The organism is Schaalia sp. lx-100 (assembly GCF_021083625.1).
Taxonomy (GTDB): domain Bacteria; phylum Actinomycetota; class Actinomycetes; order Actinomycetales; family Actinomycetaceae; genus Pauljensenia.
Window position 1 is genome coordinate 172,599 of the sequence record NZ_JAJNRP010000002.1, and the last position, 115,343, is coordinate 287,941.

Annotated in this window: 92 protein-coding genes, 4 tRNA genes and 1 other RNA gene (2 of these 97 cut by a window edge); 71 read left to right on the plus strand and 26 right to left on the minus strand. The window is 47.7% G+C overall.

All coding sequences use genetic code 11. The features are described 5' to 3' along the window. The 5 genes from LRP54_RS02220 to LRP54_RS08465 all read right to left on the minus strand — a co-directional run. On the minus strand, nucleotides 1-490 hold the 5' portion of the coding sequence (locus LRP54_RS02220) for an alpha/beta hydrolase fold domain-containing protein (protein WP_231204739.1). Its footprint begins 422 nt before the window's first position; the window shows 490 of its 912 coding nt (coding positions 1-490); it begins with the start codon at nucleotides 488-490; the stop codon falls past the left edge of the window. Between the two features lie 5 nt (nucleotides 491-495). Next, nucleotides 496-1,284, minus strand: coding sequence for an alpha/beta fold hydrolase (locus LRP54_RS02225; RefSeq protein ID WP_231234808.1), 789 nt, complete (start codon nucleotides 1,282-1,284; stop codon nucleotides 496-498). Nucleotides 1,285-1,491: 207 nt separating this feature from the next. Then, nucleotides 1,492-2,121, minus strand: coding sequence for an ABC transporter ATP-binding protein (locus tag LRP54_RS02230; RefSeq protein WP_231204743.1), 630 nt, complete (start codon nucleotides 2,119-2,121; stop codon nucleotides 1,492-1,494). Nucleotides 2,122-2,132: 11 nt separating this feature from the next. Then, entirely contained in the window at nucleotides 2,133-3,377 is a 1,245-nt protein-coding gene (locus LRP54_RS02235; RefSeq protein WP_231204746.1) for an ABC transporter permease, read from the minus strand. After that, on the minus strand, nucleotides 3,374-4,744 hold the full coding sequence (locus LRP54_RS08465) for an ABC transporter permease (protein ID WP_231204748.1): 1,371 nt from the start codon (nucleotides 4,742-4,744) through the stop codon (nucleotides 3,374-3,376). Before LRP54_RS08465 ends, LRP54_RS02235 begins: the two co-directional genes overlap by 4 nt. A 257-nt stretch (nucleotides 4,745-5,001) precedes the next feature. On the opposite strand from LRP54_RS08465, the gene LRP54_RS02245 reads away from it, so the two are divergent. Further along, complete coding sequence (locus LRP54_RS02245) at nucleotides 5,002-5,463, plus strand: DUF6912 family protein (RefSeq protein WP_231204750.1); 462 nt, start codon at nucleotides 5,002-5,004, stop codon at nucleotides 5,461-5,463. Nucleotides 5,464-5,568: 105 nt separating this feature from the next. On the opposite strand, the gene LRP54_RS02250 is transcribed toward LRP54_RS02245, so the two are convergent. From LRP54_RS02250 to LRP54_RS02265, 4 genes are all read right to left on the minus strand, one after another. After that, entirely contained in the window at nucleotides 5,569-8,823 is a 3,255-nt protein-coding gene (locus LRP54_RS02250; RefSeq protein ID WP_231234809.1) for an AAA family ATPase, read from the minus strand. Beyond that, the gene (locus LRP54_RS02255; protein WP_231234810.1) at nucleotides 8,820-10,043 is read right to left on the minus strand and encodes a metallophosphoesterase family protein; all 1,224 of its coding nucleotides are present in this window, start codon (nucleotides 10,041-10,043) and stop codon (nucleotides 8,820-8,822) included. Before LRP54_RS02255 ends, LRP54_RS02250 begins: the two co-directional genes overlap by 4 nt. Before the next feature lie 135 nt (nucleotides 10,044-10,178). Continuing rightward, on the minus strand, nucleotides 10,179-10,976 hold the full coding sequence (locus LRP54_RS02260; RefSeq protein WP_231204756.1) for an inositol monophosphatase family protein: 798 nt from the start codon (nucleotides 10,974-10,976) through the stop codon (nucleotides 10,179-10,181). A 221-nt stretch (nucleotides 10,977-11,197) separates the two neighbouring features. Continuing rightward, on the minus strand, nucleotides 11,198-12,376 hold the full coding sequence (locus LRP54_RS02265) for a cobalamin-independent methionine synthase II family protein (RefSeq protein WP_231204758.1): 1,179 nt from the start codon (nucleotides 12,374-12,376) through the stop codon (nucleotides 11,198-11,200). Between the two features lie 429 nt (nucleotides 12,377-12,805). On the opposite strand from LRP54_RS02265, the gene ilvD reads away from it, so the two are divergent. Genes ilvD through LRP54_RS02280 form a run of 3 tightly spaced genes read left to right on the plus strand, consistent with a single transcriptional unit; the run spans nucleotide 12,806 to nucleotide 17,380 of the window. After that, nucleotides 12,806-14,686, plus strand: coding sequence for a dihydroxy-acid dehydratase (gene ilvD / locus LRP54_RS02270; protein ID WP_231204760.1), 1,881 nt, complete (start codon nucleotides 12,806-12,808; stop codon nucleotides 14,684-14,686). A 3-nt stretch (nucleotides 14,687-14,689) separates the two neighbouring features. Next, a complete protein-coding gene (cimA, locus tag LRP54_RS02275) occupies nucleotides 14,690-16,309 on the plus strand; it encodes a citramalate synthase (protein WP_231204762.1) in 1,620 nt (539 codons plus the stop codon). Nucleotides 16,310-16,330: 21 nt separating this feature from the next. After that, on the plus strand, nucleotides 16,331-17,380 hold the full coding sequence (locus LRP54_RS02280; RefSeq protein ID WP_231204764.1) for a lipoate--protein ligase family protein: 1,050 nt from the start codon (nucleotides 16,331-16,333) through the stop codon (nucleotides 17,378-17,380). Nucleotides 17,381-17,522: 142 nt separating this feature from the next. Here the strand turns inward: LRP54_RS02280 and LRP54_RS02285 are convergent, their stop codons facing one another. Both LRP54_RS02285 and LRP54_RS02290 read right to left on the minus strand, forming a co-directional pair. Next, nucleotides 17,523-18,221 (minus strand): YggS family pyridoxal phosphate-dependent enzyme, encoded by a 699-nt coding sequence (locus tag LRP54_RS02285; protein WP_231204766.1) that lies wholly within the window; start codon nucleotides 18,219-18,221, stop codon nucleotides 17,523-17,525. A gap of 114 nt (nucleotides 18,222-18,335) precedes the next feature. Continuing rightward, on the minus strand, nucleotides 18,336-21,023 hold the full coding sequence (locus LRP54_RS02290; RefSeq protein WP_231234811.1) for a DEAD/DEAH box helicase: 2,688 nt from the start codon (nucleotides 21,021-21,023) through the stop codon (nucleotides 18,336-18,338). Between the two features lie 324 nt (nucleotides 21,024-21,347). On the opposite strand from LRP54_RS02290, the gene LRP54_RS02295 reads away from it, so the two are divergent. Together LRP54_RS02295 and LRP54_RS02300 are read left to right on the plus strand one after the other, a co-directional pair. After that, entirely contained in the window at nucleotides 21,348-22,877 is a 1,530-nt protein-coding gene (locus LRP54_RS02295; RefSeq protein WP_231234812.1) for an alanine/glycine:cation symporter family protein, read from the plus strand. Nucleotides 22,878-22,978: 101 nt separating this feature from the next. Then, entirely contained in the window at nucleotides 22,979-24,154 is a 1,176-nt protein-coding gene (locus LRP54_RS02300; RefSeq protein WP_231234813.1) for a MalY/PatB family protein, read from the plus strand. Between the two features lie 56 nt (nucleotides 24,155-24,210). On the opposite strand, the gene LRP54_RS02305 is transcribed toward LRP54_RS02300, so the two are convergent. Continuing rightward, nucleotides 24,211-24,987 (minus strand): fumarylacetoacetate hydrolase family protein, encoded by a 777-nt coding sequence (locus LRP54_RS02305; protein WP_231204774.1) that lies wholly within the window; start codon nucleotides 24,985-24,987, stop codon nucleotides 24,211-24,213. A gap of 229 nt (nucleotides 24,988-25,216) precedes the next feature. Here LRP54_RS02305 and gltX point away from each other — a divergent pair, with 229 nt between their 5' ends. The 8 genes from gltX to LRP54_RS02345 all read left to right on the plus strand — a co-directional run bounded on the left by gltX (nucleotide 25,217) and on the right by LRP54_RS02345 (nucleotide 31,264). Next, on the plus strand, nucleotides 25,217-26,740 hold the full coding sequence (gltX, locus tag LRP54_RS02310) for a glutamate--tRNA ligase (RefSeq protein ID WP_231204776.1): 1,524 nt from the start codon (nucleotides 25,217-25,219) through the stop codon (nucleotides 26,738-26,740). Nucleotides 26,741-26,834: 94 nt separating this feature from the next. After that, a tRNA-Gln gene (locus LRP54_RS02315) sits at nucleotides 26,835-26,906 on the plus strand. A 26-nt stretch (nucleotides 26,907-26,932) separates the two neighbouring features. After that, nucleotides 26,933-27,005: transfer RNA gene (locus tag LRP54_RS02320), tRNA-Glu, on the plus strand. Between the two features lie 49 nt (nucleotides 27,006-27,054). Continuing rightward, nucleotides 27,055-27,127 (plus strand) — tRNA-Glu (locus LRP54_RS02325). A gap of 220 nt (nucleotides 27,128-27,347) precedes the next feature. After that, a complete protein-coding gene (gene thrS, locus LRP54_RS02330) occupies nucleotides 27,348-29,336 on the plus strand; it encodes a threonine--tRNA ligase (protein ID WP_231234814.1) in 1,989 nt (662 codons plus the stop codon). Nucleotides 29,337-29,363: 27 nt separating this feature from the next. After that, nucleotides 29,364-29,918, plus strand: a complete 555-nt coding sequence (locus LRP54_RS02335; RefSeq protein ID WP_231234815.1) for an HIT family protein — start codon at nucleotides 29,364-29,366, stop codon at nucleotides 29,916-29,918. 82 nt (nucleotides 29,919-30,000) lie between these two features. Beyond that, the gene (gene pgsA / locus LRP54_RS02340) at nucleotides 30,001-30,642 is read left to right on the plus strand and encodes a phosphatidylinositol phosphate synthase (RefSeq protein ID WP_231234816.1); all 642 of its coding nucleotides are present in this window, start codon (nucleotides 30,001-30,003) and stop codon (nucleotides 30,640-30,642) included. Nucleotides 30,643-30,712: 70 nt separating this feature from the next. Further along, nucleotides 30,713-31,264, plus strand: coding sequence for an NUDIX hydrolase (locus LRP54_RS02345; protein WP_231234817.1), 552 nt, complete (start codon nucleotides 30,713-30,715; stop codon nucleotides 31,262-31,264). Nucleotides 31,265-31,389: 125 nt separating this feature from the next. On the opposite strand, the gene LRP54_RS02350 is transcribed toward LRP54_RS02345, so the two are convergent. Together LRP54_RS02350 and LRP54_RS02355 are read right to left on the minus strand one after the other, a co-directional pair. Continuing rightward, on the minus strand, nucleotides 31,390-31,962 hold the full coding sequence (locus LRP54_RS02350; protein ID WP_231234818.1) for a hypothetical protein: 573 nt from the start codon (nucleotides 31,960-31,962) through the stop codon (nucleotides 31,390-31,392). Continuing rightward, the gene (locus LRP54_RS02355; RefSeq protein WP_231204789.1) at nucleotides 31,959-33,164 is read right to left on the minus strand and encodes an esterase/lipase family protein; all 1,206 of its coding nucleotides are present in this window, start codon (nucleotides 33,162-33,164) and stop codon (nucleotides 31,959-31,961) included. The genes LRP54_RS02350 and LRP54_RS02355 overlap by 4 nt, the downstream gene beginning before the upstream one ends. A gap of 363 nt (nucleotides 33,165-33,527) precedes the next feature. On the opposite strand from LRP54_RS02355, the gene LRP54_RS02360 reads away from it, so the two are divergent. Continuing rightward, nucleotides 33,528-34,967, plus strand: a complete 1,440-nt coding sequence (locus tag LRP54_RS02360) for a peptidase U32 family protein (protein WP_231234819.1) — start codon at nucleotides 33,528-33,530, stop codon at nucleotides 34,965-34,967. Nucleotides 34,968-35,427: 460 nt separating this feature from the next. Here the strand turns inward: LRP54_RS02360 and pepN are convergent, their stop codons facing one another. After that, on the minus strand, nucleotides 35,428-37,998 hold the full coding sequence (gene pepN, locus LRP54_RS02365) for an aminopeptidase N (RefSeq protein ID WP_231234820.1): 2,571 nt from the start codon (nucleotides 37,996-37,998) through the stop codon (nucleotides 35,428-35,430). Between the two features lie 122 nt (nucleotides 37,999-38,120). Continuing rightward, entirely contained in the window at nucleotides 38,121-40,217 is a 2,097-nt protein-coding gene (locus LRP54_RS02370) for a M13 family metallopeptidase (RefSeq protein WP_231234821.1), read from the minus strand. A gap of 391 nt (nucleotides 40,218-40,608) precedes the next feature. On the opposite strand from LRP54_RS02370, the gene glpA reads away from it, so the two are divergent. The 26 genes from glpA (at nucleotide 40,609) to LRP54_RS02500 (ending at nucleotide 72,028) form a co-directional block, all read left to right on the plus strand. Beyond that, nucleotides 40,609-42,195, plus strand: coding sequence for an anaerobic glycerol-3-phosphate dehydrogenase subunit GlpA (glpA, locus tag LRP54_RS02375; protein WP_231204800.1), 1,587 nt, complete (start codon nucleotides 40,609-40,611; stop codon nucleotides 42,193-42,195). Next, nucleotides 42,192-43,439 carry a glycerol-3-phosphate dehydrogenase subunit GlpB gene (gene glpB, locus LRP54_RS02380; protein ID WP_231234822.1) on the plus strand — a complete coding sequence of 416 codons (1,248 nt, stop codon included), beginning with the start codon at nucleotides 42,192-42,194 and terminating at the stop codon, nucleotides 43,437-43,439. Before glpA ends, glpB begins: the two co-directional genes overlap by 4 nt. Further along, nucleotides 43,436-44,692, plus strand: coding sequence for an anaerobic glycerol-3-phosphate dehydrogenase subunit C (locus tag LRP54_RS02385; RefSeq protein ID WP_231234823.1), 1,257 nt, complete (start codon nucleotides 43,436-43,438; stop codon nucleotides 44,690-44,692). The genes glpB and LRP54_RS02385 overlap by 4 nt, the downstream gene beginning before the upstream one ends. A gap of 407 nt (nucleotides 44,693-45,099) precedes the next feature. After that, nucleotides 45,100-48,387 carry an isoleucine--tRNA ligase gene (gene ileS, locus LRP54_RS02390; RefSeq protein WP_231234824.1) on the plus strand — a complete coding sequence of 1,096 codons (3,288 nt, stop codon included), beginning with the start codon at nucleotides 45,100-45,102 and terminating at the stop codon, nucleotides 48,385-48,387. Nucleotides 48,388-48,593: 206 nt separating this feature from the next. Then, entirely contained in the window at nucleotides 48,594-50,270 is a 1,677-nt protein-coding gene (locus LRP54_RS02395) for a bifunctional folylpolyglutamate synthase/dihydrofolate synthase (protein WP_231234825.1), read from the plus strand. A gap of 227 nt (nucleotides 50,271-50,497) precedes the next feature. Beyond that, entirely contained in the window at nucleotides 50,498-51,490 is a 993-nt protein-coding gene (gene dhaK, locus LRP54_RS02400; RefSeq protein ID WP_231204811.1) for a dihydroxyacetone kinase subunit DhaK, read from the plus strand. 10 nt (nucleotides 51,491-51,500) lie between these two features. Beyond that, nucleotides 51,501-52,130, plus strand: a complete 630-nt coding sequence (dhaL, locus tag LRP54_RS02405; protein WP_231234826.1) for a dihydroxyacetone kinase subunit DhaL — start codon at nucleotides 51,501-51,503, stop codon at nucleotides 52,128-52,130. A gap of 2 nt (nucleotides 52,131-52,132) precedes the next feature. Continuing rightward, on the plus strand, nucleotides 52,133-52,879 hold the full coding sequence (gene dhaM / locus LRP54_RS02410) for a dihydroxyacetone kinase phosphoryl donor subunit DhaM (protein WP_231234827.1): 747 nt from the start codon (nucleotides 52,133-52,135) through the stop codon (nucleotides 52,877-52,879). Nucleotides 52,880-52,957: 78 nt separating this feature from the next. Further along, the gene (ndk, locus tag LRP54_RS02415; RefSeq protein ID WP_231204818.1) at nucleotides 52,958-53,416 is read left to right on the plus strand and encodes a nucleoside-diphosphate kinase; all 459 of its coding nucleotides are present in this window, start codon (nucleotides 52,958-52,960) and stop codon (nucleotides 53,414-53,416) included. A 65-nt stretch (nucleotides 53,417-53,481) separates the two neighbouring features. Next, nucleotides 53,482-57,069: a chromosome segregation protein SMC gene (gene smc, locus LRP54_RS02420; protein ID WP_231234828.1), complete on the plus strand. Its 3,588-nt coding sequence runs from the start codon at nucleotides 53,482-53,484 to the stop codon at nucleotides 57,067-57,069. A gap of 127 nt (nucleotides 57,070-57,196) precedes the next feature. Continuing rightward, complete coding sequence (locus LRP54_RS02425; protein ID WP_231204822.1) at nucleotides 57,197-57,520, plus strand: hypothetical protein; 324 nt, start codon at nucleotides 57,197-57,199, stop codon at nucleotides 57,518-57,520. A 42-nt stretch (nucleotides 57,521-57,562) separates the two neighbouring features. Further along, entirely contained in the window at nucleotides 57,563-58,792 is a 1,230-nt protein-coding gene (gene ftsY, locus LRP54_RS02430; RefSeq protein WP_231234829.1) for a signal recognition particle-docking protein FtsY, read from the plus strand. 262 nt (nucleotides 58,793-59,054) lie between these two features. Next, the gene (gene ffh / locus LRP54_RS02435) at nucleotides 59,055-60,647 is read left to right on the plus strand and encodes a signal recognition particle protein (RefSeq protein ID WP_231234830.1); all 1,593 of its coding nucleotides are present in this window, start codon (nucleotides 59,055-59,057) and stop codon (nucleotides 60,645-60,647) included. Next, nucleotides 60,647-61,747 (plus strand): amidohydrolase family protein, encoded by a 1,101-nt coding sequence (locus LRP54_RS02440; RefSeq protein WP_231234879.1) that lies wholly within the window; start codon nucleotides 60,647-60,649, stop codon nucleotides 61,745-61,747. The genes ffh and LRP54_RS02440 overlap by 1 nt, the downstream gene beginning before the upstream one ends. Nucleotides 61,748-61,992: 245 nt before the next feature. Then, complete coding sequence (gene rpsP / locus LRP54_RS02445; RefSeq protein ID WP_231205226.1) at nucleotides 61,993-62,466, plus strand: 30S ribosomal protein S16; 474 nt, start codon at nucleotides 61,993-61,995, stop codon at nucleotides 62,464-62,466. Between the two features lie 2 nt (nucleotides 62,467-62,468). Then, nucleotides 62,469-62,708 (plus strand): RNA-binding protein, encoded by a 240-nt coding sequence (locus LRP54_RS02450; RefSeq protein WP_231205227.1) that lies wholly within the window; start codon nucleotides 62,469-62,471, stop codon nucleotides 62,706-62,708. 296 nt (nucleotides 62,709-63,004) lie between these two features. Beyond that, nucleotides 63,005-63,535 (plus strand): ribosome maturation factor RimM, encoded by a 531-nt coding sequence (gene rimM, locus LRP54_RS02455; protein WP_231234831.1) that lies wholly within the window; start codon nucleotides 63,005-63,007, stop codon nucleotides 63,533-63,535. After that, nucleotides 63,525-64,892, plus strand: coding sequence for a tRNA (guanosine(37)-N1)-methyltransferase TrmD (gene trmD / locus LRP54_RS02460; protein ID WP_231234880.1), 1,368 nt, complete (start codon nucleotides 63,525-63,527; stop codon nucleotides 64,890-64,892). The genes rimM and trmD overlap by 11 nt, the downstream gene beginning before the upstream one ends. A 296-nt stretch (nucleotides 64,893-65,188) precedes the next feature. Next, nucleotides 65,189-65,545 carry a 50S ribosomal protein L19 gene (rplS, locus tag LRP54_RS02465; RefSeq protein WP_231204832.1) on the plus strand — a complete coding sequence of 119 codons (357 nt, stop codon included), beginning with the start codon at nucleotides 65,189-65,191 and terminating at the stop codon, nucleotides 65,543-65,545. A 102-nt stretch (nucleotides 65,546-65,647) separates the two neighbouring features. Next, entirely contained in the window at nucleotides 65,648-66,385 is a 738-nt protein-coding gene (lepB, locus tag LRP54_RS02470; RefSeq protein WP_231234832.1) for a signal peptidase I, read from the plus strand. Nucleotides 66,386-66,396: 11 nt separating this feature from the next. After that, complete coding sequence (locus LRP54_RS02475; protein WP_231204837.1) at nucleotides 66,397-67,071, plus strand: ribonuclease HII; 675 nt, start codon at nucleotides 66,397-66,399, stop codon at nucleotides 67,069-67,071. A gap of 57 nt (nucleotides 67,072-67,128) precedes the next feature. After that, a complete protein-coding gene (locus LRP54_RS02480) occupies nucleotides 67,129-67,428 on the plus strand; it encodes a DUF2469 domain-containing protein (protein ID WP_231204839.1) in 300 nt (99 codons plus the stop codon). Between the two features lie 332 nt (nucleotides 67,429-67,760). Continuing rightward, the gene (locus LRP54_RS02485; RefSeq protein WP_231205229.1) at nucleotides 67,761-68,165 is read left to right on the plus strand and encodes a YraN family protein; all 405 of its coding nucleotides are present in this window, start codon (nucleotides 67,761-67,763) and stop codon (nucleotides 68,163-68,165) included. Continuing rightward, nucleotides 68,162-69,703, plus strand: coding sequence for a YifB family Mg chelatase-like AAA ATPase (locus tag LRP54_RS02490; RefSeq protein ID WP_231204841.1), 1,542 nt, complete (start codon nucleotides 68,162-68,164; stop codon nucleotides 69,701-69,703). The genes LRP54_RS02485 and LRP54_RS02490 overlap by 4 nt, the downstream gene beginning before the upstream one ends. Next, nucleotides 69,696-71,030, plus strand: a complete 1,335-nt coding sequence (gene dprA / locus LRP54_RS02495; protein ID WP_231234833.1) for a DNA-processing protein DprA — start codon at nucleotides 69,696-69,698, stop codon at nucleotides 71,028-71,030. Before LRP54_RS02490 ends, dprA begins: the two co-directional genes overlap by 8 nt. Before the next feature lie 77 nt (nucleotides 71,031-71,107). After that, the gene (locus tag LRP54_RS02500) at nucleotides 71,108-72,028 is read left to right on the plus strand and encodes a tyrosine recombinase XerC (protein WP_231204845.1); all 921 of its coding nucleotides are present in this window, start codon (nucleotides 71,108-71,110) and stop codon (nucleotides 72,026-72,028) included. 75 nt (nucleotides 72,029-72,103) lie between these two features. Here LRP54_RS02500 and LRP54_RS02505 read toward each other — a convergent pair whose 3' ends face one another. After that, complete coding sequence (locus LRP54_RS02505; protein ID WP_231234834.1) at nucleotides 72,104-72,664, minus strand: M23 family metallopeptidase; 561 nt, start codon at nucleotides 72,662-72,664, stop codon at nucleotides 72,104-72,106. Nucleotides 72,665-73,022: 358 nt separating this feature from the next. Between LRP54_RS02505 and rpsB the strand changes: the two genes are divergently transcribed. From rpsB to LRP54_RS02590, 17 genes are all read left to right on the plus strand, one after another. Continuing rightward, the gene (gene rpsB, locus LRP54_RS02510; protein WP_231234835.1) at nucleotides 73,023-73,865 is read left to right on the plus strand and encodes a 30S ribosomal protein S2; all 843 of its coding nucleotides are present in this window, start codon (nucleotides 73,023-73,025) and stop codon (nucleotides 73,863-73,865) included. Nucleotides 73,866-73,895: 30 nt separating this feature from the next. After that, nucleotides 73,896-74,723, plus strand: coding sequence for a translation elongation factor Ts (tsf, locus tag LRP54_RS02515; RefSeq protein WP_231234836.1), 828 nt, complete (start codon nucleotides 73,896-73,898; stop codon nucleotides 74,721-74,723). 89 nt (nucleotides 74,724-74,812) lie between these two features. Continuing rightward, nucleotides 74,813-75,550, plus strand: coding sequence for a UMP kinase (pyrH, locus tag LRP54_RS02520; RefSeq protein ID WP_231204856.1), 738 nt, complete (start codon nucleotides 74,813-74,815; stop codon nucleotides 75,548-75,550). Then, complete coding sequence (frr, locus tag LRP54_RS02525; RefSeq protein WP_231204858.1) at nucleotides 75,547-76,104, plus strand: ribosome recycling factor; 558 nt, start codon at nucleotides 75,547-75,549, stop codon at nucleotides 76,102-76,104. The genes pyrH and frr overlap by 4 nt, the downstream gene beginning before the upstream one ends. Beyond that, complete coding sequence (locus LRP54_RS02530) at nucleotides 76,104-77,000, plus strand: phosphatidate cytidylyltransferase (RefSeq protein ID WP_231234837.1); 897 nt, start codon at nucleotides 76,104-76,106, stop codon at nucleotides 76,998-77,000. The genes frr and LRP54_RS02530 overlap by 1 nt, the downstream gene beginning before the upstream one ends. After that, nucleotides 76,997-78,229 (plus strand): 23S rRNA (adenine(2503)-C(2))-methyltransferase RlmN, encoded by a 1,233-nt coding sequence (rlmN, locus tag LRP54_RS02535; RefSeq protein WP_231234838.1) that lies wholly within the window; start codon nucleotides 76,997-76,999, stop codon nucleotides 78,227-78,229. Before LRP54_RS02530 ends, rlmN begins: the two co-directional genes overlap by 4 nt. Continuing rightward, nucleotides 78,226-78,777: a DivIVA domain-containing protein gene (locus LRP54_RS02540; RefSeq protein WP_231204866.1), complete on the plus strand. Its 552-nt coding sequence runs from the start codon at nucleotides 78,226-78,228 to the stop codon at nucleotides 78,775-78,777. The genes rlmN and LRP54_RS02540 overlap by 4 nt, the downstream gene beginning before the upstream one ends. A gap of 18 nt (nucleotides 78,778-78,795) precedes the next feature. Continuing rightward, nucleotides 78,796-80,013 carry a 1-deoxy-D-xylulose-5-phosphate reductoisomerase gene (gene dxr, locus LRP54_RS02545; protein ID WP_231234839.1) on the plus strand — a complete coding sequence of 406 codons (1,218 nt, stop codon included), beginning with the start codon at nucleotides 78,796-78,798 and terminating at the stop codon, nucleotides 80,011-80,013. A gap of 124 nt (nucleotides 80,014-80,137) precedes the next feature. Then, nucleotides 80,138-81,376: a M50 family metallopeptidase gene (locus LRP54_RS02550; RefSeq protein WP_231234840.1), complete on the plus strand. Its 1,239-nt coding sequence runs from the start codon at nucleotides 80,138-80,140 to the stop codon at nucleotides 81,374-81,376. Nucleotides 81,377-81,594: 218 nt separating this feature from the next. Then, nucleotides 81,595-82,731 carry a flavodoxin-dependent (E)-4-hydroxy-3-methylbut-2-enyl-diphosphate synthase gene (gene ispG, locus LRP54_RS02555; RefSeq protein WP_231234881.1) on the plus strand — a complete coding sequence of 379 codons (1,137 nt, stop codon included), beginning with the start codon at nucleotides 81,595-81,597 and terminating at the stop codon, nucleotides 82,729-82,731. A gap of 24 nt (nucleotides 82,732-82,755) precedes the next feature. Continuing rightward, a complete protein-coding gene (locus tag LRP54_RS02560; protein WP_231234841.1) occupies nucleotides 82,756-83,247 on the plus strand; it encodes a hypothetical protein in 492 nt (163 codons plus the stop codon). A gap of 305 nt (nucleotides 83,248-83,552) precedes the next feature. Continuing rightward, entirely contained in the window at nucleotides 83,553-85,361 is a 1,809-nt protein-coding gene (locus LRP54_RS02565) for a proline--tRNA ligase (protein ID WP_231234842.1), read from the plus strand. A 6-nt stretch (nucleotides 85,362-85,367) separates the two neighbouring features. Then, nucleotides 85,368-85,859, plus strand: a complete 492-nt coding sequence (def, locus tag LRP54_RS02570; protein ID WP_231204877.1) for a peptide deformylase — start codon at nucleotides 85,368-85,370, stop codon at nucleotides 85,857-85,859. Between the two features lie 258 nt (nucleotides 85,860-86,117). Next, nucleotides 86,118-86,618, plus strand: coding sequence for a DUF3145 domain-containing protein (locus tag LRP54_RS02575; protein WP_231234882.1), 501 nt, complete (start codon nucleotides 86,118-86,120; stop codon nucleotides 86,616-86,618). A gap of 36 nt (nucleotides 86,619-86,654) precedes the next feature. Then, nucleotides 86,655-87,059 (plus strand): acyl carrier protein, encoded by a 405-nt coding sequence (locus tag LRP54_RS02580; RefSeq protein ID WP_231234843.1) that lies wholly within the window; start codon nucleotides 86,655-86,657, stop codon nucleotides 87,057-87,059. Nucleotides 87,060-87,195: 136 nt separating this feature from the next. Beyond that, on the plus strand, nucleotides 87,196-88,632 hold the full coding sequence (gene aspA, locus LRP54_RS02585; RefSeq protein WP_231234844.1) for an aspartate ammonia-lyase: 1,437 nt from the start codon (nucleotides 87,196-87,198) through the stop codon (nucleotides 88,630-88,632). 254 nt (nucleotides 88,633-88,886) lie between these two features. Beyond that, nucleotides 88,887-89,495, plus strand: coding sequence for a thymidine kinase (locus tag LRP54_RS02590; protein ID WP_231234845.1), 609 nt, complete (start codon nucleotides 88,887-88,889; stop codon nucleotides 89,493-89,495). 180 nt (nucleotides 89,496-89,675) lie between these two features. Here the strand turns inward: LRP54_RS02590 and aceE are convergent, their stop codons facing one another. Beyond that, nucleotides 89,676-92,408 (minus strand): pyruvate dehydrogenase (acetyl-transferring), homodimeric type, encoded by a 2,733-nt coding sequence (gene aceE, locus LRP54_RS02595; protein ID WP_231234846.1) that lies wholly within the window; start codon nucleotides 92,406-92,408, stop codon nucleotides 89,676-89,678. A 254-nt stretch (nucleotides 92,409-92,662) separates the two neighbouring features. Between aceE and LRP54_RS02600 the strand changes: the two genes are divergently transcribed. Further along, a complete protein-coding gene (locus LRP54_RS02600) occupies nucleotides 92,663-93,061 on the plus strand; it encodes a DUF3052 domain-containing protein (protein ID WP_231204888.1) in 399 nt (132 codons plus the stop codon). A gap of 293 nt (nucleotides 93,062-93,354) precedes the next feature. Beyond that, nucleotides 93,355-93,431 (plus strand) — tRNA-Val (locus LRP54_RS02605). A 189-nt stretch (nucleotides 93,432-93,620) separates the two neighbouring features. Here the strand turns inward: LRP54_RS02605 and LRP54_RS02610 are convergent. The 4 genes from LRP54_RS02610 to lipB all read right to left on the minus strand — a co-directional run bounded on the left by LRP54_RS02610 (nucleotide 93,621) and on the right by lipB (nucleotide 98,739). After that, nucleotides 93,621-95,012, minus strand: coding sequence for an NAD(P)/FAD-dependent oxidoreductase (locus LRP54_RS02610; RefSeq protein WP_231234847.1), 1,392 nt, complete (start codon nucleotides 95,010-95,012; stop codon nucleotides 93,621-93,623). Nucleotides 95,013-95,324: 312 nt separating this feature from the next. After that, entirely contained in the window at nucleotides 95,325-96,818 is a 1,494-nt protein-coding gene (locus tag LRP54_RS02615) for a class I adenylate-forming enzyme family protein (protein ID WP_231234848.1), read from the minus strand. Between the two features lie 53 nt (nucleotides 96,819-96,871). Continuing rightward, entirely contained in the window at nucleotides 96,872-98,032 is a 1,161-nt protein-coding gene (lipA, locus tag LRP54_RS02620; RefSeq protein ID WP_231234849.1) for a lipoyl synthase, read from the minus strand. Beyond that, nucleotides 98,032-98,739, minus strand: coding sequence for a lipoyl(octanoyl) transferase LipB (gene lipB, locus LRP54_RS02625; RefSeq protein WP_231234850.1), 708 nt, complete (start codon nucleotides 98,737-98,739; stop codon nucleotides 98,032-98,034). The genes lipA and lipB overlap by 1 nt, the downstream gene beginning before the upstream one ends. A 128-nt stretch (nucleotides 98,740-98,867) precedes the next feature. Between lipB and LRP54_RS02630 the strand changes: the two genes are divergently transcribed. After that, on the plus strand, nucleotides 98,868-99,716 hold the full coding sequence (locus LRP54_RS02630) for a Nif3-like dinuclear metal center hexameric protein (RefSeq protein WP_231234851.1): 849 nt from the start codon (nucleotides 98,868-98,870) through the stop codon (nucleotides 99,714-99,716). Then, on the plus strand, nucleotides 99,713-100,444 hold the full coding sequence (locus LRP54_RS02635) for a zinc ribbon domain-containing protein (protein ID WP_231204900.1): 732 nt from the start codon (nucleotides 99,713-99,715) through the stop codon (nucleotides 100,442-100,444). The genes LRP54_RS02630 and LRP54_RS02635 overlap by 4 nt, the downstream gene beginning before the upstream one ends. A gap of 15 nt (nucleotides 100,445-100,459) precedes the next feature. Here the strand turns inward: LRP54_RS02635 and LRP54_RS02640 are convergent, their stop codons facing one another. Then, a complete protein-coding gene (locus LRP54_RS02640) occupies nucleotides 100,460-101,263 on the minus strand; it encodes a YaaA family protein (protein ID WP_231234852.1) in 804 nt (267 codons plus the stop codon). 146 nt (nucleotides 101,264-101,409) lie between these two features. Between LRP54_RS02640 and rnpB the strand changes: the two genes are divergently transcribed. The 5 genes from rnpB to LRP54_RS02665 all read left to right on the plus strand — a co-directional run bounded on the left by rnpB (nucleotide 101,410) and on the right by LRP54_RS02665 (nucleotide 105,648). Next, nucleotides 101,410-101,775: RNase P RNA component class A (rnpB, locus tag LRP54_RS02645), an RNA gene on the plus strand. Nucleotides 101,776-101,786: 11 nt separating this feature from the next. After that, complete coding sequence (locus LRP54_RS02650) at nucleotides 101,787-102,146, plus strand: CrcB family protein (protein ID WP_231234853.1); 360 nt, start codon at nucleotides 101,787-101,789, stop codon at nucleotides 102,144-102,146. Beyond that, nucleotides 102,143-102,475 carry a FluC/FEX family fluoride channel gene (locus LRP54_RS02655; RefSeq protein ID WP_231234854.1) on the plus strand — a complete coding sequence of 111 codons (333 nt, stop codon included), beginning with the start codon at nucleotides 102,143-102,145 and terminating at the stop codon, nucleotides 102,473-102,475. Before LRP54_RS02650 ends, LRP54_RS02655 begins: the two co-directional genes overlap by 4 nt. A gap of 171 nt (nucleotides 102,476-102,646) precedes the next feature. Further along, a complete protein-coding gene (gene uvrB, locus LRP54_RS02660) occupies nucleotides 102,647-104,740 on the plus strand; it encodes an excinuclease ABC subunit UvrB (RefSeq protein WP_231234855.1) in 2,094 nt (697 codons plus the stop codon). A gap of 125 nt (nucleotides 104,741-104,865) precedes the next feature. Further along, entirely contained in the window at nucleotides 104,866-105,648 is a 783-nt protein-coding gene (locus LRP54_RS02665; RefSeq protein WP_231204910.1) for a CDP-alcohol phosphatidyltransferase family protein, read from the plus strand. On the opposite strand, the gene LRP54_RS02670 is transcribed toward LRP54_RS02665, so the two are convergent. Then, entirely contained in the window at nucleotides 105,605-106,495 is an 891-nt protein-coding gene (locus LRP54_RS02670; RefSeq protein WP_231234856.1) for a hypothetical protein, read from the minus strand. The genes LRP54_RS02665 and LRP54_RS02670 overlap by 44 nt on opposite strands. A 300-nt stretch (nucleotides 106,496-106,795) precedes the next feature. On the opposite strand from LRP54_RS02670, the gene LRP54_RS02675 reads away from it, so the two are divergent. The 4 genes from LRP54_RS02675 (at nucleotide 106,796) to uvrA (ending at nucleotide 114,123) form a co-directional block, all read left to right on the plus strand. Further along, a complete protein-coding gene (locus LRP54_RS02675) occupies nucleotides 106,796-107,803 on the plus strand; it encodes a TerC family protein (protein WP_231234857.1) in 1,008 nt (335 codons plus the stop codon). 81 nt (nucleotides 107,804-107,884) lie between these two features. Then, a complete protein-coding gene (locus tag LRP54_RS02680) occupies nucleotides 107,885-110,266 on the plus strand; it encodes an HAD-IC family P-type ATPase (protein WP_231234858.1) in 2,382 nt (793 codons plus the stop codon). A gap of 102 nt (nucleotides 110,267-110,368) precedes the next feature. Then, complete coding sequence (locus LRP54_RS02685) at nucleotides 110,369-111,193, plus strand: alpha/beta fold hydrolase (RefSeq protein ID WP_231204917.1); 825 nt, start codon at nucleotides 110,369-110,371, stop codon at nucleotides 111,191-111,193. A gap of 65 nt (nucleotides 111,194-111,258) precedes the next feature. Beyond that, nucleotides 111,259-114,123, plus strand: coding sequence for an excinuclease ABC subunit UvrA (gene uvrA / locus LRP54_RS02690; protein ID WP_231204920.1), 2,865 nt, complete (start codon nucleotides 111,259-111,261; stop codon nucleotides 114,121-114,123). A gap of 77 nt (nucleotides 114,124-114,200) precedes the next feature. Here uvrA and LRP54_RS02695 read toward each other — a convergent pair whose 3' ends face one another. After that, complete coding sequence (locus LRP54_RS02695; RefSeq protein WP_231204922.1) at nucleotides 114,201-114,908, minus strand: SDR family oxidoreductase; 708 nt, start codon at nucleotides 114,906-114,908, stop codon at nucleotides 114,201-114,203. Then, on the minus strand, nucleotides 114,905-115,343 hold the 3' end of the coding sequence (locus LRP54_RS02700) for an AMP-dependent synthetase/ligase (RefSeq protein ID WP_231234859.1). The gene runs 1,475 nt beyond the window's last position; 439 of the gene's 1,914 nt are visible here — the last part of the coding sequence; its start codon lies off the right edge, out of view — the gene reads right to left on this strand; the stop codon is at nucleotides 114,905-114,907. Before LRP54_RS02700 ends, LRP54_RS02695 begins: the two co-directional genes overlap by 4 nt.

A 115,343-nucleotide genomic window follows, 5' to 3' on the forward strand; every position in this document is an offset into this window, starting at 1 on the left:
TATGCCACACGAGGACTGTTTCTACGAGGCCTGCGCCTGCAGAATCACCGTATAAAAAGATTGGGATATTTTCTGTTTCAGGAAGCTGAAGTGACCATTCTAGAGCAGCTAAACAGTCACGGGGGCCTGCAGGGAAAGGAAACTCAGGGGCTAAACGATACTCAGGTGAAATGACGAGTACATTAAGGTGATCGGCGATTTCAGCATTACGCAGATCGTCAAGTTCAGCGGTTCCAGCAGTGTATCCACCTCCGTGGATGGCAAAAATGACAGCGCGAGGAGTATTTTCACGAGGGCGCCACAGACGTATTTCTTGGGGACCATTTTCTGCAGGAAAAGAAGTAACTTCTAAACGGGCTCCCGGCACATCAACAATTTGAGCTTGTCGAGCTTGTTCTGCACGGTTCCGTATTCCTTCAAGATCCCACTGAGGAAAAAGAGGGCCTCGTAAAGCATCGCATACCTCGGGATCTAAAAACATGTGACTCATTGGTGTTACCTCGTATATGTGTGGAGAAATGGGGAAATAGCTTCGTGGAAAGCAGCAGGGTTTTCGCGGCGAACACAGTGACGTGCCCCGGCGATCAGATGCGAGGAAATAAGAGGGTTACCAGCCGAATCAATGCGGGAAATACCATCAGATCCAAGGAGGACATCTGCGCCATCGGATGTAATCACAAGGAAAGGAACGCGTAGTTGAGGCAAAACATCTATCCATGGCTCAGTCAAGCCAACAATTCCTGCGTGAAGGATATTCATATCAACGTCATATTTAGCTTGCAGCCACGGTAAACGTTCTGAATCTGGCCATGTGGGGTAATCCATGCGGTTGCTTGTGAGGGCATCGCATGGCTGTTCACGCAGGTGGAGGAGACGCTGAGCCTCTTGAGGACCCCACTGCTTATAGTACTGAGCAAGTTCGATGGTCAGCCACGCGGGGTCTTCTGCGATACACGCGCGCAGCAGGTCAGGGCGCGTGTATGCGAGCTGTGTCAGCAAAGCGCCACCCATAGAATGACCGATTCCGCAGGCTGGTCCGTACAGGTGAACGAGGTGTTCAACTGTATGTTCTAAAGCAGCGGAGCAGGCAGGGAAAGGATTGTGCTTATCGGTAGAGGATAGGCGTGGCGAGAGGCCGTGTCCGAGAGTGTCGATTGCAGCAAGGCGGAAATGCTGAGAAAGACGAGTAATGAGATCGGCGAGCGAGGCTGCTGAATCAGTGACTCCGTGACATAAAACAATAAGCGGAGCCTGTGCTGGGCCGCTTATATGAGTATTGAGCATGGTTTCGTTTGCACACATGTGTGACATCACCTGCTGATCGTATCAACTTGTCAGATAAATTTCTTGCACTTGAGAGAGGATTTTCTCCCTGAAGCGTTGTAATGGTGAGAGTATTTTTTGAGGGATTCACCGCTATCCCATGAAAGGCCTCCTCCTATGAGGAAAGGCAGGAGAAGGCCTTCACAATAATTCGCCAAAAATGCCTAATTATTCTTTTAAGCGGCCTCGTGTGAGTCGAAGGCGAATATCTGCTTGGGCGGCTATTTTTTGTGAATGAGTAACAACGATGACGCATTTGCCTTTTTCGTGAGCAACTGCGCGTAAGATACTGCTTACTTCGGCAGCTGTGTCAGCATCCAGATTTCCAGTTGGTTCATCGGCCAAAATAATAGGAGCTGGCGAAACTAGAGCGCGTCCTATAGCAACACGTTGTTGTTGCCCACCGGAAAGTTGAAGCACGTTGCGGTGAATTTCTGTTTCACTCAGGCCAAGATCAAGCAATACGGAAGCCTTCGCCTTCCTATTGACTAAACGTAGATTTTCTAAAGGTGTTAAATAATCAATGAGGTTATAGTTCTGAAAGATTAGAGCAACATTTTGCCGCCGATGATGTGAATATCCTTTTGTTTTAATATCTTCTGATTGAAAGAGGACATTGCCGGAAGTGGGTGTATCAAGGCCGGCTAATATATTTAATAGAGTGGATTTTCCTGAGCCTGATTTTCCGACAATTGAATACAGGGTTTCTGGTTCGAAAGTATAGGAAACATTATTCAGTATGTTTTCGGCTTGTGATGTATAAGAGTATGAGACTTTTTCTAATTTAAGGAGTGACATATTTTTTCTTTCTAACTGAGTGTATTCAAAATGGAACGAGGGCTACGTCGAAATAATGGGACTAAAGAAATGATTAAAGCAATAAAAAGAACACAAATCCCCAGCCCATAAGCACTCAGGAGATATATGAGGCTGAATGGGTGGCTGCCGCTGTGAGGAAGTGAAGTATCGCCAAGGGCATCAAGTATCCATGTGCTCAATGTTGAGGTGAGTGTTAAGCCGCATATGAGTGACAATGCGCTTGCGAGGGCGTAAAGGATAGAGACTTCATATACGTATTGCATGATGATGCGTATTTTTGTTGTTCCTATTGCTAGGAGTATCCCTATTTCACGTATTCGGCCTCGCGCCCAAAAAATGAGGATAAGTGTAAGTAATGAAATAGCCGCTAAAACAGTTCCTGTTAAAAGCATATGGATAATCGACTGGATCGATGTAAGGGTATCCAGTATGGACACAAATTCTGTGGAATTGTCAGCGATAGTGCTCTCTGGAGCAATTTCTTGGGCTTTTTTCACAGCTTCACTAAGGGAATCAGCATTATTTACTAGGTAACGTGCAGAAGTTAAATTTTGAGTGTGAGAGAGTGCTTGTGCCGAGTGAAGATCTGTGAAAATAAGATTTTCAACATATTCGGCGGGCAGGGTCCCTGCTTCTTTGAGTTGCCCACAAAAGATTCCTTTGATGGGAATTTCCCTCATGACTCCTTCATATGTGAGACGCACAGTGTCACCGATTTTTAGCTGATTTTTTTCTGCGAAAGTACAGTGGATCAGTGCTCCCGAATCTTCATTGTGTAGATGTTTACCGGCAGTGAGTGAGAGAATAAGGGAAGTAAAATGAGGGTGAAGTGCTGAAGACGTTGTTCCCACGAATGTGGCTTGTTTATTGAGTGTTTCTTCAGTGATAACAGAGGAAGCACGTGTGATGACCTGCGCTCCGATGGGTTCAGCGATTCCGTATTTTTCGTAAGCCTGATCTTTAACGTGAGAAATGTTTCCGATTTTTTCCGCTGTACTTAGATCTAATTCGCTGTCATCAGATTGAGGAAAAGCAGCAAAAGTAGCACCAATGTTGGATGAAATTACCTGCTGCGCATGATGGATTGTTGAGGAAATCCCTGCGTGTATTACAAGTAAAGTGAGTACGCTGCTTAAAACGAAGAAAAGGAGCAAACTGCGGGTCTTACGTCGGGTCAGCGCATAATATGCGCGTCGGCTGAGGTTCATACCCTCATAATTGGCAGATTGGCTCATGAATGTGTTCCTAAAAGTTGACGTGGCACAGTGCGCAGCATGGGAGTTGAGGAAATAAAGACGCAGATCATGATGACGGCTAATGTGCATATTCCTGCAATTGTGAATGCTGAAGCGCTGATATTCACCTGTAAAGTGTCGAGGGTGCGTAATATTGTGGACGATTCAATATCAGCGCCTATTTGCCCCATACGTGAAATAGAACGAAGCGCGGATTTATTTGCTTGGGCGAGGACAGAATCTCCTATATTTTGAGCAATTTTTGTTGATATGACATATGAAATAAGCAATGAGGGTATGACAATAACAATAAGTTCAGTCATATGTTGTATGAAAATACTGAATTTGCTTAGGCCAAGAGAAAGAAAAACTCCGGTTTCTTTTTTGCGTTCATTCATCCAGAGGAAAAGAACAAGTGAAAGAATAATTGTGCTGAATATGAATATGACAATCAAAGTTGTGCGGATAATTGTATGTATTCCAGTTATAGCCGTATTAATACCAGCAAAATATTGACTATTTTTCGATATGCTGAATTTTTTCCAATCAATATCTAAAGTGGATACTTTTTTCATGACGGCATCAAGATCAGCGTTTTCACCTATTGTGAAACTTGCGTCATGGTAGATCTCGTTTTCGCTGTTTGTCCCATTGAGTTCGCGTGTGGTTGTCAGGTCTGTCAGCAAAATATTGCTTGTAAGTTCAGAGCGCGCTGAAGCTCGTTGAGGGTTATTTCCTTCAAAGATTCCGATTACTGTTGTGGCGACTTCAGCTTGATGATGAAAGCGATTATCGGGGTCGTACACATTTGTTTTTAAGGTGAGCGTGCTGCCGATATGGAGATTATTTTTATGAGCGAAATCCTGATGAATGACGCTGGTGTGACTATCACTGTCGGTGATGTGCTTGCCTTCAATGAGTTTTAAAGTGTTGGAACGGAAAGGAGAATACGCAGAGGAATCATTCATTCCTTCTACATCGAGGGCGTTTCCAAATTTTTCTTCCTCATCGGGATGGTAGTAATCGCCTCCTTCGATTTTGAGGATTTCGGCATTTACGGGGTCTGCAAGTGAGAACTGGCGTGCATTGTAGGAGGAAATCTCTGTGAGAGCGGCAATTTTGTCGATATCTGCTTTTGTGACGACGCCAGCTCCTCGTGTTGTGCCTAGATTATTTTGGAGGTTATTTCCTAAAGAAAAACCTGCACCTATGTGTGTCTGTACGTGGGAAGCGGCAGCATGTGTTGCTTGCTCTACGCTGAAAGAGACGATGAGTAGTGTGCTAATGATTGTGCAAATAAAAAGGACAATTATCGTTTTTATATATTTTCGGATTACATACCGCAGTGCGCGGCCGAAAAATGTCACAGTTCCTCCTTGAAGGTGGCAATGATTGCAGTCAAATAGGGTTTCGGTGTATTCGACTGTAGAGCGTAGAAGTACAAGCTGAAGGTTTCCTGAACTTTCTGTGTATGGTAAGTAAATGATGGCTGATTCTTCGCTGGTGATTGTGAAGGGTATGTGAAAGCGTGTATTTGTGAGGGCATATGACTGTGATGGGGTATGTCTTTCATTTTCTTGTATGCGGATATTTCTTTGGGCATTAAATGTGGGACACTAGGTGTATGCGCGTGTATTTGCCCCTTATTTCAACGGAATTGTCACTTGATGTACTTCCTCGTCGGAGATGCTGGACAGCGCGGCCACCCTTGGGGCTGAATGGGGAAGAACGAGAGCTTTTAGAAGACGATGCTCAGACTGAAGCAGCTTTGGATTCATTGATATTGTTACGTGAAAATCAGGGGAATGCTTTGCGACGTATAGTAGTTGCTCTTGATGTTGATGACTCGTGGGCGGCGAATCTGTCGAGTGAAGGCGTAATAGCTATTCCTGATGTGGATTGTACACATGGGAAAATTGCAGCGATTCTTATTGATGGAGAAGAATCAGAACCTGCAGTGCGTGCTGTCATTGAAGCTGAGGAACAAGAACAAGCTGATGAGGCTATAGCTGCATTATGGGATGAAAGCTTGGAATGGTATGACGCGGAAGAACGCCTTGTACTGGCTGGAAAGCTGCACGGATAGTAAAGGTACGTGAGTAATAAAACAACACGACTGATACTGCGCTAACACTTGTTGCTGTGAGTAATGTATTTTTTCCTTTTGATTTGAGTATATGTGAGCTGAAGGTTAAGCGCGTACGCGCACAGTCGATCCTATGGATGGGTTCCAGCGAATGTTTACTTGTTCAGGGATGCGCCGTGACATTTCTTCTACGTGGCTGATTACCCCGATGGTGCGTCCTTGTTTTCGTAATGCGGTGAGCTGATCCATGACAATTTCTAGTTTATGTGCGTCTAAGGAGCCGAATCCTTCGTCAATAAACATTGTATGTAATTCGATTCCACCTGTTTCTGCTGTGACGACATCAGCTAATCCCAGTGCTAAAGCAAGTGAAGCATAAAAGGTTTCCCCACCAGATAAGCTGCGGGTGCTACGTATTTCTTCGGTGTCATGATCGATGATGTGTAAGCCAAGGCCTGATTTGTGTGAGCGTGTGCCGTCATCAAGTGAATGACGCAGCTCGTAGCGCCCTTCTGACATGCGTAAAAGACGTGGGTTAGCTGCGGCTAAGACTTCCTCAAATCGGGAAATTAAGACCCATGAAGCTAAAGGAGTACTGTGCAAATTTTCTGGTCCGTGTGCTGTAGCAAGAGCGCTGAGGCGTCGCAGTGGTCCAGATTTTTTCTCTGCGGCGCTGAGCTGTGTGTATGCTTCCTGTAAATCTTGGAAAATACCTGTGGCTTGGGCAGTGGTTTTTTCGTAGGTGAGTATTTGCGCGCGTATATGCGAACATGTTGTTTGCGCGGCTTCGTAAGCAGTGCGATGAGCGTGTATATCCGGTGGGGTGGCTCCTTCAGGGATATCTGCGCATAGTGCAGCAAGTTGCTCACGTGCTGTGCGTAGTTCATATTCGTGTGTGTCAATGCGCTGTTGATATTCGCTATCTTGTTCGGGAGTGAGCAGGTCAGCCTGGAGTGTTTCCTCGCATGTTGTGTCATAATCGAGTCCGGTTTTTTGAATCGTGTGTCGATAGCGTTCCTGTACTTCATGAATATTTTTATAGAGAGCAGGAAGGATATGCATGATTTCCTGTAAGGAATCATGAGTATCTTTCATATGCAGTAGTGCTTCACAGTATGAAGCAAGATCATGCGTTGGAATATGTATATCTGCTAATTGTGCTTGTGCTGTATCAATTTCTTGTTGTGCTACGTGTATAAGAGCATCGAATGAAGCAGACTGTTCGTGCAGATGTGTGCGAGTATTCTTTTTTTCTTCCAGTAGGGCTTGTTGTTCTGCGAGTTTTTGTTCAAGTTCTTGCTCACGTAGTAAGGCTTCTTGAGCTTGTGTATATTCTGTGCGTGTTTGCTGGATTAGATCTTCTAATTCTTGACGTGTGCCTTGAGCGATTTCTTGCGCCGAGGAAAGTTGTGTTGTGTATGTTGTATGGAGCACGCGTGCTTCTTCGAGAGCACGGTCTGCTTGTTCTTTTTCTTTATGTGCTTTCTCAACATCACTGCGTGTTGTGAGCGAGAGGGGAGTCGTTTCTCCAGATAGATCAGGGGGCGTGAGAATATGAGCAGGATGAGGGTGTGCAACTGAGCCGCAGACAGGGCAAGGTTGGCCATCAATGAGTTCTGTAGCGAGTGAACGGGCTGTGTCATGTAACCATTGTGTGTGAATGCTGTGTGCAATATGCGCTTGTTTTTGCGCATGGGCAAGAGCTTTTTCGCAAATAAGTGCATGTTTGCTCATCAAAGTGTTGAGTTCTTCTGCGCGTATTGCAGCTTCGAGCCGTTGCTCTAAACGAAGGAGTCGTTCCTCATATAAAGATAGGGAAGTACTCAATTGACGAAGTTGTGTCAGTTCATTTTCATATTCCTTGATCTGCTGCGGAATTTCATGACATTCGCCTTCCACAGTAAGTAGAGCAGAATCCAGAGTTTCACGTGCTTTGTAGGCGGAATCTTTTTTCGCGCGGTGCGTTTCTATATGGTTGCGATAGGTGAGCGCAATATCGGCTTGCCGCTGTGAATGGCGAATATAAGTATCAATTACGGAAAGTTCTGTCTGCAATGATGCGAGGTCAGATTTATCAAAAGAATCAGGCTGTTTCCATATATATCCAGATAATTGCGCAGTATCACTGAGTTTTTGAGCGGCACTGCGTGCTTTTTCTTGAGTAGCTTTTAATTCTTTTTCTGCTTGTTTGAGCGCGACATATTCACTGAGGACGAGGGCCGCTTGTGAGGATTTTTCACGTGCTGTGCGTAAAACACATATGTGTTCTTCGTCTTTTTCCCGTTCGGAAATTACGTGTTCTAAACTACTGCGCTGCTTGAGTTTGTCACTTAGAACTTGAGCTTCTTGGAGGGTGTTGTGCAGACAAGTAGCGTGTTCACGAGCTTTTTCTTCTTGTCGCTGCGCTTCTACAATGAGGCTGCGAAGATGCTCTATACGCGCATGTGCCTCAGTAATGTATTTAGTTATTGGAAGAACAGAGGGCGTATTTTCATGTACAGAAATTTTTTCTTGACTGAGAGTACTAGCGTAGGAGTGTAAAACATCGGGAGGTATGTGAGTTTCTTTTTCAGTGACAAGGTGAGAAGGCGAATCTGGGGCTTTGTACTGAGGGTCTATTAGATGAGCCTGAATAGTAGAGGAAGCTGTGTCTGTGTCTGTGTCTGTGTCTGTGCCTGTGGATAAATCATCAGTAAGTGCATGAAAAATTTCCCACGTATGTTCGAGAGCGCTTCGAGCTGATTCCACATGAGTGTTACTTGTGTGTGCTCGTGCGCGTAGTTCTTCTTGCAATTTGAGGTAGAAACCCGCTCCGAAAACATCACGCAAAATACTTTCGCGCTCATCAGATTTTGCTATTAAGAAACGTGAAAATTTGCCTTGCGGTAACACGATTGTCTGTAAAAACTGGTCTTTATTCAAACCGACACATTGACGGATCTCCCGATCAGCTTCAGCAATTGAACGTGAAATCACGTCAACGGATATGAAATTCCCCGAAGACTCCACCACTTTTTCTAAGTGAATAGTCGCATTCACATCTGTTTTTCGTCCAGGGCGAGTGTATTTAGGTGTGCGCGTTACCCGATAGATACCACGAGAAACTTCAAAAACAAGCTCAACCCAACTACGGTCATTTCCTTGACAATATGAGCTACGCATACGTGATCTATCAGAATCACTTTGTCTGGCCACATCTCCATAAAGGGCAAAAGTTATCGCATCAACAAGCGTGGATTTACCGGCCCCTGTTGGACCTTCAAGCAAAAATAATCCAGCAGCATCAAAAGCATGAAAATCAATTACCTGCTCTTTATGGAATGGGCCAATGCCACATAGAGTAAGACGACGGAGTTTCATTGCTGTTCCTTTATACGAAGATCTGCTACCACGTCATTTAATGCTGCACTTTCGTGCGCAGTGAGTGAGGCCCCACCGACATCAGTGAAAAATGCATGAAGAATCTGATGGACACTATGTGTACGAATGTCATGTGTGCGTGCTATCTGAGCATCGGGTACATGCTCAGGTGTATGCATAATGACGAGGGCATATGGGAAATATTCACGTAAACGTGGAACCATCTCACTTGGTCGTGAAGAATCGGTGACATTAATGGACAGCCAATGTTGGCGCATATCTTCATAAGTGCCGCAGAGGAGTTCATCCATTGAATCTGTGATGACAGCCAAAGGCCGATAAACAGGCACATCGAGTATCTCAATATGGCGAATTTGATGTGCATCGCATTCAATCAGGGTCACACTTTTTGCAGTTCCGGCTTCTGAAAAAGAATACGCCAACGGCGAACCACTATATCGAATAGGTACAGATGCCCCATGAATATTTTGCGGACGATGTAGGTGTCCGGCTGCAATGTAGTCAAAACCATGTGTCACTATCGGAGCATTCGGATCATTTTCTGGAGAAACTGTCAGATCGAAAATACTGGCAGGAATACTATCGACACCGCCGACGTGAATATCACGTTCAGAATCTGAAGCATTGCCTCCGACAATGAAAGCATGAACCATGCACACAGCCGGTCGATCATCACCCTCAAGGCGACGTCGTGCTAAATCATGCCGTATTCGCTTCACAGCAGCCTGTATAACAGCTTCATGAGAACGACCAATGGGTTCGTTTGAATCAGAATCGCGTAAAGCAGTACGTACCAGATCAGGTTCAAGGTAAGGGATCGGATAAATTAAAACCCCTGAACCATCCGTCGCATTAATATCAATTGCCTGACCGATAAGGTGAATATCACTGACGATACGTAAACGTGGACTCAAAAGTTGTGAAACAAAACCTAAACGTGTGGCTGAATCATGGTTACCTGGCGTGAGAATAACAGTACATAAACGACACAGCTCCTCAAGGACGTAAGAGAGCTGCCGTACAGAAGAAACAGGGGGTAAAGCTCGATCAAAGATGTCGCCGCTAATAAGGACAACGTCCACATCTCGTTCTTTCACACAATCAATGAGCCAGCGTGTAAACAGATCAACAGCCTCATGTAGATCTACCCCATGTAAGCTGCGACCAAAATGCCAGTCCGATGTGTGAAGTATCCGCATATAACTACTTTCGCACCCACCCCCTACATCTGCAGACAATTCTCTTGAAGAACAAATAATAGAATATGTGATGTGTGTCATTTATTCTGTGGTGAGAACAATACAGAAACCCACCCTACATACACACCTCTTGCATTATTCCCGGTGCAGAAAAATATTCTGCACACATGTATGCAATAAAGGATTAGCTGCTAAAGCACTGCCACCCCACGGTCCTTCAACACCGTGAACAGAGGTAAATACGCCACCTGCTTCACGCACAATAGGTACCAAAGCGGCCATATCATGGAGAGCTAACTCTGGTTCGCACGCGATATCAACAGCACCTTCAGCAACAAGCATATAGCTCCAAAAATCACCATAAGCACGGGTGTACCATGCTCGCTTCAACACATCACACATTTCAGCATCTAAACCAATGCTATCCCAACCATGAAGCGAAGAATAAGACACAAAAGCATCTTCAACTCGACTAATTCTTGACACAGATAAGCGTTCAGGAAACCCACCACGTGACGACATCCAAGCTCCTAAATCCTGAGCAGCCCACCAACGACGCTGGAGTGCAGGAGCTGACACAACTCCAACAACAGGCTGCTTTTCATCAATAAGGGCAATCAAAGTCGCCCATACAGGCACACCACGAATAAAATTACGTGTCCCATCAATTGGATCAATAACCCACATACGGGACGAAGCACCGAAAGAACCACGCTCCTCGCCAATAATCGCATCTGTAGGACGTGCTTGACTTAGACGAGTACGTATCTGATCCTCCACTAAACGGTCCGCATCTGAGACAGGAGTCAGATCAGGTTTAGATTCCACCAGTAAATCATCTGCACGAAAACGCGCGAGAGTGAGATCATCGGCAAGATCGGCAAGATCTAAAGCAAGCTGTAAATCATCAGCATATGAGCGGGTGCATGTCATAACTCCTCACCGTACCCATATGGAGAAGACGTGGTGAGCAATTCCCGACAGATGAACCATTTCCTGTCCTAAAGCTTGCTGTTGAAGGAAAAATACTTCACATACGCTCTCAAACAGAACGCATCCCCAGAAAAAGAAAACCCCTGCAGAAAGCGCATGTGCGTGCTGCCGAAAACGACAACACGCACATGCGCTGATAGAAGCGCAGAAAAACGCTCACCTCACGCTAAACGAGCACCTTCAGTTAATGCTTCAAGTTTCGCCCACGCAATCTGCGGATGAATACGCCCGCCTAAACCACAATCTGTTGAAGCAATCACACGTTCATCACCTACAAGATCAGCGAACTGACGTATACGCTGAGCAACCAAACGCGGATGCTCCACCACATTTGTTGAATGGGAAACAACCCCTGGGATCAGATACTTTCCATCAGGAAGAACAGTGTCTTTCCAAATCTCCCACTCATGTGCGTGACGCGCGTTAGCAGCCTCAAATGTTAAACCGTTCGCATTCACTTCCAAAGCCAAATCAACAATGGCCGCAAAATCCAGATCTGTTGAATGAGGGCCGTGCCATGAGCCCCAACATACGTGGTAGCGCACAAGAGAAGGATCAATGTCACGCAACGCATAATTTAAAGCCTCAATACGAACTTTCGAGAATGCGCGATAATCCTCAATTGAAGGCTCCACAACGAACTGATCCCATGACTCAGCCAAATCAGGAGCATCAATCTGCAGAGTTAAACCAGCCTGAGTAATCGCTAAATACTCCTCACGAAGCGCTTCTGCCCACGCCCACACAGCAGCTTCGTCATCTTCGTAATACACATTGCCAATACGCGCAGCAGAAGCTGGTGAAATCGCAGCAACGAAACCATCACGAGCCTCACGTCCCGCAGCATGGAGAGCATGAAGTAACGCATCCACGTCACGCTGAACAATTTCGTGACCGATATACTTCAACTCACCTGTTACTACCGGCCACACGGGAATAGAGGCAGTCGCCAAGTGAATACCTGAAGTGGGATCATGGTAAGCATCATCAAAAGCTACCCAATCACGCCGGTCAGTCATATGGTCAAGAACGAGGCGTCCTGAACGCGACGGGCGAGGAGCAGGAGGCTCTTGCACGATCTCCAGGCCGCTAAAACGTGTAAATGAATAGGACCACCATGCTCCATAATCAACTGCAAGTGTCATTGCATGGCCATACTCGCCATCATTAACAATGCTCAAACCAATATCGCTTTGACGTGCGATAACCGCATCGGTTTCTTCACGTAAAAGAGTGGAAAATTCTTCACGTCCCAATGTTCCTTCTTCGTATTTCTTATTAGCCTCCAATAGGCGAGCAGAACGAGGCAGAGAACCAACATGGGTTGTTAAAACAGGCATGTGAATATCCTTTTATCAATACCTACCAGACGCTGTTAGGGTATAAGCCAGCACAGGAAATACATAAGTCCTTTCAGAAAATGAACTCACATGTCGTTATGATTTGACTTTTCTTTCACATCTGCGTGATTAAAATCCTCAAAAAATACGTGGGAAGCCTTGTGAAGCTACGGTGTGCGATAGTGCACGCATCTGTTAGGTAGGGCATGTGTGAGAGAGCATACCCTCATGAATATGTGAAGAAAAATAGGGGATAAACCCTTTTTTCTCAACAAAAAACACTGCGAAGAAAAACACGCTTTACCAATGAATTACACGCGCTCGCATGGGTAACAGAAGTAAAAAGCGTCCGATACCCGTCTATCTGCTGCAGATTTTCTGCCCTGCTTTACTCTTAAATACAACACAACCTATAAGGAGAACACGAGCATGAGTAGGCAGCTCAGGTCAGCAACATCAACCAGTGGGCGCAATATGGCAGGCGCTCGCGCCCTATGGCGAGCCACAGGTATGGGTGATAGTGACTTTGGAAAGCCAATTATCGCTGTTGTTAATTCCTTTACCGAATTTGTTCCCGGCCACGTTCACCTGCGAAACGTCGGTCAAATCGTAGCTGATGCGATCACCCAAGCCGGTGGTGTTGCAAAAGAAATGAATACCATTGCTGTAGATGATGGTATTGCCATGGGGCATGCAGGCATGTTGTATTCCTTGCCCTCACGTGAAGTGATAGCTGATTCAGTGGAATACATGGTTAATGCTCACTGTGCCGATGCGATGGTATGTATCTCTAACTGTGACAAAATCACTCCCGGTATGCTCATCGCAGCTATGCGGGTGAATATTCCCTGTATTTTTGTTTCAGGTGGCCCTATGGAGGCTGGGAAAAATATTGATCCATCATTGATTGTGGGTCCTGCCCGTACAGGTCACGGCAATCTCATCACCGTGATGAATGCGACAGCTAATGACGAGATTAGCAATGATGATCTGAGGGCTCTTGAAAAAGCTGCGTGTCCGACATGCGGTTCCTGCTCAGGCATGTTCACTGCTAACTCAATGAACTGCTTGACTGAGGCTTTAGGTTTGTCATTGCCGGGTAACGGGTCCACTTTGGCGACTCATCAGGCACGTCGCGGCCTTTTTGAGCGCGCAGGTGCGCTTGCCGTGGACTTATGTCGGCGCTACTACGACCAAGACGATGATTCAGTGTTGCCGCGTTCCATTGCTTCAGCAGATGCATTCCATAATGCAATGACTCTTGACATGGCAATGGGGGGTTCGTCGAATACGGTTCTTCACCTTCTTGCTGTTGCTCATGAAGCAGGTGTGGATTTTGATTTATCGGATATTGCTCATCTAGGTAAAACTGTGCCGTGCTTGTCGAAAGTCGCACCTAACCACAATGATTACCACATGGAGGATGTTCATCGAGCAGGAGGAATACCTCGTTTGCTGGGGGAGCTTGATCGTGCAGGTATGCTCACGCACACTGTTCATTCGGTACATTCACCTGATTTAGTTTCATGGTTAGCCGCATGGGATCCGCGTTCCCCGCAGGTCACAGATGAAGCACTGACTTTGTGGCATGCCGCTCCCGGTAACGTGCGAACAACCGAGCCTTTTTCTACAGCGAATCAGTGGAATGAACTCGATCTTGATACAGAAAATGGTTGTATTCGTGACGTTGCACATGCCTATACGGCAAATGGCGGTTTAACCGTACTGTATGGCAATTTAGCTCCCGAAGGGGCCATTATTAAGGCTGCCGGTATTGATCCTGAGCTATTCCACTTTGAGGGACGGGCCAGGGTTATGGAATCCCAGGAAGAAGCAATAGACCGTATCCTCGATAAAACTGTTCAAGCCGGTGATGTCGTGGTTATCCGTTATGAGGGTCCTGCTGGCGGTCCAGGGATGCAAGAAATGCTGTATCCGACCTCATTCCTGAAAGGGCGTGGTTTAGGTAAAGCATGTGCGCTGATTACTGATGGTCGTTTTTCTGGTGGCACATCAGGTATATCTGTCGGGCATATTTCACCTGAAGCTGCCGATGGTGGTCTTATTGGCCTCGTGGAAGACGGAGATACCATCATTATTGACGTGAATGAAGGCATACTGTGTTTGGATGTCCCTGAGGAAGAACTGGAACGTCGTCGTTGCGCACAGGAAGAACGTGAAAATCCGTGGACCCCTGTGAATCGTCAGCGTAAAATTTCTGCAGCTTTACAGTTATACGCAGCAACAGCATTATCTGCTTCTCGCGGTGCTGCGCGTGATGTTAATAGGATCCTCCGTAAGAAAGGCTGACACATGCCTGCCGAACACGTTGCTCTTTATGACACGACGCTGCGTGACGGCGCTCAACAAGAAGGTATTTCCCTTTCAGTTGCCGACAAAATCGCCATTGTGCGCATCCTGGATGACCTGGGAGTGGACTACGTGGAAGGCGGCTGGCCTGGGGCGATACCGAAAGACACGGAATTTTTTCAGCAAGCTGCAACTATGACACTGCGCAGGACGCATTTGGTTGCTTTTGGTTCAACCGCGCGTCCGGGTCTTGCTCCATCAAAAGACCAGCAAGTATGTGCTTTACGTGATTGCGGAGTTGAACGGGTTACTTTGGTTGCTAAATCAGATCCCCGTCACGTAAAGCAAGCATTACGAACAAGCTGTGCAGAGAATTTACGCATGGTCCATGACACTGTTGCTTTTCTTACGCAAGCAGGTCATGAAGTTATGGTGGATCTTGAACATTTCTTTGACGGATTAGCTGAAGATACGTCCTATGGTTTTGAAGTGATCCGTGCAGCTGTTGATGCTGGTGCTAGTACCGTCATTGCCTGCGATACAAATGGCGGAAACTTACCTGACGCAATTGCGCATTACTGCGAACAAACACGTATGTTCCTTGACGATATAGGAGCGCAACACGTGGTCCTTGGGATACATGCGCATAATGACACAGGATGCGCCGTGGCAAATTCTTTAGCCGCTGTCAATGCGGGTGTGCGACATGTGCAAGGAACCATTAACGGTTATGGTGAGCGTACCGGAAACACGAATCTATTGACTTGCGCAGCTAACCTTGAACTTAAAATGCCGTACACCGCTTTACCTGCGGGGCATTTAAGCCAACTGGAACATGTATCGCACCGCGTGGCAGAGTTAGTCAATATTACGCCCTATGCGCGTGACCCATATGTAGGGCGTAGCGCATTTGCTCATAAAGCAGGTTTACATGCTTCAGCTATTCGAGTGAACCCTGACCTGTATCAGCATATTGATCCCGTCAACGTAGGTAATGACATGCGCATGGTTGTTTCAGAAATGGCAGGACGCGCATCCATTGAATTGAAAGCACGCGAATGTGGCCTTGATCTGTCAAAACGGCCGGAGGTATCTGCACGTGTAGCTATTGTCGTCAAAGAACGTGAAGCGCAAGGGTACACATTTGATGTCGCAGATGCCTCTTTTGAGTTACTTGTCCGTAAAGAGCTAGGTAAGTTACCTCGTTTTGTACGAGTAGAGTCATGGAAAGTTATGACTCAAGAAATAGCTGAAGTACAGGGTGAACCTTTCACACAATCTGAAGCAACTGTGAAAGTACATACGGATACGCGTCATATTCGCACAGCAGAAGGAAACGGCCCGGTTAATGCTCTGGACCGTGCCCTGCGACACGTCCTCACACGTGATTATCCTGTAGCGGCTTCTTTTGCTTTGACAGATTTCAAAGTGCGTATTCTTGAAGATCCTCACGCAGGAACGGACGCGACAACACGTGTTTTAGTCACAATGGGAAACGGAAAACGTCAATGGACAACGGTAGGAGTAGGCACTGACGTTATTGAAGCTTCATGGGAAGCACTCTTTGACGCATACTGGTGGGGCTTGCTTGCGGCAGGTGCCACATCATTATTAGAAGAATAATTTTTAAGGAAAGTAAAACATATGCGCGGTGAATATAAAGTCCCCGGTGGAAAACTTGTCGTAGCAAACGTGGAGATACTCAATGATCATCTGGCACATGTGCAGATTACTGGCGATTTTTTCCTGAGCTGTGATGAAGCATTAGAGCGTATTTCAGGAGCTTTAGAAGGCCTACCCGCTGATGTTTCTGTGAGTGCAATGACCGCTGCGATTGATTCTGCTCTTTATGACACAGACGAACTTATGGGGATCACTTCGCAAGGCGTCGCTATCGCAGTGCGTCGCGCTGTCGGCCACGCATTATCGTGGAGCGATATTGATTTTGAGGTGATTCATGGTCCTGTGGTCGATCCGCGTCTGAACGTGGCCCTAGATGAAACTCTCGTTGAGGAAGTGGCTGCTGGCCGTCGTAAACCATTTATGCGCCTGTGGGAATGGGAAGGATCGCAGGTTGTGATTGGTTCTTTCCAGTCCTACGCTAATGAATTACAACCTGAGGGTGTTAAACGACATGGGATTACTGTGACCCGCCGTGTCTCAGGCGGCGGTGCCATGTTCATGGAATCTGGTAACTGCGTGACATTTTCTTTAGTCGTGCCCACCGCACTGGTTGAAGGAATGAGTTTTGAACAGTCCTACCCATATTTAGATCAGTGGGTGATGGAAGTGCTTGAGAAACTCGGTATTCATGCTCACTATGTTCCACTCAACGATATCGCTTCCGATAAAGGGAAAATTGGAGGAGCCGCACAAAAACGCTGGGCACATGGATACATGTTGCACCATGTGACAATGGCTTATGATATCGACGCCCAAAAAATGAATGAAGTACTGCGTATCGGTATGGAAAAGCTCCGGGACAAAGGAACACGCAGCGCAGTAAAACGTGTGGATCCTATGCGCTCGCAGACGGGAATGCCTCGTGAGGAAATTATGAGGGTTTTCCGCGATTACTTTATAGATAAGTTTGGGGCCAGCATGTCCTATCTGACGCAGGAAGAATTACGTGTGGCGCAAGAGCGTGTGGAATCAAAGTTTGCGACTGATGAGTGGACTTTCCGGCTGCCATAAGTTTTCCAGGTAAATACAGTTACTGGCTTTATGGTCTTGAGTGCGCTTTCCTCGCAAGGAGGATGTTTGAATATGGTTGCATCCTGTAAGCCGTGATAGGTGGAAAGCGGCCGCTGAATAGTATGAGGTTTTCGTATAAAAATCAGCGTATGCGCGGACCAAAAATTGCTGTTCCTACACGTACACGTGTACTTCCTTCTGCTATTGCCCATTCAAGGTCATGGGACATACCCATTGACAATTCGAGTGCATTTTCAGGCAGGTTGAGACGTTGTGCAGTGCGGTCACGTAAAAGACGTAAATGTTCATATGCTCGACGAACGGGAGCTTCATGCGATGAATTGAGGCCAACTGTCATGAACCCAGTTAATATGAGGGAATCACATTCATTCACAGCATCAACGAGGGTATTAACCACTGTCGGCGCACATCCGGATTTTGTGATTTCGCCGGATACATTCACTTGAATCATCACAGGAAGTGGATGCATGAGTCGTTTACTTAGAGGCTCGATAATATCCACGCGGTCGAGAGTGTCGATTGCGTCAACACAGGACAGCGCCATATTGATTTTATTGCTTTGGAGCGGACCGATGAGGTGGATACGTGAATGGGGGATAGCGTGAATTGCTTCTGCTGTGTCGCGTGCTTCTTGAACACGATTATGCCCCAGGAGGATAGGGTGAGCGCTGTGTGATAGATGCTGTGCGGCTTGAAAACATGAATCTGCGCTTTGAGTTTTCGCAGCTATCTGTAAAACAACAGCATCAGTTCGGCCATATGTTTCACAGGCATGTTCTATACGTTCGTAGACGAGATCGATATTGCGCTCAATACTCATAGTTTATAAGCATAGGGTAGTTTGTGATGAGGGTACGAAGCCTTTGGACAGAAACAGAAACGATGGGTGTGATTGTCCTGCCTGCCTTGCAGCTTTACATAAGCGAAATGCTTTTTAGGCATGAGGACTGAAATCAACAAAATACAGCGCTAATTCGTCGTGTAGCTCAGTTTGCTGAAGATCAACGTAAGCCACCATACGCCAATCACCATCCCCTTCAGGATCAACAATGCGCTGAGTAATCAACCACAGGGAAGGGCAGGGCTGATTCAGCACATTTTCGGGCAGGCCAGATGCAATCAGATCTACCCGTTCAGGAGATTCATTAATGACACACATTGAATGTGAACGTGCTTCCTGGTCAATTCCTATCCAATCGTATTCTGCCCAATAGCGGGCCAAAGCATGATCCCAACGTGCCTCATCCCATCCTGCTGCTTCATCCAAGCGACCTAAAGACACGACATCGTCACGTGAAGCTAACTCAACACGCTTAAACATGGCATTGCGTACATGTGTGCGTAACGCATGACGATTAGCAGTAAGAGGCACACTTCCATCCGGTCGCGCACCGAAAGCACGTTCCAGCCCCACATCCGTAGTGTCAGTGCGTGTAGTTTCTGGAACAAAAACACCTGAAATCAAAGACTCCCACTCATCAAGTAAAGAAGAATCAACGGCGCGTACAAGGTCCCCTAGCCAATTAATGATTTCAGTTAATTCCGGTGTCATCATGGTGTCAGGGATCAGCTGACGTAAAGCCCGGTAAGCATCTGTGAGGTAACGCAAAATAACACCTTCACTGCGCCCCACATCGTAGCGTGCCACCAATTCAGAAAAAGTCATTGCGTTTTCAATCATTTCACGGACAACAGATTTTGGTGAAATCTCTAAAGCACCGACCCAAGGGTTTGAAGTGACATAGGTTGAAAAAGCAGCATGCAATAACTCAGATAATGGCTGAGGCCAAGTTACCTCATCCAAAGAAGCTACACGTTCGTCATAGTCCATACCTTGCGCTTTCATTGCCGCCACAGCTTCTGCACGTGCAACACGTTGCTGAGCAAAAAGTAAAGGACGAGGATCTTCTAAAACCGATTCAACAACAGAAACAGCATTGACAGCAAAATCAGAATCAGTGGAATCAAGCAGCTCAAGAGTAGCCAAAGCGAAAGGCGATAACGGTTGATTCAAAGCAAAATCATCAGGAAGATCAGCAACTAAACGCACACGAGGTGTTCCTTCTGCACGTGCCTGCGTACTACTGACATGTTCAATGACTCCACCTGTTCGTAATGAAGAATAAATGTCGCCTAAGCGCCTTAAATGTGGGTTAATGTCACGAAGATGATCGTCATTATGCGTTGCCAGAAAAACAAGATGCTCACCAGGATCGCGTTGCGCCTCAGCTGCACCGGCTAAAACGTGAAGCACCATTGCGTGACTCAGAGCAAAACGTGATTGTAATTGTTCGGGAGCCGCTGAAACTAAACGGTCAAAGGTTGCACGCGTCCATGAGATTTGGCCAGCAGTTCCACCTAAATTTTTCTTTGAAATCTTCTTCTTTGCTCGTTTGGCAGCACGTTCATCGCGAGCATTTTCTTGCGCTGCTGTTAGACGTGCGCGTTCACGCGCTTTTTCTACCTCATGTTCAGGAGCAAGAACTCGAACAAAACCCACAGTATCAAAACCGGCTCGCCCTGCTCGCCCAGCAATCTGATGAAATTCACGTGCGGACAGATGACGCATACGCTCCCCATCAAATTTCACGAGAGAAGACACAAGAACCGTTCGTATAGGCACGTTAATGCCGACTCCCAGAGTGTCAGTTCCACAGATAACTGCCAATAGCCCCTGACGTGTCAGCCGTTCAACAAGACGACGATAGCGCGGCAACATACCGGCATGATGAACTCCCACACCGCGTTGTAACAAGGCTCGTAGGGTCTGGCCAAATCCGTGTCCAAAAGACACCGTCGCCAATGCCTCACGAATTTTCTTCACTTGCTCGTCAGAAACTAAAGAAGCATGTTGGAAAACTTGTGCTGTCGTTAAAGCGTCTTTTTGAGCAAAATGGACAACATAAATGGGCCAGCGGCCTTCAGCTATTAAACGTTCAACTGTAGGGACAATTTCGTCTACCACGTAATCAAATTCAAGAGGGACAGGACGTTGTGCGTTATCTACTAAAGTCACGTCGCGGCCTGTGCGTTCTTTCCAGCTGCGAGAAAAATGGGATGTGTCGCCTAAAGTCGCTGACATGACAACAAACTGGGGGCGGGTGAGTTCAAGTAAAGGAACTTGCCACGCCCAGCCGCGTTGAGGATCCCCATAGAAATGAAACTCATCCATGATGACCATGTCAGTATCTAAAGAAGGACCGCTCCGTAAGGACGCATTTGCCAGAATTTCTGCGGTGCAGCAAATAATAGGTGCCTCACTGTTCAAAGACACATCCCCTGTCACCATTCCCACATTTGCTGCCCCGAACAGTTCCACAAGATCAAAAAATTTTTCAGATACCAAGGCTTTCAGTGGGGCTGTGTAATAACTACGACCTCCATGCGCCATTGATACAAAGTGGGCTGCCAATGCAATCATTGATTTACCTGAACCGGTAGGGGTTGCAGCAATTACATGGTTCCCAGCAAGTATTTCAAGGAATGCTTCCTCCTGGTGAGGATATAAAGGGCGACCTGTTGACTTCGCCCATGCAGTGAAAGCCTCATAGAGAGCATCAACATCATGGGTAGCGTGAGAGTCTTCGATTTGGTCAAGTAAAGCGTTGAGCGCACAGGTCATAGTGAGTATTCTTCCTTACCTTTGCTATGAATTCATACTGAGTGTGCTGAGGAAGAAAAAGCTGTCGTGACTGCGGTGATATTTTATGTTCCCAAGCACAGGGGGAGGGTGTATGTGCTTAAAGCAGGGGAGTATCTTTTGTGCTGTGCATACGCAGGTCAGCTGAGGCGCCCGGAGCGGCAGTGAGATTTTTCGTTGCTCACACGGGGGTGAGGGTGTCGATTAATGGACGAGCAAGCACAAGAGAAGCCAAACATGTCACTATCGCTGTGCCTGAAGCCTTTAACTTTTATGAAGGCGCGTACATAATGCCAAGGAAGTGACATGATAGTTTCAACTGAGACACTCTCGTTGTGGGATACGTTAGCCGCACAGATCCTTACTGTAGCTGACTGGTTGACTTTACATGTGACACTATGGGTTCTTGTGGGAACCGGTTTATTCCTCACTATCGCCTCACGTGCTTTACAAATCCGTTATTTCCCTGACATGCTACGTACGGTGGTGGGTTCACGCCAAGATGCGCATGGGGGAATATCCAGTTTTCAAGCTTTCACTATTTCCCTTGCTGCCCGTGTAGGTGTAGGCAATGTTTTTGGTGTTGCTGCAGCTTTGCTCATGGGAGGCCCAGGCGCTATTTTTTGGATGTGGGTTGTTGCCCTTGTCGGCATGGCAACAGCTTTTTTTGAGGCAACTCTCGCGCAGATTTTCAAAGTGCGCGCAGCTGATGCTTCTTTCAGAGGAGGCCCTGCCTACTACATTGCTTTAGGTATGAAAAATAAAGTCCTTGCTGTGATCTTTGCGATCATTACAGTGGTGACCTGCGCTTTTGTTATCACCTCGGTTCAGTCAAATGCTATTGCTGGTACGTTGCTTTCTGTATTAGGTGAAAACGGTTCCACCCCAATCGCGGCTTTGGGGGGCTTGACGGCAGCGCAGATCGTGATTGCTGCTTTGCTTTTTGTTTTTTCTTCAATGGTGATCTTTGGTGGTATTCGCGCGGTTGCTCGTGTAACAGAGTGGATGGCGCCGATTATGTCACTGATTTACGTGGTGATGGTTGCCGTTATTGTCATCATCAATATTGGTGATTTTGGTCGAGTGATTTATGAGATCATCCGGGAAGCTTTTGCTCCAGCACCGATTGCAGGTGGATTAGGTGGCGGTATTTTCGCAGCCATTATTAATGGGACGAAACGGGGTCTTTTCTCCAATGAAGCGGGTCAAGGAACTGCGCCAAATGCTGCTGCAACAGCAACAGTGAATCATCCGGTTCAGCAAGGTTTGTTGCAATCTTTAGGGGTTTTTGTTGACACGATTATTGTGTGTACAGCAACTGCATTCGTTATTTTGATTGCAGGCCCTCAGGTATGGGGCGCTGAAGGTGTGAATCCAGCGAATTTGACTACTTTAGCGGTATCTCATGAATTGGGTCAGTGGGCTGTGATGCCGATGGCTGTGCTGATCTTTGTTTTGGCTTATTCGTCAATTATTGCGGCGTATGTCTATTCAGAAACGAATATGTCATTTGTGACCTCATCACGGATTGCGGTGTGGGTTGTACGTGTTATTTCTGTGGGTTCTGTCGTCATAGGTGCGCTTGCCACATTGGATTTGGTGTGGAATACCGTTGATATTGCAATGGCTGTGATGACGGTGGCGAATTTGGTGGCTCTTTTGGTCTTATCCAAGTGGGGTTTTGGTGTCATGCGTGATTATGACGCTCAAAAGCGCGCAGGTGTTGCCTCACCGATTTTCATTTCAACAGGTAATAAGTTTTTACCAGGTGAATTGCCGACAGATGTGTGGGAGCGCGCTCCTGAAGAACAACAGACATCTGCGCCACGTCAGTAATAGTGTGAGTCTGTGTGTCAGTATGTCATGAGCAGGTGAGCGGCGAACTCTGCATACATGTATCTTCTGTGACTAGGCAAAATTTAAGGTAAGAAAGATTAATGACGACGGTACGTACTTTTTCATTAGATGACTTATATGCCACCGGATCACTGAAGTGGAGCACTGAGAAACAAACGGATGCTTTACCAACTCTAGGGGCATGGGTAGCTGAAATGGATTTCGGTACAGCACCGGCAGTTGAACGTGTCCTTGTCGATAACATTCGTAAGGGTTTTTTAGGCTACTTTCCTTCATGGCTTAAAACTCAGGTGGCTGAGTCAACAGCTCGCTTCCATAATCGTCGTTTCGGTTGGAATATTTCAGAACAGGATATTCGCATAGTGGGAGCAGTCCTGCCTGCTCTTATCCGAATGATTACTTACCTGACGCGGCCTGACTCTGCGGTGATTGTGCCGACCCCAGCGTACATGCCTTTTTTATCAATTCCACGCGAGCTTGGGCGGCAAGTTATTGAAGTCCCCTCTATTCACGATGAAGCAGCAGGGGAAGCCGGGTGGAAATTAAATGTGGAAGGTATCGAAAGTGCATTAAAAGAAGGGGCAGGACTCCTCATTTTATGTAATCCTTGGAATCCTACGGGGCGCGTATTATCACGTGAGGAATTAAAAGAAATCCACGACGTTGTTTCACGGTATGACGCTCTGATTTTTGCCGATGAAATTCATTCACCACTGGTGCTTCAACCAATTCCTTTTACCTCCTATGCGAGTATGGGCTCAAGCTATGCAGCACATACGGTGACAGCGACAGCAGCAACGAAAGGCTGGAATATCGCAGGACTGCCGAATGCTCAGGTTATTGTGCCAGATGAGGATTTACGTGCTCGGTGGGACGCAACGCCAGAACAGGCTTCGGGAATGCCTGTGCCTTTAGGAGCTTTAGGAACAGTTGCCGCATATGAGCATGGGGATGAATGGCAAACTGAAGTTCTGCGCCTAGTGAATGAGAATATTGACCGTCTGACAGTTGGTCTGGATGGTACAGGTATTCGTTTTGTGCGTCCTGAGGCAACCTATTTGACGTGGTGGGATTTTCGTGAAGTTGCACTGAACGGAGCTGACCCTGCGAAATATATGCGTGAAAAAGCGGGTGTTATCGTAAACGCTGGGAAAACACTTGGTGGTCACTGGCAGCAGTGGGCGCGCGTCAATGTGGCTTGCAGCCCTGAACATATGCAGATGATTATTGAGAGGGTGCGTCACTCTTTCGCCTAAGACACATAAAAGAGCGCGACTTTTCAAAGGTCACGCTCTTGTGATATGTGCGGTTTTTAGCGACGAATAACGGGGTTAGTTAATGTACCGAGTTCTTCAACGCCAAATGAAACTGTGTCGCCTGCGGTAATAGTGCCGTACACAGAAGGACAACCGGTAACGATCACATCGCCGGGTAGCAAAGTAAACAGTGTTGAACAGTAGGCGATAAGTTCCCGCACTGTATGCAGCATATAGGCTGTTGAGCCACTGGTTTCTTTTTCCCCGTTGATTGTGCCATGCAGAGTGAGGGATTGGACATCAAGTGTAGGGTCTACCGTAATCCACGGACCGAGCGGACAGAATGTGTCAGCTCCTTTTCCTTTATCCCAAGGTCCACCATCCATAGCATCACGTGCAGTCACATCATTAGCTAATGTGTATCCGAAAATGACTGAGTCAACATCTTCCAGAGGGACATCTTTCGCAAGGGATTTAATGATGACAGCAACTTCGCCCTCATAAATCACATCATTAGTCCAGCTGGGTAACACAATCGGATCATCAGGACCGATAACAGAGCTATTTGGCTTTAAGAAAATAGGCGGCATAGGCGTAGGCTCTGGAGAACCTGGCTGTCGGATATCAGGTCCGAAATTATTGCCAATACCAATGACTTTTGAGCGTGGAATGACAGGGGACAAGAGTCTCACGTCATCCAGTTCAACGATACGACCAGAAGGCTCAATGGGAGAGAAAAGCGGATCGCCTTTCAAAACCACAATACGTGTAGAACCATCTTCGAGAACACCATAAGCGGGGGAGGACCCGTCAGAAAAACGTACGATACGCATACTGTTAGATTAGTCCTCCTCAGATATTTGCGAGGCGTTATCGTCCTCGTTTTGGAAAATAAAAGGAAAGTAATCTGCTCTGAAGCCCTTTATGCGCTACGAGGAAGGAAAACTCAATCTGATTGCGTGGACTAGGTGAGCGAAGCTTACGTAACAGATGTGAAGAAAAACGGTTTCCATACCCCATATGCCGGTAAAGAATATCTGTGAACGGGCGTAGAATGACCTCATGACTGAAACCAGCGCACATACTTCACCTGTCCGTGTTCGTTTTTGCCCTTCTCCTACGGGTACTCCGCATGTGGGAATGGTCCGTACTTGCCTTTTTAACTGGGCTTGGGCACGTCATACCGGTGGAACTTTTGTTTTCCGTATTGAGGATACTGATGCTGCACGTGACTCTCAGGAGTCTTTTGACCAAATACTTGACTCGCTGCGCTGGTTAGGGTTGGACTGGGATGAAGGAATCGGCAAAGGCGGGCCACATGAGCCTTATCGCCAGTCTGAACGTATGGATATCTATGCTCGGGTTGCTGCACAGCTTCTTGAAGGAGGATACGCTTACGAGAGTTTTTCTACTCCTGAAGAAATTGAGCAACGTCACCGTGATGCAGGTCGTGACCCGAAGCTAGGGTATGACGGATACGATCGTGACCTCACTAAGGAACAAAAAGCTGCGTATCGTGCGCAGGGACGTGAACCTGTTTTACGCATGAGGATGCCCGATCATGACATTACATTTACTGACTTAGTACGCGGCGAAATTACTTTCAAAGCAGGATCTGTGCCGGATTATGTTATTGTGCGAGCCAATGGTCATCCTTTGTACACTTTGGTGAACCCAGTTGATGATGCTCTGATGGAAATTACTCACGTTCTGCGTGGTGAAGATCTGCTGTCCTCAACACCACGACAGATTGTTTTATATCAGGCGCTGATGGATCTTGGAATCGCGTCATGTATTCCCGAATTTGGTCACTTGCCATATGTGATGGGTGAAGGAAATAAGAAGCTGTCAAAACGCGATCCACAGTCGAATTTGCTGCTTCACCGTGAAGCCGGCATGATTCCTGAGGGTTTGAATAACTACTTGGCTTTACTCGGCTGGTCGATTGCTCCTGATCGTGATGTTTTCAGCATGGATGAGATGGTAGAAGCCTTCGATATTTCTCATGTGAACCCAAATCCTGCGCGTTTTGATCCAAAGAAATGCGTGGCTATTAATGCTGAACATATTCGTCGCCTTGATGTCGCAGATTTTGCTCAGCGTATGGTGCCTTTCTTGCATAGGGAAAAGTATGTGTCAGCAGATTCATACGAGGAACTTACTGCGCGCGAACAAGAAATTGTGACAGCTATTGCTCCGCACGTTCAGACTCGTATTCAACTGCTGGGTGAAGTTCCAGGTATGGCAGGTTTCTTATTTGCGGCAGATGATGAACTCACTCTGGATGAAACTGCGGTAGCTAAATTGAAAGAGAACGCAGTGCAAGTTCTTGAAACTGCGCGTCACATTCTTTCAACCTTGTCAGATGAAGAATTTTGTACAGAAGTGATGGAAGAACGTTTACGCGCGGCAATTGTTGAGGGCATGGAGATTAAACCACGTTTAGCTTTTGGTCCTCTCCGAGTGGCAGTAACAGGTCGTCAAGTTTCACCTCCGCTATTTGAATCCATCGAAATTCTTGGAAGGCAATCAGCCCTTGCTCGCGTTGATGCTCTTATCCAACGACTGGAAGCAGGAGTGGCGTGAATAGTCCCACTCTTTGTCGATTTGTCGAAGGGAAAATAGTCGGCTAAAGTTTTGTCTTGTTGTCATCGGGACAGTTTCTGGTGAGAACAAGCCATGGGGTATGGTGTAATTGGCAACACGACTGATTCTGGTTCAGTTGTTCTAGGTTCGAGTCCTGGTACCCCAGCGATCACACAATGAGTGAGTGATTTTGCCCCCATCGTCTAGCGGCCTAGGACACCGCCCTCTCACGGCGGCGACACGGGTTCAAATCCCGTTGGGGGTACGGTTGCCTTTCACTAAGGTTAACTTGTTACCTCGCTGAGAGGTTTAGCGCCCCTATCGTCTAGCGGCCTAGGACACCGCCCTCTCACGGCGGCGACACGGGTTCAAATCCCGTTGGGGGTACAAGCGCGGAACCCAATGTTGAGCTTTTATTTTTTCTTATCTGATGAACTTATTCGCCTGAGGCATTCTTCTGACGATCTGCCTTAAAGACTTCATGAGAAACCTGTGTGACGTATTTTTCGTCAATGCATTGCTTTTTCGCTCAATTCGCTTCGTTCTTTCCTAGCAATGCGCGGTACCATTGACGACGACACAATGAAACCTTGAGTCAGGAGATCCTGTGACCACCATCGACGTTCACATTAACGGCCAGTTACATAGCATCGAGGCGGGAACCACTGGGACAACACTTTTTGACGGACAACGCGATGTTGTTGCCATGTTTATCAACGGTGAACCGTGGGACCTGAGCCGTGAAATTCCCTCAGAAGCCACAGTCGAACCAATTACGCTGACCTCGGAAGCAGGCTTACAGATTCTGCGTCACTCCTGCACGCACGTTATGGCACAGGCAGTACAGGAAATTTATCCGGATGTGAACCTTGGTATCGGACCTTTCATTACAGATGGCTTCTACTACGATTTCGGTAATATTGATTCGGTAACGCCTGAACTCATGCGCGATATTGAAAAACGCATGAAACGAATCGTCAAAGAAGGACAAACATTCCGTCGTCGTGCAATCAGTGATGAAGAAGCGCGCGTCGAATTAGCGCAGCAGCCCTACAAGTTGGAACTCGTCACCACAAAAGGTCACGGTGCTGAAGAAGCTTCTGTTGAGGTAGGCGCAGGCGAACTCACCATGTATGATAACGTGCGCCGCGATGGAACTGTTGCATGGACTGACCTCTGCCGTGGTCCACATTTACCCAGTACGCGACTCATCGGTAATGGTTTTGCCTTGACAAAATCTTCCTCAGCCTACTGGAAAGGCGATCAAGCAAATGATCCTTTGCAGCGTATTTACGGGACCGCTTGGGCATCAAAAGATGATCTTGTTGCCTACCAAGAACGAATAAAAGAAGCAGAACGCCGCGACCACCGGCGCCTTGGTACAGAACTTGACCTCTTTTCTTTTCCAGAGGAACTAGGAGCAGGCCTGCCCGTATTCCACCCCAAGGGTGGTGTGCTTAAACGTGTCATGGAAGACTACGTGCGTGCAGCCCATATCGCTCACGGATTCCAATATGTTGGAACACCGCATATTTCTAAAGAAGACTTATTCCACACATCCGGTCACTTACCGTATTACGCGGATGGGATGTTCCCACCAATGGACGATGACGGGCAGTTGTACTACCTCAAAGCTATGAACTGCCCAATGCATAACCTGATTTTCCGTTCGCGTGGGCGCTCATACCGTGAGTTACCTTTGCGTCTTTTTGAATTTGGTACTGTTTATCGAAACGAAAAGTCCGGTGTGCTGCAAGGACTCACCCGTGTACGTTCGATTACGCAGGATGATTCTCATAGTTATGTGATGCCCGAACAAGCAGCAGATGAAATTAAGCACCTGCTGAACTTTATTTTGAAGCTGCTGCGCGATTTTGGTTTGACTGACTTTTATCTTGAGCTGTCCACCCGCGACACGGATGGTAAAAAGAAAGACAAATTCATCGGCACAGATGAACAGTGGGCAGAAGCCACTGCGATTCTTGAACGTTGTGCTGAAGAAACCGGTTTAACCTGTGTTCCTGATCCAGGTGGGGCTGCTTTCTATGGGCCGAAGATTTCAATACAAGCCAAGGATGCTATCGGTCGTACATGGCAGATGTCCACCATCCAGTACGACTTCAACCAGCCACACCGTTTCGGGTTGGAATTTACTGCTCCTGATGGCACACATCAAGAACCTGTGATGATTCACTCGGCAAAATTTGGTTCAATTGAGCGTTTCATTGGCGTGCTCACTGAGCACTATGCGGGTGCATTCCCAGCATGGCTTTCACCTGAGCAAGTACGACTGGTTCCTGTGGCTGAAGCATTTAACGAGTACTGCACGGGTGTTGCTGAGCAACTACGTCGTCACGGTATACGGGCAGAGGTTGACCTGTCAGATGACCGTTTCGGAAAGAAAATACGTAATGCCTCGAAAGAAAAAGTACCTTTCACCCTTATTGCAGGTGGTGAAGATGTGGAGGCTGGCGCGGTTTCGTTCCGTTTCCGTGACGGTTCACAATTAAACGGTGTTGCTGTAGATGAGGCCGTCGCACGCATTGTTACTCATGTGGAGTCGCGTTGTAATTCGGATAAATTCGACGAGGCATAGGAAAGAGACTGAAGAATAATGCAGGATATGCGGTGCGAAGATTCACGGACATTAGCGGGTGTGCCTGATGGTTTTTCTCGTCTGTGGACACCGCACCGCATGGCCTATATTTCAGGGGAGGAAAAACCTGCGGATGCTTCTTCGGATGAGTGTCCTTTTTGCGCAGCCCCGCAGCGTGATGATTCTGAAGGACTAATTGTTTACAGAGGTTCATCATGCTTTGTTTTAATGAACTTATTCCCGTACAATTCGGGGCACCTGTTGGTGTGTCCATATCGTCATGTTTCTGATTACACAGAACTGAGTGATGATGAACGTAATGAATTATCACTTATGACGGCGACTGCAATGCGAGTAATTCGTCGTGTGGCAGGCCCACACGGATTTAATCTTGGAATGAATCAGGGGGATGTCGCCGGAGCAGGTATCGCGGCTCACCTGCATCAGCATATTGTTCCTCGGTGGTTAGGGGACGCAAATTTCTTACCGATCATTGCGCGAACAAAGGCTGTGCCTGAACTATTAGAAGATGCTCGTTCCCGTCTTTCTTACGCTTGGGCGCAGGAGTTTTCTGCGCACTGACTTTTCTTCCTTTTTGGGGCCGCCTTTTGTGTGAGCATATGAGGAAACACAAGTAAGAAACAGATAAAAGAAAGGGCTGAGTATGCTCGGTAATCACGGTCGTTCTGTTGCTCGCACTATTTTTACTCCACCGGCCCGTTTACTGGCGAGTTTAGGTGTTTCACCAAATATGGTGACTTTCACGGGAACAGTGATGACATGTGTATTGTCGGTGATTCTGCTTGCTCAAGGGTATTTATGGCAGGGAGGAATCGCACTGGGAATTATTCTTTTTTGCGATTCAATTGATGGTATTTTGGCACGCCTGACTGGGAAAACATCAGCTTTTGGTGCTTTTTTTGATTCGACGATGGATCGTTTAGGGGATGGAGCAGTATTTGGTTCTTTGCTGGCTTGGGTTGTTTTCCATATGCCTGATAGTTATGCGCGTACATGCGCAATTATTGCCGGTATTGCCTCTTTAATAGCAGTGGGAACAGTCCCGTATGCGCGTGCTCGTGCTGAAGTACTAGGAGTTGTAGCGAAAGTTGGTATAGCGGAACGTACGGATCGTTTAATTGTTGCTTTGGTGTGCGCTGCTTTTACTGACTGGGGATGGGGACAATGGTGGATAAGCATTGGCTTAATGTGGGTAGCTGTCGCTTCGCTCGTTACGGTGGGGCAGCGTGTAGTTTTCACCGCTTCAATGTTGAAGAAATCTGAGATCAGTCAGGTGAAAATTTGAGCACAGTATCCTGCCCAGGCAGGCTACTATGATTTTTTGCTGATATCAGTAAATGATGAGGGAATACTTGATGGCACAAGAAGAAATAGAAAACTCATTGGGACCACAATGGCCTGTCGATGCTGATGGTTATCCGCATCGCAGTGCGGCACGTGTGATTTTATTTAATTCAGATGGTCATGTTTTGTTAGTGCACGGGCATGACGCGATAGACCCATCACATCACTGGTGGTTTACTGTCGGAGGTGGTGTTGAAACAGGTGAAACCCCGCAGCAAGCAGCGGTTCGTGAGCTTTACGAAGAAACAGGTATTCGGATAGAAATTGAAGATCTTATTGGGCCTGTGTTATACCGTCAGGGTCAGTTTGAATTTCTTTCAGTGACTGCTCGACAAGATGAGTGGTTTTTCCTTGCCCACACTAAGGATACGAAGGTAAGTTCACGCGGATGGACTGAACTTGAACAGAATGTGCTTGACGGTCATCGTTGGTGGAATATTGACGAGGTTGATGCTCTTGCTGAAAGTGTCATGGTGACTCCTTCTGGTCTGGCGGATTTGCTGAGGAAATGGAAAGAAGGCTGGGATGGTGAGTGCCTTCATCGTAATGAATACTCAGACTGAGTAAGACCCTAAGTAATAAGAGCATTGACGATAGGGAAGTTACGCGTATTTTGAGTAAAATCGGAAACTAAAAGGGGGAGCGACCCCGAATATATCCAATTGCACACGTGGGGTGTGGAAGGTTTTTATTCCTGAGGTGGCGTTTCCAAAGGAATAGTGCCCAGTAGCTTCCAGGCCTCATCTATACGCGAAAGAATGGCGCTGTAATATTCTGGTTCTTTGTTCGGATAGGTGACAACAGTTCCTACCATAGCGGTCACCTCATCAATATCAGTCCATGAATCAGGAATCACTTTTATTGTGGTTCCTTGAGGAAATAGTGTCGTCAGATCCGTGCCATAAAAATCAGCAGTGTGTGAGTCAATAAGGGTTTCAGGTTTTTCAGGTGAATTTTCAATGGCAGTGATGACTTCAGTGATTTCTTCTGCTGAATGTGCAGGCGAGTCCCCACTGGCGGCACTATCTGTTTCTGTGGGTTTTTCGCCAATAATGACAGAGGACTGTGAAAAATCATCAGAAGATAAGGCTGATTGTGGACTCGTGATAGTAGTAGGTTCTGCATCAACTAGGTGACGTCCAGGAAAAAGAAACCATATGAGGCCGAAGAATACTGCGAGCACACAAGTAAAAAGTAGGGATACCACTAAAAGAGGAATATGTGTGTGCTGCGATTCGAAGATTCGTTTGTTTTGACTCATTTATTCCCTTGAGTGGTAATACGAGTCAAAATATTGGTTAGGTCATCGTTAATATTCTTTTCTTTCAGCAGGTAGCTGTGGAAGCAAGGTGAAGAAAACATTGTTGCTGGACGGTCAACCGATTTTCCTTTTGTCAACAAACGCAAGCGGTTCCATGATTCTTTCACTGCCCATCCTGCAATAAAACCATAGCGGCAGGTTTGCATATTCACAGTATCTGCTCCTGCAGAGGCTGATTTAGTTGACACAATGACATCCCCTGCGGAAATTAATGGTTTACTGGTGCGTCCAAAAAGGGAAAAACCACCAAATTCTATGTTCCCGACCATCGCGTGTACATGAACTGCCTGTGGGAGCATGGGGAGAGTGTCTAAAGCCTTCGAATGAGTACGCAAAGCTTGACCTGCTTCACCACGGAAAGCATCAAGGGCATCAATGCCGTAACAACCTTCATTTGTCTGGTCTTTACGTTCAGCGCATTTTTTCAAATGATCCCACCATAAGCGGATTGGTAAAGCAAGAGGGGAGCGAAGCGGAGCTGAATCAAAGAAGCGGTTAATACTTTGCGCAAGATCTGATCCAGTATTGGGGGTTCCAATCATGACAACATTTGACATCCATTTTTCAACGGGGCGACTTGAGTCAAGGTGTGTTGCTGCTTCACGAACAGCAAGACCTCCCATGGAATGTCCAACCACTGTGACAGGCTTATTGTATTGACGAGCTAAACATTCAATGCCGCGGGCAAGTTTTGGTCCGATTTCTTTATGTGTTACCCAACGAGAATGTACATGAGAGTAGTCAAAAGTGTACACGGCTGTTTTATTGACTTTTTGAGCACGATCAATCATTGAATCATGAATAGAAGATGCAGCAAGCATAATTCCGGCATGCTCATTTGCTTGCCGGTCAATCAGTTGAGAAAAAGTGCCAGTTCGCTCAGGCGTATGTGTCGAACGTGAAATCCAGCCGTGAATGAAAATGACAGGGGTATCTTGTGGGTGAATATCAGGTTCGGCGGCTTGTCTCTTGGCTCCAGTAGACGTCGAAATTATCGGGGCGAGCTGAACAGTATCATCACACGCATGTGGGTTAAAAGGATTCTCTGCGGCGACTGCTTGGCTTACGTAGGGAAGGAAAGATAAACAAGCCAAGGACACGGTGGTGATGAATATGCCAACGCGAGTTGAAAAATGCTGCATTTTCAAGCTTTTCTTTCGTGTAAATACCTGGAGGATGAAAGACTGTGACGAGTGTATTACATAGTGCAAGAGAATCCTATTTATGCACATGATGAAGTTTATGTGAGTTACGATTCTTGGAGACTAGCGCGTGTATCATGGGTGTGTTTCATAAGTGTCTGAACAGAACAAACAGATAATGGCATGGGAGTTTACCGTGCGATACGGTTGTGAAAGCGTTGACGATGTGACTGTTTTTTACTGTGAAACCGAGAAAAATGTGCCTACACTGGTGATCTTCTAGGTTTTTCCTCCATTAGTTACACGTACCGTAAACCGAAGCCACTATTGTCGAGCGCCACTATCCCAACGGAAGGACAAACTGTGACCAGCAACTACCCACATATTCGACGCCACAGGCCCGAAGTCCTCGCCCCCGCTGGTAGTCTCGACACTCTTAAAACTGCTATCGACTTCGGCGCAGATGCTGTCTACGCCGGTGGGAAAAGCTTTGGGATGCGTACCGCCCCAAAAAACCTGAGCCTTGAAAATTTCGCAGAAGGCCTAGATTACGCGCATACACGCGGGGCTAAACTTTTCGTCACCTGCAATATCCTTCCCGCATCCGCCGAAATTGACGATATGAACCGCTACATGGCCGAACTGGGAGAAATTGGTGTTGATGCACTTATTGTCTCTGACATTGGAGTGCTTATGGCAGCCCGACAATATGCTCCCAACTGTGAAATCCACATCTCCACCCAAGCAGGCGTGACAAACTATCAAGCCGCGAATGCACTTGTAGGACTTGGCGCTTCACGAATCGTTCTTGCACGTGAACTGAGCCTCGATGACATCCGACGCATCCGCGCGAAAGTTCCTAGTGACATTGACATTGAATGTTTCGTCCATGGTTCCATGTGTATGGCGTTTTCTGGGCGCTGTCTCATCTCTCAACATACGACAGGGCGCGACGCAAACCACGGTGATTGCGCGCAATCATGTCGCTGGAAGTACCATGTCGTCGAAGAAAAACGTCCCGGCCAGTTCTTCCCCGTCGAAGTCACTGGTGATGGCACATTTATCTTTAACTCTGAAGATATGAATCTCATTGAACATGTTGACCAGATCCTAGATGCCGGTGTTACTAGCTTGAAAATTGAGGGGCGCGCCAAAAGTGCCTATTATGTTGCTGCCATGGCGAATGCCTATAAATGTGCGGTTACGGAATACATGCGTCAACGCGGATATGAGGACGAATCTGGGAAGATTCTTCAGCCTTTCACTCTGCTCAAGCAGGAAGCTTCTTCGCTCACAGGAGACAGCATCAACTCAGCAGAAGCAACGAGTGCACATGCAGCTTCTGGTTCATCCTTAAAACATGCTGATGATGTCGAAAACTCAAGCAATACACGCCAGCAAGTCATTCTTCCCCAGTGGCTGAAAGATGAACCTTATAAGGTGACGCACCGCGAATATTCCACAGGTTTCTACTTTCCAGATGCGCCGGCAAGTGAAGCGATTATCCGTGGGGGCTACATTAATGACTGGAGATGGCTAGGGACCGTCACCGGTTATGATAATACGCATGGGCGAGTTCAGCTCCTCGCAAAAAACAAAATCACGCCGGGAATGACTATTGAGTTTCTTGCGCCTTTTTCCTCTCCGACACAACTTGTCGTCCCGAGTAGTGGCTTGGTTGATGCCAACGGGGAAGCAGTACCTGAAATTAATAATCCAGCACGCTACTATGCGATTCCTTGCCCTACTCGAATCCCCACGGGAGCGATGATCCGCGCGAAAGTAGTGCGGCCAAAATTGTGATGTGTGATTGTATTTTCCCCTGAGGTGACATAAAGGAAAATAACGGTACTCACTTTTCCTGATGCTCATATCCAGTGTTTTGCTCTGATAGAACACAATATAGTTCCTGATGAGAGCCTTTATGAAAGGGGGGGGGGAGGGAATGCTGAGTATTTTCAATGAAAATGATATTGCTGAGGACGCAGCTATGTGACCTCACGGCTATGTGACCCCGCGGTGATGAATATTTTTTATGGCATGGTGCGAGCCCTTTTTCTTGCTGGGAGTCGCGGGTCTGCTTTTTACTGTTTTGGAGGGTAAACCTATTGTCTCAATCTGATGAAAGAACTATAAGCCCATAAACATATAAAACGCAGGTGGCGTGTATAAGGAGTGTACACGCCACCTGCGTTCATTTGCTTTCAACACATGACAACCATATTTACGCATGGTTCATGCGAGAAAGTTGCTGTGCAGAAATTTATTGGTCAGCCTTTTGAGCCGTAATTTGACGCTGCGCAACGGCAATACGTTCACGAATGATACGTACCAACGCGCCGGAAGCCTCACTATGATCTGCAAGCCACTGTTCACCTAGACGGATGATATCTATTGAATCGACATATCCTGCAAGTTCCGAGGGGAACATGAGGGTCACAATGTCTTCAGCAGTATGGAATGTGTGGGAGGACCATATGCTTTCAAGTGAAGCAAAATAGTCCTCAACAAAAGGCAGATACAGTTCAGGGGTAGTGCGTACTTGAGCCCAGAAACCTGACACCATAGCCCAACGGGTATCATTCGCGATTTTATGGTCCCGCAGAATAGATTCCCAAGCAGCGGACTTCACTTCAGGGAGTGCTCGTGCTGCACGTGCGGCTGCAGCATTTTGTAGACCCGTCATGGTGGAGTCTTCTGCTTCGCACGTATTGATGTCGGCTTCGGTGGCTGCGCCGGTACGTACTAAGTTAAAGAGTAGAGTCCAGCGAATATCCACATCAAGATCAAGGCCTTGCAGTGTTTGAGTACCCTCAAAAAGTGCTTTTAACGCTTCTATCTGATCTGTGGTAGTTGCATTACGCGCTGCTGCGCGGACAAATAGGCGTTGCTCATCTGAACCACTTGGTGCGGTACGAGCCAACAAAAGTAGGCCGCGTCCTACGTTTTCTTGAACAGAAGCACGTTTGTGTGGAGCAACGAAAGTATGAACAGCCTCATCAATATGACGGAGCAGCAGAGTAAGCATCTGCGCATTTGTTTCAACAGAAGCTGCATTCAATGCAAGATCAAGATAAGTGGAGGCTGGCATCTGACCGTCTCGCGTCATATCCCATGCGCACGCCATGACTACACCACGTGTGAGCGAGTCATCAAAGAGACGAATATTCGTTGTAGCAAAAGCTAAGGATTCTTCATCTAAACGAATCTTTGCATACGCCAAATCGCCATCATTGACAAGCAAAAACTCAGGACGGGCCTGCCCGCTCAATGAAGTGACCTCTGTGATAGCGCCATCTACATCGAGTTCTTCGTGCATGACGCGACGTAGCTTACCGTCTTGGGCGCGGGAATAACCTGCAATTGCAAGACGATGAGGACGTAAAGAAGAACCGGGTGTGAAAGATTCTTGCTCAATTACGACACGTGTCAACACGCCGTTATCGTCGACTTCCACAAGAGGACGTAAAACGGTGACACCAGCTTCTTCAAGCCAGACTCGTGACCAGGCAGATAAATCACGACCGGATGCTTTTTCGAGTTCGGTGAGCAGGTCGGCAAGCGTGGCATTGGCATATGAATGAGCAGCCAAATAACGTTGTAATCCCGCAAAGAAAGCATCACGCCCTACATAGGACACAAGCTGACGTAATACCGCCGCTCCTTTTGCGTAAGTGATACCGTCAAAGTTGACTTCCACATCAGCAAGATCACGAATTTCAGCTTTAATTGGGTGAGTTGTGGGCATCTGATCTTGACGCAGGCCCCAGTCCTTACGCAGCATAAATCCAGTCCAGCCGTCTACATACTGGGTGGCTTCAGCTAAAGCAAGATGGCTCATAAATTCTGCAAATGATTCATTGAGCCACAGATCATTCCACCACTTCATTGTGACGAGGTCACCGAACCACATGTGAGCCAGTTCGTGAAGAATCGTATTTGCGCGATTCTCAAGGTCACTTTCGGTGGGTCGTGTACGGAAAATGTACTGATCGCGGAAGGTGACGCACCCTGCATTTTCCATAGCACCCGCATTGTATTCGGGAACAAAGATCTGATCGTACTTTGTGAATGGGTAAGGGATTGCGTAGTGAGCTTCAAAGAACGTGAAGCCTTGGCGTGTTACTTCAAGAATACGATCAACATCTAAATGGTCACGTAAAGAACTACGGCAATACACACCTAATGGAATTTCGCGTCCGTCGGAGCTGGTCAGTGATGAAGTTTCACCAACATAGGGGCCAGCAATAATTGCTGTGATGTAGGTTGACATGACTTCTGTCGTAGCGAAACGGTAAGTCCACTGCGGTGAATTATCTTCGCCAGTATGCGCTTCTGGTTCGGGTGTCGGCGCATTGGAAAATACTTTCCATCCGGCTGGTACAGTCACAGTGAAACGGAATGTTGCCTTCAAGTCGGGCTGTTCAAATGTGGCATATACGCGACGAGCGTCGGGAACTTCAAACTGCGAGTAGCAGTATGCTTGACCGTCGGCTGGGTCAACGAAACGGTGTAAACCTTCACCGGTATGCATGTACTGGCAATCAGCATCCACGGTGAGAGTATTGTGTTCGGCTAGATCAGATAGCTCAATACGATGATCGCGATGGATTGTTGGATGTAGCTCTTGTCCGTTGAGCGTGATTGAGTGGATATTACGTGAAACAAGATCGACGAATGTGGAGGAGCCAGCAACAGCGTCAAATGTGATTGTTGTTGTGGAACGGAAATCAGTATCACCGTGGCACAGGTTCAGTACCACATCGTAATGCGAAACGGATACGACAGATGAGCGTGCAGTGGCCTCTGCATGCGTGAGATTCAGGCCCGGCATCGGTTACCTTTCTTCAGGTGTGATAGGACGGAGTACCCCATGTGGGCACTGAGTATGCGTTCATTTTCCCATGAAACACGCATTATATCCACATTGAGGTAGTGGGGGATTGGTGGTAACCCTTACCAGATGCGTACACGTGATTCGGGCTCAAGCCACAGGCCATCACCGGGTTTCACATCAAATGCTTCAATGAAACCTTCCAAGTGCTGCACAATTTGGTTACAACGAAACTCGGCAGGAGCATGAGGGTCAACGGCCAGTAATTGTTGAGCAAATTCTGGGCGGGTTTTCGTGCGCCAGATACGTGCCCATGAAAAGAAAAATCGCTGTGCTCCTGATATGCCTTCACTATCGCGTGTATGCATATCGTTTCCCGTGGTACGTAAATGGTGCATATATGCTGACCAAGCGATAGTAAGGCCTCCGAGATCACCGATATTTTCACCGATGGTGAGTGCTCCATTGACGTGAGGAATTAAAGCGGGATCTTCTGGTGTCAGCGTTAAAGGATCGGCATTTTCTGTCGCAATTTCCTGAGAAGATTCTGTGTTTTCTTTCTTTTCATAGAGTGCGCGCAGGTCAGCTGGGATGAGTGCATCATATTGTTGAATGAGGATCTGTGTGCGTTCTTCAAAACGTGTTCGATCAGCATCTTCCCACCAGTTTTCCAGATGTCCATGTGCATCAAATCGTGAGCCAGAATCATCAAAACCGTGTCCAATTTCGTGTCCAATGACTGATCCAATTGCTCCGAAATTCACGGCCTCGTCAGCGTCAGGGTCAAAAAATGGTGGTTGTAAAATCGCTGCGGGGAAAACAATTTCATTGAGTTGTGGGTTGTAATAGGCGTTGACAGTTTGCGGAGTCATAAACCATTCGGTGCGATCAACAGGGTGGTTAAGTTTATCCAGCTCTGTACGAGTTGAGTGTATGGCACACAGGCGAACAGCTTCAACAAGATTTGTTGCAGTGTCAAAATTTAATGCACTGTAATCTTTCCATTTATCTGGATAGCCAATTTTTGGCATAAAAGTGGCAAGTTTTTCTTTCGCACGGTCGCGTGTGCTTTCACTGAGCCAGTCGATTGTGTCAAAAGAACGACTGTAGGCTTCCAATAAGTCACTGACGAGTTTTTCCATTTTTTCTTTTGCTTCGGGTGGAAAATGTCGTTGAACCCATAGGCGCCCTAATGATTCACCAAGAGCACCTTCAATGAAAGAAAGTGCACGTTTCCATCGTGGACGAAGCTCTTGTGTTCCTGAGAGTGTTCGCCCATGAAAATCAAATCGTGCCTCAACAAATTGTGAGCTTAAGAAAGGTGCTCGCGTATCTGTCAGTGCAGCCAAAAGCCAGTCTTTTAGAGTATTGATATCGGTTTCTTCCCATAATTTCGCCACATTTTTCATATGTGCCGGGTGCGAAATATTGACGATATAGTTTGGATCAAAATATGCGCCTACAGCCCGTAGCCATGCCCTCCAAGGGAAACCCTGAAATTGAGCTTCAAGGTCGGTGATTGTCATGGGATTATCGTGGCTCAAAGGATCACGATTAGATACGGCATCTTGGTGATGAGCAGCAATAGCACTTTCAAAGTTAAAGATACGTTCCGCGCTTTCTGCGGCTGCTTTTTCACTGTCGTATCTTCCGTTCAGTATCAGCATACGTTGCAGCATTGTGCGGTAGGCCTCACGAATAGGTTCGTAGGCGTCTTCACGATAGTAGGCCTCATCTGGCAGACCTAAACCTGATTGTGAGAAGTTGAGTAGTGTGCGTGAAGAATCATGAGGATCTGAACCAACCCATAGGCTGATAAGACCGTCGACACCCTCGCGTTGCATTGTGCCCATTACTTTGGCAAGAGTCATATGATCGGGGGCTTGTATGATGGCGTCACGTTCTGGAATAAGAGGGGTAGCGCCTAATGCTTCCACGGTTGTTTCATCCATGAAATGTTCCCAAAGGAAAGCAATACGTGAGGCATCAGGATCGTCGATTTTTCCGGCGACAGAATCTTCACATATGCTGCGGCAACGTTCCTCTGATTGGTCGTGTAAGGCGTGGAAAGCTCCGTCGCTGGGGCGATCAGAGGGAATTGTATGCTGTGCAAGCCACGTTCCGTTGATGTAGCGGTAGAGGTCATCTTGAGGACGAATGCTCAGGTCTGCTGTTGCGGGATCAAGGAAAGAAGAAATGGCAGCATTTTTTTGATTCATAGTTGTACTTTACTTGTGTGGAGTGGGTCTGGCTGTGTGGGTGTTTAATTCTGTGGAAAAGGTGTGTTCGCCCTCCTTTTCTATGCTTACTGGTATGTAAAGGTCTGTGAGTGGGGAGTTTTATATCCCTCGCAATGTGGGGAGTAAATAAGCGAACATAAAGTGCGTGAACGGCAGATATGCCTTTGTGATCTGTCTAAAGAAAAACTAAGGAAATACGCATCATCTATATGACGTTTTTCGGGAGATAGACAATGCTGTAAAAAAGAGGTCTGCACATATGTGCAACAAGCTGTAAACGTGCGTGCATTCACTCAAAAACAAGGCAATATGGAACACAGAAAACGAGGTCTATACATCCTCATTCAATAAACCGGCAAGGGAGGCGGACGTGAAAACGCTGAAAGCTGACATCGTTGTTATCGGTGGAGGCTCCACTGGAGTCGGTGTTGTCCGTGACGTCGCAATGCGTGGATTCAGCGCCATTTTGGTTGATAAAGGTGACCTCGCACAAGGAACATCAGGGCGATACCATGGTCTCTTACACTCTGGGGGACGCTACATTGCTTCAGACCCAGAATCTGCAACAGAATGTGCAGAAGAAAACCTTATCCTCAAACGTATTCACGGTGGTGCAGTCGAAGACACCGGCGGCCTTTTTGTGACAACCAGTATTGACAGCGAAGAATACGCCGACCTGTTCCTTGAACGTGCAGCAGCAGCTAAAGTTCCCGCACAAGAAATCACTCCAGCCGAAGCCCTACGACGCGAACCGCGCCTTGACCCCGGGTTGAAACGAGCCTTCGAGGTTCTTGACGGCACAGTTGATGGATGGCAAATGGTGTGGGGAGCCGCTCGTTCAGCTATGGCTTACGGGGCTAAAATCTTGACACATCATCGAGTAACACAGATTCTGCGCGACGGGGAACACGTCAGCGCTGTTGTGTGCCACGATGAGCGTCATGGTGAAGATATCCGTATTGACTGCGCCTACGTTTTGAACTGTGGAGGCCCATGGGCAGGGCGCATCGCGGAAATGGCTGATTGTCACGGCGTGGAGGTAGTTCCCGGTGCCGGAATCATGATCGCGATGAACCATCGACTCTCGCACACTGTCATTAACCGCTGCATATGGCCTGCTGATGGGGACATCCTCGTTCCGGTACATCCCGTCTGTATTATCGGTACAACAGACTTAAGAGCGGATGATCCGGATGACTTACCGATCCTTTCCGATCAAGTTCAACAAATGCTAGATGCGGGTGAGGCACTGATCCCCGGCTTCCGCAAAGCGCGTGCAATTCACGCATGGGCCGGTGCTCGACCGCTAGTGAAAGACTCACGAGTAGCCGCTACAGATACACGACACATGGCACGTGGCATGAGTGTTATTGACCATGCAGCGCGTGACGGGGTTGAGGGGATGCTTTCTATCGCTGGCGGTAAGCTGACAACGTATCGGCTAATGGCAGAACGTATTGTCGATATTATGTGCGAACGTATGGGCGAAGAAAGGCCCTGCCGTACTGCTGAAGAAGTTGTTCCAGGCTCAAATGAAGGAACGCTTTACACCATCGGGCATCGTTTGAAAGATATTGAAGAAAATGGTCATGCCCCAGGTAGTGAACAAATGATCTGCGAATGTGAACTCATTACACGATCCATGTTGGAAAAAACAATGGATCTGTTACCTGGCGATCAATTAGACGACGTACGTCGCCAAGTGCGATTGGGAATGGGGCCGTGTCAAGGAGGTTTTTGTTCACAACGCGCAACAGGTATATCCCATGAACGTGGCGATATTTCCTGCGAACGAGCTAACGGACTTTTACGTCTCTTTTTGAAAAACAGGTGGATTGGACTGTGGCCAATTCTTAATGGAGCACAAGTACGCCAAGCGGCATTAGACCATTGGATTCATGAAGGAACCCTTGATGTTGAACACTTGCCGTATGCAGATCAGGAGGTCACGCGATGAGGGACGTCGTTGTCATCGGAGCTGGACTAGCAGGACTTGCTGCCACCCTACGACTGAGTGAAGCAGGAGCGAAAGTCACTCTTGTCACCAAAGGTATAGGGGGACTACAACTAGGGCAAGGGACAGTAGATATCCTCGGATACACGCCCGAACGAACAGAAAAACCACTTGCTGGACTTGATGAGTACATTCGTAAGCATCCGAAACACCCATACCGGCACTTCACAGCACAAGAGATCTGCAAATCAGCTCAATGGTATGCCGATATTTTAGGCTCCGATATGCTGATGGGCACACCTGAACGAAATGTGTTTCTGCCAACGGCTGTCGGTGCTTTACGTCCCACGGCTTTATACCCACCATCAATGCATGCAGGAACGATGCTTGATCGCCCTATTGCTGTTGTGGGTTTACGTCGCTTGAAAGATTTCCCTGCGACACTCATCGCAGATAACCTCTGTGCTCAAAAAGATCACAATGGGCACCCAATTACAGCCCGCGCCTTGTGGATTGATGTTGAAATTCGTCATGGCGAGGTTGATACGAATGGAGTAAACCACGCACGCTTCCTTGATACAGAAGAAGGCCGTCGCAGTTTTGTTGATGCTTTGCAGCCGCTTTTACGTGAAGGTGAAATCGTAGCGCTTCCTGCGATTCTGGGGCTCAATAACCCTCATGTGTGGCAGTGTATGCAAGAAATGCTGGGACATGACATATGTGAAATACCCGTACAGCCACCATCAGTTCCCGGTATGCGTATGAACCAAAAACTGACAGAGCTGGTCAAAAAGAAATCACGTCTGATGACAGGAACAGCGGTTATTTCCTCCGCATCTCACGGTGACTCTTTAACCTCTGTCACAGTTAATACTGCGGGACGGCAACGTGTTATTGAGGCTCGTTCTTTCCTTATTGCTGCAGGAGGATTTGAGTCGGGAGCCTTAGAACTTGATTCGTACATGCAGCTCAAAGACACAATTCTTGATCTGCCAGTCTGGGCTCCAGATGAGCCGCTTTTACATGGTGATTTTTGGGGGCCAGATCAGCCCTTATTCCTGTGTGGTTTCGATGTAGACCACAGTATGCGCGTACTGAATGAACAAGGAAAACCAGCATATGCGAATGTGTATGCTGCAGGCGGCAATCTTTGTGGAGCTACACGCTGGCGCGAAAAATCAGGTGAAGGTATTGCCCTTGCCAGTGCATTACGCGCAGCCGATTCGATTCTCGGGAGCCTGTCATGACGATTGAACACACCAATCCATTAGATATCACAATGGGGCACATTGACTTACGCGCAAGTTTAGATGCGTGTGTGAAATGCACGATTTGTGAAACACAATGCCCTGTTGCGCGTGTCACCGATCTATTCCCTGGGCCAAAATTTGTTGGACCTCAAGGGGAAAGGTACCGTAAAGAAGGAATGGTCGTCGATCATTCAATTGACTACTGTTCCTCCTGCGGCACGTGTACCTTGGTATGCCCTCAAGGTGTGAAAGTCGCAGAAATCAACCATCATGCCCGTACTGCAATGAAACAGCGTGTAGGTATTCCACTGCGTGACAAGCTGATTTCACGAACGACATTGATGGGTGCAGCAATGACACCCGTGGCACCAATTGCAAACTGGCTATTAACAGTTAAACCACTCCGTGTTGCTGTTGAAGCTGTGATTGGCATTCATCGGAGCGCCCCGATGCCAAAGGCCGCAGGTCGCACCTTTGAAGGATGGTTCAAGAAACATAAGCCTTTGCCTTCATCAGGAAAGAAAGGACAAGTTATTTTCTTCCATGGGTGTGCCGGTCAGTATTTTGAAGTAGAAACATCTATTCATTCAGTTTTAGTACTAGAACATTTGGGGTATGAGGTTCTGGTTCCTCGGCACGGGTGTTGCGGTTTGGCGTTGCAATCGAATGGTCTTTATGACGATGCCCGTAAGTACATGTCCCGTTTAACTCGTGATTTGCGTTCAGTGAACCGTGAGGCTCCCATTATCACTGCCTCCGGTTCATGCGGCGGTATGCTGAAACATGAGGCGAAAGAAATCCTTGGTATGGACACAGAAGGTTTACGCGATGTGTCTGTTCGCACGTGGGATATCAGTGAATTCTTGCTGGATCTTTATGATCGTGGTGAGTTGGATATGAATATGGACAGAATCGATGTCACTATCCCGTACCACGCACCTTGCCAATTGAAATCAACAGGTATGGGGATGCCAGCCATTGAACTGATGGAGCTGATTCCGGGTGTGAAGGTTGTGGAATCAGGACAGCCATGTTGCGGTATTGCGGGAACATATGGTTTGAAGAAAGAAAAATACGATATTGCTCAGGCAGTGGGACAACCTGTTTTTGATTTCATTAAACAGGTAAATGCTGAGCTTGCGGCATGTGATACAGAAACATGTCGCTGGCAGCTACGTACCTCAACGGGAGCAAATGTGGTGCACCCGATATGGTTGTTACATAAGGCTTATGGTTTGCCAAATGGCTGAATCTTACCGGTAGGAAAATGCTGCGCCCTTCCGCCTTCGTGTGCGAGCGTATTCTCATGCGGGAGGGAAAAGAAAAGAGAGCTTTTTTGAACAAAGGCTCTCTTTTCTGTGCAGATTGCCATACGCCACGTGTCCTACCTTGCCTCACGGAAAGGGCAGAGCACTGCTACCATTACATGCAGCATTGATCCGGCTTTCTTACGGAGAAAGATATCACCGGGGAGCTATTCGGAAGAACAGCGTGTACAGGCCAGTACATCGCTCAGTAGAACCGGACGGGTACGCCCGATATAGCGGCGAATGAGAGGCTTCTGTTCTTATCGGATTATGAAGCAAGCGGGGTGGTACCGCGGGTGTGTGACGACGTCACTCCTCGTCCCTGTGTGTAATGCAGACATGAGGACACAATGACGAAGCACGGATATTACCCACGCCATAGGGAAACTGAGGTTGAGGCAGCTCCCTCATTCCCTCAACTTGAAACGAGCACCCTTGCAACTTGGGCAGCTCAGGACACTTTCCGTCGGTCCATTGCACAGCGTGTGGCGGGAGAGGCCGGGGCAAATGAATTCGTTTTCTACGATGGTCCGCCCTTTGCTAATGGCTTACCTCACTACGGTCACCTCCTGACGGGATATGTGAAAGACGTTGTAGGCCGCTACCAGAGTATGCGAGGTAAGCATGTAGAACGTCGTTTTGGTTGGGATACTCATGGTTTACCCGCTGAACTAGAAGCACAGCGAATCCTTGGCATTGATGATGTCACCGAAATTACCCGTGAGGGCGGAATCGGTATTGAAGCTTTTAACGAGGCATGTCGTCGCTCTGTTCTGCACTACACCGATGAGTGGGAACGTTATGTGACTCGTCAAGCACGGTGGGTTGATTTTGATAATGACTACAAAACCCTTGACATCACGTATATGGAATCAGTCATTTGGGCTTTCAAAACACTGTATGACAAGGGTCTGGCCTATCAAGGGCACCGTGTCTTGCCTTATTGCTGGCATGATCGTACTCCTTTAAGTAATCACGAACTTAAAATGGATGACGACGTATATCAAAATCGTCAAGACACTACCGTGACGGTAGGTATGCGTTTAACAGAGCCATTACTTGCAGATAGTGATACAGGTGAGTTGGTGTTGATTTGGACAACAACACCGTGGACTTTACCTTCTAATCTTGCAGTTGCCGTAGGTCCGAATATTGACTACGTGGTGGTGCAGGTAGCTGCGGATCAGTCCTCGCCTGTTGCTGGTCAGCGTGTTGTCTTAGCTCAGGCTCGCCTTGAAGCATATGCGAAGGAACTGGGGGACGAACCACAGGTCCTTGCTCAATTTAAGGGGTGTGATCTTGCAGGCCGTCGTTATCATCCTATTTTTGACTATTTTGATAATGAGGATTCACGCGCGGTAGGTGCAGCTCCCGGACCTAATGGCTGGACAGTTATTACCGGTGATTATGTTTCAACTGAGGACGGTACGGGTCTGGTGCATATTGCCCCAGCTTTTGGTGAAGATGACATGATTGTCTGTCAGGAAGCGGGGATTTCTCCTGTTATTCCTGTCGATGAGGGCGCGTGTTTTACTTCAGAAGTTCATGATTATGAGGGAATACAGGTTTTTGAAGCCAATAAGCGTATTGTGACAGATTTACGCGAGGGGACAGGACCGTTAGCGCGAGTATCTGATAGTGCTCGTGCTCTCTTGGTACAAACAAAATCCTATGTTCACTCATATCCGCATTGCTGGCGTTGCCGTCAGCCACTCATCTATAAAGCCATTTCATCGTGGTTCGTTAAAGTGAGCGCTATTCGTGAGCGTATGGTTGAACTGAACCAAGAAATCGACTGGGTTCCAGCACATACAAAAGATGGTATTTTTGGGAACTGGTTAGCTGGTGCCCGGGACTGGTCTATTTCACGTAACCGTTTCTGGGGTGCTCCTATCCCTGTATGGGTCAGTGATGATCCAACATATCCACGTGTGGATGTGTACGGTTCGATTGCTCAGCTTGAAGCTGATTTTGGTGTTCCTGTTACTGATTTGCATCGTCCTTTCATTGATACTTTGGTTCGTCCTAATCCTGACGATCCGACAGGGCAATCAATGATGCGTCGTATTCCTGACGTTTTGGACTGCTGGTTTGAATCAGGGTCAATGCCTTTTGCTCAGGTTCATTATCCTTTTGAAAATCAAGAATGGTTTGAATCGCATTATCCGGGTGATTTCATTGTGGAATATATCGGCCAGACTCGTGGATGGTTCTATGTTCTGCATGTTTTAGCGACGGCTTTATTTGATCGACCGGCATTCCGTCACTGTGTGTCCCACGGTATTGTCCTTGGTGATGACGGGCGGAAGATGAGTAAATCACTGCGTAATTATCCGGATGTGTCGATGGTTTTTGACACATATGGATCTGATGCGATGCGATGGTTTTTGATGAGTTCGCCGGTAGTACGTGGCGGTAATCTCGTCGTTACTGAGGATGCTATTCGTGACACGGTACGTCAGGTATTGCTTCCTATGTGGAATAGCTACTATTTCTTCGCATTGTATGCGGGTGCTGCAAATGGAAATAAAGGGTATGAAGCCCATACTCTTGATCTTTCAGATCCGCAGGTTGTTGCGGGGCTGGCGCAAATGGACCGCTATTTGCTTGCACATACGCGAGATTTGGCTGACCATGTACGTGAAGCTCTTGATGTGTATGACATTGGGGCTGCGTGTGAGTATGTTCGTGAGTATTTGGATGTGCTGACAAACTGGTATGTGCGTACACAGCGTCAGCGTTTCTGGGATGAAGATCCTTCAGCTTTTGACGTACTGTACACGGCTCTTGTCGTATTGACTCAGGTGAGTGCGCCACTTGCGCCTTTACTGGCAGAAGAAATATGGCGAGGCCTAACCGGTGGTGAATCTGTTCATTTGACGGATTGGCCTCTTTTGCCTCAGACCGTATCTGACCCACATATGGTAGAAACCATGGATATGGTGCGTGCTGTGGTTTCAGCTGCCCATGCTTTGCGTAAAACTCATTCTTTACGTGTCCGCCAGCCTTTAGCTTCTCTTGTGGTGGTATCACCAATGGCAGAGTCATTGAGCCAGTGTGCTGATCTGGTAGCAAGTGAAGTGAATGTCAAGTCTGTCAATTTTGTCGTACCGGAAGAATCTGGTTTGGTCGTTTCTAACGAGCTTTCTTTGAATCCACGTGGATTTGATCCGGCTATTCGTCGTTACACTTCAGCGCTGTATGCTGCTCAAAAAGCAGGGCAGTGGGAGTTGAGCGATGATGGCGAGCGGGTTATTTTCCCGGGTGTGGAAACACTGGATGGGCCTGTGATTTTGACAGGTGACCAGTTCTCCGTGTCGATACGTGTTGATGCTGTTGAAGGGCAGGTTACTCAGGTTCTTCCAGATGGATCTATTGTCGCTCTTGACACTACTGTGACACCTGAGCTTGAAGACGAAGGGTATGCGCGTGACGTTGTTCGTGCGGTTCAAGAAGAACGTAAGAACAGTGGGCTGCATATTGCTGATCGTATTGATCTGACCTTGAAAGTGCCTTCCGCTCGCGTGGAAGCTGTACGTACCTGGCAGGACATGATCGCAGGGGAAACTTTAGCTGTGTCTGTGACGATTCATGAAGTCGAGGATGAACGTTTATTTGTGAGTGTTGCCCCTTGCTAGGGCTGCAATGACATGTGAGCGTTTTATGTACTTCATGTGCATATAACGGCTATGGGCTGGGGGTTGCCTGTATAAGGCAGCCCCCAGTTTTCGTTTTCTTCCTCACAGGTTATCTTCTGTTTTGAGTTTTTGTTCTTCACATACTTCTGAGGTAGGGATAGCACTAAACTATGGGAAGGAAAGAGAAGAAATTTTGGGAGGACGTAATGGCGAACGAGCATCCTGCTTTTTTCGGTAATGACGAGCAGGAGTCACAGGGAAATATTCCTTTAGATCTCCTCCCGTACCTTGAAGTTTCTCGTGCTAACTCTGATGAAGAAAAATCGCAGATTCAATCCGAAGACGAATCCGATGCGGTGCGTGCGGCGGCTTTACGTGCTTTAGTGGAAAATTCTTTGCTTATCGGTTCAGATCCGCAGCTTTTAGCTGAACTTGAAGGAAAACTTCCTGAAGGTGAAGAATGGATAGAAGATATTGAGGCTGATCGTCAAGAACGTGAACATCTTCAAGCTTTAGATGCGGCCGCTGAAGATGCTGCATTGATGGAACAAGTGAATCAGATTTATCAGTCGGTGATTGCGCGCGCCCCTGAACACGATATTGACCCGACATTATCGCGTGTACAGGCGGTTCTTGATATCTTAGGAGATCCGCAGAATACGTATCCGAGTGTGCATATCACGGGAACGAATGGGAAAACTTCAACGTCGCGTATGGTCGATGCTTTACTTGGTGCGGCAGGAATGAAAGTGGGGCGTTTTACTTCACCTCATCTGCGTGATGTACGTGAACGTTTGAGTTTAGAAAATCAGCCGATAAGTCCTGCTGGTTTTATTGCAGCCTGGCAGGATGTAGCGCCCTACATTGATATGGTGGATGCGCGCGCTCGTGACAATGGTGGAAGCACTTTGTCCTTTTTTGAAGTATTTACTGTGATGGCTTTGGCAGCTTTTGCTGATTATCCGGTTGATGCGGCAGTCATTGAAGTAGGTATGGGTGGACGCTGGGATGCAACAAATGTGATCGATGCGGATGTCAGTATCATTACCTCTATTTCGCGAGATCATGAAAAATGGTTGGGAACTGATATCTGTGATATTGCCCGCGAGAAAGCCGGTATCATCAAACCTGGTCAAGTTGTTGTAATTGCCGAGCAAGATCCTGAGGTCTTGGAGATCCTACTGGCCCGTGCTAGGGAAGTGGATGCTGTAGCTCGGGTGGAAAAGCGAGATTATGAGGTTGTTGATCGTCAGCTTGGTGTGGGTGGGCAACTGGTAACAGTGCGTACGCCTTCAGCGGTATATGAAGATGTTTTTGTTCCGCTCTTGGGACAGCATCAGGCTCATAATGCTGCTGCTGCGATTGTAGCTGTTGAGGCTTTTCTTGGGGGCCGTGCTATCGATGGACGTCTTTTGGAAGATGGCATGTTACAGGTAACATCACCGGGGCGTCTGCAGGTTATTCGTAGTTCACCGACCATTATTGTGGATGCTGCTCATAATCCTGGCGGAGCTCATGTATTGGCGCAGGCTTTAGAGGAGTCTTTTGGTTTCCGTCGAATTGTTGGAGTTTTCTCTGCAATGGGTGACAAGGATGTGGAAGGTATTCTTTCTGAGGTTGAGCCGGTATTTGATCATCTTGTTCTTGTCCCTATGGATGGTGAACGTGCGATGCAGTTAGAAGATATGCAACGTATTGCTGTTGATGTTTTTGGTCCGGATCGTGTGGATGTTCATGATGATTTGGTCGAGGCAATTGATCGTGCGGTTCATATTGCAGAATCTACAACTGATCCTGCTGATAGCGCTGGTGTTGTTGTTTTTGGATCTGTTGTTTTGGCTGGTCATGTGATTGATATGATTCAGGCGCGCAAAGGTAAGTAAAAGCTTTTTACTGTTTTATGTAAAGAATTGTTGCATTCCTTGCCGTGTTGTGGATATATTTCTCTTATAAACGAATAAATTATGAAATAAATGTTTCAGATGTTCAGTATGTGTTCACTAAAAAGAGAAAATGTTCATGGTGTTCATGAGGTGGGATACTTCCCTCAGTGACACTATTAGAGTACGTCTTTGTGAGTAGATAGCTCACACGATTGCGAGGAGGCAATATGAAAAAGCTTGTAAATGATGTTCACCATGTCGTGAAAGAAACTCTTGAAGGATTTGCGCACGCACATGCTGACCTCGTTGATGTTCATTTTGATCCCGACTTTGTTACCCGCAAGACTCCGAAAGAAGCAGGAAAAGTTGGCATTATTTCCGGTGGCGGTTCAGGTCATGAACCATTACACGCAGGATATGTTGGCCTTGGAATGCTTGACGCAGCAGTTCCGGGAGCAGTTTTCACCTCGCCAACACCGGATCCAATTCTTGAAGCAACAAAAGCCGCAGATCATGGGGCAGGTGTTTTGCATATCGTCAAGAACTATACCGGTGATGTGTTGAACTTTGAAACTGCTAGTGAATTGGCGGAAATGGAAGATATCACCGTGACAACTGTCATCGTTAATGATGACGTAGCTGTAGAAGATTCTTTATATACAGCAGGACGTCGAGGAGTTGCTGGAACAATTTTTGTTGAAAAAATTGCCGGTGCTGCAGCAGAACGTGGTGATGATCTTGAATCAGTGACACGTATAGCTCAGCAGGTCAACGATCAGATGCGTTCGATGGGACTCGCATTGGGTCCATGCACTGTTCCTCACGCAGGAAAGCCTTCTTTCGATTTAGCTGATGATGAAATTGAGTTAGGCATTGGCATCCACGGGGAACCAGGATATCGTCGTGGACACATGGAATCTGCTGATGACTTAATTGCTGAACTTTACGGAAAAGTTCGTGATGATCTTGAGTTAAAAGCAGGCGAAAAAGTCATTACCCTCATTAATGGTATGGGCGGGACACCTTCTAGCGAACTGTACATTTGTCATCGGCGTTTAGTAGAGCTACTTGAAGCCGATTCAATTGTTATTGAACGCTCAATGGTCGGTAACTATGTCACCAGCCTTGAGATGCCAGGTGTTTCTGTTACCTTGCTTCGAGTTGATGAAGAACTGCTAGAACTCTTTGATGCGCCGGTTCATACGCCGGCTTGGAAGTAAGGACATGTATATGACGCTTGACACAACATGGGCGATAAAATGGATGCGTAATGTTCAAGCTGATATTGCTGCTCAACGTGAGTATTTAATCGATCTTGACCGAGCAATCGGTGACGGCGATCATGGTGAAAACTTAGATCGTGGTTTTACTCATACGATATCAGTGCTTGAAAATGAAGCTCCGCAAACAGTTCAAGAAGTCCTGAAAATCGTAGCGAAAACTCTGATGTCAACCGTTGGAGGGGCAGCAGGACCTCTATACGGTACAGCTTTCCTGCGTGCAGCAAAAGCTGTAGATCCGCATGAACAAACAGCAGACACAGTTGTTACTTTCCTGCAAGCCGCACTTGAAGGTATTCAAGCACGAGGCAAAGCAGAAGAAGGCGAAAAAACAATGGTGGATGCATGGGCGCCCGCTGTGCGAGCAGCACGGACAGCCGCCGAAGCAGGGCAAAGCCCACAGGAAACCTTGAAAGCTGCAGCTCAAGCAGCACACCAAGGAGCAGCGGATACACAACCTATGCAAGCAACAAAAGGACGCGCATCCTACCTTGGGGAACGCTCCATCGGACACCTAGATCCGGGAGCCGTCTCATCTGCCCTTATTCTGAACGCGGCATACGCAGCAACAGAGGAATAAAAATGGCATGTGTTTCTTTTGTTCTGGTCAGCCACAGTATGCAACTAGCGCAGGGGCTTGCTGAACTTGCAGCTCAAATGGCTCCTAACGTGCATATCCTGCCGGCTGGAGGCCGTGAAGATAACGGACTTGGCACCTCATATGATCGTATTGACATGGCAATCAACACGGCACTTTCACATGTGAGTGAAGAAGTAGATGGCGGAGTCCTTATCCTCACCGATCTAGGGTCGGCAACAATGACAGCAGAATCTGTTGTTGAAATGTCAGATACCCCTGAAAAGCTTGTTTTGGTTGATGCGCCTCTTGTCGAAGGAACAATCGCGGCGGTAGTACGTGCGCAAATCGGTGACACCTTAGATAAAGTTGTTGAAGCTGCACGTCAAGCGGCATCACAATGGAAACCGCAAACACCAAAATATTTTTCGAATTCCGTATCGCCCTGCATAAATAAGGGGATGCCAGATGAAACTGTAAATACTGATGAACCTGCACCTATCACTGCGCAAGCGGTAGTTGCAGATCCTGAAGGATTACATGCACGACCTGCCGCACTTTTGGCTCGTCTGGCCTCGACATTCGATGCAGAAACTTTCGTTGATGGGGCAGATGCATCCTCCGTTCTCGAAATTATGACCCTTGGCGCACGACAAGGACAGACTGTAACGGTGAAAGCAACTGGCATCGATGCTGAAGTCGCTGTCACTGCTCTGGTTCGACATATTGAAGGACACGACACCGATACATAAACCGACAAAAGGCTGCGTGTATTCCCATAGAAAATCTATGGGAATACGCGCAGCCACCTACTCAGGAAAGGCAAAAATATGCCCACACCGGATTTACTTGACCCTCAAAAAGAACACACACTGCTTCTTGTAAAACCAGATGGTTATGCCCGAGGCCTCACAGGAGAGGTGCTTCGCCGTATCGAAGCAAAAGGCTATGTCCTCAAAGGCCTGAAAATTAAAAAAGCAAGTACTGCTCTCTTAACTGAGCACTATGCTGAACATCGAGAAAAACACTTTTTCCCAGATCTTTTGGAATACATGAGTTCAGGACCACTTGTTGCATGTGTCGTTGAAGGCGATCGTGTCATTGAAGGAATCCGTAATCTCATGGGCGCAACAAATCCTACACTGGCAGCTCCAGGGACTATTCGTGGTGATTTAGGACGAGACTGGGGCGGATCTTCCGTATTCAATATTGTCCACGGGTCGGACTCGCCAACATCAGCAGAACGCGAGATAGGCTTGTGGTTCCCTGAACTTGTGTTCCACGATTAAGCGAAATTCCTCAACATTTTGCTCCCTGACTCTACAAAAAGCTCAGGGAGCATTATTCTTGTGGCGTGCACCTCAAAACTTTGACTTTGCGTGGCTTCAAATCTTTTGCCGGCACAACGACGATGCGTTTGGAACCAGGAATCACCTGCGTGGTCGGTCCTAATGGTTCAGGAAAATCAAATGTCGTGGATGCTCTTGCATGGGTGATGGGCGAACAAGGCGCCAAAACACTACGTGGCGCACAGATGTCAGACGTGATCTTTGCGGGTACATCCACACGCCCTGCATTGGGGCGCGCACAAGTGGAACTGACCATTGACAACTCTGACGGGTTACTCCCCATTGAATATTCTGAGGTGACAATTTCACGTACTCTTTTTCGAGGTGGCGGCTCAGAATATTCCATTAACAATGCTCCTGCCCGTCTTTTAGATATACAAGAACTCTTGTCAGATACTGGTATGGGCCGACAAATGCACGTCATTGTTGGACAAGGACAGCTCGATGCAATCCTGTCTTCGACTCCTGAAGAACGACGAGCATTTATTGAAGAAGCAGCAGGAGTGCTCAAACACCGCCGTCGAAAAGAACGCGCACTGAAAAAACTCAGCGACATGGATGCTAATCTTGTGCGCGTTTTGGATGTGACTCATGAAATCCACCGGCAACTTGGCCCTCTTGCTCGGCAAGCAAAAGCTGCGCGTCGTGCGCATCGTGTTCACGCAGCTTTACGTGACGCACAATCACGCCTCCTTGCCGATGACATCATGCGTGCACGTGAACAACTCGAAGCACATAATGGTGACAATGAGGCAACCCGTTTACGCCTCGCACAATTACAAGAACAAACGGCGCAACTGAGCGAAAAATTACGCGAATGTGAACAAGCCGAAGCGCACTTTGCACCCGCCGTTGATCGGGCAACACAAGCATGGCAACGCGCTATGACCTTACAAGAGCGTTTAGGGGCGACACTGCTAGCCGCACAAGAACGCCTTGCGCTTCATTCAGATGCGTATGATCCTCCTGTAGGCGATGACCCACATGACTTGGAAGAACGTGCCCGTAAAGCAAGTCAAGAAGACGCGGAACTACTTGAACAAGTAGAAGCACAACGACAAAAACTCCTCCAAGCTACTCGTACGAAGGAATTGTGTGAAGCTGAAGAAAATGATAAGGCGCAGCGTTTAGCTCAAGCTCATCGTGCGTTAGCAGATTATCGGGAAAAAATAGCGCGTCTGACAGGCGATATGGCGTCAGCTCGTTCACGATATGAAGCAGCTCAAGCAGAAGCCGAACGCGCACATACGGTTCTTCGTGAAGCGATTACACGACAAGAAGAAACACAGTCGCAGATCCCGCCCCAGGAGGAGGAATCTGTTTACGCAGATGAAAACTCTGCGGCACATGCTCACACGCGCGCAATTGAAAAACGTGATGCGGCACGCGCTCAGGTTGATACGCTCCTTATTGAAGAACGTGAAGCGCGTACAGATAGGGCACATTGGCAGTCACGTCGAGATGCTTTAGCACAGTCCCTCACACCACACGATGCAACAGCGCATTTGATTGGACGCGCAGGAATTATGGGTGATATCCCTACTTTTTTGCGTATCACAGCCGGATATGAAGATGCGATTGCTGCCTTATTAGCTCCTTTTGCTGATGCGGTGCTTGCGGATACGCTTGCAGTGGCTATTGACGAGCTTCGGCGTGGTCATCAAGAATCAACGGGACGTATGCGAATGGTGATTGCTAATCGTAGCGTTCCTAGCACGCAAAGACACAGCACACCTCAGCCTGATTTACCGCATGGAACGCGCTGGGCGATTGAATGTGTTCACGTTGATTCGGTGGCTTACTCGTATGTAATGGAGATGCTGCAAGGTGCTGTAATCTGTGAGGACCTTGAACAAGCCGCACAGCTACTTAAACGTGAAGATGTGCGTACAGTTGTGACACAACACGGTGATTGCCTGAGCCAATGGTGGGTTACTGGGCAAGGCCAAGCCACAAGCTCTCCTTTAGCTTTACGTGCTCACTATGATGAAGCTGCTGCTCAGGCAACGGCCGCTCACGAACGAGAAAAGCAGGCTGCAGCGCGCCTTATTGAAGCTCACGAGATTTTAGATCTTTACGTGAAAGAAGCGAATGAGGCTTTACGTGCCTTACGTGAGGAGGATGCTGAACGTGCGAAAATTGCGCAGGAACGTGCGCGATTGATGTCAGCTGCGCAAGCGGCTTCAGCTGAAGCTGAGCGTGCTCGTTCCATTGCTCAGCGAGCGGATGACCAAGTAGCGTGGGCACATGAACGTGTGGAAGAAGCGCGTATACGTGTGGAAGCGGCCTCTGCCCTTACTCCACCAGAAGATGTCACACATGTGCAACAAATGGCTGAAAGTGCCGCGCAAGAAGCGCGTTCTGCCAGGGAAAATGAAACACAAGCAAAACTGACATTACGTGCTTTAGAAGAGCAATCACGACAAATACAGGCGCGTGCGCGGCATTTACGGCAAAGTGCTGCGCGAATGCGTGAGGAGCATGAGAATTATCGTCGTCGTGAAAGTAAACGCCAACGCCTTTTAGATCATACTCGTTCAGTGATTGTGCGTGTTGAACATGCAATTGAGGCAGCTCAGATGACGGTATCGCGTGCGACCTGTGCTCGTGACCAATTAGCGAAGGAACGCAGTGACATATCAGAAAATATTTCGCGTTACCGTCAAAAGTTGTCGGAGTGTCATATACAAGAAAATGAATTACGTGAGGCTGCTCAACGTGATGAAATTGCTCGTGCTGAATTGCGTATGCGCCTTGAACATGTGCAAGCGCGTGCCCTTGAAGAATTGGGATGCGAAAGTGATGAGCTTGTTGAACAGTATGGTCCGCATATCCTGGTTCCGGCGTACCTCGTTCAAGGAAACCATTCTTTTGATGCAGAGCCACCCCAAGAAGGTGAATCTGTGGAAATGGTTCCTTATGTGCGTCAACAACAAGAGAATGCGCGTGAACGAGCACAAAAAGAACTGACACGAATTGGTCGTGTGAACCCATTAGCTTTAGAAGAACATGAAGCTTTAACTCGTCGTCATGAGTTTTTAGTATCGCAAGTCCAAGACTTAAAGAAATCAAAAGCCGATTTATTGGATATCGTTCGTGACGTTGATCGTCTTGTTCAGGAAGCTTTTGCTCGCGCGTGGAATGAAACTGCGGAACAATTTGAATCTGTTTTTTCTACTCTTTTCCCCGGAGGACAGGGGCGTTTGGTATTGACTGATCCTGAGGATATGTTGACCACGGGTATTGAAATTGAAGCTCGCCCTGCAGGAAAAAAAGTTAAACGACTTTCGCTGCTTTCTGGTGGTGAACGTTCTTTGGCAGCTTTGGCTTTTCTTGTGGCAATTTTTCGTGCCTGTCCGTCACCTTTCTACGTGATGGATGAGGTCGAAGCTGCCCTTGATGATGTGAATTTGTCACGTCTGATTGAGGTATTTCGTCAGCTTCAAGAAACCAGCCAATTAATTGTTGTGACCCATCAAAAACGTACAATGGAAATCGCAGACGCCTTATACGGTGTCACAATGCGTGAAGGAGTGACACGGGTCGTATCGCAACGATTAAAACAGGTGGATGAAACACATCGCACAGCCTAATTATTCAAAAGGGGCAGCTGTCGGATTCGATCGTTGAAGTGTGGCCTAGCTGCGAGATTCTTTTAACGAAATGATTACGAAGCGTGTCATGCAGGAAAAAAGCAGATGAGAATGCTTTCATGTAAACATGTCGGGGTTCTTTGTTCAGATGCTCGCTATTCCTTTGCTTTTCTTTGGTTTTGCAGGGATCATGCTTGCTGTCATGGTTTTACGTCGCCATTCGATCAATGAGTGGCATGCAATACTGCGTCGTGCTTTTGCTTCGTTAAAACATGCGCCAAAAATATCGACAGACGTTGAGACGAGGCGCACATCACTAGCTTCTGTGTGGAGTACAGAAGCTGAAACTGGTTCGGCCTACTTAAATGCCACACAAATACCAGGATATGAACAACTTGAACAAGTCGCTGACAGGCTTGAAACAACATATAGGAATGTGCGTCGTTCGTGATCCCAGTGGTGCAATTTGCTGTCTGTGGGAGATGATGTACGTATGGACACCTTCTCCCTTCTTTTTTACGTGTTAATCGCAATTGCTCTTCTACTTGTTCTAGTCGGCTCTTTTCTCTGGATTTATTCTGCGTATCGTCAAAAAAATAATCACGCGCAACAGCATCAGAGCGCTCCTACGCAGGGGAGTAGTACTGCACAAACTACTCCTACCTCATCGATAACGATAAACGTCGACGAACCGATAGATGAAACGGACGCGGAAAGCAGATCTGCTCATTGTGATGAAGAAAAGTCTGCATCACCTGAAGAAATCTTCACTCCTACTGAAGAACCAGAATCAGTTCCTTCCCGCATGGAACGTTTACGAGGTCGTCTTGCACGTTCGGGTGCTATCGGTAAAGCTCTGCTTTCAGTTTTGTCGCGCGGGGATCTATCAGAGAGGGACTGGGAAGAACTCGAAGATACGCTTTTATCCGCTGATCTTGGTTTTTCTGCTACAGAAGAACTGATGGACGCTTTACGCACACGCGTCCGTGTGGAAGGAAAAACCGATAGTGCAACGGTGCGTTCCATGCTGATTGAAGAACTAGAAAAGGTAGTTGACCCGGCACTTGATCGAAGCCTCCATATTGATGAACGAGTAAGCGATGGGAAAAAATTACCTGCCACTATTCTTGTTGTTGGTGTGAATGGAACAGGGAAAACAACCACTATTGGTAAACTCTCACGTATCCTCGTGGCGCAAGGCCACAGTGTTTTATTAGGAGCTGCTGATACTTTCCGAGCTGCTGCGGCTGCTCAGTTGAGCACATGGGGATCACGTGTAGGTGTGGACGTGATTTCTGCTGAGCGTGAAGGCGCAGATCCTGCGTCAGTTGCATATGAGGCTGTCCATGAAGGTATTCACCGTGGTGTTGATGTTGTTGTTGTTGATACCGCTGGCCGCCTACAAAATAAAGCAAGTTTAATGGATGAGCTGGGCAAAGTACGTCGCGTGATGGAAAAAGCTGCTCCGCTGAATGAAGTGCTTTTAGTGCTCGATGCAACAACAGGACAAAATGGACTTGTTCAAGCACGCGTATTTGCTGAAGCTGTCGGAGTAACAGGCATTGTCTTGACGAAACTTGACGGTTCAGCAAAAGGTGGAATTGTCGTTTCTGTTCAGCGCGAGCTGGGGGTGCCTGTCAAATTTGTTGGCCTGGGTGAGGGCGTTGATGATCTTGCGCCATTTGATCCGCGGGGGTTTGTTGAAGCAATTGTTGGGGAATAATTCTTTTTGGATAGAACTGTTTCCTCCGTATATCCGTATAGTTGCGCTTTTTCTAAGTTCTCTTACGGAAAACCTCATGAACTTCTTCATATCTTCTATGGAGAGGAGCGTGCACGGATAATGGCTGCGCTATGAGGAATCTTGCGTAAGCGCACTTAATTTCCGACAGATTACTTTCTGGTGCTTCACCTAAGACCAGTGTGCGATAGGCTGGAGCACAGTATGTTCACAAGATATTTCCACTACCTAGGAGTCTGAGCACGTGTTCGGAAACCTTTCTGATCGTTTGAGTGAATCTTTCAAACAGCTACGTTCACGCGGTGTCCTTACAGAACAAGATGTCGATCAGACAATGACGCAGATTCGTCGTGCGCTTATTGACGCTGATGTGGCTTTGCCTATCGTTCGTCAATTTGTCACTGACGTGCGTGAAAAAGCTTATGGTGCGGCTCGTTCGCGTGCTTTGAATCCTGGTCAGCAAGTTGTACGTATCGTCCACGATGAATTGGTTGAGATTCTGGGCGGGCATACACGAGAGCTACATTTTGCTCAGCGGGGTCCTACGGTTTTCATGCTCGCAGGTTTGCAGGGCGCCGGTAAAACAACACTTGCTGGAAAACTTGGACGATGGCTTCGTGAAGAAGGAAAAAATGTTCTTCTTGTGGCCGCTGACCTTCAGCGCCCTCAAGCTGTTGCTCAGTTACAGATTGTCGGTGAACGTGCAGGTGTTCAGGTATGGGCGCCTGAGGTGGGAAATGGTGTTGGCGATCCTGTTCATGTGGCACGCAGCGGTTTAGATCATGCCATCACAACCGGTATTGATGTAGTGATTGTTGATACTGCTGGTCGTTTAGGTGTTGACCAGGAAATGATGGACCAGGCTATTGCTATCCGCGATGCGGTCAATCCTCACGAAATCATGTTTGTCCTTGACGCTATGATCGGTCAGGATGCCGTTACTACTGCTACAGCTTTCCGTGATGGTGTCGGCTTTACCGGCGTTGTCTTATCGAAACTTGATGGTGACGCTCGTGGTGGTGCCGCTTTATCTGTTCGCGGCTTGACCGGTGTGCCTATTCTTTTTGCTTCAACCGGTGAAGGTCTGGAAGATTTTGAACGTTTCCATGCAGATCGCATGGCTGGCCGCATCCTTGACATGGGTGATGTGCTCACTCTGATTGAACAGGCAGAAAAGAAACTCGACGCAGAAGAAGCCCAAAAAGTCGCTCAAAAAGCGATGTCTGGTGAACTGACCTTAGATGATTTCCTTAGTCAGCTTCAACAAATTCGCAAACTGGGATCGATGAAAAAAGTCTTGGGAATGATTCCCGGTATGGCTCAGATGCGTCAGCACATTGATAATCTTGACGAACGTGAGATTAATCGTGTTGAAGCAATTGTACGATCAATGACACCGCAAGAACGGGCTGATGTTTCTTTACTCAACGGGTCACGGCGTGCTCGTATTGCTCGTGGTTCAGGAACAACCGTCGCTGATGTGAACTCTTTAGTGAAACGCTTTGAAGCAGCCAAGTCCATGATGGGGCAGATGGGCGCTATGGGAGCTGGAATGCCTGGTTTCGGATCTTTGCCCGGGCAAGGTGGCAAAGCGAAACAAAAAGCGCAAGCACGTAAAGCGCAAGCTGAACGGGCGAAAATTAAAAAGAAAGCTCGAAGCGGTAATCCTGCGAAACGTCGCCAGCAAGAACTCGAAGCACTCTTACCAAAAGAGCAGCGTTCTTCGGCAGAAGCCGCTGGTTCTGCTTTTGGTGTGCCACAACCGACCGCTCAAGGGCCGCGTCCCTCTTTAGAGGATCTGCCTGATGACATTCGACGAATGATACAGGGCCTGTGATGCGCCTGCACGGGTGGATGCTGTGGGGGCAAAACGCTCAATGGGTACAGGGAACATGGAGCGTTGAGGGGGGTATTATCCGCTCTGTTCCTGAGGGGCAGGGAAACACCTGCGCAGACTTCACTGGTTTTTTTACACCGGGTTTTGCTGACGTGCATTGCCATATCGGTATTGGTCCTGACGGGCCGGTTGATATTGATGTTCAAAAAGCTCAAATGGAGGCACAGCTCAGTTCAGGTGTCCTACTTGTAAGGGACTGCGGCGTTCCAGTCGATAACTCGCAGGTGCGTTTACATTCATCTGTGCCAGTTCTTATACGTTGCGGGCAACATATTGCTCGTGTGAAACGCTATATTCGTGGTTTGCCACGTGAAATTGAACCGGCTGATTTGCCTGAGGTCATGGCCCAGGAAGCTCGTCGTGGGGATGGATGGGTCAAAATTGTCGGTGATTGGATTGATCGTTCACAGGGCGCTCAGGCCGATCTTGCTCCACTATGGCCGCGTGAGGCTTTAATTGATGGTGTGGCAGCTGCTCATGAGGCGGGTGCTCGTGTTGCTGTTCATGCTTTTTCGCATACAGTGATTGATGATCTGCTTGAAGCAGGAGTTGATGATATCGAGCATGGAAGCGGGATGGATGCCGTTCAGCTTCAATGTGCAAAAGAACGTGGAATTGCAGTTACACCTACGTTGCAGCAAGTGGAGCTTTTTGCTGATTTTGCAGCGCAGGCTGGACGAAAATATCCAATGTATGCAGCAACAATGCAAGCCATGTATGACACTCGTGTGGCGCATGCTCAGATGCTTTTTGATAGCGGTGTACAGATTTTGTCAGGTACGGATTCTGGTGGGTATCAAGAACATGGATGCATAGGTGACGAGTTGAGATTATGGCTGGCTGCTGGCCTGAGGCCTGAACGTATTCTTGATTATGCGACATGGGGGACACGTTCCTATTTAGGTTTTTCTTCCCTTGACGAAGGAAAGTCTGCTGATATGGTCTTTTTCCGGGAAGATCCGCGTGAAAATCCTTCGGTGTGGGGAAAGCCTGATGTGGTTTTTAGTGCAGGTGTGCCGGTTTATTGTCGTGACTCTTGAGGCAAAAGCGGCATGAAAGTATGATGGGCCTAGTGATAGTGACCAGTTCCACTATGTAAAGATCTGTCTAGGTGCTGACAGAGTTTCAAAGAAATGCTTCTTCGTGGCATAATCAGTAGCTGTACTCGCGCTTTCGGTGACCCTCTCTCTCCGTTGGCACGCGTCCTTGGAGTTTTTCTTTACCTGTGTTTCCCACCAGGAGAAGAATGACTTCGCCCCTAGTTGAAACAGGAGTGACCACACAAGTGGCAGTTCGTATTCGTTTGAAGCGCATGGGTAAGATCCATGCACCCGTTTACCGTGTCGTTGTTGTCGATTCACGTAAAAAGCGTGATGGGCGTGTGATTGAAGAAGTGGGTTTGTATGATCCAACCCCGAATCCTTCAATCATTAAGATTGAATCCGATCGCGTGCAGTACTGGCTTGGCGTGGGCGCACAGCCTTCCGACCAGGTTCGTAATCTGCTCGTGTTGACAGGCGATATTGCTCGTTTCCACGGCAAGGCTGATGCTGTATCACGTGTCAAGGTTGCCGAAGGCGACAAGGTTGCAGAAACTGAAGAAGCTATTAAGGCTGCTGAATCTGCTGCAGAAAAGCGTAAAGCTGAAGTTTCTGCACAAAAAGCTGCTGCTCAGGCAGAAGCACAAGCAGCTGAAGCTGCGGCCGCTGAATCAGAATCGGAAGCACCTGCTGCCGAAACTGAGGCTGAGGAAGCCTGATGATGCTTGCCGACGCTTTGGAACACCTTGTAAGCGGAATTGTCGATCATCCTGAAGATGTGCAAGTACGCACACGTTCACAACGTCGAGGGCAAATGCTTGAAGTGCGTGTGAATCCTGATGATCTTGGCCGTGTTATTGGTCGAGGTGGTCGAACAGCTCGTGCGTTGCGTACCGTTGTCGGTGCTCTTTCTTCGCGTGGCCCTGTGCGTGTTGATGTCGTTGACACTGATAGGGAATAGAGCGTAGATCCGTAAAGAGCCAGCCCTTATTGAGGGCTGGCTCTTTTGTGTTCACGACCAGCCTTAAAAAGAAATACGAGACAAATACTTTTCAGGTCAGCGGCAAAAGTGAGGGTACTGCTTAAAATATGTGTCCGTTGGCTGCATGTTGTGTCTATCTGCTGACGTGGCTTATTAACATAGGCCAGTTGGTACTTTTCTATTGCATAGCCAAAAGATCAGTATTGCCCTCAGCGACAGTGTGTGAGGGAGGATCACCTCAAAAATTACGACACAAAGGTACTAAACTTATCCATATGCAGATGACAGCGGCTCGTATAGGTCCTCCTCATGGTCTTCGCGGTGAGGTTTTTCTTGAAATTCGTACAGATGATGCTGATATTGTTGTTATTGGTGCGACATTCACAACAGACCATACACAATGGCCTACACTCACCATCGAATCACTACGCAGAAGTAAAAATCGTGTCATTGCGGCATTTCATGAAATCTTGACACGTGAAGACGCTGAAAAAGTACGTGGCACTGCTTTGCTCATTGAGGAACATGCAGAGGAAAATGCATGGTATCCTCATCAGCTCAAAGGGTTGAAAGCTGTGAATACTCACGGTCAAGAACTAGGTACTGTGACGGGGATACACACAGGTGCTGCGCAAGATCTTTTACTTGTCCGAACGGGGAGAGGCACCGTTATGGTCCCCTTTGTGCAACAGCTCGTCCCAACGATTGATTTAGAAGCAGAACAGATCATTATTGACCCTCCCGGTGGTTTATTTGATGATGAAGTGATTGATGGTCCTGATGGTGGGAACGGGTATGCGCTTTGATCTTGTCTCTATTTTTCCGCAGTATTTCAATGCGCTTGATGAATCGTTGATTGGGAAGGCTAAAGAAAAAGGCACTCTCACTGTTAATGTGCATAACCTACGAGACTGGACCAATGATCCTCATCGAACAGTTGACGACAGTCCATACGGTGGTGGTGCTGGTATGGTTATGCGTCCTGATATTTGGGGGCGCGCACTTGATGACATACTGGCCTACCCACTTGCAGATACTCAGGGAGAAGCTGAGCCGCGTCGTGTTCTTGCCATTCCTACACCTGCGGGTATTCCTTTAACTCAGCAGCTTGCGCAGGATTTATCGCAGGCCGACCAAATTATTGTGGCCTGTGGGCGCTACGAGGGTATCGATCAGCGGCTTTCAGACCATTACGCGCAAATTGGTGTTGAAGTCATTCAGTTTTCTTTAGGTGATTATGTCCTCAACGGTGGGGAAGTAGCTGCGCTGGTTCTGGTAGAAGCCGTTGGGCGTCTATGTGATGGAGTTATTGGTAATCCTGAATCCTTGGTTGAAGAATCGCATAGTTCTCAGGGATTACTGGAATACCCTGCATATACGCGTCCGCTCTGCTGGCGTGGTCATGAAGTTCCCAATGTTTTGCGTTCCGGTAATCATCAAGCGATTACTCTGTGGCGGCGTGAACGTTCATTGGAACGTACTGCTAGGCACAGGCCAGATATCGTGCAGCGCCTCGACCCGCAGATGTTGACCGTAGAGGATCGTGAAATTCTTGCATCCTGCGGATATATTGTGAAACCTCAGCGTGCGACCCTCACTATACGACAGGCGCAGGCAAGTGATGCTCATGAGATTGCTGATCTTGCTGCTCGTACTTTTCCGGATGCGTGTCCGCCTCATCTGCCGAAAGAAGCTATCACAGCTTTTATTGAGGAAAATTTATCTGCTGAATTATTTGCCGGTTTTTTAGCTGATACGGCACGTTTCCGCATACAGATTGCTGTTGCAACTGTGGAGGCTGAGCAACAACCAATGATATGTGGGTACACGCTTAGTCATGTTGGTGAAGCTGCGTTACCAGAGGATATGCTTCGGTCGGGTAAATGTGAAGCGTCATCTGCATATCTGTCGAAATGCTATGTTGATAGCCATTGGCGTGGTTCAGGAATAGCTGGAGCGCTTTTAGAAGCCGCTGTGGTGGATGTAGAATCGACTTCATCTGCTCCACAAATCGTTTTGGGTACCAATATCGGTAACAAGCGCGCAAAAGCTTTCTATCGTCGTCACGGTTTTACAGTTGTTGGCAGGCGGCGCTTTAACGTGGGTGGTGTGGAAAATATTGATGATATTTTGGTGCGTTCGCTCAAAGCCTCGCGTCAGTAAATCCTCATAAAGTCATCATTTCCTTGAGTGTATGCTAGAGATTTTTAAGTATTTTTTATCTTGTAAACAAAAGGAAACTTTTGAGGCCGACGGTGCTTAAAATCACTGTCATCCTTGCTCATAATAACGTGGAAAAGTTGGGCAAATATACGGTTTATGGCACACTTAGAAGGTAGTTTGACGTGGCGTAACCTGCCGCAGGGGGACGCCGTGACGTTAAACTTTCGCGTATATTGCAGGATAAACCTGCCGAATGAGACGTGACTGACCTGCGGCAGGTGCGTCAAGGAGAAAAAATGCAGAAGCTGGACGCAGTTGATGCCGCTTCATTACGTAACGACATCCCCCCCTTCCGCCCAGGCGACACCCTCAAAGTGCACGTTAGGGTTGTTGAAGGTAACCGCTCCCGCATTCAGGTCTTCCAGGGTGTCGTGATTGCTCGTCGCGGTCACGGTGTTTCCTCTACTTTCACCGTTCGTAAAGTTTCTTTCGGTGTAGGTGTGGAACGTACTTTCCCATTGCACGCCCCTACCATTGACCACATTGAGGTCGTAACCAAGGGCGATGTGCGTCGCGCGAAGTTGTACTACTTGCGTGAACGCCATGGCAAGGCTGCGAAGATCAAAGAACACCGTTCAGGTTCAGCAGAATGATACGCTGAATTTGAGACAGTTTGGCCCGGGCACCGAGCAAAAGGTTGTGCCGGGCCGAACTTGTTAATGCAGGTGAAAACCGCATTTACTGAGGAGAACATCATGTCAGAGAATCGAGCGCGGCTTGTGAGCTACGGAGGGCCACGGCATTTGCCTTCTCGACGTGAACTCCGAGAAGAGGAACGAAAACGCGCATCTTCCCCGTGGACGTGGGTAAAAGAAATTACTTTTATCCTTGTAACCGCGTTGGTTGTTTCGACGCTCTTACGTATTTTTCTTGTACAAATTTTCTGGATTCCTTCGGCATCCATGAAACCAACGCTTCAAGAAAATGACCGTATAGCTGTTTCGCGTATTTCCTCATGGACCGGAAATATCACGCGAGGCGACATCGTGGTTTTTGATGATGTTAATGGTTGGCTTCCTCAGCAGGAAAAACACTGGTGGACATCTATCGGTGAATTCGTTGGACTTGTCCCAGCAGGTTCAGGGCAAACACTCGTGAAACGTGTCATTGGTGTAGGCGGTGACACTGTTGCATGTTGCAATGCGGAGGGCCAATTAACAGTCAACGGAAGCGCCATACGCGAACCGTATCTGGCTTCCTCATCAATTCATCAACAAGAGGACCAAACTTTCGCAGTCACTGTGCCTAAAGGATATGTGTGGGTTATGGGTGATAATCGTTCAAACTCCGCAGATTCACGCTACCATTTCCTGAAAGGCGATAATCCTTTCATTCCTGCTCGCTCTGTTGTCGGTAAAGCTGTTGCTGTGATGTGGCCGCTGAATAGGTGGACAATACTTTCCGGGCGTGAAGTATTCGCCACAGTTCCATAGAATTGACACCTATGCGCTATGAGACAACACGGGAATACGAAATAGAGTTAGCATCCCGTTATGGTGGTTTGGTCGCAGGAATCGACGAGGTAGGGCGTGGTGCTTTAGCTGGTCCTGTCGCCGTGGGCGTCACACTTGTAGGAGCAGCACAGAGGCAAGCACCTGTTGGTTTAACAGATTCAAAGCTTCTGACACCTCAGAAACGTCATGCTCTTATTGAACCTATACGTGAATGGGTTGTTGATGCGGCAATAGGTTGGTCTTCCGCGCAGGAAATTGACCAGTGGGGTATTATTGCAGCTTTACGCTGCGCGGCACAAAGGGCGTTAGCTGAACTTGAAAATAGGGGATATCGACCCTCTGTGATTATTTTAGATGGTTCACATGATTGGCTTTCTCAGCCGAGCAAGGACCTGTTGAGTCAATATGATGAGGAACGTGAACCTGTTTTTTACGATGTGACGATGCCCGTGAAAACACGAGTTAAAGCGGATGCGACATGCAGTGTTGTGGCAGCGGCATCGGTTCTTGCCAAGGTGAGTCGAGATCAGATGATGGCAGAGCTACCGGATTATGGATATGGTTGGGCTTCAAATAAAGGTTATTCCAGTGCTGCGCATATTGCTGCTTTACGTGAAAAAGGAGCATCACCGTGGCATCGACGCTCATGGAAACTGCCGATGTGATGTGACAATCACGCGCCCTAGTTGTATGACTTCATATTTAGCAAGGAAGATAGATTCATGAGTGACGATATTGAAAACTATGAAAATAACCTTGAACTGGAACTTTTTCGCGAATACAAGGACGTTATTGGGCTATTCACATATGTAGTAGAAACGGAAAGACGTTTTTACCTGTGTAATCAGGTGGATGTGCAGGCTCGTCCAGTGGGGCAAGATGTTTTCTTTGAACTAACACTGACGGATGCGTGGGTGTGGGATATTTACCGATCGTCACGTTTTGTTCGCTCAGTTCGTGTCATCACCTATAAAGACGTCAATGTTGAAGAACTGACGAAATCGGAGCTGCGTATTCCGTGAAATACCCCTGTTGAGGGAACCTGAAGAATATCTGTTGCATTATGGGTGACTTTTAATGCTTTCTTCCTTCATGTGAGAAGGGTATGTTTTTGTGCGAAATTGAGGATGCGTAGACTTTCTGCTGCTAGTAAGGTTGCGTACTTTCACGTGCTGATTTCACAAGTAACGAGGCCTACTTGCGCTGAAATGAGTGATGAGAGTCCTCTAAAGAAAAGATATCCACATATACGTCTTTGACATACCTGTTTATCCACAGGTGAGTAAAACGCTTCTGACAGATTCTTATTTTGTATGACAGGCTGCCTCTATTGGAGGTGACCACAGTGAAGCACATGAATGTTGCTTTAGGGCGAGCAGGCGAAGAATACGCAAGTATGCTCCTGACGAATGCAGGGTACGAGATACTTACGCGTAACTGGTATTGCGGTCGCACTGGTGAAATTGACATTATTGCTCGTGATAAGTCACTAGTAGTGATTGTTGAAGTACGTACTCGTATAGGAAATTCATATGGAAGCCCTTTAGAGTCTATTGATCGGCGTAAACTCCACCGCTTGAGGGTGTTAAGCACACAATGGCTGCAGAAAACACATACGTATACTCCGGCGCGTATCGACGTTATTGCTTTAACGATTCCGCGTGAATATCGATCAGCTTTAATGGCACACACTTGTGAGAAAAATATTGACCTTTCGCTATTTCATCCGCATGTACGTTGGGTGAAAGGCGTGTCATGACAGTTTCCACCTTATCTGTTGCACTTGTAGGGTTACAGGGGCACATTATTGAAGTAGAAACCCATGTGGGTCGCGGACTTGTTGCTTTTACATTGGTTGGCTTACCTGATGCTTCTTTACGTGAATCAAAAGAACGAGTTCGCGCAGCTTTACAGACATGCGGCTTAGAGGTTCTTGATCGGCATATTATTGTTAATCTTTCACCTGCTGGTTTACCAAAATCTGGTAGCGGATTTGATCTAGCAATTGCTGTTTCAGTCCTTATTGCGACGAAAAAAATTCGTCCAGAACCATTTGCTCATGCTGTTTTAGTAGCTGAAATTGCTTTGGATGGTACATTACGTCCTGTTCCAGGTGTTTTACCAGCGCTTATTGCTGCTCAACGTAAAGGTGTTGTGCGTGCCATCGTTGCCCCGGAAAATGTTCAAGAAGCTGAACTTGTTCCTGGAATAGAAGTGATTTCTCATGGGCATCTGTCTGATGTCGTGATGTGGGCAGGTGGCAGGGCTGATAAGCCTCCTCAAAATACGCGGAGGAATTTTATGGCCGATTCTTCAGATTTAGCACATGCTACGTCCACATATGCGGGTGATATTTCAGATATACGTGGGCAAAATTACGCTATTGAGGCTTTAGAAGTAGCTGCAGCAGGCGGGCACCACTTGCATTGTGTAGGGGAACCGGGCTCGGGTAAAACAATGCTCATTCAACGTATGCCCACAATTTTGCCTGCATTAGATGATGAAATAGCGATGACAACAACGGCTATTCATTCGCTTGCCGGTGTTCTTTTATCAAAACAGGGGCTTATTCGTCAGCCGCCTTTGCAAAGCCCGCATCATAGTGTGACGATGCCCGCGCTTATTGGAGGAGGCTCACCCGTTTTGCGTCCTGGGGCAGTGTCTTTAGCGCACGGAGGAGTTCTTTTCCTTGATGAAGCTCCCGAATTTTCACCGCGTGTGTTAGATGCTCTGCGGCAACCTCTTGAGGAAGGAGAAGTCAGTATTCATCGCGCACGCGGGCATACGCGTTTTCCAGCGGATTTTCAATTGGTATTGGCTTCTAATCCGTGCCCATGTGGTGGAGGTAATCGGGTGAAAAAATGTACATGCTCATCTATTCAACGGCGACGTTATCAGGCACGTTTATCTGGCCCGTTGTTAGATCGCATTGATATTACAGTGGGGATGCGAGCGCCTACGCGTGCTGACTTGTTGGCTCCTTCCATATATACATCAGCTCAAATAAAAGATCGGGTATCTGAAGCCCGTGCTCGCGCAGCTTACCGTCTGCGTGATACGCAATGGCATATGAATAGGCAGGTCACAGGTTCTTGGCTTCGACAGTGTTCTCAAATCCCGGTATCTATTGTGAAAGCTCTTGATGAAGCTGTGGATCGTTCTGACATCACTATGCGTGGAGCGGATCGAATTTTACGTGTCATGTGGACAGCAGCTGATCTTGAAGGGGCAACGCGCCCTGATGATAGTCATTTAGGTTTTGCCCTTTCTTTGCGTACAGGAGGGGCATATGTGTAGTCATGAAAAAAATATGGGACGCTACTTAGTGGGTAGGAGCGATGACATATCAGTGTCATGTAAGCCGCAAGAAGTATATGAGGAATATAGTTCGCCAGTTTTACGTGAAGATAATCAACAAAATTCCCCGAGTCGTCAGATGCCCGTAAGACAGGCGAATCCTCGAAAAACAATGAGTGAATATGAATATGCTGTGTGGTGGTCGTGTGTCGTAGAACCGGGTGATTATTTTGCTTCTCATCTGCGTTCTGTATGTGGAGAAGAAGAAGCTCAACGTTGGGCTTGCGCTCCACGCATCACTTCTTTACCTGATTCGCTTTATGCAGTAGCTGCTCCTGAGCATTGGGAGAAAACATGGCATAGGTGGAAAGCACGGATTGACATGGTGAACATTGAAAAAGAACTGAGTATTGTGCATCGTATCGGTGGTTATGTGTTGACACCGGATAGTGCTCAATGGCCGCATATGCTCAAAGATTTAGGTCCAGTGATGCCGAGTGCTTTATGGGTGAAAGGTCGTATATCTTCACAGCCTTGTGTCGCATTAGTAGGTGCGAGGGCTTCTACGCGAGCAGGAGAAAGAACATGTCGTGATATGGCTGTTGCTTTGACTGATAAGGGTTTCACTGTGGTTTCGGGTGGGGCCATCGGTATTGATGCGGCAGCTCATCATGGCGCTGTGGATGCTGGAGGAAAAACATACGCGCTTATGGCAGGAGGTTTAGGAGCTTTATATCCCGCAACGAATCGGGAACTCTTTGAAAAGATTGTATCTACAGGGGGAGCACTTATCAGTGAAGTTCCTCCTTCGTGGCGCCCGGCGCGTTGGAGATTTTTAGCGCGTAATCGATTAATAGCAGCTTTATCTATGGGTGTTGTGGTGATTGAAGCAAGTTATCGTTCAGGCGCATTAGCAACAGCTCGTCATGGTGTGGAACTTGGACGTGAAGTAGGTGCTGTACCAGGTTCTGTTGATGGGGTCATGTCTCAGGGCTGTCATGAATTGATTCGGCAAGGTGGGATTCTCATACGTCATGCAGAGGATATACAGCGTATGATTTACCCTTTTGCTGATGTGAATGAATCTGTAGGGTACGATCATCCTCATCAAAAAACACGTGTTGTATCAGGGATTGAAACCTTGCCAGAGGAACAACGTCGAGTATGGGAGGCGATGCCACTTCATTCAGCAGTAACGGTTGAAAAACTCAGTTATTCCAGTGGTTTAAGTCGTTCTGAGGTTCTTTCTGCATTAGCTTATTTAGATTTAGCAGGATGGGTGAGTGCGCATAGTCGTGGGTGGCGACGAATACAGAAAAACAAATAAAAGTAGTCCCACAGTGAGTATGTGCTTTTCTTACGTGAGGATGAAACGTTAGTGAACAGGGACGGTACGATGAAGGGGTGCAGGAAAAAACACCGTATGAAGCGTGGATATCGTATCTGAGAAATGTGCGTGGCTTAAGCGAACATACTGTGAATGCCTATGGAAGTGATGTTTTAGCCTGTCTGGAATATTTCGGATTAGGTACTCACGCCAGTGGCGAGGATATACGCCGATGTCTGACAACGCGCTCTTTACGTTCATGGTTGTCTTATGGACATGAAGGGGGGATGACACGCTCAACGGTAGCGAGGCATGTATCCGCATTACGTTCATTTACATCGTGGCTTGTGCTCAACAGCATTATGTCGACTGATCCGGCACTTCCGCTCATGACGGCTCGGCCAGATCAGCGTTTACCACAGGTTGAAGATGTGGAAGGCGCTTTTCGTTTAATGGATAAAGCTCGCCACATTGCACAGGGCCGGCCATCACAGCCAAGCAATATTCGTGACTGGGCTATTGTTGAGTTGATCTATTCCACGGGGATACGTGTAGAAGAATTATGCGCTCTTGATCTTCTTTCTTTTCAACCGCGTGAATTAACTATGAGAGTTTTCGGTAAAGGTCGAAAAGAACGAGTCGTTCCTGTGGGGGATTATGCCGCTGAAGCATTACATATGTGGATCCATTCAGCTCGTGATCTTTTAGTCGCTGACCCTAAGGAAAAAGCATTATTCGTTGGTGTGCAAGGTAAACGAATAAATCAACGTGTTGTACGTTCGGTCATACATCGTTTATGCGCGAAAGCCGGAGTGAAAGATTTAGCTCCGCATGCTCTGCGACACACGGCAGCAACACACATGCTTCAAGGGGGAGCCGATTTACGGGCTGTACAAGAACTTCTTGGCCATTCGTCATTAAATACGACGCAACGCTATACGCATGTTGATACTCAACGTTTATCAGCTATTTATCGCTCTGCTCATCCGCGAGCATAAGCACTGTGAGGACATATCTGTTTTGACGCATAATAAAGGAAATACGCGAGTAAGAATAGATAGCTCGTATATGCGCTACTGCGTAGTGCTCCATCCATCCCATATTTTCAATACGCTGCGTTCACGTAGGAAAAGTAAGGGATTAAGCCATTTTTGCGCTGACACTTTCACGCCCCAATGTAAGGCCCCAGGTGAATGACCTTCAGCCACGTAACCAAGAAGTTCTCCGGCATGTACTTTTTGTCCACGAACTACCTGCGCATTGATCGGTTCAAATGTTGTGCGCAAAGGAAAATCAGGACTTCCTACATTGAGTGATAGGACAGGTCGATCAACTACTGTTCCAACGAAAGAGACAGTGCCTGCGGTAGGCGCGTACACCTCACTTGCAATAGGAACATCAAAATCAACACCTCGATGTCCTGATAGCCATGGCTGTGCCGGTTCAGTAAAAGGGCGTGCAATCGGAACAGGATGTCCTGTTGGCCATAACCAGGGGCGCTGAGGGGGATTATCTGTTGAATGAGCTGGTAAAGCTATCAGAAGGAAAAACAAGCACAGACATATCCCTGTTAATGTCTGCTTGAGCAAAGCGTTTTCAGATGTTCTGTGACTTGAGGGTTGAGATGTCGTCATGCGGATAGTATGCGTAAGTGCCTGGCATGATGATACTGCTCACAGGGGTCTTGGGGATAAAGTCATCGTTTTCCACAGGAAAACAGAGGGATAAGGGTCACATGTGCAGCCGCATGATGTTGCAAAATCATGGGATAGAATGGTCCTGCATCTGTATGCATACAGGTGACTTCGCGCGTCATTTCTGTGTTCTCCGTCAAAGCGGTACTGAACCAGAGCGTAGTTGGCATGGTTCCTTCATAGGTGCTGACTCGTTATGACGCTAGGGCCTCTTTCGGGACTTCCGAATACAGGCGACAAACCAATATGGCTTCATAACAAGCCACACCGCTAATTTAAGGCGGGGAAAGGACGATCAATGGCAGTCGTAACCATGCGTCAGCTTCTTGAATCTGGAGTCCACTTCGGTCACCAGACTCGTCGTTGGAACCCCAAGATGAAACGTTTCATCTTGACTGAACGCAATGGCATTTACATCATCGATCTCCAGCAAACTATTGCTGACATTGATATTGCCTATGATTTCGTTAAAGAAACTGTGGCCCACGGCGGCTCCATTCTTTTCGTTGGTACAAAGAAACAAGCACAAGAAGCTATTGCTGAACAGGCTTCACGTGTAGGCATGCCTTACGTGAATCACCGTTGGCTCGGCGGTATGCTCACAAACTTCTCAACAGTTTCTAAGCGTCTGCAACGCCTGAAGGAACTGGAACAGATCGACTTTGATGATGTTGCAGGTTCTGGACGCACAAAGAAAGAACTGCTGATGATGCGTCGTGAGATGGATAAGCTCTCACGCACACTCGGTGGTATCCGTGACATGAACCGTGTTCCCTCTGCAGTATGGATCGTTGACACAAAGAAGGAACACCTCGCTGTTTCTGAAGCTCGCAAACTCAATATTCCGATCGTTGCTATTTTGGATACCAACGCTGATCCAGATGAGGTTGATTACCGTATTCCTGGCAACGATGATGCTATCCGCGCTGTCGCTTTGCTGACTCGTGTGATTGCAGATGCTGTGGCTGATGGCCTCCTCTCGCGTTCGGCTTCACGTAAGTCTGCTGCAGGTGAGGAAGCTGAAGTTGCTGCTGAACCTCTTGCTGAATGGGAACGCGAACTGCTTGAAGGCGGCGAAACCGCTGCCGCAGAAACTCCCGCTGAAGCAGCATCTGCTGAAGAAACACCATCTGAGAACTGATCGTTAGCATCACAGAGAGGAAATAGAGCAATGGCAAATTTCACCGCTGCTGATGTCAAGGCATTGCGTGATCAAACTGGCGCCGGCATGATGGACGTAAAGAAAGCGCTTGTTGAGGCCGATGGAGATGCAGAAAAAGCTCTTGAGATTATTCGTCTCAATGGCTTGAAGTCCATTTCTAAGCGTGAGGATCGTCAGGCTTCTGCTGGTCTGCTTGCCGCCCGCGTACAGGACAATACTGGTGTCCTTGTTGAAGTTAACTCCGAAACTGACTTCGTTGCAAAGAACCAGAAGTTCATTGATTTCGCTAATTCTGTTCTTGAAGCAGCTGTTGCTTCACAGGCCGCTGATCTTGAGACACTGCTTGCAGCTCCTCTAGGAGAAGGAACAGTACAGGATGCTTTGAACCAGATGGCTGCTGTTATCGGTGAAAAGCTTGAAATCCGTCGTGTTGTCCGCATGGCCGGTGAACATGTAGAGCTGTATCTGCATCAAACCAGTCCCGACTTGCCTCCACAGGTCGGTGTCTTTGTGGTCACTAACGCTGCAGGATCTGCTGTGGCACACGATGTAGCTTTGCACATCGCTGCTTACATGCCTTCCTACCTTGACCGTGATGCTGTTCCGGCTGATGTTCTTGAAAAAGAACGCGCCACTTTGGAAAAGATCACTCTAGAAGAAGGCAAGCCTGAAGCTATCGTCCCCAAGATCGTTCAGGGACGTTTGGAAGCCTTCTTTAAGGATAACTGCTTGGTAGATCAAGCATTTGCTCGTGATCCTTCCAAGTCAGTTGGTAAGGTTCTTTCTGAGGCAAATGCTGAGGTCGTCGAATTCATTCGCGTCCACGTGGGAGCCTAAATCCTTATAAATGACCCCGCCCGTTGTTGGGCGGGGTCATCGTGTACACACATTTCATATCTGATACACCAATGACGATAGGAGTCCTGATGACACGGCAACGACGAGTCCTTCTAAAACTTTCTGGTGAAGCTTTTGGTGGAGGATCCATCGGTCTTGACCCAACAGTGGTTCGTAATATTGCTGAGCAAATTGCGGAAGCTGTTCGGCAAGGAATACAGGTAGCAATTGTCGTTGGTGGTGGAAACTTTTTCCGCGGAGCGGAATTATCACGTTCGGGACTTGACCGTTCCCGTGCAGACTACATGGGTATGCTCGGCACAGTGATGAATGCGTTGGCATTGCAAGATTTCATTGAGCAAGCCGGTGTTCCTGCGCGCGTACAAAGCGCAATAGCTATGCAACAGGTAGCGGAACCCTACATTCCTTTACGTGCCATTCGTCATATGGAAAAAGGCCGTGTAGTCATTTTTGGTGCCGGTGCAGGTATGCCATATTTCTCAACCGACACTGTTTCGGCTCAGCGTGCTCTTGAAACGCACTGTGATGAGCTACTTGCAGCGAAAAATGGTGTCGATGGCGTATATGATTCTGATCCGCGTCTTAACCCACATGCTCGCCGCCTAGACTTCCTCACCTACACAGATGCGCTCTCGCAGGGATTGAAAGTTGTCGATGCTGCAGCATTTGCTCTATGCCAAGAAAACGGTCTGACCATGCGCGTTTTTGGAATGTCTCAGCCCGGCAACGTCACAAAGGCCCTTCAAGGTGGAAGAATCGGTACGCTTGTATCAACACATGACGAACAAACTAAGGAGTCGAAGTGATCGACGATATTCTTCTTGAAGCCGAAGAAAAAATGGATCGTGCCGTTGAAGTAGCACGAGCAGATTTCGGTAACATTCGTACTGGTCGAGCAAATAGCGGAATGTTTGAGCAACTATTGGTCGAATACTACGGTGCTCCAACCCCTATGCAGCAACTCGCTTCATTCCAAATCCCAGAAGCTCGTACAGTCTTGATCTCTCCATTTGACCGTTCAGCAACACAGGAAATCATTAAAACCCTGCGTGAATCAGATCTTGGTGTGAATCCTACAGATGATGGTCATGTGATTCGTGTAGTTTTGCCGGCGCTTACCGAAGAACGCCGCAAAGAATATGTGAAACAAGCAAAAAATAAAGCAGAAGATGCTCGCGTATCTGTACGCGCAGTACGCCGTAAAGCAAAAGAAGCACTCGACCGTCTGAAAAAAGATGGCGAAGCCGGTGAAGATGAAGTTGATCGTGCAGAAAAGTCACTGGAAAATCTGACAAAATCTCATGTCGATCTTATTGACACTCTTTTAGTGACCAAAGAGAGCGAACTTCTGACTATCTGATGCCAGACATACAATACACGCGCGTTTTACGGGGTATTTTTTCTGCAATACCCTCGCATAATCATGCCGCATTAAAAGCGACAGGACGAGCAGGTAGGAACTTGCCGGCAGCCGTCATGACAGCGACACTGCTTGTTGTGCTCGTGACGGCTTCACTTGCATTCTATTTTGAATTCTTTGTCGCTTTTATCATGCTGCTCTGCTGGGCAGGAATATGGGAATTAGGCGGTGCCTACGCGCGTGTAGGGATTCACATGTCCTTATTGCCGCTATACGTCGGATCAGCAGGAATGCTGATCTGCGCGTGGACTTTGGGAGCGGAAGCACTTCTAGCTGCTCTTTTCTTGACAATATTCGCATCTGTCCTGTGGCGTGTACTTGACCGTTGGGACGACGGAAAATTACGTGACATATGTGCCTCTGCTTTTACAGCCGTATATGTTCCATTTCTCGCGTCATTTATCGTTTTACTTTTACGGGAACATCATGCCGCTTGGGTAGTGGGACTACAGATCCTCCTTGTTGCTTTAAGTGACACAGGAGGGTGGGCAACCGGAATCCTTATTGGCCGTCATCCGATGGCCCCTCGCTTATCGCCCAAAAAATCTTGGGAAGGATTCGCAGGTTCTCTACTTGCATGTACTGTTGGTGCTGTTGTTTGCTTTTCATTTGTGAATATTCACTGGGCGTGGGGTTTCATCGTGGGGCCCATAATGGCTTTTAGTGCCACAATAGGTGACCTCATCGAATCATTAATCAAACGCGAAGTCGGTTTGAAAGATATGTCGCAAATCCTACCCGGACATGGAGGAGTCCTCGATCGCGCGGATTCTATTTTGTTAACGGCACCGGTTCTGCATGTCCTCCTACTGATTGCAGAAGGAGGGCACGTATGATGTCCAAAGTGGCTCCGACAAAACGACGCGAAGTACGGCCAACAGATCAGCCTCCTGAAGGAGCTACGCATCCGGATGCGCGACCGCTTTTATCTTTTACTGCGAAAAAGCGAGGAAAAGCTCCGCTCCACCTAGCAGATTGCGATGCGCAGGCACGCCGAGAATTACTTCAACAAGCCGGACTTCCTGCGTTCCGTGCCGACCAATTATCACGGCATTACTTTGATCATTTTCTGGCTGACGCACAGCAAATGACTGACATACCCGCTCACGCACGCTCAATTATTGAAGAAAAAATACTGCCCCGCCTTGTTGAACAAGTGACGGTGCTACGTGCCGATGCAGGTATGACATTAAAACATCTGTGGAAACTTTACGATGGTGCCACTGTTGAATCTGTGTTGATGGGTTATGGAGATCGGACGACTCTGTGTGTTTCTTCGCAGGCTGGATGCGGTATGGCCTGTCCTTTCTGCGCAACCGGTCAAATGGGGCTTACCCGTAACTTATCAACAGCAGAAATAGTTGACCAAGTGCGTTTAGCTCATCGTGCATGTGCTGACGGGGATCTTGCATGCGGACCCACCCGACTCACAAATGTGGTTTTTATGGGGATGGGAGAACCGCTAGCAAATTACAAAGCAGTGATCGCAGCGATTCATCGTTTAATTGACCCATCTCCGCAAGGATTTGGTATGTCGGCACGCGGTATTACCGTGTCAACTGTGGGACTGGTTCCAGCGATTCATAAATTGGCGGCAGAAGGCATTCCCGTTACTTTAGCGGTATCCCTTCATGCTCCAGATGATGATTTACGTGATGACCTTATTCCTATCAATTCTCGCTGGAAAGTGACAGAACTCCTTGATGCTGCGCGTCATTATTTCTTGTCAACAGGTCGTCGTGTTTCAATCGAATACGCTTTAATTAAGGATATGAATGACCAGCCTCGACGCGCTCAGCTTCTTGCTGATGAACTGAATAAACGCGGTAAAGGATGGGTACACGTTAATCCGATTCCGTTAAATCCGACACCGGGATCCATTTGGACTGCATCGACACGTCGTGCTCAGGATGAATTCGTCCGTATCTTGCGCGACAATGGAATATCAACAACGATCCGTGACACCCGTGGTTCAGATATTGATGGCGCATGTGGCCAATTAGCTACAGCCGTCAAAGAAGGACGACGTGCAAGTGTGAAAGTGACGAATCAGGAGGACTCATGAGCACCACATTTCCGCGCGTTAGTTTTTTCCGTCAGGGTTATGACCCTTCGGGTGTCGATGAATTCTTTGAGGACGCTAAGCGTGCTTATGAAGGTGGGGTTCCTTCAGAACAGTTCAGCGCAGAACAAGTACGTCGCGCTACTTTCAATGTGCGCCGTCGCGGCTACGATATGTCCGCGGTGGATGAAGCTCTTAATCGTTTAGAAGCTGCTTTTATTCACCGTGATCGCATGGATCATGTGGCCGTCAATGGTGAGACAGCGTGGTTTGAAAAAATTGCGGAACGTGCCACCACGCTGTATCCGCGTTTACGTCGTCCACGTGGAGAACGTTTTGCTCGACCACAAAACGGACGCGGCTACGATGCTGAAGCTGTTGATGACCTACTTGATCGTTTAGCAAACTATTTTGACGATCAAGATGAAGTCACTGTTGACGATATTCGTCAAGCTGTTTTCCCTTCAGTTCGAGCAAAGAAAGCCTATGCGGAAGGACCCGTTGATGCCTACCTTGGCCGTGCGGTAGAAATTCTTTTAGCCGTTGACTGATCTGATAAGTAGCAGAATATGCGTGATATAGTCCTCCTCGGATCTACAGGTTCTATAGGAACTCAAGCACTAGATATTGTGGCAAGAAATCCAGAGGAATTTCGATTACGCGGTCTTGCTGCTGGTGGCGCGCACCTTGAGCTATTGGCTCGTCAGGTATGCGATTTTTGTGTGGAAGTTGTGGCCGTAGCAACGTACTGTGCGCATGAGTTACGTGCAATTATTGAGGAAAAACGGCAGGATTTTTCACAAAGCGTACCCATGCCCACAATCCTTGAAGGACCCGATGCTGCAACGGAACTAGCAGGGATGTTCCCAGATTCCGTTGTACTCAACGGCATCACCGGCGGCGTGGGTTTAGGTCCTACACTGGCTGCCTTACAAGCAGGAGCTACTCTTGCTCTTGCAAACAAAGAATCTTTGGTAGTAGGTGGGCCTCTTGTACGTGCAGCTTTACAACGGCCAGGCCAAATTGTTCCTGTTGACTCTGAACATTCAGCTATTGCCCAAGCCCTCAGGTCAGGTATTCACGAGAAAGGCCTTACCTCACCACGTATCACAGGACGTTCTGAGGTCGCGGAACTTGTATTAACAGCTTCAGGAGGCCCATTCCGAGGACGTTTACGTGATGAATTACGTCATGTCACACCTGCCCAAGCGCTGGATCACCCCACATGGAATATGGGACCGGTGGTGACGATTAACTCGTCGACCCTAGTCAATAAAGGCCTTGAACTTATTGAAGCGCATCTCTTATTCGACGTTCCTGCTGAACATATTCAGACAGTTATTCACCCGCAGTCAATTGTTCATTCAATGGTGACCTGGAATGATGGGGCAACTATTGTTCAAGCTTCACCACCGGATATGCATTTACCTATTGCACTTGGAATGACGTGGCCACAACGTTTGAAAGAGGTTGAAATTCCTATTCGTTGGGATGCAAAGCAGAGCTGGAATTTTGAGCCGGTCGATCATCAAACTTTCCCGGCCATCCAGTTAGCACGTTACGCAGTCAGTGCATCTGCGACACATCCGGCCGTGTATAACGCGGCAAATGAGGTTTTTGTTGAGGCTTTCCTGCGGGGTTCTTTACCTTATCTGGCAATTGTTGATTTGTTGGGTACAGTACTGGAAGCCTACGAGGGTGTACAAGACCCCGATATTGACGATGTGATGGAAGCACAGCGTTGGGCGGTCTCATATGCCCAACAACAAGCCTCACACTATGCTTAATCATCAAAACACTACGTAATGCCAATATAAAAGCGTGAAGTGTTTTCTGATGAAATCACACTATATTCACACTTTTCTATCAGTCGCTGTATAGGTGACTGTAGTAACGAAAGGAGGCGGGCGTATGGCTTCTGTATGGGGAGTACTTTTCATCATTGCAGGACTGGTTATTTCCGTCGCGTTGCATGAACTTGGACATATGCTTTTTGCTCGCCTTTTCGGTGTGCCTGTCCCTGAATTTGCTGTAGGTTTCGGGCCAAAGATTTTTTCGCGTCGATGGCGTGGAACAACGTACTCATTACGAGCGATACCTTTAGGTGGTTTCGTCCGTATTCCGGGGATGTTTCCACCGGCACCTGCGAGGACACGCCTGACTAATCGCCGTGGAGAACCTACTCTTGCTGAACAAGCACGGGCAGAAAGCGCAGCGAGTCTGCCTGCAGGTCAAGAAAACCACGCTTTTTACCTTCTGAGTGCACCGCGTAAAATTCTCGTGATGTTTGCCGGCCCATTAATGAACCTGCTGATCTGTATTGTTTTAACCGCTATAGCAATGTGCGGAATTGGATATCAGGCACCGACAACAACCGTGGCACAGGTACTTCCAACAGTATCGACTGCGCGCGGTGAAATGACAGGTCCTGCCGCTGCTTCAGGTCTGGTAGAAGGGGACGTTATTGAAGCGATCAATGGCGCTACCATTAACGAATGGAGCGAAGTACAACAAGCAATTGCGCAGGCTCCAACTCGCACTGTTGATTTAACAGTTAAACGTGCGAATCAGCATATACGTGTGACGCTGACACCTGAAACTTCTGAATCAGGTCAAGGAATTGCCGGTATCGTGGCAGGAACAGCGTACCGCTCAGCTTCGCTTGCTCAACTATGGCAGATGAATACGACAATGGCTCAAGGAACTGTTGCTTTGATTATTCGCCTGCCTCAGGCAGTGTGGAAAGTCGCTGTTTCTGTTGTGACGGATGCTCCTCGTGATTCTCAAGGACTGATATCCGTTGTTGGTGTGGGACGTATTGCCGCAGAAGTAACAGGGGAGAGCACAGCATTAGGAGTACGTGATATCCGCCAAAGCCTTTCAGTGTTACTTATGCTATTGGCTTCACTGAATATGGCTTTATGTATTTTCAATGTGCTGCCTTTACCTCCATTGGATGGTGGTCATATCATGGGTGCTCTATATGAGGGTATGCGCCGACGTATCGTTTTATGGAGGGGCGGTGCTGATCCTGGCCCTGCTGATACTGCGCGGTTAATGCCGCTGACCTATGTGGTAGGTGCTTCTTTACTTGTGATGACAGTTATTCTTGTACTTGCAGATATTATTAAACCAATTTCTGTGACCTAATAATGTAACTGAGCTTCACGCGCCTGACACTGAAGCAGCACCGGTATGCACGTGATGAAAAATGCCTTCTGATCTCAACATGTCACTGTGAGCCGTTCACTCAGGTAAATGGGGGATAAGAGCTGAGCGAATGTGATGTCCTGAAAATAATTGTTTCCTGTTGAGCTAATGATGAAACAGTCAGTCATAATAATGAGGTGACTGAAATTTCCCTCGGCATGCCCTCAATGCAGACGCAACCATTTCCTCGACGGAAAACTCGACAAATTATGGTCGGTGATATTCCCGTAGGCGGGGGAGCGCCAGTCAGTGTCCAATCAATGACAACGACAAAAACGCATGACATTGGTGCTACTTTGCAACAAATTGCTGAACTGACTGCTGCCGGTTGCGACATTGTACGTGTGGCCTGTCCTACAGACAAAGATGCTGAGGCTTTACCGATTATTGTGCGGCAGTCACGGATTCCAGTCATTGCTGATATCCATTTCAATCCAAAATATGTTTTTGCTGCGATTGAGGCAGGATGTGGAGCTGTACGTGTAAACCCGGGTAATATTCGCAAATTTGACGATCAAGTTGCTGAAATTTGCGCAGCTGCCCGCGATCATGGAACTTCTTTACGTATTGGTGTCAATGCAGGTTCATTACATCCAGATTTGTTGAAAAAATATGGACGCGCCACACCGGAAGCATTAGTTGAATCTGCTGTGTGGGAAGCCTCGTTATTTGAAGAAAATGACTTTCATGACTTTAAGATTTCTGTGAAACACCATGACGTGCTCACAATGATTGAAGCGTATCGTCAGCTTTCCGAGCAGGGGGACTGGCCCTTGCATTTAGGAGTGACTGAGGCTGGTCCCGCATTCCAGGGAACAATCAAGTCAGTGTCCGCTTTTTCGATACTTTTGGCTGAGGGTATTGGGGATACTATTCGTGTTTCTTTATCGGCTCCGCCTGTTGAAGAAGTGAAAGTGGGATGTAAACTCCTTGAATTTATGGGGTTACGTGACCGCACTTTAGAGATCGTGTCTTGCCCCTCTTGTGGGCGAGCACAAGTGGATGTGTGGACTTTGGCGGATAATGTCACAGAGGGCTTAAAAGACCTGACTGTGCCTTTGCGTGTAGCGGTGATGGGTTGCGTGGTGAACGGGCCAGGTGAAGCACGTGAAGCTGATCTGGGTGTTGCTTCCGGTAATGGTAAGGGACAGATTTTCATTCAAGGCGAGGTTGTTGAAACTGTTCCTGAAGATCAGATTGTGGAAACCCTCATTCGACACGCGAATATTTTGGCAGAAAAACTTGGCCTTAACGAAGGTGATGGTCAGGTGGAAGTCCTACCGGTTACCCGGTGAACATCGTACAGAAAGCAGTTCATTATGCGTAAACTTCGTTTCCTCCTTACAGGTGCCGCACTAGGTGCGGTGTTTATACGGATGACAGGTTTCCCTGCGCGTATTGGTCTGACACAAAGTCAAGCAGCCGTGTCATTACCAGGTGACTTGCTTTCTCCTTCAGCAGATGTTGTCGTTGATCGCGCTGTCCTCATACATGCATCACCTGAACGAGTATGGGAAGTGATTGATGCAGCTTTCCATGCAGAGGAAAAGGATGTTCTGGTGAAAGAACCGTGTGATTGCATGGTTTTACGCGCAGCTTATCCTACGCAAGAACCTGATTCGCCTGTACAGGGGACATGTGCTCTTGTGCTTTTACCTGAAGCGAATGGGACAACACGTGTGCATATGCGTGAGCGTCATACATCCTCACCAGAAATGTCTGCACGTAAAATTCGCGCTCTCTTAGCTTTGGAGTCTCCTGTTGCTTTGCGCATGTTGTATGACATTAAACATGTAGCAGAAATGAACTAATACATCCATCCGTGGAGTGAATAATTATTTCTTTTCTAGAGGGCGACTGAGCGTAGGCTGCTGTCAAGTGGCGGTGTCACGTTCGTTTGTTCACAGATATCCACATGTGCTCTGAAACGGAGCGATACAGCGTGGCAGGAGTTGAACCTTTGGTCTGCTTGTTTCAGATGGACTTCTCAAAGCAGTCGTAACTGTGTAGAAGATGAGTTCTTGAGCTGATTTTTGATGTGATACGTGCCGTTTATTTGTTCGACAGGTGAGGCTCAGTTGTACGTGCATGGGGGAAGTGAACTACTCTTAAGAGCGTGCTAAAAACGCTTTCTTCATATTTCTTACGTACTTTACGTGAAGACCCTGCCGATGCTGAGGTAGCATCCCATAAACTGCTGATTCGTGCTGGCTACATTCGTCGCACAGCGCCAGGTATTTATACGTGGCTTCCTTTGGGTTTACGTGTTTTACGTAATGTCGAGCAAGTAATTCGTGAAGAAATGGATCGTATAGGCGGTCAGGAAGTACATTTTCCGGCACTTTTACCGGCTGACCCGTATAAAGCAACACATCGGTGGGAAGAATACGGACCCACTCTTTTCACCTTGCATGATCGTAAGGGAGGAGATTACCTTTTAGCTCCTACCCATGAGGAAATGTTCACTTTGCTGGTGAAAGATATGTTTTCCTCATATAAGGATCTGCCTTCGACCTTGTATCAGATCCAGACAAAGTACAGGGATGAAGCACGTCCCCGTGCGGGTCTGATTCGTGGGCGTGAATTTGTCATGAAAGACGCTTACAGTTTTGATCTAGCCGCCGAAGGGCTTGAAGCATCCTATATGGCTCAACGTGGGGCCTATGAACGTATTTTCCGTCGCCTTGGTTTGGAATACGTCATTGTTTCTGCGATGTCGGGTGCTATGGGAGGTTCCCATTCTGAGGAGTTCTTACATCCAAGTCCTATTGGTGAAGATACTTTTGTGCGTTCTGCTGGGGGATATGCGGCAAATGCTGAAGCGGTAACAACGCCTGTTCCAGATGCTGTTCCTTTTGAAGGCATTGCTCCTGCTCAAATATTTGATACGCCAGATTCACCGACTATTGATGCTTTGGTTGATTTGGCTAATCGTCTGCACCCGCGTGAAGATCGTGCGTGGAATGCTGCTGACACCTTGAAAAATGTCGTTGTGACTTTGACGCATCCTGATGGTGAAAAAGAACTTTTAGTTGTGGGAATCCCTGGGGATCGAGACGTCGATATGAAGCGCTTAGAAGCTTCAGTTGCGCCCGCTGAAGTTGCTATGGCAAGTCCTGAAGATCTTGCAACGCACCCTGAACTTGTGCCTGGATATATTGGTCCTTCAGTTATTGGTCCGAATTCGCCAGCACGTGTGGTCGATGATGAAGGAAATATTTCCGGTTCAGTGCGTTACCTCCTTGATCCGCGAATTGTTGAGGGCACAACGTGGATTACTGGCGCAAATGCTGTGGACCAGCATGTGTTCTGGTTGACGAAGGGCCGTGATTTTGAGGCTGATGGCACCATTGAAGCTGCAGAGGTTCGTGAAGGCGATCCTGCACCAGATGGCTCAGGCCCGCTGCACTTAGCTCGTGGTATTGAGGTGGGACATATTTTCGCCTTAGGGGATAAGTATGCAAAGGCTTTGGGGCTGACTGTTTTAGATGAAAACGGTAAGTCGCAGGTGGTCACAATGGGGTCTTATGGTATCGGTGTTTCACGTGTCGTGGCAGCGTTAGCTGAGGCTTATCACGATGATCGTGGTCTTTCGTGGCCGGTTAATGTGGCACCTTTCCATGTTCATGTGCTGGCTACAGGTAAAGGCGATGAGCTTTTTGCTGCGGCTACTCACCTGTCAGAACTATTGGAAGAACGTGGTCTTGATGTTCTGTACGACGATCGTCGCAAAGTGAGCGCGGGTGTGAAATTTGCTGATGCGGAGCTTATTGGTCTGCCAATTGCGGTTGTTGTGGGTCGTGGTCTTGCTGACGGTAAAGTGGAAATTCGTGTGCGGACAACAGGGGAGCGTATAGAGGTTCCTGTAGAAGAAGCTTGTGATGCTGTTGAGAAGCTGTATCACGACTTGCAGGAAAAGGAGTGATCCTACGTGGCTATCCGTGATATCCGTATTATTGGTGATCCTATTCTTCGGACGCCCTGTGAACCTATTACTGATATTGATGCGCGTGTCAAAGCGTTGGTTGAGGACCTTCTTGAAGGTGTTGACTTGGATGGACGCGCAGGGTTAGCAGCTAATCAGATTGGCGTGGGGCTACGGGCCTTCTCGTGGAATATTGACGGCGAAATCGGGTACGTTCTGAATCCGACATTGGTGGCTTTATCTGAGGATGAGTACCAAGATGGTGACGAGGGGTGCCTATCGGTTCCGGAGCTGTGGTATCCGACTCGGCGCGCCTGGTATGCGCGTGTTGAGGGGATTGACCTTGATGGCAAACCTGTCATTGTTGAAGGTGAGGAGTTAATGGCTCGCTGTTTGCAGCATGAAACCGATCATCTTGACGGCATGATTTATATTGATCGTTTAGATCGTGCAACACGTAAGAAAGCTTTACGTGATATACGAGAAAAAGCTTTCTGAGTTTTCTGCGTGTCGCATCCAGTGCTGTAAAGCGTGTTGAGTCTAATACGCACGTGTTGCTTGTGCGTGTTGCGCAAAATGAGGTAGGTAAGGCTGATTAGGGTCGCGTGTAGTGTTTTCCGCGTGTCCCTTGGCTTTTCTTGTCGCAAACACCGATAATGAAGTAACACTGTGAGCATTTATGCGCTTATACATGACAAAAGAACAGATGATCGAGGGCGTAGGGGAAGACGATCCTCAACATACTGGGAGGTCATGATGAGAGGAATCTACACCCGCGGTGTACTTTTTGTGCATTCAACACCGGCGGCTTTGTGCCCTCATATTGAATGGGCGGCTGGCACGGCGTTAGGGCAAGAGCTGCACCTGCAATGGACACCGCAGGATGCTGCACCTTCAATGCTGCGCACAGAATATCCGTGGGTGGGACCTGTTGGATCAGGTGTTCGTCTCGCTTCCGCTTTGCGCGGCTGGGAACATGTGCGCTACGAAGTGACCGAAGAACCCACAGCAACAACTGACGGAGGCCGTTGGGCGCATACGCCTTCGCTAGGGATTTTTCATTCACAGGTGGATAGTGTAGGAAATGTCGTGATACCGGAAGACCGTGTACGCGCTGCAATAGAATCTTCCTCATCATATGAAGAACTACGTGAACGTCTTGACCTTGCATTAGGGCAAGCATGGGATGATGAACTGGAGCCATTCCGCTATGCCGGTGCCGGTGTTGCCGTCAGATGGCTCAACCAAGTTGGCTAAAATGCCATCCCACCATGAGAAAGTGCTGCACCGATTATGGGAACAATTGCTGAACTTATAGGGTATCAACTTGCCGTCGAATCTTTAGCAGATGAAAATACGCCTCCATCTGACACCGCAGCAAAGAAAAATTCTGATGATTCTGATGATTCTTCACCCACTGATTTAACAGAAACGGAACAGACCGCCGCTTTGCTTTCGCCTATCCAGCAAGCACAAGAAATAGCAATGACAGCGCTTCTGGCTGAAACAGGTATTGAAGCACAGGATATGCGCGCAGACCTCACTTTACGTGGGGACCTTGATCTTGATGTGATTGGTTTATATGCGGTTATTTCGGCTATTGAACATGAGTGCCGAATATCTTTTACTGATCTGGAAATACATAAATGGCACACGGTAGAGGATTTCCTTCAAGCTGTAACTGAGCATGTGTCATGAACCTGATATTTTCCTCGCTTTTCTTTACCTTATTCGTAAAATTTGCATTAATTATTCGGATTCGCTTCCACACGGGCATGTAAACCTCTAATATTTATGTAGGACTTAAGGCATAACTCCTATGGAAGGACAGCACATGGACGTGCGCATTGAACAAGACCTTTTAGGTACACGTGAAGTTCCTGCAGAAGCATACTGGGGGATCCATACACTCCGTGCCATAGAGAATTACAGAATTTCAGGACGAAGCATCTCAGAAGTCCCCGAGATGGTTCGCGCAATCGTACAGGTGAAAAAAGCTTCAGCACTGGCAAATAAAGAGCTCCGCGTTATGGAATCCGCTGTTGCTGACGCTATTGTGGCCGCATGTGATTCCATCCTTGATGAAGGACGTTGCATGGATCAATTTCCTGTTGACCAATTTCAAGGTGGCGCAGGAACAAGCGTCAATATGAACGCAAATGAAGTAATTGCGAACCTCGCCCTCGAACTCATGGGGAAATCTAAAGGCGAATACGCCCTGATTCATCCCAACGATGACGTTAATCGCTCTCAATCAACAAATGATGCCTACCCCACAGCATTTCGTATTGCCCTCCATCGTGAAGTAAAGCATCTGCGACAAGCCCTCAGTGAACTTGCTGACGCATTTGCTGCGAAAGGCCAAGAATTCGCTGATGTCCTCACTATGGGACGTACCCAGCTTCAAGATGCAGTCCCTATGACTTTAGGGCAAGAGATGATGGCTTTTGCTGTTACCTTACGTGAAGAAGATGATCGGCTAGTAAATAATTCTGATCTGCTGTTGGAAATCAACCTTGGGGCAACAGCAATTGGAACGGGAGTAAACACGCCTCCCGGTTACCAAAAATCAGCGGTACGTCATCTGCGCTCTATTACTCAATTGCCTGTTAAAGGAGCTGCTCACCTTATTGAAGCAACCTCAGATACAGGCGCCTATGTCTCTATGCATGCAACTATTAAACGCACAGCTGTGAAACTATCAAAGATCTGTAATGATTTACGTCTCTTGGCTTCAGGACCGCGTGCTGGACTGAATGAGATTAACCTTCCTGAAATGGCTGCGGGTTCCTCGATTATGCCCGCCAAAGTGAACCCCGTGATTCCTGAAGTTGTGAACCAAGTGTGTTTTGAAGTTATGGGGAATGATCAAACTGTCACTATGGCTGCTGAAGCTGGGCAACTACAGCTGAATGTGATGGAACCTGTGATTGCACAGTCTTTATTCAGCTCATTGTCTTTACTGGTAAATGCATGTCGTACTTTGCGCACACGTTGCGTCGAAGGCATAACAGCGAATACGGATGTGTGCTTGGGGTATGTGACCGGTTCGATTGGTGTGGTCACCTACTTTAACGATGTGATCGGGCACCACATGGGTGATATCGTAGGTCGCCGCGCTGCGGCAGAAGGACGCACAGTACGTGAAGTAATTCTTGAGATGGGATTGCTCAGTGAAACTGAAGTTGATCAGATTTTATCTCCAGAAAACTTGGCACATCCTTCTTTTAGAGGCCGAGTGCTGGCACCAGAAAGCGAAAGCGAAGAATAAAAATCTGGCGATTATAGGCAACTGATAGTGCAGCAATGATAAAAGTCAATCACTTCGTCAAAGCCACACGATAATTCTCATAGAAATTCACCGCGTGTCTGATAAGGAATAAACAGATGCGCGGTGAAATGTTTTATGTAGGCGGCTCAGTCGTATAGATATATCCGGCTGCATGATTGTGTGTGAGGGCCTAGAAAAGCTGCGTTGTCTGAAGTCAGTGAGATACCATCTCTACCGTGTGAAAGGAGCCTTCAGTGGCGAAACTATACTTCCGTTATGGGGCAATGAACTCCGGTAAAACAACAGCGCTTTTGCAAGCAGCTCATAATTATGAGGAACGCGGCCAAAATGTCCTTTTGGTTAAACCGGATGTTGATACAAAAGGTGGACGCAGTATTGTTTCACGCTTAGGTGTGGCGCGTAACGTGGATATCCTTGTTCCCGCTGAGGCTGATCTTATGCGTGTTATCACAGAGACACTGTCGCAGGCTCAGAAACCGATTGCCTGCGTTTTAGTTGATGAAGCGCAGTTTTTAACGCCTGCTCAAGTTGATGACTTAATGGTTATTGCTGTTCAAATGGGGATTCCTGTTTTGGCTTATGGCATACGTACCGATTTTCGGACGCTTTCTTTTCCGGGTGCTCGTCGTTTACTTGAAATTGCGCACTCTTTGGAAGAACTAAAAACTATCTGTAGGTGTGGGCGTAAAGCCATGTTCAATGGTCGCCAAGCTGATGGTCACTTTGTTTTTGATGGTGAACAGGTCGCTATTGATGGAGTGGAAGTAACATATGAGTCTTTGTGCCCCTCATGCTATTTGAAAGCGGGTGGAATTTTACCTTTTCGTGCAGAAAAGGCATAGCTATCAATGTGCTGGGCCTGGCTTGTCCTGTGGCCCTTGTTCTATGGTCGTGGATGCAGGGGAAGTAAGTGGATAATGACCGTGATTGCGTGGAACATACCTGAAATTGTCGAGAAACCTGAGTTAAGCGTATAAAAAGAGTGCCCCCGCACATACGCGAGGGCACTCTGAGGATGAATTTCAGTGGTGTTCAGGTTCCGTTGCTGGAATATTCAGCAGGTCATATCGGTCAATTGCCTGCTGCAAAACTGAACGATCAAGGCGACCTTCTTCCACGAGGGCTTGGAGGGTGCGTAACACAATTGATTCAGGATCAATGTGGAAATGGCGACGAGCTGCGCGACGTGTATCAGATAAACCGAAGCCGTCAGCACCGAGTACATGGTAGCGGCCTGGCACCCACTGGCGGATAATATCGGGAAGTATGCGATCGTAGTCAGTGGAAGCGATGAAAGGACCTTCTGCGCCGCCCAAACGGGTCGTGATAAATGGGACTCGTGCTTCTTCTTGCGGATGCAGGAAGTTATATTCATCGGCTTCCAAAGCGTCACGACGAAGTTCAGTCCATGAAGTCACGGACCATACAGCCGCATCTACACCCCATTCTTCGGCGAGCATGCGCTTGGCTTCACATACCCACGGCAAGGAAATACCAGAACCCATTAGCTGAACTTTCAGCCCTGTGCCGTTATGGTCTGCAACTTTGTAAATACCTTTCAGCAGGCCTTCACGGTCTAGGTTTTCTGGTTCAGCAGGCTGATGAATAGGCTCGTTGTACACGGTCAGGTAGTACAGCACATCAGGATTACGGCCATCTTCGGGGCCGTACATGCGTTGTAAACCATCCCAGATGATGTGTTTGATTTCGTAGGCGTAAGCCGGATCGTAAGCGACAAAACCGTGGTTTGTTGCGGCGAGGATTGGGGAGTGCCCATCCAAGTGTTGTAACCCTTCACCGGTGAGGGTGGTTTTGCCTGCGGTAGCACCAATGACGAAACCGCGTGCCAGTTGGTCAGCAGCAGCCCAGAACTGGTCACCTGTGCGTTGGAAACCAAACATGGAATAGAAAATGTAGAACGGCACCATCGGTAGGTTATGAGTGGTGTACGCCGTGCCGACAGCTTGGAAAGCTGCCGCAGAACCGGCCTCCGTAATGCCTGTATGTAGGACTTGTCCCTGTTCAGATTCCTTATAGGACAACATCATGTCAGCATCAACGGCCGTGTAATTTTGCCCATGCGTATTGAAAATCTTGGCTGAAGGGAAGATAGCATCCAAGCCGAAAGTACGTGCCTCGTCAGGAATAATCGGCACGATGTAGCGTCCCACATTCTTGTCTTTAATGAGGTCTTTCATCAAACGGACAAGAGCCATTGTTGTCGCAACTTCGAGCTGACCTGATCCCTTTGATAAAGAATCGAAAGGACGTGCCGGAAGCTCTGGGAGTTGAGGATTACGGTCTGTGCGACGTTCAGGAACCCAACCACCAAGTTTTTCACGTCGTTCTTTCATGTAGAGCAGTGCTGGATGATCTGCTGGTGGCATGTAGTACGGCGGTTTGTACGGATCTGCTTCGAGTTGTTCATCTGTAATAGGAATTTGCAGACGATCACGTAGCAGTTTCGCATCCTCAAGGGTGAGTTTCTTCATTTGGTGAGTTGAGTTACGGCCTGCGAAGTTAGAGCCGAGTGCATACCCCTTAATTGTGTGGGCGAGGATGACTGTAGGTTGCCCAGTGTGTTCGACTGCTGATTTATAAGCTGCATACACCTTACGGTAGTCATGGCCACCACGTTGCAAAGCCCAAATCTGGTCATCTGTCCAGTTTTCAACCATTGCTTTCGTTCGGGGATCGCGTCCAAAGAAATGCTCGCGGATATAAGCACCGTCATTTGCTTTGAAAGTCTGATAATCGCCATCAAGCGTGTCATTCATGAGGTGAACAAGGGCATCGTCTTTATCAGTGGCTAAGAGCTGATCCCAACCGCGACCCCATACAACTTTAATGACATTCCAACCGGCACCTTTGAAGAACGCTTCAAGTTCTTGAATGATTTTGCCATTTCCGCGTACCGGTCCGTCTAAACGCTGCAAATTACAGTTGACAACGAATGTGAGGTTATCTAATCCCTGCTGGGCTGCTAATTGCAGGAGGCCACGTGATTCAGGCTCATCCATTTCGCCGTCGCCAATGAAAGCCCATGTGCGTTGCTGTGAAGTGTCCTTTAATCCACGCAAATGCAAGTAACGGTCAAACCATGCTTGGTAGATCGCGGCAGCAGGACCAAGACCTAATGAAACGGTTGGGAATTCCCAGAATTCAGGAAGCTGACGAGGGTGCGGGTATGAGGGTAATCCATGAGGTGTTGATACTTGCTGACGGAAGCCGTCCATTTCTTCCTCAGTGAGGCGGCCTTCGAGGAATGCGCGTGCATACGGACCAGGGGAGGCGTGCCCTTGGAAGAATACGTGGTCACCACCGCCAGGATGATCTTTTCCGCGGAAGAAATGGTTTAACCCAACTTCGTACAGAGTGGACACTGAAGCGTAAGAGGAAATATGTCCACCTACTTTTACGCCAGGACGTTGTGCTCGGGTGACTTGAACCGCAGCATTCCAACGAATCCAACGACGATACTGGCGTTCCATTGCCTCATCACCAGGGAAATAGGGTTCATCCTGAACAGGGATTGTATTGACGTAGGCAGTGGTGTAATTCTGTGGAAGTTGGACTCCTGCTCGCCGTGCTTCATCCAGCATGTGAATAAGGATGTAGCGGGCGCGGGGGCCACCTTTTTCTTCAATGAGTCCAGCTAGAGATTCCACCCACTCGGCGGTTTCAGCGGGATCATTGTCAGGGACCTGGCTGAGCAGGCCATTAACTACAGGGTGCATATCGCTCGCTGAGCTCATGGTTCCTCAATTCCTCAGTAAAAGGAGTGCGCAGTTCACACTCCCTTGTGAATACCTACGTCTATTGTCCCCTTTTACGACGAGATTTGCGACCCTGTGAAGGACCTCTGGCCCATGAGAAAAACCTCATTCTTGTAACACTCTGGTCAATATTGTGGGCAATGAGGCAAAGAGGGGGCGAATGTGTTTTACGATATCCATGTGGTATCTGCAAGAATACATGTGACGTATTCGTCGGAAGGTGGTCGGTTAAAGTGACCGTAAGTTTAGGTTTCACTACTGGCCAAATCGTTCAAGAATTTTATGTTGACGATGACTCTGACGAAACATTGCGCGAAGCAGTTGAAAAGAGCACAGGCGAAAAGCTTGTTGACGATGAATACGGTGACGTCGTTGATGGCGCAATTGTCTGGTGGCGTTCAGATGATGCTGAAGAAGAAGATTTGGCTGATCTTCTGGTAGATGCGATGTCGAATCTCGACGATGGCGGTCTGATTTGGGTACTCATTCCTAAACCAGGACGTCCTGGCGCTGTTCCGGTTGCTGATGTGGAAGAAGCAGCGAAAGTTGCTGGCCTGCATACAACGTCAGCCGCGTCGGTGGGGCCTGAATGGGCTGGAATTCGTTTAACTGCTCGTTCGCGTAATCGCTGAGGCAAAGATACGCGGTATAGGCGGTAATAAGATTGTGCTTCCGAATGCCCGTATATCTTTGAGATAGTCTTGTGTACATGATACGAGGCTCATAGAAGGGGATCAGGGCAAGCTGTGCTTTGTGTACATGCAGCTTCTTTGATAGGGACTTCTTTTCTTCAGCTTGTAGCGCTTTCAATTCTTAGTGAAAGATTGTGATTTATTCGGCATATTGCACCTAAGGAAAGTGCTGGAATTCCATTCACAGGATTTTTCCATTACAATAGTTCGGTGCCTTCTTGAGGGCATCGTTGGGGCCTGTAGCTCAGTTGGTCAGAGCGCTGCGTTTACACCGCAGAAGTCATCGGTTCGAACCCGGTCAGGCCCACCATGCATTCTGGTATATAACTTATCAACCGTGCAGACACTAATGACTGCTTACGGTACGTACGCGAAACACTGCAAACGGAGCTATGCCCCTGTGGAAATAAAATGTCACGCGGCCTAGGCAACACATATGTATGTCACCCAGACCGCGTTATACGGCGCACTGCTCTGCACTTAACACATGCGGAAAACCTTAATCCATCTTTGCCGCAGTATCTGCAGATTCAGATGCGGGAGAAGGAATAATCTTCTCACCTGCAACAAGGCGTCCAGAAGAACCTGTTCCCAGATTTTCTAAGGCTAAACGGCCAACCATTTGCTGATTTGTCACAGTGCGTTCCGTGCGGGCACCAGAGGCAAAACTAATAAACCAATGAAGGAGGGTGCCTACTTGCGCCTTGAAACCAACGATATACAGCAAGTGCAGGAAACACCATGCTAACCATGCGGGAAAACCTTTTAAGCTCATTTTCCCCACTCGTACCACAGCTTTGAAACGAGCAATTGTCGCCATTGAGCCTTTGTCGCGGTAGGTAAAAACGGTTTTCTTTGGTGAAATTCCACGTAGACGAGCCTGAATAATATCTGTCACAAAACGTGCAGACTGGATGGCGCCTTGTGCAACCCCAGGGACACCGGGGACAGACATCATGTCGCCGACAACAAAAATTTCTGGATGATTTTTTATTGTGAGGTCTTTTTCAACAATGACACGTCCCGAACGATCAAGCTCAACACCTGTGTGCTCATGGAGGACCTGCCCCAAAGGAGAGGCCTGAACACCTGCTGCCCATACTTTACATATGCTGTTGATTGTTTCCGTATTGCCTTCACGGTCTTTCAATGTGACGCTATCTGCTGTTATGTCGGTGACGAAACAATTCATGCGCATTTCTACGCCAAGGCGATCAAGGGCTTGCCGGGTTACTTCGGACAAATTATCGCCAAAGACAGGAAGGGGACCGGAGGCTCCATCAACGAGGATGACGCGAGCCAAAGTGGGGTCAATATGACGAAATTCTCCGCGTAGTGTTTTCGAGGCAAGCTCACGGATTTGCCCAGCCATTTCCACACCAGTGGGACCAGCACCAACGACAACGAAAGTGAGGAGTTTTTTAATGATTTCTGGGTCAGATTCGATTTCTGCACTTTCAAAAGCACCGAAAATACGAGCACGTAGTTCGAGTGCATCATCAATAGTTTTCATTCCAGGAGCAAAAACAGCAAAATGCTCATTTCCAAAGTAGGACTGGCCTGCTCCGGCGGCAACAATCAACGTGTCATATGGGGTTTGGTCGGCGCGATTATGGTTACGCCAGTGAACAATTTGATTATCGGTGTCGATGTCTTCGACCAGAGCTTGTTTGATATGCACATTTTTCTGGCGGCGTAAGACTTCGCGTGTAGTTGGTGCGATATCGCCCTCAGATAGAATCCCAGTAGCTACTTGGTATAGTAATGGTTGGAATAAGTGATGGCTTGTGCGAGCGAGAATGGTGATATGGGCATTGGCTGTGCGCAGCCTGCGTGCTGCCATTAAGCCGGCAAAGCCTGAACCAATAATAACGATACGATGGGTACTCATACTCTCTCCTGTAATTACGACACAGGTATGTTACTAAAATAAGGGCTATCTTCATAGAACAGAGAATGTGAATCATCTAATCCTTTATTTTCCCAGTGGCTCAAGGACACAAAAATACGGATATTCGCTACCACTAGCTACCCTTGAGCGTGGGTACTTTCACTCAAACCACCATGTGTCGTACACCTAACAATCAACAGAAGGGTGCATATGCTCTTTGTGTTGATACTCAACACAATGCGTGACATGCATGAGGAATCGCGCTTCCCCCTGCATCACAGTGCAAGGCAGCAGGCCAGATCCCTTGAGGTTTTACTGAGCGCTATCAAAATACGCGCGGGCAGCATGAGGATCAGGTTTCCCTGTTGAAGTCGTCGGCAAAGAATCCACCCAACGAATAAGACGAGGTTGCTGCCACGGAGCCAAAAAGTCGCGTGTGAACTGTTGAATCTGTTGAAGTGAGGGAAGACCCTGCATATTCGACGCGTACGCAGGATCAGGTACCACGAGAGCAGCAACAACTTGCCCCCAACGCTCATTGGGAATACCTAAAACCAGGACATCTGCCACAGAATCTAAAGTCCGCACAGCATCCTCAACAACTCCCGGAGCAACGAGTTCCCCACCAGTATTAATTAAACGCGACAGACGCGAAACAAAATGAATGAAACCTCCCTCATCGTAGTGAACCATATCGCCTGTATCCAACCATCCATCTGCGCGCGAAGTAACCACACCCGGCCCACGCACATGCAAATGGCCTAATACATGCGGAGAATGTATAGGGGAACCCTCATCATCGACTACTCGTTCTTCAACATAAGGGAAAGGGCGGCCAATCGCACCAGGATGCGCTGACTGAGCATCAGGAGAACACATTAGACCAGCCCCACCGGTTTCAGTCATACCCCACACATGAATAGGACGCAGACCCCACTCGTGTAAGCGCTTTGCTAAATGAGTGGACATACGCTCACCACCAATCAAAGGACGGGTCCACGAAGAAATATCCGCTGCGGCCTCCTCTCGGGCAGACAAGAAAGCGTGACACATCGCAGGGACGGCAAACATCATCGAAATCTCATAGCGTTCAATGGCGCGCAAAATAAAAACCGGGTTGAAACTATCAAAAACAACGACGGTGCCACCATGAGTAAAGACATCCATACTCGTCCCATTAAAACCGCCAATATGTGACAGAGGCGCACAAACCCCCACCACATTGATGCCGGGTGAATATTCAAAACCATCACGGAAATTTACTGAAGCCCACCACAGATGCGCATGTGTTAAAGAAATTGGACGAGGTAATCCTGTACTGCCTGAGGTATAGACAATGGCAGCGATTTCATGATCCCGAGGGGTAATAGTTCCCGCCCACGGTTGCACACCTGAAAGTGCCTGATCGAGTTCATCCCATGTCACAGTTGGCCAAGCAGAAAAACACGCGCGCGATTGTGACTGGCCATCAGTAATAACTAAGTGTGGACGACAATCAGTAAATAAGACCTCCAGTTGAGCGTCAGGTAAACGCGGTGACAAAGGAACAGTGACAGCTCCAAGTAAAGAAAGCGCCACATGAGCAATGAAATGCCGAGGATTATTTACCGCAACAATAGCGACGCGATCGCTTGCCTTTACTCCATGTGACAGAAAAACCGCGCTCATACGGCACACACTTTCCCAGGCTTGGCTCACAGTCCACGTTCGTCCACTGTAAGCCTCAATCAAAGAAATACGGTGAGGGTGTTGAAGCGCCGCGTGAAATAAAGGCCGTGCGGGAGCGTAATCAGGCATAAGCGGCATACATGGAATCTTTCTGTATAAAACGAGAATGGCTCACATAAATATGCTGACCATTACCTGCAATGTCCCTGTACGGTGAGAGGTTCCGTATGTTCAAGAGCAGAAGAAAGTTCCATATTTGCATGCTCTGCGGAATTATCTGTCAGAAACGTTGAAGAATCCATACGAGCTTGACGAACAGCCTGTCGCGCAGCACGCCGGCGACGTAAATCCTGTAAAACTGTGCTGGCTTCTTGGACAGTTGAACCTGACTCTGATAAATGACTGAGGTGTTCAGGTATTGGTCGTTGCAGAGCGCGCATACCTTTAACCCATAAAGAGCCAGCACGATACGATGAACGCACCAAGGGCCCCGACATGACACCGGCAAATCCCATCTGTTCTGCTTCAACAGATAATTCAAGAAATTCTTCTGGATGCACCCATCGTTCCACCGGATGATGCATTGCAGAAGGACGCAAATACTGGGTAAGCGTAAGCAAATCACATCCGCAGTCACGTAAATCTTTCATCGTCGCAATCACTTCATCACGTGTTTCCCCCATGCCGAGGATGAGATTTGATTTAGTGAGTGCCCCTAGATCATGCGCGTAACGGATCATATCTAATGAGCGCTCATAACGAAAAGCTGGACGAATTTTCTTAAAAATCCGAGGGACAGTTTCGAGATTATGTGCAAAAACTTGAGGGTCTGCTGCTACTACTTCTTCGACACCCTCATGATGGCCGCGAAAATCATCAACGAGTAACTCAACACCGGTATGAGGACTGAGCTCGTGGATTAAACGGCACGTTTGGGCGTATAACCATGCTGCGCCATCAGGTAAATCATCACGTGTAACACCGGTAATAGTCGCATAACGCAAGTTGAGGTCACGTACTGACTCTGCGACGCGACGCGGCTCATCAGTATCATATTCCGTGGGACGACCTGTTGCTATATTACAGAAATCGCATCTGCGTGTACATATACGGCCTCCAAGTAAAAATGTGGCCTCACGGTCTTCCCAACATTCATGAATATTTGGACAATTCGCTTCTGCGCACACAGTATGTAAAGTTTTCTGCGACGCAAGGGAACGCATATCCATGTAATTCGCACCAGAACGAGCACGCGAACGAATCCAATCAGGTTTATCTTCAATAGGTGTTTGCGCGTTACGTTCTTCAATACGCAGAAGCTTGCGACCTTCAGGCTGCGGCAAAGTACTCATCAGTGAGCTCCAGAAGTAAGAGTTGTCGGCAAATCATGTAAATCGCGGATATACCGCATGTGATCGGAGGGAGAAGCAAGGCAATCAGCAATAGATTCAACAAGATGATGGATCAAAACTTGAGCGACAGTTTCCATATCCGTGTGGACCCCCTCCATATGTAAGGAAGCAACATCAGCATCGACAAGACCACATGGAATAATGCCGCGGAAAGCATGTGCCATATCAATATTCACATTCAGGGCAATACCGTGGAGCGTAACCCCTCGCGCGACTTTCAACCCGATTGCGCATATTTTACGGTCACGCCGCCCCTGCTCGCGTAACCACACTCCTGCCCGCCCTTCGATACGTTCAACAGGCAGTTTCCACTGGCCTGCAAGAGCGTGCAACACTCCTGCTTCTACGCTTCTAATCCATTTGAGTGTATCAACAGGTTCACGTAGCCGAACAATAGGGTAAATCACAACCTGTCCTGGACCATGCCATGTGGCTGAACCTGCCCGATCAACATGGACAACAGGCACAGTGGTATCCGGTATATCTTCAGGTCGAGTATGTCGTCCTGCGGTCCACGTTGGCGTGAATTGACTGATGATAAGGGTATCTTCGCCGCCAGCGAGCACTTCGGTATGGTAGGCGCGTTGAAGATGGTCTACTTCTATGTAATCAACCAAGCCGTGAGGCAGCAAATCGATGATGCGCACGAAAGATAATCCTACCCTCATGTGAAAGGCAGAGGGGGACAGGCACATCTGAGAATACGATATGTGAAATATATGTTGTGACGAGACAAAATACAGTGCCTGAGTTATCAGCGAATACACTCACACATATGAGTAAGTTGTGGACTGTCAGTGACGTAATCGCAATGATGGAACGATGGTATCCATCCCGCACCGCACACACATGGGATCGTGTGGGTCTTGTCCTTGGAAACCCGCAACAACCTGTGAAACGTATCCTATTGGCAGTGGACCCCGTAAAGGCAACAGTTAACGAAGCTATATCAGGTGCATATGACATGCTCCTCACACATCATCCGTTGTATTTACGAGGCACATCTTTCCTTCCTGAAAACGATCCGAAAGGTCGTATGGTCGCCTCACTTATACGCGCAAATATTGCTTTATATACCGCCCACACAAATGCAGATATTGCACATAAAGGCGTGGCAGATGCTTTAGGTGAACGTTTGGGCTTACGCGATATGCGTCCGTTGATTTCTGAAGGATATGACACAGAAAAACACGAAATAGGCACCGGTCGAATTGGTTGTGTGGAAACAACGACAGTTACTGCCTTTGCAGATCATGTTGCGAGAGTCTTACCTGCTGGGACGCATGGTCTTTTTGTTGGCGGTGACATAGATGCTCCGGTGCGGACCGTTGCTGTAAGCGGTGGAGCCGGGGACCAATTTCTTGACGCGGCTCGCCAAGCGAAGGCAGATGTGTATTTAACCGCTGACCTGCGACATCATCCTGCTTCTGAGCATTGTGAAAAAGGAACGCCGGCTTTGTTTTGCGCAAGCCACTGGGCAACAGAATGGCCGTGGCTACCTGTACTTGCCAACCGTATACAAGCTGAAGCAGCTGCTGAGAATGTGTCTTTGAGCGTAGAAGTCTCTACGATGTGTACTGAACCATGGATTCGTCATCAACCTACCCTAGGGGGACTGCAGTGATTGTTGCGCATGCTGATCAGCTTGTACTTCTTGATTTACAAGCATTAGATCAAAAAGAGTCCGCTTTGCGACATGCTCGTAATGCGCATCCTGCACATGCTACGGTCCGTGAATTTGCAGGTCGAGTTGAAGATCTTCAGCGTGCCCTTATCGGTCAAAATGCGGTGATTGCAGACATTACTCGCGAGGTTGAACGATGCGAAAACGAAATCCGCAAGGTACGTGAACGCCGTGACCGTCAAGAAGAACGCATCGAACAAGGCCACGTGCCTTTACGGGATATTAACCCGATGCAGCATGAAATTGCCCAGATGGTCCAACGCCTGTCAGATTTAGAAAACCAGCAGCTCAACGCAGAAGAACGTTTAGAAGAAACCCGTAACACCATTGAACAAATAAAAGAACGTATCGCTGCTATCACCGCTGATATTGAAGACGTCAAAGCACGTTTCCTTGAAGATGTAGCTACCAGTGATACTGAATTGCGTGCGGTGATTGCACGTAGGCGTGAAGTGGCAGAAAAGCTGGGCGAAACTGTGCTGGCTGAATATGAGCGTGCCCGTACACGTCACGGGGCTTTTGCGGTGATTGAAGTGCGTGACGGAGTTGTGCAAGGAGCAGGCGCTGATATATCACCTGCAGAATTAGACACTATCCGACGTACCCCAGCCGACCACATGTATTGGACGGAAGACACCGGACAAATTGTTATTCGGACACAAGAATAGGCGCGAACTGCAGTCTTAATTCATGCGTTCACATATGACAAGGGTAGCGATGCGATGTGAACCACCCGCAGAATATGTGCGAGTCGGCCCTACTTCAAGGCTTTGTGCGTAATACTCGCGGCCGCGCGCATCAGTGGCATGAATAGAGGGCAGGAGATCACGTATCCAATCAACGAGGTCAACAACGTCGCATACCTCATCGCAATGTGGATGCTTTATTAAAGCGCCAGTTAGTAGGCCTCGCCACCGTTTTGCCTCATGTGAAACTATTGAACGCTGTGTACCTGATTCACGGACAACAGTGACTTCTACAGTATGTGCCCACGGTGCAGGGCAAGCTTTCCGATATGGTCCTGACCGGCAATCCACAATAATGGACTCAGCAGCTTCTTGCGATAATGCCTCATCTAAAAAAGGTTTCCAATATGTTGAGAGAACAGGTGAAGAACCGATACGTGACTGAATAGGCAGTTTGTAGGGGGCGATCATATTGTTCGGACTCACAACCCCATATAAGCCGCTCACAATACGTATAACGCGATCTGCACGAGCTTGCGTATCGGTGTCAAAGGAAGCGAAACTGGCAGCCTGATACAGCACGCCGTTGTACACCTCGCATGCGCGGGCGCAGGGGATATTCATGATGTCCGCAGAAGGAAAGCCAATAGATCTGGCAGAGTCTTGCATATTCTGCTGGTACAGGTGAAGGATATGGTGTCGTGCCGATGTTAAAACAGGTGCGTGTAAAAGCTGCATATCAAGTGCTGGCCCGTTTTCGGGAACATACTTGCCTTCTGATGGGGGAAGCCATATAAACACGCTCGCCAGCGTAATAGATTCATGTGACGGATGAAAAAAGGCGTCACTTTGTGGTCCCCGTATAGGTGAAAAACATGTGCTCTTAACGGAAAGAAAAGAAAGCCCATTTCCGATGTGCTTGTCTGCACGTTAGTATTACGTATGGATGAGGTGGTTGGGCGGCCGCGTCACGTCAGTGCCGAGGAACGTCCGGGCTCCACAGAGCACAGTGGTGGCTAACAGCCACCCGAGGTAACTCGCGGGATAGTGCCACAGAAAATAAACCGCCGCAGTTCTTGTGGTAAGGGTGAAACGGTGGGGTAAGAGCCCACCAGCGAAACGGGTGACCGTGTCGGCTAGGTAAACCCCACTTGGAGCAAGACCAAGCAGCAGATGATACGGGCGGCTCGTCCAATATCTGCGGGTAGGTTGCTTGAGGCTGGTGGTAACACCAGTCCTAGATAGATGGTCGCCACCGTGTTACCGGTAACGGTAACGCGGAACAGAACCCGGCGTATAGACCACCTCATCCCATCTAGTGTAAATGTTCCCGCGCTACACTGTGCGTGTGCGTCATACTTTACTTATCGGTTACGGAGCTGCTCTTGGCGCGTGTTGTCGCTACGCTATTGCAACCTACTGGTATGTGGATGCCCCGTTCTCATTGTTGTGTATCAATGTAATGGGATGTTTCCTTATGGGGATTCTTCAAAGTGTTCACCCGATATTCACCACGGGATTCTTGGGAGGATTCACCAGTTTCTCGACTTTTATATTTCTCACCTATGCTCACATGAACTATTACAGTGGATTCCTGTATATCTGTATCACAACGTGCAGTTGCTTTGCCGCATGGTGGGCAGGAGATAAAATCCATCGGCTCCTACAGAAAAAACAGCAATGATACTCATACTCTGTGTATGTGCAGGAGGATTTATTGGCGGTATACTCCGAGCACTTACGGCACATTGCGGACCATATGTGGGAACACTTATCGCAAACCTGACAGCATGTTTCTTTTGCGGTGTTATGAGCGCCCACGCCCCTGAATTATCACAGGAAATCCTGGCTTTTGCGATTACTGGTATTGCAGGAGCACTATCAACATGGTCCACTCTGGCAAAAGAAATAGGAGAGCTTATTCGCCTAGGGAAGTACAGATCAGTAGTGTTCTACTTCCTATGTACGCTCCTGGGCGGAATACTCATGATGCATATTGGTCTTTCCTGCTAAAAAAATGGATAGACAAACAAAAACAACACAAGATACGGGAAAGGGCACAGTGGATATGTTGATAGGGGACAAATGAGTGGAAGTAGGGGATAGCTCTCATTTTTGTTTAACAAGGCGTATGCAGGTGATTTCTTCATGCTGACACTGTGATCAGATACTACCGTTGGAGAGGTGACGAACAAACGTATTCTTCGCAGCGAACACCCTTTTCGCGTGGTTTCAGAATATTCACCTTCAGGAGATCAGCCCCGAGCTATCCGTGAGCTTGCTGCACGGATACGTGACGGGGAAACTGATGTGGTACTCCTGGGAGCAACCGGCACAGGAAAATCAGCGACAACTGCTTGGCTGATTGAAGAACTCCAACGGCCTGCCCTCATCATGGAACCAAATAAAACACTTGCAGCGCAAATGGCAGCAGAATTTCGTGAATTACTGCCGAAAAATGCAGTGGAATATTTTGTGTCGTATTACGACTATTACCAGCCAGAAGCCTACGTGCCGCAAACTGATACGTACATCGAAAAAGATTCCTCGATCAACGACGAAGTCGAACGCTTGCGTCACAGTGCTACAAACTCATTATTGACTCGACATGATACGGTGGTTGTGTCCTCTGTTTCGTGCATTTACGGTTTAGGTACACCTGAAGAATACGTAGCACGCATGGTGGAAATTGAACGCGGAACTCTCATTGATCGGGACGCGCTTTTACGTGAATTTGTGTCCATGCAGTACGTCCGAAATGACATGTCTTTTACACGCGGTACGTTCCGTGTACGTGGTGACACGGTGGAAATCATTCCTGTATATGAAGAACTCGCTGTTCGTATTGAATTCTTTGGTGACGAAATCGAATCCTTAGCTTTACTGCATCCACTGACTGGCGATGTCATACAAAATGTCGATCACGTGTATCTTTTTCCTTCCTCACACTACGTGGCCGGTGAAGAACGAATGAAAAGGGCAATCGCTTCTATCGAAGAAGAATTGGATGAACGCCTGACGTGGTTTGAGTCGCAAGGAAAACTCCTTGAAGCGCAGCGATTGCGTATGCGTACAACATTCGATCTCGAAATGCTACGTGAAATAGGTAGTTGTGCTGGAGTGGAAAACTATTCACGCCACATTGACGGTCGTGATGCGGGGAGTGCCCCTCACACATTATTGGATTATTTTCCTGAAGATTTCCTCCTCATTATTGATGAATCGCATGTCACCGTCCCTCAAATTGGTGCAATGTTTGAAGGAGATGCTTCACGTAAACGTGTTCTCGTAGAACACGGATTCCGTTTACCTTCTGCGATGGATAATCGTCCTTTACGTTGGGATGAATTCATTGAAAGAATCGGACAAACCGTGTACCTGTCAGCAACCCCAGGATCCTATGAACTGGATCGTTCTGATGGTGTTGTTGAACAAATTATTCGCCCCACAGGCCTAGTGGATCCCTTGATTGTCGTCAAACCAACGCAAGGGCAAGTGGATGATTTACTTGAACAAATCCGTTTGCGAACCGAAGCAAGCGAACGAGTCCTCGTCACAACACTCACGAAACGTATGGCCGAGGACCTGACAACATATCTGGCTGAGCGTGGTGTCCGTGTTGAATACTTACATTCAGATATTGATACTTTGCGTCGAGTAGAACTACTCCGTGAACTTCGTCAAGGCAGTTTCGATGTTTTAGTTGGCATTAACCTGCTGCGTGAAGGATTAGATCTTCCTGAGGTTTCCCTAGTATCTATTTTGGATGCGGACAAAGAAGGCTTCCTTCGTTCAACGCGTTCCTTGATTCAAACAATTGGTCGTGCCGCGCGAAATGTATCAGGGGAAGTGCATATGTACGCTGATACAGTGACCGATTCTATGCGGGCAGCAATTAACGAAACGCAACGTCGCCGTGAACTCCAAATCGCTTTTAATGCGGAACACGGGATCGATCCACAGCCACTCCGTAAGAAAATCGCTGATGTCACAGATATGCTGGCACGTGAGCAAATAGATACAGAAACACTGATAAAAGCTGGGTATCGTCAGGAAAAGAAAACGCGTTCTCAAGCCGCCAATAAGCATACTGATGCAACAGATCGTCGATCACAGCTTTCGCAACGTGCTCAAGGTGATCTCATAGACCTCATTGAAGAACTTTCTGAACAGATGCGCACAGCAGCAACACATTTGGAATTTGAATTGGCAGCTCGTTTACGCGATGAAGTTGCTGAACTTAAGAAAGAACTACGTCAGATGAAAGAATTCGATTAATCGCATTCCCGGTGAAGATTATGTCTGACCGTAGCCTCCTATATGCGTGCCTCTATCAAATACGTAATCTGTACCCTATGATTGATATGTTTTGACTACCTCAACTGCGATAGAGGAGAACACGCGTGACTGAGGGTAAAAAGCATAAGGATTACACTGAATTATCAAAAGGTCAGTGTTTTGCTCGTAAATGCGCAGCCTGGGGTGTTCATGCTTTTACGATGACCGGTGTCATGTGGGCGGGGCTCGCTATGCTTGCACTGGTTCATGAAAGCCCATCTTTAATGTGGATGTGGCTGGCAGTGGCACTGATAGTCGATGGCATTGATGGGACACTCGCGCGGCGAGCCGATGTTACTCGTTGGGCACCTCATTTTGATGGTAAAGCACTCGACCTGATCGTTGATTACCTGACATGGACATTTATTCCCGCTGCCTTCATGTACCTGCATATCCCCCTGGGGCCACCGTGGGCAGCAATGCTTATTTTCGTCTTGATTTGCACATCATCCATGTTCTGTTACTGCAACACAGCAATGAAGACGCATGACTTCTATTTCATGGGATTCCCCGCAGCATGGAATGTTGTAGCAATCATCATGTGGATTATGCACACCGGCCCGGTTATCAACATTATTTTCTGCGTGGTTTTGGCAATACTGACGCTTATGCCAATTACTTTCGTTCACCCATTCCGTGTGGGAACTCTTATGCCGGTTAATATCGTAGCCGCGGTTTTATGGGTAGGAGGAACGATTTATTTGATAAGTACCTACCCGCAACGGCCGACACTTGTGCATATTCTGTGGTGGGTTGGTGGTATCTGGCTGATGCTTATTAGCGCATGGCGTAGTACTCGCGAATTTATTCACTACCGTAAAGACGTTCGAGACGACGTTCCTGCCTAAAACGTAAGGCTTCAACAGAAAAACTCCCCACAATCATGACAGTCACTGTAATGGTGACTGTCAGGGGATAATCGCTGCCATGTGTCCAAAAATAGAAGTAGGGCGCAAGGAACGTAATAATCGCAATAAGGGTTCCCGCCAGACGCTGGCGGATGCGTTTACTTGTCACCATTGCCAGAACACCCCATGTGTACGGGATAGCTGTTACTACGTCAATCAGCCATAAAACAAGTATGCTGCCATGAAATTGTGGAACAAAAATCACTGGAAGTGCGCGTAAACACGAATAAATAAAGATTGCCGCATATACCCAGGTACGAGGATCACGCACAATGCGCATAGGCAAAGAAGAACGACGTACAGGCACGTGATGTTCGTGCAGCAACAACCGCAATCTTACGGGAGTAGAACTCACATCTACACCGCTAAGCCTACGAATTGCCTGAGAATTCTTTGAAAGATAGAAGGAAATCATCTTATATACGTTGATTCCCCAAGAAGTTTTTTCCTCATTCAGCGGCGTAATAAGTGCTGGATAACGTTCAAGCAAGTCACTTATACGTTCACAGGAGGCTTCAGAGAAAACCCATAATAATTCATGACCTTCAATGGCTTCACGCAAGCGATGAACAAAAGCATCCTCATCATAAAGGTCGCTCACGTTAATTTCTTTAACCTCACGTCTACCAAGTTCAGCTAAACGATTGACTCCTGCTGCACGACATACCGCCGAGGGAATTAACGGCCTCGTCATCGCCTGCAAACGTAGGGGAGCAGTAGGGGAGCCAAAGAAAGCATCCTTTACTGCCATCCATATGGCAGAGGGCGAAGTTATTAATGAAGCCATAAACGCTAGTCTATCGGCTGAATCCACATAAGCTGCTCAGGGAATGCCCCGAGTTGTCCCTCATACACCTGCATTTTCAATCACAAAGGGTATACGTGGTTATAACCACCTTTTTTGATAAGGCACTCTGTTCATTTTATCGCTAGTATCTATCACCGAGGGGAGTAATCCCAACAAGTATGGTGCCGTCAGTACGGTAGTAAGCCCTTGCCTAGGGTTTTACCCGGTGTCATCGCCTTTAAATAAAAGGTGGGAACAGACCTCGTTTAACTCCCCGTACATGAGAGGTCCCATTTTTCAATGGATGTTCATTTTCTTGGATGGTGCGCTCTTGCTGCCGTTATCGTTGTCCTTGTAGCAGTTGATATTTTTGGTCATATACGCACTCCGCATGCTCCAACTTTGCGTGAAGCTGCATGGTGGTCACTGGGGTACACCCTTTTAGGCTTATCATTCACTTTCGTTATTTTCTTTGTGTACGGGCCACAGTATGCCGGTGAATATATTGCCGGATTTTTAACTGAAAAATCACTGTCGCTAGATAATCTTTTTGTTTTTATCATCATCATGGCTTCTTTCCGTGTACCACGGGAATACCAGCAAAAAGCATTACTATCGGGAATTGTTTTAGCCCTTGTTTTCCGCCTTCTTTTCATTTTATTAGGCGCAGCACTGGTTGAACGTTTCTCTTGGGTTTTCTTTATTTTCGGCGCGTGGCTTTTATGGACTGCATGGAGCCAACTCGGTGAAACCCCATCCTCAACAGATGACGAGGAATACCATGAAAATCGTTTTGTCCGGACAGTCCGCCGCGTATTCCCTGTAACAGATGGCTTTATGGGGCAACGATTCCTTTACCGTCATGGCGGGAAAACATACCTTACTCCCATGCTGCTTGTTGTTTTCGCTTTGGGGTCGGCTGACATCATGTTCGCATTTGATTCAATTCCTGCGATCTTTGGTTTAACGAAGGAACCTTATCTTGTCTTTGCGGCAAACGCTTTTGCTTTATTAGGACTGCGGCAACTCTACTTCCTCATTGGCGGTTTATTGGAACGTCTGGTGTACCTGAATTATGGGCTTGCTGCGATCCTTGGATTTATCGGTATTAAGCTCATCTTCCATGCTTTGCATGAAAACACCCTGCCTTTCATTAATAACGGTCAGGGAATCCATTTCGTTCCCGAATTTGGAATCGCTTTTTCTTTGACCTTTATCCTTACCGCCATAGCTATCACAATTGCTGCTTCCATGTGGAAAGTGCGTCGAAGTGCCGAGCATATAGACTCCTCAGAGGAAAAAGAATAAATAAAAACAGCGAAACCGTATTGGACATTCCTGTGCCATGAGACCCCGGAGTGCTACCGAATGAAACCAAAGGATGACCATATGAGCGATCAAGAACATGTTTATGCGGGTTTATCTGAACAAGACGTTGCACAACGTGTGCAGATGGGGCAAATAAATACGGTTTCACTCACTACATCGCGCTCACTCGTATCAATTATCCGAGCAAATGTTTTTACTCTTTTTAACGGCATATTGACCGTTGCAGCACTCATCATCCTCATATTCGGGCACGTGCAGGACGTGGTTTTCAGTGTTGTCATGATCGTAAACGCCGCTATCGGTATTTTTTCTGAGTGGCGATCAAAACGAACATTAGATGCTTTAGCAATTGTGGATGCGCCGCGAGCACATGTACGCCGGTCGAATGGGATCCATGAGCTAGGTATCGAAGAAGTTGTTCTCGATGACCTCATTGAAGTGGCTTTAGGCGATCAAATTTGCGCAGATGGAATCCTGCTGGAAAGCCAGGGGCTTGAAGTAGACGAATCCATGCTCACAGGTGAATCGCGGCCTGTACGTAAAAAAGTGACAGATCAGGTTTTGGCAGGAACTTCCGTTGTTGCTGGTAAAGGTCTGATACGTGCGACCGCTGTTGGTGAGGACCTTTATGCTCAAGGAATAGCTCGCCAAGCACGTGAATTTTCGGTCGCTGTGTCAGAAATACAGACTGGTGTGAATCATGTTCTTCGGGCTATTTCATTAGCGATCCTGCCGATTGTCGTTGTCACAGTGTGGACACAAACGCGGATAGCAGGTGAAGGATTCCATGGCACATGGGCAACAGCACTTGTTCTTGCTGTGGCAGCTGTTGTGGGAATGATTCCGCAGGGTCTAGTTCTGCTGACATCAATGAATTTCGCAATAGGTGCGGCAGCATTGGCTCGAAAAAATGTTCTTGTGCAAGAACTTCCTGCCGTAGAGATTCTTGCCCGTGTTGATGCCTTATGCCTGGATAAAACAGGCACATTAACGACAGGTGGTATCCGTGTTTCTTCTGTTCTGACAGTGAATTCACAGTATGCGGAAAAGGATGTGCGAGCAGTACTTACGGCGCTCAATGTCGATTCTACGAATCCTACTGCCGAGGCTATAGCGCAGTATTACGCAGATGAAAAACCACTGACAGATCCCCAACATACGGTGGTGGCTTTTTCTTCTGCACGTAAATGGTCAGCGTGGTCAGCACCTACGCATGGTACGTGGATATTTGGTGCTCCTGAACTTGTGGTCACACAAACACAAGTATTAGAACAGGTATCTGCTATTGCTGATACCGGACGTCGAGTAGTTGCGCTCGTTCATGCTGATGAACAAATATTGGGGGAAGAACTTCCTGCCACACGGCAAGCTGTTGCTCTTGTCATCCTTGAAGAAGAACTTCGTGATGATGCGCGTGAAACTTTGCAGTGGTTTGCCGATCAGGAAGTGCGTGTCCGCGTCATATCAGGTGATAATCCACGTACAGTTGCGGCCCTCGCGCATCAACTTGGCCTGATGGGACCTGATGGTCAAGCAGCACGAGCCTGTGATGCACGTGATCTGCCGGCTGATCTGCATAGCCAAGAATTTATTGAAGCAATTCGTGACCATGATGTATTCGGGCGCGTGACACCTGAACAAAAACGTGCGATGGTTTCCGCCCTACAATCAGAAAATCATTGTGTGGCAATGACTGGTGACGGTGTTAATGATGCCTTAGCTCTGAAAGAAGCAGACCTTGGTATCGCAATGGGCAACGCCGCACGTGCCTCAAAAGCAGTTGCACAGATAGTCCTACTGGACGGTCGTTTCTCACAGTTACCGGAAGTTGTTGCTCGGGGACGGCGAATCATCGCCAATATGGAGCGAGTATCTGCCCTGTTTTTTGCCAAAACAACATACGCAACAGTTTTGGTGCTTTTAACAGCATTATTATCGTGGCGATTCCCTTTCTTACCGCGTCACTACACGTATATTGGATCCTTGACTATCGGTATTCCGGCTTTCTTTATTGCTTTAGGGCCTAATACTCGGCGTTATATATCAGGTTTCTTGAGCCGTACTCTGAGTATGGCTTTACCGGCTGGTTTTATTATGGCGTGCGCTGCTTTGGGTGTGAACTGGTGGATAGGTGGAGGAAGCCCTCAGGCAGCAACTGCAGCGACTGTGACAATGATGGCGGGTGGGCTGTGGCTGCTTTCAATCACTGCGCGTCCGCTGGTTCTCTGGCGTGTCATTCTTTTAGTTACTGTAGCGGGGAGCGCAATTGGTGGAATCCTTTTACCACCTACGCGTGCTTTCTTTGCGCTTATGTGGCCAACGCCGGATACATGGATGGTGATTCTGTTGGTTTCACTGTGTGAATGTGCGCTTATTGAAGCGGCCTACCGGCTGAATATGTATATCGCACATCGTAAGGATTCCCTCACACAACGCATGTGAAGGTCCTTTCCTGCGCAGAGTGTATAAATGTGCAGAGGGCTTTTTCTGAACCCACTGCGATTACCCTATTGTTTTTCTGTACCCTCAGGCACAATAGAACATGTGGATACTCTCTGGAAACCTGCTCTGACATATGCAACTTGCGCTAACGGTATGAGCTGTGAACACGAAGATTCTAGTCGGCCAACGCTTGTACTAGGACATTCTTTAGGATCAAGCCACCGGATGTGGGATGAGCTGCTTCCACTGCTGACACCGTGGCTTCAGGTTTATACCTATGATCTGCCAGGACATGGCGATTCTCCATCGGCCACTGACAAGCTACAAATGAAAGATATTGTGTATGGGCTTGCGGCTGCTCTTGATGAACAGGAAATCGATGATATTCACATTGCCGGCTTATCTTTTGGGGGCCTTGTTGCTTTATCAGCACCGCATTTTTTGGGTGAACGAATCCGCTCAGTCACAACAATGGCTTCGGGACCCTCTGCGGGCTCACCGACCCTGTGGCATGATCGGGTGAAAAGTGTTGAAGAAAACGGAGTAGAACCTCTGATTAATGACACGATGATTCGCTGGTTTTCTGACGTATTTCGTCAGGGAAGAGGCGCGGCTCGTGTTCAGGATATTGAGCGAATATATGCCGAGTGCGATCCGCAGGGCTATATCCAATGTTGCGATATTTTAGGCTCAACGGATGCAAGACCATGGTTATCAGAGCTCACAAGTCCTGTCCTTGTGATGGCTGGTTCTGAAGATGCTGGTTTTAATGCAGAAGCATGTCATGAACTTGTTCAACATATGCGCGACGTGAATCCTGCGCAGGATATTCACTCCCTTGTTATCGGCGGTGCGCGACATATGCTCGCCATAGAATATCCGCATCTTGTTGCCGGTGCGCTTATAAATCATGTGCTCACGGCCTAAGTAATAGCACCGTGGAATAGAACACATGTACGACGTGTGGGAATATGAGTCGCTAAAATAAAAGAGTGCATAATGAGCTGATCGTCCGCGGTGCGCGGGAACATAACCTGAAAGATATCAATGTTGATTTACCGCGTGATTCACTGATTGTTTTTACAGGGCTGTCAGGTTCGGGAAAATCATCGCTTGCTTTCGACACTATTTTCGCTGAGGGACAACGACGCTACGTTGAGTCCTTATCTTCTTATGCGCGTCAGTTTCTGGGGCAAATGGATAAACCAGATGTTGATTTTATTGAAGGCTTATCGCCGGCTGTTTCTATTGATCAGAAGTCCACATCACGTAATCCTCGATCAACTGTTGGCACAATTACTGAAATACATGACTACTTGCGTCTTTTGTATGCGCGTGCAGGTATAGCTCACTGTCCGCAATGCGGTTCACGTATACAAGCACAAACGCCTCAGCAAATTGTGGATCGTGTACGTGCTCTCGAAGAAGGTACACGTTTCCAAGTTCTTGCACCTGTAATACGTGGACGTAAAGGTGAATACCACGATCTCATACAGGAATTACAGCAACAAGGTTTTTCGCGTGCCATCATTGACGGGGAAATGATTCGTTTAGAAAATCCTCCGACACTAGAAAAGAAACTGAAACACACCATTGAAGTGGTGATTGACCGCTTAGTAGTCCGCGAAGGGATACGTCGGCGTCTCACCGATTCAGTTGAAACAGCTTTACGTTTAGCTGATGGGTTAGTCATCATTGACTGCGTTGATAAAGATGAGGATGATCCGCAGCGCCGTCGTCGCTATTCAGAAAAACGATCTTGCCCTAACGATCACGTCTTGTCGTTAGACGAAATGGAACCGCGTACCTTTTCTTTTAATGCACCCTATGGTGCGTGTCCGGATTGTACTGGTCTTGGTATGCGTTCAGAGGTAGATCCGGAACTTGTTGTTCCTGACGAAGAATTGAGCTTAGCGCAGGGGGCAGTGAGTGTCTGGCCAGCTCATAATAAATATCATGCACAATTATTGGCCTCTTTAGGAAAAGAATTAGATTTTGATGTAACGACTCCGTGGAAAGATTTAAGTACGGAAGTTAAAGAAGCCATACTTTTTGGCCGAAACTATGAAGTAAAAGTTAAGTTTCGTAACCGCTGGGGACGTGAGCGCAGCTATACAACAGGTTTCGAGGGGGCTGTTGCTTATATTGAACGTAAACTCAGTGAAACAGAATCGCAGATCGTCACAGACAAGCTGGATGCGTATATGCGTGAAGTCCCGTGTCCAACCTGTCGTGGCGCACGTTTACGACCAGAAGTTCTTGCTGTCACCGTCGGTGGTTTATCTATTGCGGAGTTATCAGATTTATCAATTGCTGAAGCCCGTAAGCATTTGACAGATCTCGCATTAGATGGGCGATCCTCAACGATTGCTGCTCCAATTCTGACGGAAATATACGCCCGTCTTGATTTCCTACTTGATGTGGGATTGTCCTATCTGACGTTGTCACGTTCTGCAGGAACACTTTCCGGAGGCGAAGCGCAGCGCATTCGTTTGGCAACACAAATAGGATCAGGACTTGTTGGTGTTCTTTATGTTTTAGATGAGCCTTCTATCGGTTTACATCAGCGTGATAATCGTCGACTTATACACACACTGGAAAAACTACGTGATTTAGGTAATACATTAATTGTTGTCGAACATGATGAAGAAACGATGGAGGCCGCTGACTGGATTGTTGATATTGGGCCTGGTGCCGGTGAGCACGGAGGATGGGTAGTGCATTCAGGGACCCTCGACGATCTGCGTCGTAATAGACGATCAATAACAGGGGAGTATTTATCTGGTCATCGCCGCATTGAGCTTCCTCGTGAGCGTCGTCCTGTTGATCCTCAGCGTATGGTGACAGTAAAAGGCGCACGTGAACATAACTTGGATAATGTGACGGTTTCATTTCCCCTGTCATGTTTTACTGCGGTCACTGGTGTTTCTGGTTCAGGAAAATCCACATTAGTCAACCATATTTTGTATCGTTCTTTGGCTACACGCCTGAATGGTGCGCGTTTAGTTCCTGGGCGACATCGCTCTGTTGTGGGGACAGAAGCCTTAGATAAAGTAGTACACGTCGATCAGTCACCTATTGGCCGTACTCCGCGCTCGAACCCAGCTACCTATACAGGCGTGTGGGATCATATTCGACAACTATTTGCTCAAACTCAAGAAGCAAAAATGCGTGGCTACGGTCCTGGTCGTTTCTCTTTCAATGTCAAAGGTGGGCGCTGTGAATCATGTAAAGGTGATGGAACACTACGCATTGAAATGAACTTCCTTCCGGATGTTTATGTTCCTTGTGAAGTGTGTCATGGCGCGCGCTATAACCGTGAAACATTGGAAGTGCTGTACAAAGGTAAGAATGTGGCAGACATATTGAATATGCCTATTCTTGAAGCTGCTGAGTTTTTTGCGCCGGTGAGTCGTATTGCCCGCCACCTGAATACTCTTGTTGAAGTAGGGCTGGGATATGTACGTTTAGGACAATCAGCTACAACACTTTCAGGTGGTGAAGCACAGCGCGTGAAGTTAGCCTCAGAGCTACAGCGCCGATCAAATGGTCGTACCGTGTATGTTTTGGATGAACCCACAACAGGTTTACATTCGGAAGATATACGCAAATTACTTCTTGTCTTGCAATCTCTGGTGGATAAAGGCAATACAGTGATCGTCATTGAACATAATCTTGATGTGATTAAATGTGCTGACTGGATTATTGATATGGGACCTGAAGGTGGTTCAGGTGGTGGGCATGTTGTTGCTGAAGGTACGCCTGAAGATGTTGCCTTGGTACCAGAATCTTTCACTGGACAGTATTTAGGCGAGATTCTGCGAAAAGAACAAGAACGCACCCAAAATCAAGAGTAGTTTCCCAATTTTTAGCCGTCCCCGCACACCTACAGGTAACGCGGGGACGGCTCAGAATTTCTCCAATAAAAGGGGAGCTACTTTGGTTCTGTCGTACGAATACGCAGCTCATCCACATTCATTGTGTGAGGGAAAGAGACAGCAAGCCTTACCGTGCGGGCCACCTCAGCAGGAGGCATATGGTCAGCCGAATTGTACGTGTCACCCGCTGCTAAACACAGATGCTTTTGCATGTCAGTGTCAATACGACCAGGATGTATCGAGCATACTCGGACCCGCCCGCGTTCTTCTTCACGTAAACACTCAGTGAAAGCACGTAAAGCCCATTTTGAAGCGCAGTAAGGAGTATCACCTGCATAGGCTCGAACCCCAGCACCAGAATTAATAGTGATAACCAAACCCTGTGAAGCGCGTAATAGAGGCAAAGCTAGACGCGTGAGGTCTGCAACTGCTATCACATTTGTTGCAAGTATCTGCGACCAATCTTCATGGCTCGCATGGGCAACGGTTCTGCGTGCAGCCACACCTGCATTATGAATGAGTACATCCAAAGGCAGTCCTAAATTCTCAAACTGAGCATACGCACGTTTAAGTTCTTCAGGAATAGTGAGATCCGCAATGAAAGGTGAAGCACTGGGGAAAGAATCCACGCAAGCACGTACTTGAGCTTCGTTACGACCACCAATAACGATGTGATGGTCAGTACTGAGCTCTTGCGCAATAGCTAAACCCAGTCCTCGTGTAGCACCCGTGATGAGGGCAACAGGGCGGTCTTTTGTGCTCATCGGTTATTTTCCCCTGCCGCGTACAAAGCATCTACTTCAGCAGCAAAATCGCGTAAAACAGCTCGACGTTTCAGTTTGAGCGAGGGTGTTAAATAGCCATTTTCCACAGTAAAGAGCACATTAACAATACGGTAACGGCGAATTGATTCAGCGCGGGATACTTTACGATTTGCTCGCGCAATAGCCCGTTCCAAAGATTCACGTACTTGCGGCAAATCAGCGGCTTTCGCAGGATCAACGTCAGGCAAACCTTTAGTTGCTAACCAAGGCCCCAACATTTCACTATCTAAAGAAATCAATGCGCCAATATAAGGCTTCTGATCGCCCACAACAATGACATGCGAGATTAAAGGGTGGGTTTGTAAAGAGTCTTCAAGGACCTCAGGAGATACGTTCTTTCCTCCCGCTGTCACAATGAGTTCCTTTTTACGACCC

Excerpts from the sequence above, each read along its gene's own strand:
- LRP54_RS02225 (WP_231234808.1), bottom strand. The coding sequence starts at position 1,284 with ATGCTCAATACTCATATAAGCGGCCCAGCACAGGCTCCGCTTATTGTT.
- LRP54_RS02230 (WP_231204743.1), bottom strand. The coding sequence starts at position 2,121 with ATGTCACTCCTTAAATTAGAAAAAGTCTCATACTCTTATACATCACAA.
- LRP54_RS02235 (WP_231204746.1), bottom strand. The coding sequence starts at position 3,377 with ATGAGCCAATCTGCCAATTATGAGGGTATGAACCTCAGCCGACGCGCA.
- LRP54_RS02245 (WP_231204750.1), top strand. The coding sequence starts at position 5,002 with ATGCGCGTGTATTTGCCCCTTATTTCAACGGAATTGTCACTTGATGTA.
- LRP54_RS02250 (WP_231234809.1), bottom strand. The coding sequence starts at position 8,823 with ATGAAACTCCGTCGTCTTACTCTATGTGGCATTGGCCCATTCCATAAA.
- LRP54_RS02255 (WP_231234810.1), bottom strand. The coding sequence starts at position 10,043 with ATGCGGATACTTCACACATCGGACTGGCATTTTGGTCGCAGCTTACAT.
- LRP54_RS02260 (WP_231204756.1), bottom strand. The coding sequence starts at position 10,976 with ATGACATGCACCCGCTCATATGCTGATGATTTACAGCTTGCTTTAGAT.
- LRP54_RS02265 (WP_231204758.1), bottom strand. The coding sequence starts at position 12,376 with ATGCCTGTTTTAACAACCCATGTTGGTTCTCTGCCTCGTTCTGCTCGC.
- ilvD (WP_231204760.1), top strand. The coding sequence starts at position 12,806 with ATGAGTAGGCAGCTCAGGTCAGCAACATCAACCAGTGGGCGCAATATG.
- cimA (WP_231204762.1), top strand. The coding sequence starts at position 14,690 with ATGCCTGCCGAACACGTTGCTCTTTATGACACGACGCTGCGTGACGGC.
- LRP54_RS02280 (WP_231204764.1), top strand. The coding sequence starts at position 16,331 with ATGCGCGGTGAATATAAAGTCCCCGGTGGAAAACTTGTCGTAGCAAAC.
- LRP54_RS02285 (WP_231204766.1), bottom strand. The coding sequence starts at position 18,221 with ATGAGTATTGAGCGCAATATCGATCTCGTCTACGAACGTATAGAACAT.
- LRP54_RS02290 (WP_231234811.1), bottom strand. The coding sequence starts at position 21,023 with ATGACCTGTGCGCTCAACGCTTTACTTGACCAAATCGAAGACTCTCAC.
- LRP54_RS02295 (WP_231234812.1), top strand. The coding sequence starts at position 21,348 with ATGATAGTTTCAACTGAGACACTCTCGTTGTGGGATACGTTAGCCGCA.
- LRP54_RS02300 (WP_231234813.1), top strand. The coding sequence starts at position 22,979 with ATGACGACGGTACGTACTTTTTCATTAGATGACTTATATGCCACCGGA.
- LRP54_RS02305 (WP_231204774.1), bottom strand. The coding sequence starts at position 24,987 with ATGCGTATCGTACGTTTTTCTGACGGGTCCTCCCCCGCTTATGGTGTT.
- gltX (WP_231204776.1), top strand. The coding sequence starts at position 25,217 with ATGACTGAAACCAGCGCACATACTTCACCTGTCCGTGTTCGTTTTTGC.
- LRP54_RS02335 (WP_231234815.1), top strand. The coding sequence starts at position 29,364 with ATGCGGTGCGAAGATTCACGGACATTAGCGGGTGTGCCTGATGGTTTT.
- pgsA (WP_231234816.1), top strand. The coding sequence starts at position 30,001 with ATGCTCGGTAATCACGGTCGTTCTGTTGCTCGCACTATTTTTACTCCA.
- LRP54_RS02345 (WP_231234817.1), top strand. The coding sequence starts at position 30,713 with ATGGCACAAGAAGAAATAGAAAACTCATTGGGACCACAATGGCCTGTC.
- LRP54_RS02350 (WP_231234818.1), bottom strand. The coding sequence starts at position 31,962 with ATGAGTCAAAACAAACGAATCTTCGAATCGCAGCACACACATATTCCT.
- LRP54_RS02355 (WP_231204789.1), bottom strand. The coding sequence starts at position 33,164 with ATGCAGCATTTTTCAACTCGCGTTGGCATATTCATCACCACCGTGTCC.
- pepN (WP_231234820.1), bottom strand. The coding sequence starts at position 37,998 with ATGCCGGGCCTGAATCTCACGCATGCAGAGGCCACTGCACGCTCATCT.
- LRP54_RS02370 (WP_231234821.1), bottom strand. The coding sequence starts at position 40,217 with ATGAATCAAAAAAATGCTGCCATTTCTTCTTTCCTTGATCCCGCAACA.
- glpB (WP_231234822.1), top strand. The coding sequence starts at position 42,192 with ATGAGGGACGTCGTTGTCATCGGAGCTGGACTAGCAGGACTTGCTGCC.
- LRP54_RS02385 (WP_231234823.1), top strand. The coding sequence starts at position 43,436 with ATGACGATTGAACACACCAATCCATTAGATATCACAATGGGGCACATT.
- ileS (WP_231234824.1), top strand. The coding sequence starts at position 45,100 with ATGACGAAGCACGGATATTACCCACGCCATAGGGAAACTGAGGTTGAG.
- LRP54_RS02395 (WP_231234825.1), top strand. The coding sequence starts at position 48,594 with ATGGCGAACGAGCATCCTGCTTTTTTCGGTAATGACGAGCAGGAGTCA.
- dhaK (WP_231204811.1), top strand. The coding sequence starts at position 50,498 with ATGAAAAAGCTTGTAAATGATGTTCACCATGTCGTGAAAGAAACTCTT.
- dhaL (WP_231234826.1), top strand. The coding sequence starts at position 51,501 with ATGACGCTTGACACAACATGGGCGATAAAATGGATGCGTAATGTTCAA.
- dhaM (WP_231234827.1), top strand. The coding sequence starts at position 52,133 with ATGGCATGTGTTTCTTTTGTTCTGGTCAGCCACAGTATGCAACTAGCG.
- ndk (WP_231204818.1), top strand. The coding sequence starts at position 52,958 with ATGCCCACACCGGATTTACTTGACCCTCAAAAAGAACACACACTGCTT.
- LRP54_RS02425 (WP_231204822.1), top strand. The coding sequence starts at position 57,197 with ATGTCGGGGTTCTTTGTTCAGATGCTCGCTATTCCTTTGCTTTTCTTT.
- ftsY (WP_231234829.1), top strand. The coding sequence starts at position 57,563 with ATGGACACCTTCTCCCTTCTTTTTTACGTGTTAATCGCAATTGCTCTT.
- LRP54_RS02440 (WP_231234879.1), top strand. The coding sequence starts at position 60,647 with ATGCGCCTGCACGGGTGGATGCTGTGGGGGCAAAACGCTCAATGGGTA.
- LRP54_RS02450 (WP_231205227.1), top strand. The coding sequence starts at position 62,469 with ATGCTTGCCGACGCTTTGGAACACCTTGTAAGCGGAATTGTCGATCAT.
- rimM (WP_231234831.1), top strand. The coding sequence starts at position 63,005 with ATGCAGATGACAGCGGCTCGTATAGGTCCTCCTCATGGTCTTCGCGGT.
- trmD (WP_231234880.1), top strand. The coding sequence starts at position 63,525 with ATGCGCTTTGATCTTGTCTCTATTTTTCCGCAGTATTTCAATGCGCTT.
- rplS (WP_231204832.1), top strand. The coding sequence starts at position 65,189 with ATGCAGAAGCTGGACGCAGTTGATGCCGCTTCATTACGTAACGACATC.
- lepB (WP_231234832.1), top strand. The coding sequence starts at position 65,648 with ATGTCAGAGAATCGAGCGCGGCTTGTGAGCTACGGAGGGCCACGGCAT.
- LRP54_RS02475 (WP_231204837.1), top strand. The coding sequence starts at position 66,397 with ATGCGCTATGAGACAACACGGGAATACGAAATAGAGTTAGCATCCCGT.
- LRP54_RS02480 (WP_231204839.1), top strand. The coding sequence starts at position 67,129 with ATGAGTGACGATATTGAAAACTATGAAAATAACCTTGAACTGGAACTT.
- LRP54_RS02485 (WP_231205229.1), top strand. The coding sequence starts at position 67,761 with ATGAATGTTGCTTTAGGGCGAGCAGGCGAAGAATACGCAAGTATGCTC.
- LRP54_RS02490 (WP_231204841.1), top strand. The coding sequence starts at position 68,162 with ATGACAGTTTCCACCTTATCTGTTGCACTTGTAGGGTTACAGGGGCAC.
- dprA (WP_231234833.1), top strand. The coding sequence starts at position 69,696 with ATGTGTAGTCATGAAAAAAATATGGGACGCTACTTAGTGGGTAGGAGC.
- LRP54_RS02505 (WP_231234834.1), bottom strand. The coding sequence starts at position 72,664 with ATGACGACATCTCAACCCTCAAGTCACAGAACATCTGAAAACGCTTTG.
- rpsB (WP_231234835.1), top strand. The coding sequence starts at position 73,023 with ATGGCAGTCGTAACCATGCGTCAGCTTCTTGAATCTGGAGTCCACTTC.
- tsf (WP_231234836.1), top strand. The coding sequence starts at position 73,896 with ATGGCAAATTTCACCGCTGCTGATGTCAAGGCATTGCGTGATCAAACT.
- pyrH (WP_231204856.1), top strand. The coding sequence starts at position 74,813 with ATGACACGGCAACGACGAGTCCTTCTAAAACTTTCTGGTGAAGCTTTT.
- LRP54_RS02530 (WP_231234837.1), top strand. The coding sequence starts at position 76,104 with ATGCCAGACATACAATACACGCGCGTTTTACGGGGTATTTTTTCTGCA.
- rlmN (WP_231234838.1), top strand. The coding sequence starts at position 76,997 with ATGATGTCCAAAGTGGCTCCGACAAAACGACGCGAAGTACGGCCAACA.
- LRP54_RS02540 (WP_231204866.1), top strand. The coding sequence starts at position 78,226 with ATGAGCACCACATTTCCGCGCGTTAGTTTTTTCCGTCAGGGTTATGAC.
- dxr (WP_231234839.1), top strand. The coding sequence starts at position 78,796 with ATGCGTGATATAGTCCTCCTCGGATCTACAGGTTCTATAGGAACTCAA.
- LRP54_RS02550 (WP_231234840.1), top strand. The coding sequence starts at position 80,138 with ATGGCTTCTGTATGGGGAGTACTTTTCATCATTGCAGGACTGGTTATT.
- ispG (WP_231234881.1), top strand. The coding sequence starts at position 81,595 with ATGCCCTCAATGCAGACGCAACCATTTCCTCGACGGAAAACTCGACAA.
- LRP54_RS02560 (WP_231234841.1), top strand. The coding sequence starts at position 82,756 with ATGCGTAAACTTCGTTTCCTCCTTACAGGTGCCGCACTAGGTGCGGTG.
- LRP54_RS02575 (WP_231234882.1), top strand. The coding sequence starts at position 86,118 with ATGAGAGGAATCTACACCCGCGGTGTACTTTTTGTGCATTCAACACCG.
- LRP54_RS02580 (WP_231234843.1), top strand. The coding sequence starts at position 86,655 with ATGGGAACAATTGCTGAACTTATAGGGTATCAACTTGCCGTCGAATCT.
- aspA (WP_231234844.1), top strand. The coding sequence starts at position 87,196 with ATGGACGTGCGCATTGAACAAGACCTTTTAGGTACACGTGAAGTTCCT.
- aceE (WP_231234846.1), bottom strand. The coding sequence starts at position 92,408 with ATGAGCTCAGCGAGCGATATGCACCCTGTAGTTAATGGCCTGCTCAGC.
- LRP54_RS02610 (WP_231234847.1), bottom strand. The coding sequence starts at position 95,012 with ATGAGTACCCATCGTATCGTTATTATTGGTTCAGGCTTTGCCGGCTTA.
- LRP54_RS02615 (WP_231234848.1), bottom strand. The coding sequence starts at position 96,818 with ATGCCGCTTATGCCTGATTACGCTCCCGCACGGCCTTTATTTCACGCG.
- lipA (WP_231234849.1), bottom strand. The coding sequence starts at position 98,032 with ATGAGTACTTTGCCGCAGCCTGAAGGTCGCAAGCTTCTGCGTATTGAA.
- LRP54_RS02630 (WP_231234851.1), top strand. The coding sequence starts at position 98,868 with ATGAGTAAGTTGTGGACTGTCAGTGACGTAATCGCAATGATGGAACGA.
- LRP54_RS02650 (WP_231234853.1), top strand. The coding sequence starts at position 101,787 with ATGTTCCCGCGCTACACTGTGCGTGTGCGTCATACTTTACTTATCGGT.
- LRP54_RS02655 (WP_231234854.1), top strand. The coding sequence starts at position 102,143 with ATGATACTCATACTCTGTGTATGTGCAGGAGGATTTATTGGCGGTATA.
- LRP54_RS02670 (WP_231234856.1), bottom strand. The coding sequence starts at position 106,495 with ATGGCTTCATTAATAACTTCGCCCTCTGCCATATGGATGGCAGTAAAG.
- LRP54_RS02675 (WP_231234857.1), top strand. The coding sequence starts at position 106,796 with ATGGATGTTCATTTTCTTGGATGGTGCGCTCTTGCTGCCGTTATCGTT.
- LRP54_RS02680 (WP_231234858.1), top strand. The coding sequence starts at position 107,885 with ATGAGCGATCAAGAACATGTTTATGCGGGTTTATCTGAACAAGACGTT.
- LRP54_RS02695 (WP_231204922.1), bottom strand. The coding sequence starts at position 114,908 with ATGAGCACAAAAGACCGCCCTGTTGCCCTCATCACGGGTGCTACACGA.